This window comes from Alteromonas sp. KUL49, assembly GCF_006538345.1.
Lineage (GTDB): Bacteria > Pseudomonadota > Gammaproteobacteria > Enterobacterales > Alteromonadaceae > Alteromonas.
The window spans coordinates 1-115,343 of the sequence record NZ_BJKL01000007.1 but is presented as its reverse complement, the minus strand read 5'-3'; the positions used below and the strand labels follow the sequence as shown (position 1 = coordinate 115,343).

105 protein-coding genes, 1 tRNA gene, 1 other RNA gene and 4 pseudogenes (1 of these 111 running past the window's edge) are annotated in these 115,343 nt (G+C 44.0%); 70 read left to right on the top strand and 41 right to left on the bottom strand.

Features of this window, described 5'->3' with window-relative positions; all coding sequences use genetic code 11:
• Positions 1-546 carry the end of a lysine-sensitive aspartokinase 3 gene (lysC, locus tag EYS00_RS13495; RefSeq protein ID WP_130637468.1) on the top strand. Its footprint begins 804 nt before the window's first position, so 546 of the gene's 1,350 nt are visible here — the last part of the coding sequence; its start codon lies off the left edge, out of view; the stop codon is at positions 544-546.
• Between the two features lie 330 nt (positions 547-876).
• Positions 877-1,719, top strand: a complete 843-nt coding sequence (locus tag EYS00_RS13490) for a trypsin-like serine protease (RefSeq protein WP_130637466.1) — start codon at positions 877-879, stop codon at positions 1,717-1,719.
• 90 nt (positions 1,720-1,809) lie between these two features.
• Here the strand turns inward: EYS00_RS13490 and EYS00_RS13485 are convergent, their stop codons facing one another.
• The 7 genes from EYS00_RS13485 to lptD form a co-directional block, all read right to left on the bottom strand.
• Positions 1,810-3,834, bottom strand: a complete 2,025-nt coding sequence (locus EYS00_RS13485) for a methyl-accepting chemotaxis protein (protein WP_130637464.1) — start codon at positions 3,832-3,834, stop codon at positions 1,810-1,812.
• 259 nt (positions 3,835-4,093) lie between these two features.
• The gene (locus EYS00_RS13480; RefSeq protein WP_130637462.1) at positions 4,094-4,915 is read right to left on the bottom strand and encodes a symmetrical bis(5'-nucleosyl)-tetraphosphatase; all 822 of its coding nucleotides are present in this window, start codon (positions 4,913-4,915) and stop codon (positions 4,094-4,096) included.
• 10 nt (positions 4,916-4,925) lie between these two features.
• Positions 4,926-5,300, bottom strand: a complete 375-nt coding sequence (gene apaG, locus EYS00_RS13475) for a Co2+/Mg2+ efflux protein ApaG (protein WP_130637460.1) — start codon at positions 5,298-5,300, stop codon at positions 4,926-4,928.
• A gap of 13 nt (positions 5,301-5,313) precedes the next feature.
• A complete protein-coding gene (rsmA, locus tag EYS00_RS13470; RefSeq protein ID WP_130637458.1) occupies positions 5,314-6,141 on the bottom strand; it encodes a 16S rRNA (adenine(1518)-N(6)/adenine(1519)-N(6))-dimethyltransferase RsmA in 828 nt (275 codons plus the stop codon).
• Positions 6,134-7,123, bottom strand: a complete 990-nt coding sequence (gene pdxA, locus EYS00_RS13465) for a 4-hydroxythreonine-4-phosphate dehydrogenase PdxA (protein ID WP_130637456.1) — start codon at positions 7,121-7,123, stop codon at positions 6,134-6,136. Before pdxA ends, rsmA begins: the two co-directional genes overlap by 8 nt.
• Positions 7,124-7,136: 13 nt before the next feature.
• Positions 7,137-8,420 (bottom strand): peptidylprolyl isomerase SurA, encoded by a 1,284-nt coding sequence (gene surA, locus EYS00_RS13460; protein WP_130637454.1) that lies wholly within the window; start codon positions 8,418-8,420, stop codon positions 7,137-7,139.
• A 62-nt stretch (positions 8,421-8,482) separates the two neighbouring features.
• The gene (lptD, locus tag EYS00_RS13455) at positions 8,483-10,711 is read right to left on the bottom strand and encodes an LPS assembly protein LptD (protein ID WP_130637452.1); all 2,229 of its coding nucleotides are present in this window, start codon (positions 10,709-10,711) and stop codon (positions 8,483-8,485) included.
• Between the two features lie 304 nt (positions 10,712-11,015).
• Between lptD and djlA the strand changes: the two genes are divergently transcribed.
• The 18 genes from djlA to EYS00_RS13365 all read left to right on the top strand — a co-directional run bounded on the left by djlA (position 11,016) and on the right by EYS00_RS13365 (position 27,276).
• The gene (gene djlA, locus EYS00_RS13450) at positions 11,016-11,858 is read left to right on the top strand and encodes a co-chaperone DjlA (RefSeq protein WP_130637450.1); all 843 of its coding nucleotides are present in this window, start codon (positions 11,016-11,018) and stop codon (positions 11,856-11,858) included.
• Positions 11,855-12,772, top strand: a complete 918-nt coding sequence (gene xerD / locus EYS00_RS13445) for a site-specific tyrosine recombinase XerD (protein ID WP_130637448.1) — start codon at positions 11,855-11,857, stop codon at positions 12,770-12,772. The genes djlA and xerD overlap by 4 nt, the downstream gene beginning before the upstream one ends.
• Before the next feature lie 163 nt (positions 12,773-12,935).
• Positions 12,936-13,667: a bifunctional protein-disulfide isomerase/oxidoreductase DsbC gene (gene dsbC / locus EYS00_RS13440; RefSeq protein ID WP_130637446.1), complete on the top strand. Its 732-nt coding sequence runs from the start codon at positions 12,936-12,938 to the stop codon at positions 13,665-13,667.
• A 93-nt stretch (positions 13,668-13,760) separates the two neighbouring features.
• Positions 13,761-15,485: a single-stranded-DNA-specific exonuclease RecJ gene (recJ, locus tag EYS00_RS13435; RefSeq protein WP_130637444.1), complete on the top strand. Its 1,725-nt coding sequence runs from the start codon at positions 13,761-13,763 to the stop codon at positions 15,483-15,485.
• Positions 15,478-15,756 carry a hypothetical protein gene (locus EYS00_RS13430; RefSeq protein WP_130637442.1) on the top strand — a complete coding sequence of 93 codons (279 nt, stop codon included), beginning with the start codon at positions 15,478-15,480 and terminating at the stop codon, positions 15,754-15,756. Before recJ ends, EYS00_RS13430 begins: the two co-directional genes overlap by 8 nt.
• Positions 15,757-15,765: 9 nt before the next feature.
• Positions 15,766-16,461 (top strand): DNA repair protein RecO, encoded by a 696-nt coding sequence (gene recO / locus EYS00_RS13425; RefSeq protein ID WP_130637439.1) that lies wholly within the window; start codon positions 15,766-15,768, stop codon positions 16,459-16,461.
• Positions 16,462-16,549: 88 nt separating this feature from the next.
• Positions 16,550-17,287: a pyridoxine 5'-phosphate synthase gene (pdxJ, locus tag EYS00_RS13420; RefSeq protein ID WP_130637436.1), complete on the top strand. Its 738-nt coding sequence runs from the start codon at positions 16,550-16,552 to the stop codon at positions 17,285-17,287.
• Positions 17,288-17,302: 15 nt separating this feature from the next.
• Complete coding sequence (gene acpS / locus EYS00_RS13415) at positions 17,303-17,686, top strand: holo-ACP synthase (RefSeq protein WP_130637434.1); 384 nt, start codon at positions 17,303-17,305, stop codon at positions 17,684-17,686.
• 24 nt (positions 17,687-17,710) lie between these two features.
• Positions 17,711-19,057, top strand: a complete 1,347-nt coding sequence (rlmD, locus tag EYS00_RS13410) for a 23S rRNA (uracil(1939)-C(5))-methyltransferase RlmD (protein ID WP_130637432.1) — start codon at positions 17,711-17,713, stop codon at positions 19,055-19,057.
• 24 nt (positions 19,058-19,081) lie between these two features.
• The gene (gene relA / locus EYS00_RS13405) at positions 19,082-21,262 is read left to right on the top strand and encodes a GTP diphosphokinase (protein WP_130637430.1); all 2,181 of its coding nucleotides are present in this window, start codon (positions 19,082-19,084) and stop codon (positions 21,260-21,262) included.
• Positions 21,240-22,061, top strand: a complete 822-nt coding sequence (gene mazG, locus EYS00_RS13400) for a nucleoside triphosphate pyrophosphohydrolase (RefSeq protein WP_130637428.1) — start codon at positions 21,240-21,242, stop codon at positions 22,059-22,061. Before relA ends, mazG begins: the two co-directional genes overlap by 23 nt.
• Positions 22,062-22,261: 200 nt before the next feature.
• Positions 22,262-22,690, top strand: a complete 429-nt coding sequence (gene rplM, locus EYS00_RS13395) for a 50S ribosomal protein L13 (protein WP_130637425.1) — start codon at positions 22,262-22,264, stop codon at positions 22,688-22,690.
• 12 nt (positions 22,691-22,702) lie between these two features.
• Positions 22,703-23,095, top strand: a complete 393-nt coding sequence (gene rpsI, locus EYS00_RS13390; RefSeq protein ID WP_044056073.1) for a 30S ribosomal protein S9 — start codon at positions 22,703-22,705, stop codon at positions 23,093-23,095.
• A gap of 392 nt (positions 23,096-23,487) precedes the next feature.
• Entirely contained in the window at positions 23,488-24,120 is a 633-nt protein-coding gene (petA, locus tag EYS00_RS13385) for a ubiquinol-cytochrome c reductase iron-sulfur subunit (RefSeq protein WP_130637423.1), read from the top strand.
• 1 nt (position 24,121) lies between these two features.
• Complete coding sequence (locus EYS00_RS13380; RefSeq protein ID WP_130637421.1) at positions 24,122-25,387, top strand: cytochrome bc complex cytochrome b subunit; 1,266 nt, start codon at positions 24,122-24,124, stop codon at positions 25,385-25,387.
• A complete protein-coding gene (locus EYS00_RS13375) occupies positions 25,384-26,118 on the top strand; it encodes a cytochrome c1 (RefSeq protein ID WP_130637419.1) in 735 nt (244 codons plus the stop codon). The genes EYS00_RS13380 and EYS00_RS13375 overlap by 4 nt, the downstream gene beginning before the upstream one ends.
• Positions 26,119-26,230: 112 nt before the next feature.
• The gene (gene sspA, locus EYS00_RS13370) at positions 26,231-26,863 is read left to right on the top strand and encodes a stringent starvation protein SspA (protein ID WP_130637417.1); all 633 of its coding nucleotides are present in this window, start codon (positions 26,231-26,233) and stop codon (positions 26,861-26,863) included.
• A 5-nt stretch (positions 26,864-26,868) separates the two neighbouring features.
• On the top strand, positions 26,869-27,276 hold the full coding sequence (locus tag EYS00_RS13365) for a ClpXP protease specificity-enhancing factor (RefSeq protein ID WP_130637415.1): 408 nt from the start codon (positions 26,869-26,871) through the stop codon (positions 27,274-27,276).
• Between the two features lie 62 nt (positions 27,277-27,338).
• Here EYS00_RS13365 and mgtE read toward each other — a convergent pair whose 3' ends face one another.
• From mgtE to EYS00_RS13305, 12 genes and pseudogenes are all read right to left on the bottom strand, one after another.
• The gene (mgtE, locus tag EYS00_RS13360) at positions 27,339-28,697 is read right to left on the bottom strand and encodes a magnesium transporter (RefSeq protein WP_130637413.1); all 1,359 of its coding nucleotides are present in this window, start codon (positions 28,695-28,697) and stop codon (positions 27,339-27,341) included.
• A gap of 112 nt (positions 28,698-28,809) precedes the next feature.
• On the bottom strand, positions 28,810-29,082 hold the full coding sequence (locus EYS00_RS13355) for an HPr family phosphocarrier protein (RefSeq protein WP_130637411.1): 273 nt from the start codon (positions 29,080-29,082) through the stop codon (positions 28,810-28,812).
• Positions 29,079-29,923 (bottom strand): annotated as a pseudogene (gene rapZ, locus EYS00_RS13350) (RNase adapter RapZ). The gene EYS00_RS13355 and the pseudogene rapZ overlap by 4 nt, the downstream one beginning before the upstream one ends.
• 18 nt (positions 29,924-29,941) lie before the next feature.
• Entirely contained in the window at positions 29,942-30,388 is a 447-nt protein-coding gene (ptsN, locus tag EYS00_RS13345; RefSeq protein ID WP_130637409.1) for a PTS IIA-like nitrogen regulatory protein PtsN, read from the bottom strand.
• Positions 30,389-30,395: 7 nt separating this feature from the next.
• Complete coding sequence (gene hpf, locus EYS00_RS13340; RefSeq protein ID WP_130637407.1) at positions 30,396-30,683, bottom strand: ribosome hibernation promoting factor; 288 nt, start codon at positions 30,681-30,683, stop codon at positions 30,396-30,398.
• Between the two features lie 29 nt (positions 30,684-30,712).
• The gene (locus tag EYS00_RS13335; protein ID WP_130637405.1) at positions 30,713-32,194 is read right to left on the bottom strand and encodes an RNA polymerase factor sigma-54; all 1,482 of its coding nucleotides are present in this window, start codon (positions 32,192-32,194) and stop codon (positions 30,713-30,715) included.
• A gap of 75 nt (positions 32,195-32,269) precedes the next feature.
• Entirely contained in the window at positions 32,270-32,995 is a 726-nt protein-coding gene (gene lptB, locus EYS00_RS13330; protein ID WP_130637403.1) for an LPS export ABC transporter ATP-binding protein, read from the bottom strand.
• 2 nt (positions 32,996-32,997) lie between these two features.
• Positions 32,998-33,567, bottom strand: a complete 570-nt coding sequence (gene lptA, locus EYS00_RS13325) for a lipopolysaccharide transport periplasmic protein LptA (RefSeq protein WP_130637401.1) — start codon at positions 33,565-33,567, stop codon at positions 32,998-33,000.
• On the bottom strand, positions 33,536-34,099 hold the full coding sequence (gene lptC / locus EYS00_RS13320) for an LPS export ABC transporter periplasmic protein LptC (RefSeq protein ID WP_130637399.1): 564 nt from the start codon (positions 34,097-34,099) through the stop codon (positions 33,536-33,538). Before lptC ends, lptA begins: the two co-directional genes overlap by 32 nt.
• A complete protein-coding gene (gene kdsC / locus EYS00_RS13315; protein ID WP_130637397.1) occupies positions 34,096-34,653 on the bottom strand; it encodes a 3-deoxy-manno-octulosonate-8-phosphatase KdsC in 558 nt (185 codons plus the stop codon). The genes lptC and kdsC overlap by 4 nt, the downstream gene beginning before the upstream one ends.
• Before the next feature lie 6 nt (positions 34,654-34,659).
• On the bottom strand, positions 34,660-35,625 hold the full coding sequence (locus EYS00_RS13310; RefSeq protein ID WP_130637395.1) for a KpsF/GutQ family sugar-phosphate isomerase: 966 nt from the start codon (positions 35,623-35,625) through the stop codon (positions 34,660-34,662).
• Between the two features lie 6 nt (positions 35,626-35,631).
• The gene (locus EYS00_RS13305; protein WP_130637393.1) at positions 35,632-36,588 is read right to left on the bottom strand and encodes a calcium/sodium antiporter; all 957 of its coding nucleotides are present in this window, start codon (positions 36,586-36,588) and stop codon (positions 35,632-35,634) included.
• Positions 36,589-36,920: 332 nt separating this feature from the next.
• Here EYS00_RS13305 and EYS00_RS13300 point away from each other — a divergent pair, with 332 nt between their 5' ends.
• The 7 genes and pseudogenes from EYS00_RS13300 to murA all read left to right on the top strand — a co-directional run bounded on the left by EYS00_RS13300 (position 36,921) and on the right by murA (position 41,592).
• Positions 36,921-37,721, top strand: coding sequence for an ATP-binding cassette domain-containing protein (locus tag EYS00_RS13300; protein WP_130637391.1), 801 nt, complete (start codon positions 36,921-36,923; stop codon positions 37,719-37,721).
• A pseudogene (gene mlaE / locus EYS00_RS13295) lies at positions 37,718-38,495 on the top strand (lipid asymmetry maintenance ABC transporter permease subunit MlaE). The gene EYS00_RS13300 and the pseudogene mlaE overlap by 4 nt, the downstream one beginning before the upstream one ends.
• A gap of 9 nt (positions 38,496-38,504) precedes the next feature.
• Complete coding sequence (gene mlaD, locus EYS00_RS13290; RefSeq protein WP_130637389.1) at positions 38,505-38,978, top strand: outer membrane lipid asymmetry maintenance protein MlaD; 474 nt, start codon at positions 38,505-38,507, stop codon at positions 38,976-38,978.
• Positions 38,979-39,056: 78 nt separating this feature from the next.
• Positions 39,057-39,707: a phospholipid-binding protein MlaC gene (locus EYS00_RS13285; protein WP_130637387.1), complete on the top strand. Its 651-nt coding sequence runs from the start codon at positions 39,057-39,059 to the stop codon at positions 39,705-39,707.
• Positions 39,708-39,717: 10 nt separating this feature from the next.
• Complete coding sequence (locus EYS00_RS13280) at positions 39,718-40,026, top strand: lipid asymmetry maintenance protein MlaB (RefSeq protein ID WP_130637385.1); 309 nt, start codon at positions 39,718-39,720, stop codon at positions 40,024-40,026.
• A 30-nt stretch (positions 40,027-40,056) separates the two neighbouring features.
• Positions 40,057-40,314, top strand: coding sequence for a BolA family protein (locus EYS00_RS13275; protein WP_130637383.1), 258 nt, complete (start codon positions 40,057-40,059; stop codon positions 40,312-40,314).
• A 15-nt stretch (positions 40,315-40,329) separates the two neighbouring features.
• Entirely contained in the window at positions 40,330-41,592 is a 1,263-nt protein-coding gene (gene murA, locus EYS00_RS13270) for a UDP-N-acetylglucosamine 1-carboxyvinyltransferase (protein ID WP_130637381.1), read from the top strand.
• A 23-nt stretch (positions 41,593-41,615) separates the two neighbouring features.
• Here murA and EYS00_RS13265 read toward each other — a convergent pair whose 3' ends face one another.
• The 3 genes from EYS00_RS13265 to EYS00_RS13255 all read right to left on the bottom strand — a co-directional run bounded on the left by EYS00_RS13265 (position 41,616) and on the right by EYS00_RS13255 (position 44,738).
• Positions 41,616-42,689 carry a trypsin-like peptidase domain-containing protein gene (locus EYS00_RS13265; RefSeq protein WP_130637379.1) on the bottom strand — a complete coding sequence of 358 codons (1,074 nt, stop codon included), beginning with the start codon at positions 42,687-42,689 and terminating at the stop codon, positions 41,616-41,618.
• A gap of 129 nt (positions 42,690-42,818) precedes the next feature.
• Positions 42,819-44,183, bottom strand: a complete 1,365-nt coding sequence (locus tag EYS00_RS13260) for a DegQ family serine endoprotease (protein WP_373995573.1) — start codon at positions 44,181-44,183, stop codon at positions 42,819-42,821.
• Between the two features lie 117 nt (positions 44,184-44,300).
• The gene (locus tag EYS00_RS13255) at positions 44,301-44,738 is read right to left on the bottom strand and encodes a ZapG family protein (RefSeq protein WP_130637377.1); all 438 of its coding nucleotides are present in this window, start codon (positions 44,736-44,738) and stop codon (positions 44,301-44,303) included.
• A 242-nt stretch (positions 44,739-44,980) separates the two neighbouring features.
• Here EYS00_RS13255 and zapE point away from each other — a divergent pair, with 242 nt between their 5' ends.
• The 6 genes from zapE (at position 44,981) to EYS00_RS13225 (ending at position 51,765) form a co-directional block, all read left to right on the top strand.
• On the top strand, positions 44,981-46,078 hold the full coding sequence (gene zapE / locus EYS00_RS13250) for a cell division protein ZapE (RefSeq protein WP_130637755.1): 1,098 nt from the start codon (positions 44,981-44,983) through the stop codon (positions 46,076-46,078).
• Positions 46,079-46,186: 108 nt separating this feature from the next.
• Positions 46,187-46,909: a YebC/PmpR family DNA-binding transcriptional regulator gene (locus EYS00_RS13245; protein WP_130637375.1), complete on the top strand. Its 723-nt coding sequence runs from the start codon at positions 46,187-46,189 to the stop codon at positions 46,907-46,909.
• 295 nt (positions 46,910-47,204) lie between these two features.
• Positions 47,205-48,308: an NADH:flavin oxidoreductase gene (locus EYS00_RS13240; protein WP_130637373.1), complete on the top strand. Its 1,104-nt coding sequence runs from the start codon at positions 47,205-47,207 to the stop codon at positions 48,306-48,308.
• A gap of 50 nt (positions 48,309-48,358) precedes the next feature.
• Positions 48,359-48,709, top strand: an RNA gene (rnpB, locus tag EYS00_RS13235) — RNase P RNA component class A.
• A gap of 246 nt (positions 48,710-48,955) precedes the next feature.
• Positions 48,956-50,470 carry a tyrosine-type recombinase/integrase gene (locus EYS00_RS13230; RefSeq protein ID WP_165399383.1) on the top strand — a complete coding sequence of 505 codons (1,515 nt, stop codon included), beginning with the start codon at positions 48,956-48,958 and terminating at the stop codon, positions 50,468-50,470.
• Between the two features lie 161 nt (positions 50,471-50,631).
• Positions 50,632-51,765 (top strand): hypothetical protein, encoded by a 1,134-nt coding sequence (locus EYS00_RS13225; protein WP_130637369.1) that lies wholly within the window; start codon positions 50,632-50,634, stop codon positions 51,763-51,765.
• Positions 51,766-52,022: 257 nt separating this feature from the next.
• Here the strand turns inward: EYS00_RS13225 and EYS00_RS13220 are convergent, their stop codons facing one another.
• The gene (locus EYS00_RS13220) at positions 52,023-53,006 is read right to left on the bottom strand and encodes an AbiH family protein (RefSeq protein WP_130637367.1); all 984 of its coding nucleotides are present in this window, start codon (positions 53,004-53,006) and stop codon (positions 52,023-52,025) included.
• A 937-nt stretch (positions 53,007-53,943) separates the two neighbouring features.
• Between EYS00_RS13220 and EYS00_RS13215 the strand changes: the two genes are divergently transcribed.
• From EYS00_RS13215 to EYS00_RS13205, 3 genes are all read left to right on the top strand, one after another.
• Positions 53,944-54,555 carry a recombinase family protein gene (locus EYS00_RS13215; RefSeq protein WP_242618767.1) on the top strand — a complete coding sequence of 204 codons (612 nt, stop codon included), beginning with the start codon at positions 53,944-53,946 and terminating at the stop codon, positions 54,553-54,555.
• Between the two features lie 57 nt (positions 54,556-54,612).
• A complete protein-coding gene (locus EYS00_RS13210; protein ID WP_207301711.1) occupies positions 54,613-56,019 on the top strand; it encodes a restriction endonuclease in 1,407 nt (468 codons plus the stop codon).
• Positions 56,020-56,398: 379 nt separating this feature from the next.
• Positions 56,399-56,722 carry a helix-turn-helix domain-containing protein gene (locus EYS00_RS13205; RefSeq protein WP_130637363.1) on the top strand — a complete coding sequence of 108 codons (324 nt, stop codon included), beginning with the start codon at positions 56,399-56,401 and terminating at the stop codon, positions 56,720-56,722.
• Between the two features lie 151 nt (positions 56,723-56,873).
• Here the strand turns inward: EYS00_RS13205 and EYS00_RS13200 are convergent, their stop codons facing one another.
• Together EYS00_RS13200 and EYS00_RS13195 are read right to left on the bottom strand one after the other, a co-directional pair.
• A complete protein-coding gene (locus EYS00_RS13200; RefSeq protein WP_242618766.1) occupies positions 56,874-59,699 on the bottom strand; it encodes an ATP-binding protein in 2,826 nt (941 codons plus the stop codon).
• Positions 59,700-59,740: 41 nt separating this feature from the next.
• Positions 59,741-60,916 carry an ABC transporter substrate-binding protein gene (locus tag EYS00_RS13195; RefSeq protein WP_130637359.1) on the bottom strand — a complete coding sequence of 392 codons (1,176 nt, stop codon included), beginning with the start codon at positions 60,914-60,916 and terminating at the stop codon, positions 59,741-59,743.
• A 267-nt stretch (positions 60,917-61,183) separates the two neighbouring features.
• On the opposite strand from EYS00_RS13195, the gene EYS00_RS13190 reads away from it, so the two are divergent.
• Positions 61,184-62,332: an iron-containing alcohol dehydrogenase gene (locus EYS00_RS13190; protein ID WP_130637357.1), complete on the top strand. Its 1,149-nt coding sequence runs from the start codon at positions 61,184-61,186 to the stop codon at positions 62,330-62,332.
• 237 nt (positions 62,333-62,569) lie between these two features.
• Positions 62,570-63,103 (top strand): hypothetical protein, encoded by a 534-nt coding sequence (locus tag EYS00_RS13185; protein WP_373995572.1) that lies wholly within the window; start codon positions 62,570-62,572, stop codon positions 63,101-63,103.
• A gap of 113 nt (positions 63,104-63,216) precedes the next feature.
• Here EYS00_RS13185 and metK read toward each other — a convergent pair whose 3' ends face one another.
• Complete coding sequence (gene metK, locus EYS00_RS13180) at positions 63,217-64,362, bottom strand: methionine adenosyltransferase (protein ID WP_130637353.1); 1,146 nt, start codon at positions 64,360-64,362, stop codon at positions 63,217-63,219.
• A gap of 356 nt (positions 64,363-64,718) precedes the next feature.
• Here metK and tkt point away from each other — a divergent pair, with 356 nt between their 5' ends.
• The 4 genes from tkt to EYS00_RS13160 all read left to right on the top strand — a co-directional run bounded on the left by tkt (position 64,719) and on the right by EYS00_RS13160 (position 70,011).
• Entirely contained in the window at positions 64,719-66,710 is a 1,992-nt protein-coding gene (tkt, locus tag EYS00_RS13175; protein ID WP_130637351.1) for a transketolase, read from the top strand.
• 22 nt (positions 66,711-66,732) lie between these two features.
• Positions 66,733-67,743 carry an erythrose-4-phosphate dehydrogenase gene (gene epd / locus EYS00_RS13170; RefSeq protein WP_130637349.1) on the top strand — a complete coding sequence of 337 codons (1,011 nt, stop codon included), beginning with the start codon at positions 66,733-66,735 and terminating at the stop codon, positions 67,741-67,743.
• A 76-nt stretch (positions 67,744-67,819) separates the two neighbouring features.
• Positions 67,820-69,001, top strand: coding sequence for a phosphoglycerate kinase (locus EYS00_RS13165; protein ID WP_130637347.1), 1,182 nt, complete (start codon positions 67,820-67,822; stop codon positions 68,999-69,001).
• A gap of 110 nt (positions 69,002-69,111) precedes the next feature.
• Complete coding sequence (locus EYS00_RS13160) at positions 69,112-70,011, top strand: fructose bisphosphate aldolase (RefSeq protein WP_130637345.1); 900 nt, start codon at positions 69,112-69,114, stop codon at positions 70,009-70,011.
• Positions 70,012-70,065: 54 nt separating this feature from the next.
• Here the strand turns inward: EYS00_RS13160 and ppx are convergent, their stop codons facing one another.
• The 3 genes from ppx to EYS00_RS13145 form a co-directional block, all read right to left on the bottom strand.
• Complete coding sequence (gene ppx, locus EYS00_RS13155) at positions 70,066-71,604, bottom strand: exopolyphosphatase (RefSeq protein ID WP_130637343.1); 1,539 nt, start codon at positions 71,602-71,604, stop codon at positions 70,066-70,068.
• Positions 71,605-71,611: 7 nt separating this feature from the next.
• On the bottom strand, positions 71,612-73,693 hold the full coding sequence (gene ppk1, locus EYS00_RS13150) for a polyphosphate kinase 1 (RefSeq protein ID WP_130637341.1): 2,082 nt from the start codon (positions 73,691-73,693) through the stop codon (positions 71,612-71,614).
• Positions 73,694-73,814: 121 nt separating this feature from the next.
• The gene (locus EYS00_RS13145) at positions 73,815-74,321 is read right to left on the bottom strand and encodes a glycine cleavage system protein R (protein WP_130637338.1); all 507 of its coding nucleotides are present in this window, start codon (positions 74,319-74,321) and stop codon (positions 73,815-73,817) included.
• Positions 74,322-74,657: 336 nt separating this feature from the next.
• On the opposite strand from EYS00_RS13145, the gene EYS00_RS13140 reads away from it, so the two are divergent.
• The 9 genes and pseudogenes from EYS00_RS13140 (at position 74,658) to EYS00_RS13100 (ending at position 84,745) form a co-directional block, all read left to right on the top strand.
• Entirely contained in the window at positions 74,658-76,649 is a 1,992-nt protein-coding gene (locus tag EYS00_RS13140) for an ABC transporter permease subunit (protein WP_242618765.1), read from the top strand.
• A 4-nt stretch (positions 76,650-76,653) separates the two neighbouring features.
• The gene (pstA, locus tag EYS00_RS13135; RefSeq protein WP_130637334.1) at positions 76,654-78,216 is read left to right on the top strand and encodes a phosphate ABC transporter permease PstA; all 1,563 of its coding nucleotides are present in this window, start codon (positions 76,654-76,656) and stop codon (positions 78,214-78,216) included.
• Between the two features lie 22 nt (positions 78,217-78,238).
• A pseudogene (pstB, locus tag EYS00_RS13130) lies at positions 78,239-79,044 on the top strand (phosphate ABC transporter ATP-binding protein PstB).
• A 47-nt stretch (positions 79,045-79,091) separates the two neighbouring features.
• Positions 79,092-79,808 (top strand): phosphate signaling complex protein PhoU, encoded by a 717-nt coding sequence (phoU, locus tag EYS00_RS13125; protein WP_130637331.1) that lies wholly within the window; start codon positions 79,092-79,094, stop codon positions 79,806-79,808.
• A gap of 300 nt (positions 79,809-80,108) precedes the next feature.
• Positions 80,109-81,380, top strand: a complete 1,272-nt coding sequence (locus EYS00_RS13120; RefSeq protein WP_130637329.1) for an inorganic phosphate transporter — start codon at positions 80,109-80,111, stop codon at positions 81,378-81,380.
• 140 nt (positions 81,381-81,520) lie between these two features.
• Positions 81,521-82,429, top strand: coding sequence for a hydrogen peroxide-inducible genes activator (locus tag EYS00_RS13115; RefSeq protein ID WP_130637326.1), 909 nt, complete (start codon positions 81,521-81,523; stop codon positions 82,427-82,429).
• Positions 82,430-82,577: 148 nt separating this feature from the next.
• Positions 82,578-83,120: an RNA polymerase sigma factor gene (locus EYS00_RS13110; protein WP_130637324.1), complete on the top strand. Its 543-nt coding sequence runs from the start codon at positions 82,578-82,580 to the stop codon at positions 83,118-83,120.
• The gene (locus tag EYS00_RS13105) at positions 83,107-83,799 is read left to right on the top strand and encodes a hypothetical protein (protein ID WP_130637322.1); all 693 of its coding nucleotides are present in this window, start codon (positions 83,107-83,109) and stop codon (positions 83,797-83,799) included. Before EYS00_RS13110 ends, EYS00_RS13105 begins: the two co-directional genes overlap by 14 nt.
• Positions 83,800-83,815: 16 nt before the next feature.
• Positions 83,816-84,745 carry a hypothetical protein gene (locus EYS00_RS13100; protein ID WP_130637321.1) on the top strand — a complete coding sequence of 310 codons (930 nt, stop codon included), beginning with the start codon at positions 83,816-83,818 and terminating at the stop codon, positions 84,743-84,745.
• 4 nt (positions 84,746-84,749) lie between these two features.
• Here the strand turns inward: EYS00_RS13100 and EYS00_RS13095 are convergent, their stop codons facing one another.
• The 4 genes from EYS00_RS13095 to EYS00_RS13080 all read right to left on the bottom strand — a co-directional run bounded on the left by EYS00_RS13095 (position 84,750) and on the right by EYS00_RS13080 (position 87,077).
• Entirely contained in the window at positions 84,750-85,244 is a 495-nt protein-coding gene (locus tag EYS00_RS13095; protein WP_130637320.1) for a hypothetical protein, read from the bottom strand.
• Positions 85,241-85,876: a hemolysin III family protein gene (locus EYS00_RS13090; protein WP_130637319.1), complete on the bottom strand. Its 636-nt coding sequence runs from the start codon at positions 85,874-85,876 to the stop codon at positions 85,241-85,243. The genes EYS00_RS13095 and EYS00_RS13090 overlap by 4 nt, the downstream gene beginning before the upstream one ends.
• 68 nt (positions 85,877-85,944) lie before the next feature.
• Positions 85,945-86,391 carry a MarR family winged helix-turn-helix transcriptional regulator gene (locus tag EYS00_RS13085; RefSeq protein WP_130637318.1) on the bottom strand — a complete coding sequence of 149 codons (447 nt, stop codon included), beginning with the start codon at positions 86,389-86,391 and terminating at the stop codon, positions 85,945-85,947.
• 89 nt (positions 86,392-86,480) lie between these two features.
• Positions 86,481-87,077, bottom strand: a complete 597-nt coding sequence (locus tag EYS00_RS13080; RefSeq protein WP_130637317.1) for a YigZ family protein — start codon at positions 87,075-87,077, stop codon at positions 86,481-86,483.
• Positions 87,078-87,299: 222 nt separating this feature from the next.
• Here EYS00_RS13080 and sbcD point away from each other — a divergent pair, with 222 nt between their 5' ends.
• From sbcD to EYS00_RS13050, 6 genes are all read left to right on the top strand, one after another.
• Positions 87,300-88,436: an exonuclease subunit SbcD gene (gene sbcD / locus EYS00_RS13075; protein ID WP_373995571.1), complete on the top strand. Its 1,137-nt coding sequence runs from the start codon at positions 87,300-87,302 to the stop codon at positions 88,434-88,436.
• Positions 88,433-92,113 (top strand): SbcC/MukB-like Walker B domain-containing protein, encoded by a 3,681-nt coding sequence (locus tag EYS00_RS13070; protein WP_130637315.1) that lies wholly within the window; start codon positions 88,433-88,435, stop codon positions 92,111-92,113. The genes sbcD and EYS00_RS13070 overlap by 4 nt, the downstream gene beginning before the upstream one ends.
• 117 nt (positions 92,114-92,230) lie before the next feature.
• The gene (locus EYS00_RS13065) at positions 92,231-93,163 is read left to right on the top strand and encodes a cache domain-containing protein (RefSeq protein ID WP_130637313.1); all 933 of its coding nucleotides are present in this window, start codon (positions 92,231-92,233) and stop codon (positions 93,161-93,163) included.
• Positions 93,072-95,087 carry an EAL domain-containing protein gene (locus EYS00_RS13060; RefSeq protein WP_130637311.1) on the top strand — a complete coding sequence of 672 codons (2,016 nt, stop codon included), beginning with the start codon at positions 93,072-93,074 and terminating at the stop codon, positions 95,085-95,087. The genes EYS00_RS13065 and EYS00_RS13060 overlap by 92 nt, the downstream gene beginning before the upstream one ends.
• Positions 95,088-95,185: 98 nt before the next feature.
• Entirely contained in the window at positions 95,186-96,961 is a 1,776-nt protein-coding gene (locus tag EYS00_RS13055) for a PAS domain-containing sensor histidine kinase (protein ID WP_130637309.1), read from the top strand.
• Entirely contained in the window at positions 96,962-97,876 is a 915-nt protein-coding gene (locus tag EYS00_RS13050; RefSeq protein WP_130637307.1) for a sensor domain-containing diguanylate cyclase, read from the top strand. It abuts the gene before it with no gap.
• An 11-nt stretch (positions 97,877-97,887) separates the two neighbouring features.
• Here EYS00_RS13050 and EYS00_RS13045 read toward each other — a convergent pair whose 3' ends face one another.
• Both EYS00_RS13045 and EYS00_RS13040 read right to left on the bottom strand, forming a co-directional pair.
• On the bottom strand, positions 97,888-98,688 hold the full coding sequence (locus tag EYS00_RS13045; RefSeq protein ID WP_130637305.1) for a sterol desaturase family protein: 801 nt from the start codon (positions 98,686-98,688) through the stop codon (positions 97,888-97,890).
• A complete protein-coding gene (locus tag EYS00_RS13040; protein ID WP_130637303.1) occupies positions 98,678-99,154 on the bottom strand; it encodes an SRPBCC family protein in 477 nt (158 codons plus the stop codon). The genes EYS00_RS13045 and EYS00_RS13040 overlap by 11 nt, the downstream gene beginning before the upstream one ends.
• A gap of 121 nt (positions 99,155-99,275) precedes the next feature.
• Between EYS00_RS13040 and EYS00_RS13035 the strand changes: the two genes are divergently transcribed.
• Together EYS00_RS13035 and EYS00_RS13030 are read left to right on the top strand one after the other, a co-directional pair.
• Positions 99,276-100,271 (top strand): AraC family transcriptional regulator, encoded by a 996-nt coding sequence (locus EYS00_RS13035; RefSeq protein WP_165399382.1) that lies wholly within the window; start codon positions 99,276-99,278, stop codon positions 100,269-100,271.
• A 101-nt stretch (positions 100,272-100,372) separates the two neighbouring features.
• Complete coding sequence (locus EYS00_RS13030; protein WP_130637299.1) at positions 100,373-101,101, top strand: hypothetical protein; 729 nt, start codon at positions 100,373-100,375, stop codon at positions 101,099-101,101.
• Positions 101,102-101,120: 19 nt separating this feature from the next.
• Here the strand turns inward: EYS00_RS13030 and EYS00_RS13025 are convergent.
• Positions 101,121-101,197: transfer RNA gene (locus EYS00_RS13025), tRNA-Ile, on the bottom strand.
• A gap of 235 nt (positions 101,198-101,432) precedes the next feature.
• Here EYS00_RS13025 and EYS00_RS13020 point away from each other — a divergent pair.
• Together EYS00_RS13020 and EYS00_RS13015 are read left to right on the top strand one after the other, a co-directional pair.
• On the top strand, positions 101,433-102,239 hold the full coding sequence (locus EYS00_RS13020; RefSeq protein WP_130637297.1) for an MbnP family protein: 807 nt from the start codon (positions 101,433-101,435) through the stop codon (positions 102,237-102,239).
• Between the two features lie 162 nt (positions 102,240-102,401).
• Entirely contained in the window at positions 102,402-102,731 is a 330-nt protein-coding gene (locus tag EYS00_RS13015) for a hypothetical protein (protein ID WP_130637295.1), read from the top strand.
• 14 nt (positions 102,732-102,745) lie between these two features.
• Here EYS00_RS13015 and EYS00_RS13010 read toward each other — a convergent pair whose 3' ends face one another.
• On the bottom strand, positions 102,746-103,405 hold the full coding sequence (locus EYS00_RS13010; RefSeq protein WP_130637293.1) for a hypothetical protein: 660 nt from the start codon (positions 103,403-103,405) through the stop codon (positions 102,746-102,748).
• Between the two features lie 233 nt (positions 103,406-103,638).
• Here EYS00_RS13010 and EYS00_RS13005 point away from each other — a divergent pair, with 233 nt between their 5' ends.
• The 9 genes from EYS00_RS13005 (at position 103,639) to EYS00_RS12965 (ending at position 111,030) form a co-directional block, all read left to right on the top strand.
• Positions 103,639-103,965 carry a DUF3718 domain-containing protein gene (locus tag EYS00_RS13005; protein ID WP_130637291.1) on the top strand — a complete coding sequence of 109 codons (327 nt, stop codon included), beginning with the start codon at positions 103,639-103,641 and terminating at the stop codon, positions 103,963-103,965.
• 10 nt (positions 103,966-103,975) lie between these two features.
• Positions 103,976-104,869: a LytTR family DNA-binding domain-containing protein gene (locus tag EYS00_RS13000; RefSeq protein WP_130637289.1), complete on the top strand. Its 894-nt coding sequence runs from the start codon at positions 103,976-103,978 to the stop codon at positions 104,867-104,869.
• 109 nt (positions 104,870-104,978) lie between these two features.
• Positions 104,979-105,374 (top strand): CidA/LrgA family protein, encoded by a 396-nt coding sequence (locus tag EYS00_RS12995; RefSeq protein WP_165399381.1) that lies wholly within the window; start codon positions 104,979-104,981, stop codon positions 105,372-105,374.
• 3 nt (positions 105,375-105,377) lie between these two features.
• Positions 105,378-106,082: an LrgB family protein gene (locus tag EYS00_RS12990; RefSeq protein WP_130637285.1), complete on the top strand. Its 705-nt coding sequence runs from the start codon at positions 105,378-105,380 to the stop codon at positions 106,080-106,082.
• Positions 106,083-106,241: 159 nt separating this feature from the next.
• The gene (locus tag EYS00_RS12985; protein ID WP_130637283.1) at positions 106,242-107,240 is read left to right on the top strand and encodes a response regulator; all 999 of its coding nucleotides are present in this window, start codon (positions 106,242-106,244) and stop codon (positions 107,238-107,240) included.
• Positions 107,237-107,725 carry a PAS domain-containing protein gene (locus tag EYS00_RS12980; protein WP_130637281.1) on the top strand — a complete coding sequence of 163 codons (489 nt, stop codon included), beginning with the start codon at positions 107,237-107,239 and terminating at the stop codon, positions 107,723-107,725. Before EYS00_RS12985 ends, EYS00_RS12980 begins: the two co-directional genes overlap by 4 nt.
• A 62-nt stretch (positions 107,726-107,787) precedes the next feature.
• Positions 107,788-109,545, top strand: coding sequence for a DUF1566 domain-containing protein (locus tag EYS00_RS12975; RefSeq protein ID WP_130637279.1), 1,758 nt, complete (start codon positions 107,788-107,790; stop codon positions 109,543-109,545).
• A 2-nt stretch (positions 109,546-109,547) separates the two neighbouring features.
• Entirely contained in the window at positions 109,548-110,081 is a 534-nt protein-coding gene (locus EYS00_RS12970; protein WP_130637277.1) for a DUF1566 domain-containing protein, read from the top strand.
• A 193-nt stretch (positions 110,082-110,274) separates the two neighbouring features.
• Positions 110,275-111,030, top strand: coding sequence for a DUF2884 family protein (locus EYS00_RS12965; RefSeq protein ID WP_242618777.1), 756 nt, complete (start codon positions 110,275-110,277; stop codon positions 111,028-111,030).
• Positions 111,031-111,033: 3 nt separating this feature from the next.
• Here EYS00_RS12965 and hemW read toward each other — a convergent pair whose 3' ends face one another.
• The 4 genes and pseudogenes from hemW to EYS00_RS12945 form a co-directional block, all read right to left on the bottom strand.
• A complete protein-coding gene (gene hemW, locus EYS00_RS12960; protein ID WP_130637273.1) occupies positions 111,034-112,173 on the bottom strand; it encodes a radical SAM family heme chaperone HemW in 1,140 nt (379 codons plus the stop codon).
• Positions 112,166-112,771: an RdgB/HAM1 family non-canonical purine NTP pyrophosphatase gene (gene rdgB / locus EYS00_RS12955; protein WP_130637271.1), complete on the bottom strand. Its 606-nt coding sequence runs from the start codon at positions 112,769-112,771 to the stop codon at positions 112,166-112,168. The genes hemW and rdgB overlap by 8 nt, the downstream gene beginning before the upstream one ends.
• A 21-nt stretch (positions 112,772-112,792) precedes the next feature.
• Positions 112,793-114,012 (bottom strand): annotated as a pseudogene (srmB, locus tag EYS00_RS12950) (ATP-dependent RNA helicase SrmB).
• Positions 114,013-114,061: 49 nt separating this feature from the next.
• Positions 114,062-115,204 (bottom strand): CCA tRNA nucleotidyltransferase, encoded by a 1,143-nt coding sequence (locus EYS00_RS12945; RefSeq protein WP_130637267.1) that lies wholly within the window; start codon positions 115,202-115,204, stop codon positions 114,062-114,064.
• Positions 115,205-115,343 lie beyond the last annotated feature (139 nt).

Genomic DNA, 115,343 nt, shown 5'->3' with positions numbered 1-115,343 from the left:
GCGCTACGTAAAAATATTCGAGTATTTGTTGGTTCGAGTAAAGAGCCCGAAAAAGGCGGAACTTGGATCAAGCGAGACTGTGATGATGAACCGCCGTACCGTGCAATTACCAGACGTAAAGAACAGGTCATGGTAACGGTAAAAACACCTAAGATGATGTACGCTCAGGGGTTCCTACAACAGGTATTTGGGATTATCGCAAAACATAATTTGAGTGTAGATTTGGTCACAACCTCAGAAATTTCAGTGAGTTTTACACTTGATAACCCTGCGAATTCAGTAGCTCAGCGGCTCAACAATGAAACCATTGCTGAACTTGAGACCATTTGTGATGTTAAAGTTGAACGTGGTTATGATCTGGTGACGGTAGTTGGGAATAACATGCAGAAGGCGACTGGTGTCTCAAGTAAGATATTTGCTGCTGTTGCCGATTTTGACTTGCGTATGATTTGTTTCGGTGCAAACCCTCACAACCTCTCTTTTCTCGTTAACGAGGATGACAGTAACGGCGTGGTTAAAGACCTTCACTGCGCCTTATTTGAATAGTGTGTCGCAATCAAAGACGCCAAACGATGTTTGGTACTCTAGGTAAATAAAAAGCCCTGTGTTAACAGGGCTTTTTATTTTTAGTAGCTCCCCCATTCGTAGAGTAGGCCGCTGCGTACCTCGAATAATTGGTTACTGGCGAAATAGTGCTCTCTCGGTTTAGCTTATCTATCTAATCTATTCTCAATATCGAAAACTCTATCCCGAAAATGAAACGTATATTCAATTCAAAATGGCGCTAAAGAATGAAATGTCAATAATATCAGTGCTTTGAGGCTTGGTATCGATACTGCAGTGTGCTTCTAAATTACCAAGCAAAGGAATAACGCTATGTTTAGAAAGACACTGTTATTAAACTGCCTACTGACTATTGTGAGTTTACAAGCAAACGCAATAATCATTAGACATGACGTTGATGATCAAAAATATGTTAAAGACGAAACTGAGTTCCCTGCTATTTTCCCTATAAAAGATAATGGCAGGGAAAAGAACTGCGTAGGCACTATGATAAGTCATCAGTGGGCAATTACTGCAGCACACTGCACGATTCTTATAGAGCCCGGTTCTCCTGTAACCATTGCTGGTCACGATGCTAATGTGGCATCTATTCATGTGCATGACGGTTATGGTGTTATCAAAGCTATTAGAGATGACAATGACAATATCGTAGGGCTAGAAGAAAACCTCCAAGACCCATCACTTGATGTTGCGCTTATTGAGTTGGATAAGCCGCTAGAACAGATTAGGCCAATGAGCTTGGCGTCGTTCAACATCCAAGTTAAACAACACATTGAAGTGCTAGGGTGGGGCGACTTTGGAAACGGCATCGATGGAGTATCACGTAAAGATCGCGTCAATGACAGACAATTCAGACTTGCTCATAATCAAATTGATGCACTTGACGGAAACTACCTAGTCTTTACTTTTGACGACCCCACCACTGCGAATGCGTTACCTCTAGAGGGGATTAATGGTCCTGGAGATAGTGGTAGTCCAGCACTTGTTGAGCATCAAGGCGCTTTGTTTATTGTAGGAATAAGTTCTGCGGGAGATTACCCTCAACGTGAGTGGCACAGCCGTGAAGGTAAATATGGATGGAAAGAGTACTATGTGAATGTAGCCAGAGTACGAGGCTGGATAGATAAAGTGATAAATTCGAGCAGTGTTTTGTAGAAAGCTTTTAGCGCAAAAAAAATGCGGCTTTGGGCCGCATTTTTTAATTTATTTCTGAGGACGAGTTAATGTCGCGCTTTGTTCGTCGCCTTATACCTTAAACTTGCGAATCGACTGTTGAAGCTCATCAGCCAATCGAGCAACTTCTTGACTAGAGTCTGACGTTTGTTGTGCACCAGACGTTGTCTCTTCTGCAATGCCTACGATAGTCTCGAGCTTTTCACTGATTTCTTGAGATACGGTATTCTGTTCACGTGCAGACTGTTCTATTTGCGTACTGACATCATGAGCATTGTGTACCGCGTCAGAAATCATATCTAGCGCTTGTGTTGCCTTCTCAGTTTGAGATACACAAATAGCAGTTTGCTCTTTACCTTGATTCATTACTGATACGGCGCGCTCTGCACCGGCTTGTAACACTTCAATCATGGCGTTGATTTCTTGTGTAGACTCTTGAGTTCGGCTGGCTAGCGTTCTTACTTCGTCAGCAACTACCGCAAAGCCTCGACCTTGTTCACCTGCACGTGCCGCTTCGATAGCAGCGTTAAGAGCGAGTAGGTTAGTTTGATCTGCTACGCCACGAATAACGTCTAGAATACCGCCAATACTAGCGCTGTCTTGATGCAGCTTATTGATAACTTCTGCTGCGTCTTCAACATCGCGAGCTAGCACCTCGATAGTATTCTTGTTGTCAGTAGAAATCTTTCTTACGTTTTTCGCTTCAGCGTCGGCATGACGAATCTGACTCAGCGTGTCTTCCGCATTTTGCATAACCAATTGGGAGGTGGAATGCATTTCAGTGGTCGCTGTTGCCACTTGCGCGATCTGCGACTTCTGGTCTTGAATCGAATGTGTTGTTTCAGAAGTGACTGCTGAGGTTTCTTCTGCTGCTGCCGCAAGCTGTTCGGCACGCTCATTAATACCAGTGATAAGCGCTTTTAGGTTGCCGATGAGGGTATTACAGTTTCTCGCTAATAAACCAAATTCATCTTCTGCACTGTCATCGAGGGTACGCGTAAGGTCACCAGATGAGGCGACGTTCAATAGCTCGTTAACACGGTTAAGTGGACGGGTGATCGCTAGTACTGTGACATAACCAATACCTATCGCGATGACAATCGAAACGATAACGACCAAAATAACCACGGTATTTCCTGAAGCTACTGCAGAATTTACGCTGCTCTCGACAGTTTTTGCTTTCTGGTCGGCTAGTTTTAATAACTGTTCAAGCTCGATGATTGCTTGCGCAATGTTGCTGTCGGACGCGGTCAATGCTTGTTGTGCATCATTACGACGTTCAAGTCGATTCACATGCAGTTGAACCACACCATTGCTTGATGTAATTGCATCAAGGCCATCTGCCACTAGGTCGCTAATATCGGAAAGTGTGCCAGAGTCATCCTGTCCGTTCGCGGTGTTTAGCATATCTTGCAACAACGAATCGACTTTTGAAACCACTAAAGATACTTCATTACCAATAGTTTGAGCGCGGACGAGGGTGTCGGTATCCACATATTCGTAAGCAACGGTAAGTAAGGAAAGTAGGGCAGTTTCTAAGTCACCACCAATATCAGCGGCATCGGATAAGCTACTATTAGACTGCACTTCATCCATATCGGAGAAATCCAATAAATAAGTCGATGCGTCGTCGGCGCTGTCTTCTGCGGTCATTAACTGATCGTCGATAGCATTGCGGATATCCATGTACTGTTGGTGATTGGAGTACATGCGTTCCACATTTGCCAAATATGACTCGTAGGACGTTCGAACGCGATTGAGCGTTTGTTTAAGCTCTGGTTCGTCAGCCACCGCCTGTGCCAGTTTCTTATATTCAGCGTCGAACATATCACGACTTTGATTGAAGCTGTTGCGTTTGGTTTGGAGACCGTCGAGATCGTCTTCTATATAGGCTTCAAAGGTGAGTCTGCCCATATTGAGAAAATTGGCTTTAAGCGCATTACTACCTGCAACTGCTGGTAATGCGACATTGTTCACTTCCTCTGTCGCCGAGCCCACTGAATTCAAATTGAACAGAGACACAGCACTTATTACAACTAGCAAAAAGCAAATTGTAATGAATCCACCGATTATACGCGTTGCAACATTGATCTTCATCGGAACTCCTGGATTTGCGTATTATTCTTTTTATATAACGATACAACTGTTATTAATTCATCATCCTACCTAACTTTTAGGTAAAAATCACATTCAACCAGTTTGTAAACTTCAAAACTAGTGGGTCTGTATTGGTATCGGCTAAAGGGTAACTGTCTTAAGGTAATTATCGAAAATATAAGACTCTTTTTAAAATAGTAGCTTAGCTAAACAACTTAGTGCCAATAATTGTTAAAAATAAGTAAAAAACATTCTGGAATTAGGATGAAAAAAATACGGACGTAATTTTTTCAGAGGATAAATTGATAGCAGATAAGTTTTGTCCCCATACATATCCGGTGTCTAAACCACAAAACTGCTTTTTTCCAGTCTCGCCACGCAATGCCGCCCAATGCCCAAAAAGTATCTTTTGGTCTTTGGTAAGTTTGCTATTTTTTACGTTAAACCAGGGGGTAAAATTAGGTGGAGCGCTGTCTGGATGAGTTTTGACCTCAAAATCTAGCTGACCTTGTGGATTCAAAAATCGCATTCGTGTACAGGCGTTGATAATAAACCGTAACCTGTCTATTCCACTCAAGCTCTCATCCCATTGCGCTGGTCCGTTACCATACATTTGTTCGAGTAGCATGGGGTAGTCATCTGCTTGTAAAGCGGCACTGACTTCTTTGCTGTAGCGAAGTAGTTCAGATACCGACCAATGTGGATATAGTCCAGCGTGAACAATCGTATGATTATCAGAAATAGCTTTCGCCAGACCAAAGCTTCTCATCCAATTCACAAGCTCTGGCAAGTCACTGGCTTTTAGCAAATTGGATAAATTATCTGACTTTTTCACTTTTTTAATGTGGTGAACAACGGCTAATAGGTGTAAATCGTGGTTGCCCAACACCGTGGTAAAGCTATTGCCCAGACTTTTTAGTAAGCGAAGCGTGGCGAGAGAGTCCTCTCCTCTCGCTACTAAATCACCCACAGCCACTAACTGGTCTTTGTGAGGTTCAAACTTGATTTTGTCGAGTAAACGGCAAAGTCCGTCGTAACAGCCTTGTATATCTCCTACGACCCAGGTTTGTCCGTTAGACATGGTGCCTCAATCAATGTAAAAGGTTGGGGACGGAGAGCCTGAACACGTCAATGGGCACGCGAAAACGCTGGCCGTCTTCTCTCTCCATTTCGTAGTAACCTTGCATATTGCCCAGCGGTGTATCTATGATTGCACCGCTGGTGTAATCAAACTCCTCACCGGCCGCAAGAATAGGTTGCTTGCCTATGACACCTTCACCTTCTACTTCTGACGATTTTCCATTGGCATCAGTGATAAGCCAATACCTGCGCTTGAGCTGCACGGTTTCATTACTCGTGTTGACAATAGTAATGTGGTACGCAAAAGCGTATTGTTCACTGTCACTAGGTAGGTGATCGGGTAGGTGTCGAGTACGCACTCGAACTAAGATGTCGGGATCTTGCATGCTAATGACCTTCTTAACCTTCCTCTTGTGCTGTGTTTCTAGCAACCGCATTGGCTAGTTTGGCAAAATCTGATAGCGGTAGTACTTCGGCGCGAACACCCGGATCGATACCTAAGTCACTTATTTGCGTATCGGTAAGTAACTCTTTTAGCCCGTTACGCAATGTTTTTCTGCGCTGATTAAAGACTTTTGCACATACGCTTTCTAACAGCTCAACGGATTCAACATCAACCGGAGGCGTAGCGTGAGGAATCAGTCTAACCACAGCGGAATCAACCTTCGGGGGTGGCTTGAATGCACCCGGTGGAACTTGTAATACCGGAGTAATGGCACAATAGTACTGGGCCATTACTGATAAACGTCCATAATGCTTTGATCCAGGACCTGCCGCCAGCCTTGTCACTACTTCTTTTTGCAACATGAAGTGCATGTCAGCAATGTGCTTGGCATGGGAAAATAAATGGAACATGAGTGGCGTTGAAATGTTGTAGGGTAAGTTTCCAAACACCCTAAGTTTGCCTCGCTCCGCAGGGAGAGACTGAGCAACTTGTGAAAAGTCGAGTGTCAACGCATCTTGCTCAATAATGGATAGCTTTTGACCATGGAACGGATGATGACGCAAACGCTTAGCGAGGTCTCTATCCAGTTCCACAACAGTCAGTGCGTCCACTTCTTCACAAACTGGATCTGTTAAAGCTCCCAAACCGGGGCCGATTTCTAATAAATTTTGCCCTGGTTTTGGGGCAATGGCGGCAACAATATTGCCGATTACGTATTCATCGTGCAGGAAGTTCTGACCGAAACGCTTTCTGGCCGTGTGGCCTAAGTGTGTTTTACTCATTGTGATTGTGTGCTAGCTCAATAGCCTTTTCTAAAGCAACTTTGAAACTTCCAGCATCGGCATGTCCAGTTCCTGCCAAATCGAGCGCAGTTCCGTGGTCGACAGAAGTTCTTATAAATGGCAGCCCTAATGTAACGTTCACCGAGGCGCCGAACCCTTTATATTTTAGTACAGGTAAACCCTGATCGTGATACATTGCCAATACAACGTCGGCATTGTCCAAATATTTAGGTTGAAAGATGGTGTCAGCAGGAAGTGGGCCGGTAATTCGGATCCCTTCGTTGCGCAGCTCTTCAAGCGCAGGGCTGATCGTCGTAATTTCTTCAGTACCTATATGTCCATCTTCGCCTGCATGTGGATTGAGTCCGCAAACAAATATATGTGGGTCTTTGATACCAAATTTGAGTTTTAAGTCAGTATTTATGATGTGGATGACTTTGTGAAGGCGCTCGCGTGTAATTGCTCTGGATACATACTCTAGCGGGATATGCGTTGTTGCAAGAGCAACATTCAGCCCCTCAGTTGCGAGCAACATAACAACGTCAATCGTGTTTGATTGCAGGGCAAAGTATTCAGTGTGGCCACTAAATGAAACGCCCGCTTTGTTGATTATGCCTTTGTGAACAGGACCTGTCACCACGGCGTCAAAGTCGCCTTCCATATTAGCTTGGCAAGCCTGACGCAAGGTTTCAACAACGTACAACCCGTTCTCGCTATCAAGGGTGCCCGCAACCACATCTGTCGCTTTTTCAATATGCTGAATATACAAACTGCCCGGTTCTTGGAGGGCAGTCACGTTTGCATCATAGGGAATAAGCGTAAGCGGTAAATTGAGTTGCTTAGCTCTTTGTTCCATCAATTGCTGGTCGGCGAAAACGACCAGCTGCGCCTTCCAAGACTCTTGGGCGAGCTGGATGATAAGGTCTGGCCCAATGCCAGCCGGCTCGCCTGGAGTGATGGCTAATTTTTTGAATGTGGTCATGCAAGTGTCTTATTTAAGAGTCTAGAACTTCAATATACGCGGCATCGCGCATTTCGCGTAGCCAATTTTCAGTTTCTTCTGCAAATTTACGGTTATAAATAAGCTGATAGGCCTTATCTGCTTTGCGCTTGTCAGTCGCATCATCAACTCTGCGGTCAATAAGCTGAATAAGGTGCCAACCATGAACTGAGCGAACTGGGTCACTAAACTCACCTGGTTCAAGTTGGGCGAGCGCATCTTTAAACGCCGGAACATAGTTGTTTGGATCTGTCCAACCCAGTTCACCGCCACGTAGTGAGGAACCCGGATCTTCCGAGTGCTCCTTTGCTAGGTCGGCAAACTCTGCTTCGCCATTTTCGATTTGAACTCGGAATTCAGCGAGCATCTGCTCAGCCTTTTCTTCGCTCAATATAATCGACGGAGATACTAGAATATGACGAGAGTTTACCTCTTCAACGGTGATTCTCTCGATACCACGGGTGTCTAGAACTTTAAGAATATGGAATCCAGCGCCACTTCGAATAGGGCCGACTAATTCGTCTTTGGTTTTACTTTGAACGGCCTCTGCAAAAAGCGTGGGCATAGCATTGATGTTTCTCCAACCCATGTCACCGCCTTCTAGCGCCTCGTTACCCGACGATGATGCAATTGCAATTCGGGCAAAATCTGAACCGTTGTTGAGCAGGTCTAGGACTTTGTCAGCACGTTCTCTCGCTGCTGTAATATCTTCATCAGTGGGCGATGGTGGGAAGCCAATCAAAATGTGACCAAGGCGATACTCTGCTTGTTCTGCACCTTGTTGATCGATAAGGTCGACCAATGTACTGATTTCTTGTTCGGTAATGTAAACACGGCGACGCACATTAGCACGACGCACCTCGCCGATGATGATTTCTTCGCGTACATCTTCACGGTAATCTTCGTAAGCAATGCCTTCTAACGCGAGTTCTCGACGCATCTCGTCAATGGTGACGTTCTGACTACCGGCGATGTTGCCAATAGTTTGTTCTAACTGTGGGTCGCTGATTTGTATACCCATTTTCTCAGCCATTTGAAGCTGAAGGTTTTTAACGATCAGTCTTTCAATAGCTTGAGTTCTCAGTGCGCGGTCTGAAGGAAGCGATTGATTACTGGCCTCTGCATTTCTTTTTACATCTGCAACAAGGGCAGTGACTTCACTTTCAAGTACAACGCCTTGATCAACAATTACCGCAACGCGGTCTAACAACACTTCTTGTGCTGCAACACTCATACTGAGTATTGAACTTACCACTAAGACCTTGAATAAGAACTTCATACGTACTCTTTTTTATCTAGTTAATGTCAATGACCGTAATTGTTGTCATTGCTCACATGGCTCTAATTTAAACTATATGGCTGTCGATAGCCAAACATGCCGTCAGCTAACATGCTTCTTTGTGTACCCTGAGAGCCGATACCTTTGAAAATGAACTGCAATGAGACACCACTATCAAATTCATTAGTTGTTTGCTCTCCAGCATTATTGTATCGATTACTCAAGCTGCGCTCCGCGACGAGTCGGATTGCCCAGCAACAGGATTCATATTGCACACCAAAATACGATTCTATACTGCGCTTGCCCTCTAAATCGCGATAAGCTCGACCCACCCATTGCCAATCTTTAGCAATAGGCCAACTTGCTGACAAACCCACTTGTTCGATAGTTTCATTGGAAAGGTTACGAACATAGCGATGTGTCATTTGAATAAAACGGCTTGCATCTTCGCGATACTCAACACCAACACTACTCAAATCAACTTTGTCATTATCGGTCGATACTTGGACATCAGAATGAAGGAACCATTTTCCACCGATTCGCCAGTCCATTTCAGCAGCTAACGCCGAGCGGTCTCGATTTCGCTGTGCTGTAACGACTTTACTGTCACTGAGGTAAAATATCTGACCCAGACTGAGGGCAAATTGTTCCCGATTGTTTTCATCGATAACACGTGAGGTTAATCCAACAGTGATTTGGTCGTTGTCACTGATGCGGTCTAAGCCGGTAAACTCCTGACCACGAAACAACCCCTCAACGTCAGTAATTAATAATGTGGAATCGTATAGGCCAATGTTACTTTGATCCTCAAAAGAGGTGTACAGGTACTGTAATTTAGGTTCAAGCGTCATTCGAGACGATTGACTCAACCAAGAGCCTTCCTTTTCAAAATATAAAGCACCAAATAAACGCACCTGCCCAAGGTTCCTAGTGACATTTTCATCGAGTTCAGTACCTTCAACATTGTTTTGCTGATACAAGGTACTCATCAAAGTAGCCTCAGCAGATACTTCACCCCACGCCCTTCGTAGGGGTACTGACAGCGTTGGAGCTACATGTAGACGAGCTGCTGAAGGTAGTGTGCCCGCATTACTGTCAAAATAGGCTATTTCAGAATCAAGATCGAACTCTAACATTGAGCTTAACTGGGTTTGATAACTCAGCTTAATCTCAGGTAGCGCGCGGTATGAATCTGTGGCGTCACCTAATACTTCAAAATCCCTCACGTGCATGTTTACGGACAGTGACTCTGAGTAATAGCTCAAGCTCACCGTTTTATATAAATGTGTATCAGAGCGGTTATAAAAGTCTGACCCAAGATCGACGAGGTAGTTATCATCACTTAGTCCATTAAAGTCTACATTGAGCAACCAATTGTCCCAAATAACCCCTTGGTGCTGTAAGCGATAGAAATAACGATCCGGTGAGCTATCAATATCTTGGTCACTGGACAGGTATTCCACGTTCGCAACGCTCAAACTGTCTGTCGACATATAGCGAAACTCAGTTTTTAGCTGAATCCCTCTGAGTGTCATTAACCTCGGAGATATCGTCATGTCATAGTTTGGCGCGAGGTTCCAGTAAAACGGTTGCTCATAGTCTACGCCGGTTCTGGCTGAGCTTGAAATGTTAGGGAACAGGAAACCGGTTTGCCGTTGGTTACTGATGGGAAACGCAAAATAGGGAAGATAAAACACTGGCACATCCCCAACATAGAAACGGGTATGTTTAGCCTGTCCCCATATTGAACCGGGCTCTATACTAATTTCGCTGGCTTGAATTTTCCAATCTTCACCACCTAAGGGACAAGTGGTAAAGGAAACATCATTCAGTTGTAACCCTACATTTTGGTTGAGGATGATGTCACTCGCGTTACCTCGGCCATTAAGCCCCGCTAGTTTGTAACTAGTGTTTTCCATTGTTAATTGGGCATTGTCAGACGACACCGAAACACTATCACTTTGAACGGTCAACTGAACATCGCGATATTCTACATCACCCGACGCAGTAAGATTATCACCGTTTTCACTAACTTGTGCTTCTTGCGCGCTGATAATCGCGGTATCAGAAGTGATATTTACGTCACCAGAGAATAATGCAATGGTGTTTTCGATTATCTCTGTTCTATCGGCTTCAACTTTAACATGACCCTCTGGCATCAATTGGCTTTGATCAAATGAAACCGATTCAACAATACAAGTGTTGGCATTGTTGATGGGAGCGGCTTGCTGCGCATTCGCAATGGGTGCGAGAAGTAATGTGGAAACGATTAGTGCGCAAGACGTTTTCATGCGAAGGTGAGTGACCTGTTTAGTTCTTAACTGCTTGAATGCGTTAGCTGTGACCCCATAAACGAGGTAGAGTTCAACATTCGGTTTATTAGTATTTATACGCTTCAAGTTTGGCAAGTTAGCCGTTATCCTTGAGCATCTTACTCAACGGTAAGAGCGCAATTCTAAGCACTTATTAGGGATTTACCAACCGTTGAAGCAAAAAAATTGTCATTAGTGAGATAAAACAGTACATCTTCTGAGATGTTCGCCGAACGTTACTCATTTTTTACAGATTAAGTCACACCTTGGGAGACAACTTGTTATGGCGATATGGGGTAAAGTGCTCGGTTTTGTTTTTGGGCTTATGTTCCTAAAAATTCCTGGCGCTATTCTCGGACTCATCGTCGGTCATTTCTTCGATAAAGCTTACAGCCAGGATTTTTCTCAACTGGGCGGTTTTGGTCGCTTTTTTACCGATCAAGATGGACTTAAGCAACAGGCCGTGTTCTTTCACAGCTTATTTGCCGCCCTTGGACATTTAGCAAAGTCTGACGGCACCGTAACAACAAAAGAAATCCAAATTGCTTCTGCTTTGATGGATGATATGAATCTTTCAGGTGATGCAAAGCGGGAAGCTCAAACTGCATTTAGAGAGGGTAAAGAACGAGACTTTCCTCTAGTGGATACATTGAAAAGCTTGCATGAAGCATGTCACGGACGTCGAGATATCTTGCAGGTGTTTCTTGAGCTACTTATACAAGCGGCCTTCGCAGATGGGGAACTATCACAACCTGAGTACCTAGTACTTGAAAAAGTGGCAAAGGCCCTTGGCTTCAAACGATTGGATCTCGACAACCTTATCCGTATTTTCGAGGCCGAAGTAAGGTTTAGACAGCGGGGGCAGGGGCGCTCCCAGCGCCAATCTAATCATAAGAACTATTCTGAGCAGCAGTCACTCGCCGATGCCTATCAGATACTTGGAGTGAATGCGAGCGACAATGAAAAAGATATTAAGCGCGCCTACCGAAAACGCATGGCAGAACATCACCCTGATAAGTTAATGTCGAAAGGTTTGCCAAAGCAAGCATTGGATATTGCTAAGCAAAAAACACAAGACATCCAATCTGCCTACGAGCTAGTTAAGAAAAACAGGAAGTTTGGGTGAAGCGAGTACTAACTTATGTCCCCGCTGCCAGTCAGGCTCATATCGATCAGTTTATCGATATGTTGTGGCTTGAAAAAGGCTTGTCAGAGCATACTCAAAACAGCTATCGCACAGACCTAAAGAAGCTTGCTATTGCTTGCAATAATATGGGGATTAACGACATAGGTGTGGTAACCACCGATCATTTGCAAGATTACTTAGTTCAACGTCATCAAGAGGGATTATCTGCACGCAGCACGCACAGAGCGTTGAGTGCGTTTCGCGCGTTTTATAACTTTCTGATTGAAAAACAAATCAGAGTAGACAATCCGGTAACCTCGTTGGCCCGTCCTAAGTTGCCAAAACCACTACCTGATTCGCTGAGTGAAACCGACGTTGAGGCCTTATTAGACGCACCTAATACTGATGACCCTATCGAGTGCCGTGATAAAGCTATGTTGGAAGTACTCTATGCTACCGGTTTACGTGTATCTGAGTTGATCAGCTTATGTGTTGATCAGGTGAACATACAACAAGGTGTCGTTCGAGTTACCGGTAAAGGGAATAAAGAGCGCCTTGTACCCCTTGGAGAGGCGGCAATAGACGCGTTGCTGTATTACATCAAGTTTGGCCGACCAGAGCTGCAAAAGCAGCAAAGTGACGTGATATTTTTGAGTAAACGAGGCGCCCAAATGACCCGTCAAACCTTCTGGCATCGTATTAAGTATTACGCGGTCAAAGCTGGCATTACGCAAGAGCTTTCTCCTCACACGCTTCGCCATGCTTTTGCTACGCATTTGTTGAACCATGGCGCGGATTTACGAGTAGTGCAAATGTTGCTTGGGCATAGTGACCTGTCTACCACACAAATCTACACGCATGTGGCGAGAGAGCGCATGCAAAATTTAGTTGAACAACACCATCCTAGAGGTTAACGCCACTAGAGCTTGGTTGCTCGTATGGTACTATGGGTGAGTGTTTGATTTTTTATTTACGGTTGGCAATGGAATTTTTCTGTTGAACCAAAGGTCTTATCATTAGAATCTTTTTGCGGGCAGTTTTGCCTGCTACGAATATTTAGTTTATGGAGTTTAAGTAGTGAAATTCACCGGTTACCTTCTATTCGCCCTAGCAGTGAATATACTCGTCGGTTTTTCAGCGTCTGCTCAGGAAGATACTGAAAACGCTGATGCTGCAATCAAAATGAAACTAGAGGCGCTACTTGGTATGGAGGTGGAGTCAGTATCAAGTTCACCTATAAGTGGGCTAAGAGAAGTATTTACCTCTCGGGGCCTGTTTTACGTGAGTAATGACAGTAAGTATTTTGTGCAAGCTCGCGTCTTTAATCTTGATGAAGGGATGAGAAATGAAACTGATGCTGCTCTGGCGGGAAAACGTAAAGACGGTGTGATGGAATTTGCGCCATCTAGCATCGAATTTAAAGCGGATGATGAAAAATATGTTGTATCGGTTTATACAGACATCACTTGTGGTTATTGCAGAAAGTTTCACGACGAAATCGATGATTTAAACCATATGGGTATTACTGTGCGTTATTTGGCGTTTCCCCGCGCTGGTTTGAACTCACAAAACTATACTGACATGGTATCTGTATGGTGTGCGGAAGAACCAACCGAAGCACTTACTGATGCAAAAGCGGGTGAGAGAGTCACTGCTGCGCAATGCGAAAATCAGGTGGCAGAACACTATCGCTTTGGGCAACAGGTGGGTGTTCAAGGTACACCTTATATCATCCTCGACAACGGTACACTCATTCCTGGCTACAAGCCGGCAGCTGACTTGCTCCAAATCCTTCAAAACGCGAGCTAATCAAACAACACGGTAGTGATATCCCATCACTACCGTTTACCTCTTCTTCTCATCGCCGTATCATAGTGTCACTTACCACAAGAGTGATTGCAGATGATATTGCCTATTGTTCGCCGAGATATTGGCGAGGGGTCGCTGGGCGCTGGTTTACACCCCGTTATCGACCGTATTTACCGCGGCCGAAATATTCAACTACTTGATGAACTCGACACCGGCCTCAAGGGCTTGGCCCATTACAATGGCTTAAAAGGTATTCAAGAGGCAGCGAACATAGTTGCCGATGCAATCGAGCAAGACAAATCAGTCACTATCGTGGGCGACTTTGACGCTGATGGTGCGACTAGCACTGCCGTTTGTATGTTGGCGTTGCAACAAATGGGCGCATCGTCGGTAAATTTTCTGGTACCCAATCGATTTGATTTCGGTTACGGATTGAGTGTTCCCATTGTAGATATCGCCCATCAACAAGGCTCCCAAGTCATTATTACCGTAGACAACGGTATTGCTTGTATTGATGGCGTGGAGCACGCAAAGTCTCTTGGTATTCAAGTGGTAGTGACTGACCATCATTTACCCGGTGAAACACTTCCTAACGCAGATGCTATTGTTAACCCCAATCAACCAGGCTGCTCGTTTACGTCAAAAAATATTGCGGGTGTTGGGGTAGCTTTCTATCTCATGTTAGCAATTAAGGCAGAGCTGTCGTCTCGTGGTTGGTTTACCAACCAGCAAATCGCACCACCAAACCTCGCTGATCTACTCGATATCGTGGCGGTGGGCACTGTAGCTGACGTGGTGACCCTCGATAAAAACAATCGAATATTAGTTCACCAAGGGTTACAGAGGATTCGTTCGGGCCGCTGTCGGCCAGGTATTCAGGCTATTGTTGATGTGGCTGGTCGAGATGGCGCACATTTAACCTCCACAGATTTGGGGTTTGTTGTTGGGCCAAGATTAAATGCTGCTGGACGCTTGGATGACATGGCATTGGGCATCGCCTGTTTAATGGAAAACAATGTACTTCAAGCTCGTATGATGGCTTCAGAATTGGATTCTCTCAATCGTGAACGACGAGACATTGAAGCCGGAATGAAGGCACAGGCTGAGCAGACGCTTAAAGCCATAGAGCTGAATGAGGGCGATATTCCTAGTGCGCTAGTCGTGTATCAAGAAGATTTTCATCAAGGTGTTATTGGCATTGTTGCAGGCCGTTTAAAAGAGAAGTATTTGCGTCCTGTCATTGCCTTTGCCCATCAAGATGATGAGGTGATTAAGGGATCTGCACGCTCTATTCCTGGAGTTCATATTCGCGATGTGTTGGACGAGGTGAACACTAAATATCCAGAGATCATTGATAAGTTTGGTGGTCATGCCATGGCGGCGGGGCTGAGTATACCTGTGTCTAAACTAGACGCCTTCTCTCAAGCCTTTACTAAAGTGGCCGAGCAGCACCTTGCTAAGCTTGATGGGCAACAGGTTATATTGTCTGATGGCCCCCTGTCCCATGAAGATATTGGTTTGCCCTTCGCGCGAATACTCCGTCAATCGGGCCCTTTTGGGCAAGGATTCGACGCCCCTCTGTTTGATGGTGTGTTTTCAATAGTGCAGCAACGCATTGTGGGTGAAAAGCATCTCAAAATGGTACTGAGGGATGATAGTGGCAAGGAAGTTGATGCCATTGCATTCAATGTAGACCTGGATGTGTGGCCAAACAATCATGCAAACCAAGTTACACTGGCTTATCGTTTAGATATTAATGTTTTTCGTGGGCAAGAATCAGTGCAATTTATTGTGGAGCAAATTACCCCCAATGCCTAAAGACGAACGCAGTGTTTTACTCAATAAGCATCAACAGTTGAATCAATCGGATAATGTAAAAGTAGTATCTCACGTTCAACGGGACGAGGGAGACTGGGTTCGCCATACCTTGATGCTGGAAGATATAAACGTGCCCTTTGTTTACAAACGAAAACAAAGATATCAAAGTCTGCAGGGCGCCCGTGTTAATCTTACCTATTATCGTCACGTGGAAGACGTGGCGGGCATAGAGTTTGAGACCATGAAAGTGGTTCGAATCAAGCGAGCCTAAGAGAGTGCTATGAAGTCTGACAATAGCTACCTCGGCTACGTGCTTCACAGACGACCCTATCGCGAGACCAGTTATTTGGTCGACTTTTTTACCCTAGAGTTAGGCTGTATTCGCGCGGTGGCGCGAGGGGTAAAAAATAGCAAGTCAGATAAAAAGAGTTTACTCCAACCCTTTCAACCCTTAACCGCCAGCTTTGCTGGCAAGGGTGAACTGCAAAGTTTGAGAAAAGTTGAAAGCGCTGGCCCCACTTTGATGCTGGTGGGTAAACCCATGTTTTGCGCCATGTATTTAAATGAACTTGTTACGCGATTACTGCCCACTGGTATGGCATCAGACAGTGTTTTTCATGCGTACCAGAGTGCACTGCAATCACTGCTCACTGGTGACGATATAGAGTGGGTACTTCGACAATTTGAATTTTGTTTGTTCGACGAGCTGGGTGTATTGCCAGATTTTTCTACCGACGCACAAAGCGGTTTGCCTATCAACGAACAGTGCAATTATGTGTTGATTCCTGAATTAGGGTTTACCGAATATCATTCTGGAATGAGTAAACTGCAACCCTTTCCTGGACGTATGCTAATGGCGTTGGCGAACGGTGAAACTGACGTGCAGACCAAAAAAGTAGCAAAGGTATTAGTTAGGCTATTACTTGCGCCATTAATTGGTAACAAACCGCTCAAAAGTCGGGAGCTTTTCTCCTAGCCGTGAGTCGATAGAATTCGACCTTATCGCCCATCGAATATTATTTTTTGATACACTATCTAAATCTATTTTGTAGGATGTTTTATTTATGAGTGCAGTATTACTTGGCGTGAATATCGACCATATAGCGACATTGCGCAATGCAAGGGGAACTCACTACCCCGACCCTGTGCATGCTGCTGATATCGCCGAGCGCGCAGGTGCTGACGGCATTACCGTCCATTTACGCGAAGATCGCAGACACATTAAAGATCGCGATGTTGAGTTGCTGGCACAGACTATCAATACGCGTCTGAATTTAGAAATGGCGGTGACCGATGAAATGCTTGCCATTGCCGAAAAAATCAAACCAACATTTTGCTGTCTGGTGCCTGAAAAACGTGAAGAATTGACCACTGAAGGCGGGCTTGATGTCGCGGGTAACTTGGCGCAAATGAAGCGCGCCTGTGAACGTTTAGCCAAGAGTGATATTCAAGTGTCATTGTTTATCGATGCGGACAAGGCGCAAATCGATGCGGCTGTGGCATGTAAAGCGCCTTACATTGAAATTCACACTGGTCAATACGCCGAAGCTACAAGCGAGCATCAGGCGCTAGAAGAGCTTGAGCGCTTAAAAGCAGGTATCGAGTACGCCCACAGCTTAGGTTTGAAAGTGAATGCAGGGCATGGTTTACACTATCATAATGTGAAGCCGATAGCGGCTATTGAGCAAATCATTGAGCTTAATATTGGCCACGCGATTATTGCTCGTGCAGCTTTCGATGGATTGCACACAGCGGTAGCTGACATGCGTCGGCTAATGCTTGAAGCACGTCAGGGCATATAGTCAAAGGAGTGATACGTGGCGATAGTAGGTTTAGGGACAGATATTGTCGAGATTGCCCGCTTGAACACCAAGCCGGGCATTCAAGACAAGCTCGCTCGCCGTGTACTAACAGACACTGAGTTTGTGCGTTATCAAGCACACAATAATCCTCTGCAATTCTTGGCCAAACGCTTTGCTGCCAAAGAAGCTGCTGTAAAAGCGTTGGGAACAGGCATTGGTAATGGGGTGAGCTGGCAGCATTTTGAAGTTGTTAACGATGAAAATGGTGCACCACATTTGCAAGTGAGCGGTTTTGCAGAAACTTTGTTTGTTCAGCGAGGCATCACCTCCAGTTTTATTAGTTTGTCTGACGAGTGCCATTACGCAGTAGCTACCGTTGTGCTTGAGGCATCCAATTAACCTGTCATACCAAGGTGTGTGTAAATGGTAAGTTTTTATAAGCCTGCAAAAGGTAAGGTATCTGCGGGTAAATCTTCTAAGAGTGGCAAGGGACTCAGTGGTCAATCAGTCGTTATTGATGATTTAGATTGGCAAGGCAAAGGCGTTGTCAAAGGTAAGGCAATGTATTTTGTAGATGGTGCACTGCCCGGTGAGGCTTGTCATGTGGCCATTGATAGCAAAAAAAAGCATACCTTTATAGGACGAGCAAAAAATATAACTCAACGCTCTGAGTATCGTGTAACGCCTTTCTGTGAATACGCCAATGTGTGTGGTGGGTGCCATCTTCAGCATATTGGTGCTGATGCTGCATTAGCAATGCGAGAGCAAGCTTTAAAAACTATGCTGAGCCGGACACTCAACATTGATGAGGAGTGCTGGGAGCCTCCGTTGTCAGGAAGTCGCCCTCACTATAGAAGAAAGGCACGCCTTGCCGTAGATGCCAGAAATGCAGATAAGATCAAAATAGGATTCAGGCAACAACAGCACAGCGCTGTGGTAGATATAAATCATTGCCCGGTATTGTTACCTGAGTTGTCCGTACTAATTACACCGCTGAAAACACTCATTAATAAAAACAAACTGGCTAAGTTTATCGGTCATATAGGTCTACTGGCAGGTGAAGAGCTAGTTCAGGTATCCGTTAAGCTAACAAAAACACCGTCAAACCAACTATTTAGCTTGTTTAAAGCTTTCGCAGAAGCTAATGCGATTAACATGGTTATTGAACACAGCGATGGTACGCTCGATGACTTATATACTCACGGTCAGCTTACCGTATCCATCGCAAATGACTTAATCTTAAAACCGCAGCCAAATAGTTTTGTACAGGTAAATCCTGAGGTTAATCGGAAAATGGTAGAGCAAGCACTGGATTGGCTCGCTCCATCTGTCGATGACTACATTGCCGATTGGTTTTGCGGTCTGGGGAACTTTACTCTGCCTATCGCCTCGACAGGGGCTAGAGTTCAAGCCGTGGAGGGCGTTGCTGATATGGTCGTCCTTGGTGAGAAAAACGCACTGGAACAGGGCATCAAGAATATTGAATGGCATCATACTGACCTTGCTGATACGGATAGCGTTACACAAATGTTGCATCAAAGCTTTGACAAAGTACTGTTGGATCCCTCTCGCGAAGGCGCTTTGACCGTATGCCACGTTCTGTGTGAAGCGAAAACGCCATTAGTCGTGTATATTTCTTGCAACCCGAGTACTTTTACGCGAGACGCAAAAGTGTTGATAGACGGTGGCTACCGGGTAAAATCTATCAAGGCTGTTGAAATGTTTCCATTCACCCATCATATGGAAATGATGGCGCTGTTTACACGTTAAGAAAACAACACGAGTTGTAATAACATGGTATCGACAAGAAAAGTTCACGAGTCAGATCGCCCTTCTTTTGAGAAGTGGTTAGATAGTCTTGAACTGTCCGAAGAAACAAAAGACAAGTTGCGCAGTGTTTCAGAAATCCCAGAGAGGTTACTCATTGGGCAAGAAATGGTCGAGATTTTGTGCCAGCTCAATATGGATGACGTGACACTCCAATCCGCGCTTATTTTCCCTTATTGTGAACAGCACACCTTATCTGATGATGATATCGAAAAAGAGTTTGGTACTGAGGTTAAAGATATTGTCGTTGGTGTAAGGCGTATGGATGCCATTAAAACACTACATTCTCGTAAAATTTCCGATAGTACGTTTGGTGAAAAATCAGACGAGCAACACATAGACAGTATTCGAAGAATGTTGCTGGCAATGGTGGAAGACGTTCGTGCCGTTGTCATTAAAATGGCAGAGCGTATTTGTGCCTTGCAACAAGTCAAAAAAGCCGATGAAGAAACGCGAGTTATGGTCGCAAGAGAGTGCGCCACCATATACGCGCCGTTGGCTAATCGCTTAGGGATAGGTCAGCTAAAATGGGAACTGGAAGATCTCGCATTTCGATACTTACACCCTGATACGTACAAACAAATCGCTAAACAGCTCGACGGTAAGCGCAAGGCGCGCGCTGAGTACATCGACGCTATTGTGGGTGACTTGCAGTCGTTGTTGAACGATGAGCGAATTAAAGCAGAAGTGTACGGCCGTCCAAAACATATTTTTAGCATTTGGAAAAAGATGCAGAAAAAGCATCTTACTTTTGATCAGCTCTTTGACATTCGCGCCGTAAGAATCATTGCTGAACGGTTGCAAGACTGCTATGCAGCGCTAGGTACGGTACACGCGCATTTTCGTCATTTGCCGAGTGAGTTTGACGACTACGTCGCAACGCCCAAAGCTAATGGTTATCAGTCAATTCATACCATAATTGTCGGCCCAGAAGGCAAGCCGGTAGAAATACAAATACGTACTCAGCAGATGCACCAAGATGCAGAGTTAGGCGTTGCCGCACATTGGAAATACAAAGAGGGCTCAACAGGTAAACAGTCGGGGTATGATGAACGTATCAATTGGCTTCGCCGTATTTTGCAGTGGCAAGAGGAAGTTGCAGAGTCTGGTGACTTAGTTGAGGAACTGCGCAGCCAAGTCTTCGATGACAGAGTTTATGTATTTACACCCAATGGCGATGTTATCGATTTGCCTCAAGGCGCTACTCCACTCGACTTTGCTTATTACATTCATAGCAATGTGGGGCACCGCTGTATCGGCGCAAAGGTCAATGGGCGCATTGTACCTTTTACCTATCAACTCCAAAGCGGTGACCAAGTAGAAATTCTCACAGGAAAGGCGCTTAACCCAAGCCGAGATTGGATGCACCCAGGTCTAGGATATGTGCATTCGAACCGAGCTAGAGCCACCATTCACTCCTTCTTTAAGAAGCAAGACCGGGACAAGAACTTGGTTGCGGGTAAAGAGCTTTTAGAGAGGGAACTTCAGCGAGCGAGTTTATCTACCAAAGTACCGAAGGAGGTGTGGGAGCGTTTTAATGTTCAATCTCAAGACGATCTTTATACAGCGCTAGGTGCGGGTGATGTAAGAGTCATGCAAGTGGTGAATTTCCTGCACCATTTAATCACGCCAAAAGAAGAGCCTGAGATTAGCCCACGTGTCAGGACGCGAAAAGAAGCAGCAGGAAAAGGCAAAAAAGACGCTGTTGTAGTGCAGGGCGTTGGTCATTTAATGAGTCAATTGGCGAATTGCTGTAAACCTGTGCCTGGTGACAACATCATGGGGTATATCACCCAAGGGCGTGGAGTGAGTGTACACAAGGAAAGCTGTGATCAATTGCAACATCTCCTTGTTCAGCATCCAGAACGCCAAATCGAAGTGAATTGGTCGTCATCATTAAAAGTCGGCTTTGAAACCTCTATCGATATTTTCTGTAACGACAGAACAGGATTGCTTAGAGATATTACCACCGTACTGGCTAACGAGGGTGTGCCATTACTGAGTGTGAACAGCTTAAGTGACACTCAACGACAAACTGCACTGATAACGATTTCAATTGAAGTACAAGATTTAGAATCGGTTTCTAAGGTCATTTCCCGTTTGCGTCAATTGAAGGGAGTCACTGATGCCAAACGCAAACAGTTCTGACGATCAAATCGCCCGACTTCTCGATATTATGACAAAACTAAGACATCCCACTGAGGGATGTCCTTGGGATGTTGAGCAAACCATGGATTCTCTCGTTCGGTATACGATTGAAGAGACCTACGAAGTTGCAGATGCTATCGCGTCCAACGATATGGATGAGATAAGAGACGAGTTGGGCGACTTACTCTTTCAAGTGGTTTTTTATGCCAGAATTGCTGAGGAAACTGGTCACTTTGATTTTAATGATGTGGCAAAAGCTATCAGTGATAAGCTCGTAAGACGTCATCCCCACGTATTTTCCGCGCCTCGGTCGGGTATGGACCAAGTTCAGCTGTCTGCTCAATGGGACGCAATCAAAGCACAAGAAAAAGCGGCAAAGAAAAAAAGCGCAAACCAATCTTATTTGCTCGACAGCGTGCCATCTGGGTTACCTGCCCTGATGTATGCACAGAAACTCCAAAAAGCATGCGCGAAAGTAGGATTTGACTGGCCTGAAATCGCGCCCGTATTAGATAAAGTGAAAGAAGAGCTCGATGAGATTCAACAGGAGCTTGTACAAGAGGATATTGATCAAAGTGCGATAGAGGAAGAAATCGGAGATGCGCTGTTTGCTATGGTCAATTTAGCTCGCCATGCAAAGGTGGATGCTGATTCGGCATTGAGAAAAGCGAGTCACAAATTTGCGCTTCGTTTTAACAAGGTTGAACAACTTGCCGCCCATCAAGACCGAACCTTAGATACAATGACATTGGACGAAATGGAAGCTCTGTGGCAACAAGTCAAATCGCTCGATAAATAAATGATGGAAAACTCGTCACTTTTTCGCAATTAGGGGTTCGCATTTGAGGCAATTCCTGTATAATTCGCGGCCTGCCCAGTTACGCCCACCTTTGGGAAGGTGGAAGAATCATCCGGCTCGAAGGGGTCATAGTGTTGATTTTAAGGTGATTTCTGGTGTTCAGAAATCAGTAACGACGATATATTTTCGGGTAAATTTAAATGAAAACTTTTGTTGCTAAGCCAGAAACGGTACAACGTGACTGGTATGTGGTTGACGCCACAGACAAAACTCTAGGCCGTTTGGCTACTGAAATCGCACTACGTCTTCGTGGTAAGCATAAAGCTGAGTACACGCCTCACGTAGATACTGGTGACTACATTGTAGTTATCAATGCAGAAAAGATTACAGTAACTGGTCGTAAAGCACAGAACAAAATGTACTATGCGCACTCTGGTTACCCAGGTGGTCTAAAAGAGACAAACTTTGAAAAGCTACTTGCTCACAAGCCAGAAATGGTTCTTGAGAAAGCGGTTAAAGGTATGTTGCCAAAAGGTCCTCTAGGCCGTGCAATGTTCCGTAAAATGAAAGTTTACGCAGGTGCTGAACACAAGCACACTGCACAGCAACCACAAGTTTTGGACATCTAAGGAGCTACTAACATGGCAGATACTCAATACTACGGCACAGGCCGCCGCAAAAGTTCTACTGCTCGTGTGTTCCTACGTCCAGGCACAGGTAGCATTAAAGTAAACCAACGCGCTCTTGATGAGTACTTTGGTCGTGAAACAGAGTGCATGGTTGTTCGTCAGCCACTTGAACTTGTTGAAATGACTGAAAAGTTTGACCTATACATCACAGTTAAAGGTGGTGGTTCTAACGGTCAAGCTGGTGCAATCCGTCACGGTATTACTCGTGCTCTTATGGAGTACGACGAAGCGCTTCGCCCCGCACTACGTAAGGCTGGCTTCGTTACTCGTGATGCACGTCGCGTTGAACGTAAGAAAGTGGGTCTACACAAAGCGCGTAAGCGTCCACAATTCTCAAAGCGTTAATTTTTACGTTTTCAATTCAAAAACCCGGTTTCTACCGGGTTTTTTTATGCGTGAAACTTTTTAGATGTAGATGAGATATGTTTAATCTTCCGTAAGTTGACGAAGGTCTAATCGTCAAATTGTTGATTTATGTCTAATCTAGCGCTAATTGATTATGCTATTCAAAGATTAATTTATCGCTTAAATACCAGTAAAACCTTGTGTTTATAAGGGCTTTTCTTTTATCATTTGCGGTCGAAAATTTAGAAAACTTTCGTAGCGGCGTTTGAGAGATTTTTTAGCTCAAAAAGCGTGCATTACGACAAGCCAATATGATGCGATGAAACAGTCGCGATAAAACCAGTATAAGTCTGATTTACGCATCATAAATATCCGAACCTGGAGAAATGTGGATGAGCAATGTATCTGTAGATGCAACAGAATCTGCACACAACGAAAACCAGCCTGAAAACAACACTCGTCGTCGGTTCTTGACCGTTGCCACGTCGGTTGTTGGTGGTGTAGGTGCGGTTGGTGCGGCAGTGCCTTTTATTGCGTCCTGGAACCCAAGTGCCAAAGCGAAAGCTGCCGGTGCAGATGTTGAAGTTGACATCAGTGGGATTGAGCCCGGACAATTAATTCGTGTAATGTGGCGAAGCAAACCTGTATGGATTGTGCGTCGTACTCCTGAAATATTGGAGCAATTGGGCAACCACGAAGGCGAATTGAAAGATCCGAACTCAGAAGCAGAACAGCAGCCTGTGTTTGCTCAAAATCGTTTCCGCTCATTAAAAGAGGAATACCTCATTCTTGTAGGTATTTGTACTCACCTGGGATGCTCTCCACAGCACCTAAAAGGCGGTGCTTTCGAAGAAATCGTTGAAGGTGTACCAGATGGTTTCTTCTGTCCGTGTCACGGTTCTAAGTTCGATATGGCAGGTCGCGTATTCCAAAATGTTCCCGCGCCATTGAACCTAGTTGTTCCACCTTACCAATTCGTTGATGACGCTACCGTTATCATCGGTTCTGAAGCGGAGGCTGTGTAATATGAATGGTTTCCTAGCTTGGATTGAAGAACGTATTCCATTGATGCGCGTTGCTAATATGCACGCCATTCAATATCCAGCACCAAAGAACATGAACTTCTGGTATGTCTTTGGTTTCTTGGCCACTATCGTATTAGTTAACCAGATTGTTACTGGTATCTGGCTAACCATGAATTTCGTGCCGTCAGCAGAAGGTGCGTTTGCGTCTGTTGAATACATCATGCGTGAAATCGACTACGGTTGGATTATTCGCTACATGCACAGTACGGGCGCATCGGCGTTCTTTATTGTGGTTTACATGCATATGTTCCGCGGCATGATATACGGCTCTTACCAAAAACCTCGTGAGCTTCTGTGGGTGTTTGGTATGCTTATTTACCTTGCACTAATGGCTGAAGCCTTCATGGGATACGTGCTTCCTTGGGGACAAATGTCTTACTGGGGTGCACAGGTTATCGTATCTCTGTTTGGTGCAATTCCTGTTATTGGTCCAGACCTTGTTATTTGGATTCAAGGTGACTACGTAATCTCTGGAGCAACGCTTAACCGCTTCTTTGCACTGCATGTTATAGCACTGCCATTGGTAATCGTTATTCTTGTGTTCCTGCACATCATCGCGCTACATGAAGTTGGTTCGAATAACCCAGATGGTATTGCCATCAAACACAAAAAAGGCTCACTACCTGAGTCTGAAAAGACTAAATACGAGATTCACGAGTACTACACAAGTAAGTACGATATTGCGGATGATGTATTACCTTTCTTCCCGCACATCGTATTAAAAGACTTGGTAGCTTTCTGTATCTTCCTTGGCTTGTTTACTTACGTGCTGTTCTTTGCACCTGAAATGGGTGGTAAGTTCCTTGAACATCCAAACTTCGAGATTGCTAACCCGCTGAAAACGCCAGAGCACATCTTCCCTGTTTGGTACTTCACGCCGTTCTATGCCATTTTGAAAGCGGTACCTGACAAGTTGTTCGGTGTTCTTGCTATGTTCGGTGCCATTGCAGCCTTGTTCGCATTGCCTTGGTTAGATCGAGGTAAAGTTAAGTCATGGCGTTATCGCTGTGGTTTACACAAAGTAAACTTGATTGTTTTTGCTATCGTGTTTGTATTCTTGGGATACCTTGGTGGTACACCTCAAGAAAACTGGAAAATCATTGCGTCTCAAATTGCGACTGTGATGTACTTCGGTTTCTTCATCGCGCTATTTATTTACAGCAAAAACGAAAATACCAAGCCTGTACCAGCGAGGATCTCTAAATGAAAAAATTGATGTTTTTCTTAGCCTTCTTCGTGCCTGGCGTAGCTATGGCTGCAGGTAGCGGCTACCCCTTAGACAAAGCGCCTATTGACTTGACTGATAAAGCGTCACTTCAGCGCGGAGCGCAGTTGTTCATGAACTACTGCTTGGGTTGCCACTCAATGCAGTACCAGCGCTACCAGCGTTCTTTCCAAGACTTGGGTATTCCAGACGACATTGGTCAAGAGTATCTTCAGTTCACTGGCGAGAAAGTGTCTGACTATATTACTCGTGCGATGCCTGAAGAATCGGCTGCGACCTGGTTTGGTGCTGCTCCACCAGATTTGACCTTGGTTGCTCGTGTACGTGGCGAGGATTGGATTTATACGTATCTTCGTACCTTCTACGCTGACGATAGCCGTCCATTTGGTGTGAACAACAAAGTATTCCCTGATGTGGGTATGCCTCACGTATTGCAATCACTGCAAGGTGTTCCTCATGAAGCGTATGAAGAGGTGATGGTCGACGGTGAGATGGTTAAGCGAGGCATTGGCCTTAAAGCTGACGGCAGTGGTTCAATGAGCGAAGCTGAATACGATCAAGCTATTGCCGACATTGTGAACTTCCTTGAGTACACAGGCGAGCCTTCGAAACTTGAGTCTCACAAGATTGGTAAGTGGGTGTTAGCCTTTATCCTAGTATTGTTCGTCTTTGTTTACTTATTGAAGAAAGAATACTGGCGAGAAGTACACTAATACTTCAAGTTTTATGTATAATAGCAAAGGGGGCGTCTCGCCCCCTTTTTTGATATTTGTAAGTTGCCCATGTGATATGGGTTTTTTGTTATTTCTCGACGGAGGAAATTGAATGGCCGTAGCCGCGAATAAACGTTCTATCATGGCGTTGTTCTCTGACACAATTGATATTTATAGCCATCAGGTACGTATTGTGTTGGCAGAAAAAGGTGTAGGTGTTGAAATCAGCTACACAGATCCCAGCAACTTGCCTGAAGATCTGCTTGATTTAAACCCTTACGGTACGGTTCCTACTCTGGTCGACCGTGAATTGGTGCTTTATACCTCGCACATAATCATGGAATACCTTGATGAGCGTTTTCCTCATCCTCCTCTTATGCCTGTATACCCTGTATCTCGTGGCCAAAGCCGCTTGATGATGCACCGTATAGAGCAAGATTGGTATTCACTTGCGGCGCGTATTTTCCGTGGTGAAGGTGACGTTGAAGCCGCGCGTAATGAACTACGTGAAGCTTTGTTAGCGCTAGCTCCGGTATTCGGTGAGATGCCGTATTTCATGAGCGAAGAGTTCAGCCTAGTTGATTGCTACCTAGCTCCGCTGTTGTGGCGTCTACCTGCGTTGGGTATCGAATTGAATGGTGCCGGAAGCAAAGAGATCAATGCTTACATGAACCGCATTTTCTCTCGCGCTTCATTCAAAGCGTCTTTGACAGACCAAGAACGCGAAATCCACAATCCGTTGTAATGGGTATGACGTCAAACCAGCCCTATTTGCTGCGCGCTTTTTATGAATGGATAGTAGACAACAATCTGACGCCTTACATTGTTGTGAATGCGACTAATCCGAACGTAGATGTACCCCAAGAGTTTGTTAAGGACGGTCAAATTGTACTTAACATCTCGCCTGGTGCATGCGTTAACTTTATGCTGGATATTGAAGGGATCTCCTTTCAAGCGCGCTTTGGTGGCCAACCGAGAAGGTTGAGCATGCCGTGCGATGCTGTAATGGCTATCTATGCGCGAGAAAATGGTGCTGGAACAGTGTTCGCTACTGAAGAAGAGTTTGAGAAAACGAATCCTGAGGGTACAAAAGAGCCGGTTGAAGAAGCTCCAGTACCACCGAAACGTGGAAAACCTTCACTAAAGGTAATTAAGTAATCTCCATTATCAAGTTTTTCAAAAGCCGATAGGGAAACCCATCGGCTTTTTTAATGCTCGTCTTATACCAAGAATAGTGTCGCTGTACCTAAGAAAGCGAATATTCCCACCACATCTGTAATGGTGGTAAGAATAACGCTTCCTGCAAGCGCAGGGTCGATTTTAAGGCGTTTCATGATGATGGGTAACGTGGCGCCAGCAAGCGCTGCTGCAATAAGGTTAATCATCATTGCGAAAGCAATGATAACGCCCAGCATATAATCCTGTTTCCAGACACCGATAACAGAAGCAATGAGTACAGCCCATATTGCGCCATTTAAGAAACCGATAGCCAATTCTTTACTGATCAACCACCGAGAGTTGCTTGCGTTAACATGGCCTAGTGCCATACCACGAATAACTAACGTTAAAGTTTGGTTACCAGCAACGCCGCCCATACTTGGGACTATGGTATTGAGGATGGCCAATACCGCAAGTTGGCTCAGTGTCGCTTCGAAGAGGTCACTGACCATGGCTGCCATTAACGCTGTGACCAGATTGACTGCGAGCCATACAGAACGACGTTTAGTACTTTGCAACACGGGAGCAAAGGTATCTTCGTCATCTTCCAAACCGGCCATACTCATCATCGAGTGCTCTGCGTCTTCACGAATGATGTCAACCACATCATCAATGGTAATCCGGCCGACTAATCGATGATTCGCATCAACTACGGGGGCGGATAACCAGTTGTAACGTTCAAATAGGCTAGCAACCTCTGTGTTGTTCATGACTACAGGAATAGCTTCAGATTCCTCATCCATGATATCCGACACTGAGGATTCAGGATCTGATGTAAGGAGACGAGAGACAGGCACGATACCCACCAAATTATCGGTGCGATTTACCACATAAAAGGTGTCTGTATTTTCCGGAAGTTCGCCTTTGAGTCTGAGATACCGCAAAACAACATCAATACTGACGTCGGGACGCAAGGTAATGGTGTCGGTATTCATTATAAAGCCAGCAGTGTCTTCACCATAGGAGAGTGCTTGCTCAGCTCTGTGTCTGTCTTGTGCGTCCATCGACTCAAGAATATCTTGCAGCACCGGCTCAGGCAGACTGCTAAGAGTTTCCGCGAGGTCATCTGTGTCCATCTCTTCCAAGGCGTCGACCACCTTGGCTGGAAGCATTTTGGCAATAATACCGTTACGAACGTCGTCAGATAGCTCTTCTAATATGTCACTGTGAAAATCAGCATCGATAAGTGCCCATAAATCATCACGAGTACGGGTAGGGCTCGACTCTAGAATGTGAGCTACGTCAGATGGAGGCAATTCTAGTAGTAGCTTTCGCGCAGAGACAAATTGCCCATTGTTGAGAGCGTCGTTCAACGTATTGAGTTGTCGTTGTGCGTATTTGAAAGCGAGGGCTTCTGCCACGAGAACCTACTTACTAAAAGGAAGTTGAGAGCGGTATTAGGATAGCGTATTTACCTAGAGCCTGTCATGGCTAAAAGTATGAATAATCTCATCTAATTGGCAAGTGACGAGGTTATTCTTCTTCGTTGAATTTGCCTTCAATGAGTGCTTCTATAGCATCAATGGCTTGCTCAGCGTCGGCTCCTTCGACTTCAACGTCAACTTGTTCGCCTTGATGGCTTTCTAACATCATTAGGCCAAGTACGCTATTCGCGTTAGCTTGCTTATCACCCTTCAGCAACATGATGTTGGCATCAAATTTATTGGCCAATTGTACTAATTGCGTTGCCGCGCGAGCATGCAGACCCAATTTGTTGACGATAGTCAGGGTTCTTCTTATCTTCATTGGTTTAACTCGCGATGGCGAATTTGAACATCTGGGTGTAGTTCACCAAACGTCTTTGCGAGTGATTGAGCAATAAACACTGAACGGTGCTGTCCGCCAGTACATCCTATAGCAACAGTTACATAGCTCCTATTGTTGCGTTCTAAATGAGGAAGCCAAGTAGTGATAAGATTTTGATTTGCCAAATGTATTTAGTCACCACAGGCTGACCACCCAGAAAAACTTCACAAGGAGTATCTAAGCCCGTTAGGTGGCGTAAATCCGGTTCCCAGTGAGGGTTGGGTAGAAAACGCGCATCAAAGACATAATCGGCGTCTTTAGGAATACCGTATTTAAAACCAAATGATTCGAACACTAAAACCAAGCGAGAGCTTTTCTTACCCAAGATCCGTTCACGGATGAGCTCAGCGAGTTGATGTATAGTTAGCTTGTCTGTGTCGAGGTATAAATCACATCGCTCAACGATGGGCGCGAGTAAATCGGATTCCGCTTTAATCGCTTCCGATAAGGATTTGTTCTCACGGGCAAGAGGGTGTAAGCGACGAGTTTCGCTAAAGCGTTTTACCAATACGTCGTCACTGGCGTCAATATAGACGATGGTCATAGACCATGAAGATGGGAGATAGTCGAGTATCTCAACAAGATCCGCTGGGTCTTTGGGAAGGTTCCGTACGTCAATGCTCACCGCGACTTGATCGTATTCGTCGACTACGGTGTGTGTCAGCGTTGGTAGCAAATTGACGGGAATGTTGTCTACGCAATAATATCCTAAGTCTTCTAGCGCTCGTAGTGCTACTGACTTTCCTGAACCTGACCGACCACTGATGATAATCAGTTTCACCCGTCTTCTCCCTTGTATTTATTGATATAGCGCAGCTAAGATGTCGTCAGCGCTGGTTGCTTTTCTGATGGCTTTCACCGTATCTTTGTCATTGAGCTTGCCTGCCACTGTAGCAAGGGTTTGCAAGTGTCCTTCGGTTTGCGCTTCAGGAACGAGCAAGGCAAAAAATATATCGACTGGCTGGTCGTCAATGGCATCAAAATTAATCGCAGGGTTAGTGGTGACAATAATAGCTATCACCTGATCCAGTCCTGGTAGCCGACCGTGGGGGAGTGCGATACCGTTACCGATCCCCGTACTTCCCATGCGCTCTCTGGCGACCAAACTTTCCAACACTGCATTTTGTTCAATAGCGTCACTGTGCTTTGCTGCAATGTCGCTAATGATTTCGAGAATTCTCTTTTTGCTATTGCATTGAACCGCACAAACTGTGCGGTTCAAACTTACTATGGCTTTTATGTCCATGGTTGACTTAATGCTTTTTGAGTTTTTCCTTATGCTTGATGACTTGCCGGTCGAGTTTGTCGACCATACTGTCTATCGCAGCATACATATCAGCGTCTTGAGACGACGCGAACACTTCCGCACCACTTAAGTGTACGGTAGCTTCTGCTTTTTGATTAAGCTTTTCTACGTTCAGGATGACATGCACATTAGAAATGTGATCAAAGTGACGTTCGAGTTTGCTGAATTTTGTATCGACATAGTTACGCAAAGAGTCGGTGATTTCGACATGATGACCAGTAAGGTTTATTTGCATATTTCGTCTTCCTTATAAATTCAAGCCCGTTAGATAAGGCTCTTGCGTTGGTTCGACGGTGGAATCGACAAAGATTCCCGGTACTTTGCTATTGTTCGCCGAGCCACCTTTATACCTTGGTCGGCCAACAACTGAGCAATCTTACTATCACTTAATGGCTTGCTCGGCTTTTCTGCCGCAACAAGCTTTTTAATCAATGCACGTATCGCAGTTGAAGAACACTCACCACCAGATTCAGTGGCAACGTGACTCGAGAAAAAGTACTTCAACTCGAAAATTCCCCGAGGGGTGTGCATATATTTCTGTGTTGTTACACGAGAAATAGTGGACTCATGCATGTCAACCATTTCGGCGACATCATTAAGTACCATAGGTTTCATCATTTCCGGCCCATGCTCGAAAAAGCCCATTTGCTGCTGAACGATGCAATTTGCAACCTTCATTAGGGTGTCGTTGCGAGACTCTAAGCTCTTAATAAACCATTTTGCTTCTTGCATGTGCGAACGAATAAACTGAGAGTCACTGCTGTTGCGCGCTCCGCGGCTCATCGCTGCATACTGCTGATTAACTGACAGCTTAGGTAAGCTATCAGGGTTCAATTCTACTACCCAGCGTCCATTCTTTTTGGTCACCGAAACATCAGGTATGACGTACTCGGGTTCTTTGGTGATCAATGAACTGCCTGGGCGAGGGTTGAGGGTTTGAAGAAGACGCATGGCTTCGCGTAGTTGGTCCTCTTTTAACCTGCTCTTTCTCATAAGTGTTCGATAATCTTTACTACTTAAAAGTTCCGAATAATTTTCAAGTAGTTGTTTCGCTTCAGCGAGCCAAGGCGTGTCATCTGAGAATTGACGCAATTGAACCAAGAGACACTCTTCAGGCGAGCGAGAGCCAGACCCAATCGGGTCAAATAGTTGGATGCGTTTTAGTACACACTCTACTTCATCCATTTCTATGGGCTCTTCCATATCGTCGGAATTAACTGCCTCTAAGATATCGTCGAGTGGTACCGTGAGGTAACCTGATTCATCTATTGAATCAATGATTGCGGTGGCAATGGCTCTATCTGTGTCTGAAAACGGTGTTAAGCGCATCTGCCACAGTAGGTGGCCTTGAATATCATCGGTAGTTTCACCTTGAAACACTTGATCGTCTTCACTGTTTGAAGGGCCTGGTGCAGGTGCTGAAGATGCTGAGTAATATTCGTCCCAGGTGCTATCGATGGGTAGTTCATCAGGTAAATCGTTCTTTTCGAGCGCATCACCTGCTTCAATACTATCGCTAGCAGTAGCTGACGGAGTTTCTTCTGATTCTTGACGTTCCAGATTTGATTTCTCAGGCGCGTCTATATCTAGTCCTTCTTCTACTTCCAACAGTGGGTTGGAGTCCAAGGCTTCTTGAATTTCTTGTTGCAGATCGAGCGTAGACAACTGGAGAAGCTTGATAGCTTGCTGCAGCTGCGGCGTCATAGTGAGTTGCTGACTGAACTTTAGTTGTAAAGATGGTTTCATCTACGTCTTATTACTGTGTTCTGTGGTAAATACGCCAAACGCGATAATGCTTAAATGACAATTCAGTTACACTAACTATAGCCTGAATTGCTCCCCTAGGTATACATCTCTGACTTTTTGATTACTTAAAACTTCTTCAGCCGTTCCTTGGGCAATAAGTTCACCGCGACTCACAATATAGGCTTTTTCACATACATCGAGGGTTTCTCTGACATTGTGGTCTGTGATGAGGATTCCTATTCCTCTGTCACGAAGATGTTGAATGATCTTCTTTATATCATTTACCGAAATTGGGTCAACACCAGCAAAGGGCTCATCAAGCAAAATAAACTGCGGGTCGGCGGCTAGTGCCCTAGCAATCTCTACTCGACGACGTTCGCCACCAGATAAGCTCATCCCAGTACTGTTACGTATATGGTTGATATTAAATTCATCAAGCAACGCATCAGCTTCTTGCTCTCTTTCCTCGCTGGTAAGACCATTACGTGTTTGTAATATCGCCATGATATTGTCGTACACCGTTAGCTTTCGGAAGATTGACGCTTCTTGGGGCAGATAACCAATGCCACGTCTAGCTCTTTCGTGCATGGGTTGATGAGTGAGCTCTTGGTCGTCGATATGAATTTTTCCTTTGTCTAAAGGAACTAACCCGACAATCATGTAAAAGGTCGTCGTTTTACCCGCACCATTTGGACCCAGTAATCCCACAATTTGACCTGTAGAAACAGAAAGACTTACGTCAAGTACCACTTGTCGAGATTTGTAGGACTTTGCTAAGTGCTGCGCGCTAAGAGTTGCCATGATTAGTTATTGTCCTCTGACTCATTGTCAGATTTATCTTGCTCGGTGTCTTGAGTAATATCTCTAATCGCTTGTGGTGTAAATACTGTAGTAACGCGACCGCTGCTTTCTTCACCATTCTCGTTACTGGTGGCCAATAATTGTTCTGTTGTCATATCGTAGGTGATTACATCACCTTTCACCATGCTGGTGTCTTGCTGCAATTCTGCATTACCTGAAAGGGATATAGTGCGCGCTGATACTTCGTAACGGATTTCATTTGCTCTAGCGAAAACAGGATTCCCATCTTCGAGTGTTTGTGAGTAACTTGCTGGAGTACCGCGAGCGACAAAGATTTCTCTACCTTCTCCTTCCGAAGCAATAACTTCAACTTCGTCAGCTGTGATTTTTAGAGAGCCCTGTATGATCAGTACATCGTCACGAAATAAAGAAATTTTGTTTTTACCGTCGACAAATTGGGTTTTTGCATCAACTTTAATAGGAAGGGCAAAGTCGTCGTCAGCGCCTTGCACCGTTAGGCTTGTTAACCCCAAAAGCAAACTAGTTGCTAGGGGAATAAATCGTTTGTACATGGTCAAGTAACTCATATTTTTGAGTATGTAAATTAGCGTTAAATCCATTGCTGTTAATGACAAACTGTTCACCTAAAATCTGCACAGGCTGATCTGATGTCATTTCTTTGCTGGTTAAGTTTATTTCTAAAAACGCAGTAGTAATGGTTTGGACAAAGTCGTCGCTCGTTTGGTTCGCAATAATGACATTATTTTCTAATTGAATCAGCTCATTATTGTATACAGTACCCTCTGACGCAGAGACGTGCCATGGTGTTAGAGACTCTTGTGAGTACAGCGTATAGTTAGGTTCCTGAAACAACACAAAACCCAGTTGATCATAACGTTCCATTTCTTTGGCAAATACGACGTGATTGACCTGCCCATCTTGGTCAAAAAGAGTGGTAGTAATATTTTTTGCTCGATAACTCGGACTCAGTGCGTCTGGATCTTGAGGCGGAACAACAATTTTTTCTTCCTCCATCAAGGTGGGGAGATACATCAATAGCGCTAAACTGAAAAGCGCAGAAATACTGACTCCCAAGCGGTTCATACACTTGCTCCATGGATGCCGTGGAGTTTGTCATGTACCTGTAAAAACGTATCTGAAATTTCCCGGACCGCACCAAATCCTCCGGGAATTGTGGTGATCCAATTCGCTTGTTGAGTTACTTGAGGGTGAGCATCTTTGACCGCAATCTTTATCGCTACTTTCTGGAACATACCAGTATCAGGTATATCATCACCTACGGCAGCGACTTGTGACGCAGTAAGACCGAGTGTACTCATTAATGTCTCCAAGGCAGCAGATTTGTTCTCTTCTCCTTGGATAATGTGGGCAACGTTCAACGCTTTCATTCGGTTTTCGACAATTTTAGACCGTCTACCAGTGATCACTGCCACTGAGATTCCAGCATTGACTAGTGCTTTTACACCGTAACCGTCTCGCGTGTGAAAGGCTTTTAACTCTTCGCCATCATTGCCAAGATAGATGCGACCGTCTGAGAATACACCATCAACATCACACACTAACAACCTGACTTGTCTGAGTTTTTCTACAAACTCAGCGGAAAAATCTGTATAGAGGGTAGATACAAACACTGTCATAGCGATTTATAAAACTCCTGCTTTGAGCAACATGTGCATATTAAATGCGCCTATGGGGTGTCTTTGATCATTAACCACCATGAGTGCTGTTATTTTATTAGCTTCCATAATATTGAGCGCTTCGACAGCAAGTTCTTTCTTAGTGGTTGTTTTGCCACCTTTGGTCATTACTGACGACACGTTAGCACTGTGCAAGTCAACTCTCGCGTCTAGAATCCTTCGTAAATCACCATCAGTAAATACACCTATCAATTTACCCGATTTATCGATGATTCCTGTCATGCCAAGACCTTTCTTCGATATCTCGAGTAGTGCATCGGCGATGGTAGCGTCTGAGTTAACAATGGGAAGTGCATCTCCACTTAACATTATATCTTCGACACTCAAAAGGAGCTTTCTCCCAAGACTACCTCCAGGATGAGACAGCGCGAAATCGTTTGAAGTGAACCCTTTTTTGTCGAGCAAGGCAATGGCTAAAGCGTCGCCCATTACTAACGTGGCAGTAGTGCTTGATGTTGGCGCAAGGCCGAGCGAGCACGCTTCCTCCGCTACACTAATGTCTATAACTATATCAGCATACTGACCCAGGCTACTAGCGCTGCTATTTGTCATTGCAATGACTGGTACATTCAATCGCTTAACAACTGGCAATAAATTTAATAACTCTCCGGTCTCACCAGAGTTTGAAATGGCGAGTAGTACATCGCCTTTACTCAGCATGCCCAAATCGCCATGATTGGCCTCTCCGGGGTGCATGAAGAACGACGGAGTACCAGTACTAGCAAGAGTGGCCGCAATCTTATTGCCTATATGACCCGATTTACCCATACCACTGACGACGACTTTGCCTTCACAATGAAAGAGTAGGTCACATGCGCTGGTGAATCGATCGTCTAGGCGTTCAAGTAGGGCAGTAATAGCACCAACTTCAATGTTGATGACCCGTTTGGCGGACTGAATGTAATCGTTCATACCTATTTATCCAAATAGCAAGAATTGGTAGGCGATAAAGCTTAATAGTAGTAAGCCCCCTTCAAAACGAGAAATTCGTCGTTTTCCTTTCATGGTAAAACTGAAAAAGAACAGGGCAACCGTAAGCGCTAGCATTACCCAGATATCCCGTCCACTAGCGTCAGCATCAAGTAATCCGGGAGCTATTAATCCTGGCATGCCTAGCACTGCGAGAAGATTGAAAATATTTGACCCTATAATGTTGCCGAGAACTAAGTCGTCTTCACCCTTACGAATGCCGGCAATACATGCGGCAAGCTCTGGTAAGCTTGTACCTAGAGCAATAATCGTTAGGCCAATAATCAAGTCTGATACACCGAAGTAGCGAGCCATAAATACCGCTGAATCAACAAGAAAGTGTGCACTAAGGGGGAGTAGAACAAGACCAACACCAATCCAAAGTAGCGCCATATGATTAGGGACATCTGCAGGAATTTCTTCTTCAGTTTCAGCCAATAGTGGGTCATTTTTTTCGGCTTGAAGTGACAGGTACCCCATCATGGCAAGAACAAAAATGAACAAAACAATAAGAATTAGGCCTTCGTAACTTGCCAGTTCTCCGTCGAACAAAAATGCCACCGCTATAAGTGTGATAACAAGAAGTGCAGGGAGTTCTCTGCGCAGTGTCGAGGAGGCCACTGTGAGAGGCTTCAGCAATGCTGTAATACCTAACACGAGGGCTATATTAGTAATATTAGAGCCTAATGCATTACCGACAGCGGTATTCATATTGCCATTCACTGACGCCATCGCTGACACAACAATTTCAGGTGCGGAAGAACCCATTGCAACAATGGTGAGGCCAATCATCATAGGAGATATTCCTATGTTTTTAGCAAGTGCAGATGCACCATAAACAAAACGATCTGCACTCCAGCTCAGAACACCCAAGCCGACGAGAAAAATGACAATCTGTGAAAACACGACAACCTAACTACCTTTCTTTTTTTTAGATTGTCGCAAAATCCATGCAATATTCCTATGCTTGTGCGCGTAAATTTATTCTGAGTGTGATCTGTTCATCCACCATTCATCTACTATTTTCTACCATTCGTACTACTCAAACATAAGATGTAACGTTTTGCTTTTGGCTGGGCCTTTAAAAACGCGTACAATGCCCATAATTACACTGATCAGTACACTTTTGCTTTACTTAGCGTAGAAAAGGCGTTCAAGAAGTGTAAAAAGCCAATAATTATGAAGCTTGCACGCTCATCATCGTTTTTAAATTTAGTCATGAGTCGACCTATTAAACTATGGACAATTTAGTCGAAATCGACAATTTAACTTTCAGTCGCGCGGAGCGAGTAATCTACGACGGAATTTCATTGAAAATTCCAAAGGGTAAAATTACCGCTGTCATGGGGCCGAGTGGTATCGGAAAAACTACGTTACTCAAACTTATCGGCGCTCAGTTATTACCTGATAGCGGAGACGTGAAATTTGATGGAACGTCTCTTGTTGGCATGGGAAGAAGCGAGCTATACAAAACTCGTCGAAGAATGAGCATGTTGTTTCAAAGTGGCGCACTTTTTACCGAAATGAGCGTATTCGACAATGTGGCGTTCCCACTTCGCGAGCATACTCGCTTATCTGAAGACGTTATCGCAACTATTGTAGCGTTAAAATTGCAGGCTGTTGGCTTGCGAGGCGCGGCATCATTGATGCCTAACGAATTATCCGGCGGTATGGCAAGGCGAGCCGCATTGGCTAGAGCCATTGCATTGGACCCTGATCTTATTATGTTCGATGAGCCATTTGCTGGACAGGATCCCATATCTATGGGTGTACTCGTAAAGCTCATTCGCGCTTTGAACGACGCATTAGGACTCACGAGTGTAGTAGTTACCCACGATGTTACCGAGGTACTTACCATTGCGGATTACATCTATATCCTTGCTGATAAACGCATCATTGGCGAAGGTACAGCCGAGCAAATAAAACACAGCGATTCGCCGCTTGTTCAACAATTTTTGCAAGGAAACGCTGACGGCCCGGTACCGTTTCACTTTCCGGCGACAAGTTTGGAGTCATCATTGTTTGGAGATAGCCAATGAATTTCTTCCAATCAATAGGTGCTAGAACCCTAGATAAATTGTCTGCAGTAGGTCGAGCCACATTAATGCTTGTTGGTGCAATCGTAGCGCTTCCCCGCATAAAAAACCATTCCACTGATTATAAAACAGATCCATGTGGTCGGTGTTCAATCACTACTGATTATCATGGTTTCAGGTCTCTTCATTGGTATGGTCATGGCATTGCAGGGTTACACTATACTGGTGGATTATGGTGCGGAAGGCAGTTTGGGGCCAATGGTTGCTTTGTCTTTGCTCAGAGAACTCGGTCCGGTGGTTACTGCATTGCTCTTCGCCGGACGAGCAGGCTCAGCACTGACAGCCGAAATAGGCTTAATGAAAGCAACTGAGCAACTGAGTAGTTTAGAAATGATGGCTGTTGATCCGCTGCGCAGAATTATTGCCCCGCGTTTTTGGGCAGGAATTATAGCCATGCCTATGCTAGCGGTGATTTTTAGCGCCATTGGTATTTTAGGTGGGCACTTGGTCGGTGTGGACTGGCTTGGTGTCGACGCAGGTAGTTATTGGTCAATTATGCAGTCTACCGTTGAGTGGAACCAAGATGTGGTGAACGGGATCATTAAAAGCCTCGTGTTTGCCCTAGTTGTCACTTGGATTGCCATATTTAAAGGTTACGATTCCATACCTACATCAGAGGGAATCAGCAAAGCAACCACAGAAACAGTGGTATTTTCATCATTAGCAGTACTTGGGCTGGATTTTGTGCTTACCGCCCTGATGTTTGGAATTGAGTAGAGGATTAGTATGAACAAATACAAAACGGAAGTGTTAGTGGGTGTTTTTGTAGCACTAACCATAGGCGCACTATTGTTGCTTGCTTTAAAAGTAGCCAACCAAACAGTAGCCAGCAACGGTGCAACGTATACGCTCTACGCAAAATTCGACAACATCGGTGGACTGAAGCCCCGCTCGGCAGTGAAAGTCGGCGGTGTGACGATTGGTCGAGTGGACTCTATTACACTTGATTCAAGTGATTTCACCCCAATTGTCCAGCTAAGCATCATGCAGGAGTACAGCGGTTTCCCGGAAACGAGTTCCGTTTCTATCTTAACCTCTGGCTTGCTGGGTGAGCAGTATGTAGGTTTTCAACCTGGTTTCTCTTTTGACGGTGTTGCAGACCTTCAAGACGGTGACTATTTACAAGACACTAAATCAGCACTGGTATTGGAAGACCTTATTGGACAGTTTTTGTTTAACCGCGGTAGCGAAGACGACTAAGTTATAGCTAAATGATTGCAACGATTATCATATTCTTGCGGTCTATTGTATTGAAAGTAATTTGTTAGGAGAAAGACTTTGAAAAACTGGATGGTGGTATTTGGGCTTGTGTTTACTTTGTTGTCAGGAGTAGCTCACGCGCAAGAGATTAATGACCAAAATCCTTATCTACTGGTTCAGGGGGTTGCAATGAAAACCTTCGACCGAATTAAGGCGAATCAAACAGCTATAGATGAAGACCCAGAAATGCTTCGCCTCATCATGGAAGAAGAATTGGTGCCACACATCGACTATAAATTTGCCGCTTATATGGTACTTGGCAAGCATTTCAAATCGGTGCCTCAAGAAAAAAGAGGCGAGTATTTGAGTGTATTTCGCCAGTATTTGATTACCACCTACGCAGTAGCCATGGGTTACTACGATAATCAGACAGTGGTTTTTCAACCGGAGCGTGACTTTGAGGGTGAAAAATCTGTGACCGTTCGCGCTGTGATTCAAGATCCTGTACGTCCAGAGATTAAGATAGCATTTAAGGTGAGAAAAGATGCACGCACCAATGCGTGGAAGGCTTACGATATGGTTGCTGAGGGTATCAGTATGCTTAACAGCAAGCGCAGTGAGTTCGAGTCTATTCTCCGAACCGATGGTATTGATGCTGTTATTGCTCTGATGAGAGAAAAGATTGGTCAGCCGGTTGAACTTAATCGTTCATCACAGACGAGCTCTTAAGGTAGATAACGTGCGAACTTTTACCATAGAAAATAACGGTGATATCGTCATTACTGGGCATTTAGATAGAGACAACCTAACCAAAAATTGGTGGGAGTGTTTAACTAATACCGAGCAACGCACGTTGATAGAACAAAAAAACGGTTGCTTTGATTTGGCCAATGCTCAACGAGTGGATAGCGCTGGTTTAGCGTGGTTAATCAATGCGATAAGAGATGGAAAGCGCCAAGGTATATCGGTTACTTTGGCCAACCTACCAGAAAAACTCCTTCAACTTGCGAAAATTAGCGACGTCGACGGTTTTTTATCGGTAGAATAAGCCTATTACAGTAAGCGAAAGAAGTAAGTTATGGAATTGTCAGAGATTGAAACCCTCTTAAAAGAAGCGCTAAACCTTGACGAAGTCTACGTTCGAGGTGAAGGCTCACACTATAATATTATTGCTGTTAGCGATGCATTCAACGAGATGAGTCGAGTTAAGCGTCAGCAGGCGGTATATGCACCACTGGCAGACAAAATTGCTGACGGTACGATGCACGCCGTAAATATTAAAACCTTCTCTGTTGCTGATTGGGCTCGCGAGCGCCAATTTAATATTCCTCAGTAATCCGGACCGTTATTCGTGGATAAACTCATAATTAAAAAAAGCCCACCGTTAAAGGGCAGCGTAACTATATCCGGCGCTAAGAACGCAGCACTACCTTTACTGATGACCCCCCTGTTGAGTGACGAGCCATGTCGCTTCACCAATGTACCTAGGCTTCGTGATATCAATACGACCTTGTCTCTTTTGAAAGAACTGGGTTGTGAAATAGCACAGCCAGCAGCTAATGATGTTCTTATAGACGCCAGTACACTTCAGAGCGTTACTGCGTCTTATGAACTTGTTCGTACCATGCGGGCTTCAATTTTAGTGCTTGGCCCGTTGCTAGCGAAACAGGGAAAAGCAAATGTATCTCTGCCTGGCGGATGTGCTATCGGCGCTAGGCCAGTTAACCTGCACCTATCAGGTTTGGAAAAGATGGGCGCTGAGATTGAAGTTGATGAGGGATACATCCGAGCTACTGTTGATGGTAGATTGAAAGGTGCTCGCATCTTTATGGATATGGTAAGCGTTGGTGCAACTGAGAATTTAATGATGGCTGCTGCACTTGCTGACGGTACCACCATTCTCGAGAACGCAGCTCGAGAGCCTGAAATTGTTGATTTGGCCAATTGTCTGATTCAAATGGGAGCGAAAATCACTGGAGCGGGTTCTGATAAAATAACGATTGAAGGTGTAGAAACCTTACGTGGTTGTGATTATCGTGTGCTTCCTGATCGCATTGAAACTGGGACTTTTCTTGTTGCTGCGGCAGTATCTGGCGGTCATATTCGTTGTGAAAACGCAGCACCTGATACGTTGGACGCAGTATTGGATAAACTTCAACAAGCCGGTGCAGAGATTACCACTGGCGAAGATTGGATTGAGCTAGACATGAAAGCTCATCCGCCAAAAGCCGTGACGTTGAAAACAGCACCTCATCCAGCATTCCCAACGGATATGCAAGCACAGTTTGTTACGCTTAACTGCGTTGCAGAGGGGACTGGTGTAGTAACGGAGACCATTTTTGAGAACCGTTTTATGCACGTACCTGAATTGCAACGCATGGGAGCGCAAATCTCTCTGGAAGCAAATTCAGCGGTATCCAAAGGTCAGTCTGCATTGAGAGGTGCGCCTGTAATGGCTACTGATTTGCGAGCTTCTGCGAGTTTAGTGATTGCTGGGTTAATTGCGGAAGGTGAAACTCACGTTAATCGCATCTATCATTTAGACCGTGGTTACGAAGCAATAGAAGAAAAACTTCGTGGTCTGGGCGCTAACATAGAGCGTGTCAAAGAATAGCTTTTGGATGGCTTTCGGGGGCCTTAGTCGGCCCCTAACTCAGCGACTGTCGCTTTAAGTGCAAGTAAATTCCCACCTCGACTCACCTCAATCTCGAGCTCAGTGCCAGGTTTAGTTTCAGCTATCATGTTGAGCGTTTCAGCCGCACTCTCAATAACAATGCCATCAATGGCTAGAATAATGTCTTGTGGTTGAATACCTGCTATATCTGCAGGACTTCCGATAGCGACCGCGGTAACAAATATTCCCGGACGATTTTGAAGTTGCTCCCCGCTGATACCTAATTGGCCGCGAATAACTTTACCATTGGCGATAATGTCATTCATCACGCGTTTGGCAATTGAATACGGCACAGCGAAGTTTATACCGTCTACATTTCGAGGGCGGTTTCTGTTGTCTCTGACCTGAAAGTTGGCATTGGCTATACCCATCAAAATACCGTTGCTATCGACCAAGGCCCCACCTGAATTGCCCTGATTGAGAACCGCATCAGTTTGGATGTAATCTACATAGTTAGACAACCCCGCATTGCGACCAGCACGACTTACTATACCATGGGTAATAGTAAGGCCCAGATCATACGGATTACCAATAGCCATAACGACGTCGCCAACGTGTATATCTGGATCATTCACCTGTGGGATGCTGTGCAGTTGATTGTCCGCTTTGACTTTCAAAACCGCTAAGTCGGTAATCGTATCACTCCCGACCGTTTGCGCTTCAAGCACCGTACCGTCTTGTACTCTAACAAAAATACTGTCTGCGCCATCAACCACGTGCTTACAAGTGAGGATATACCCATTACTTGTCATTATTACACCTGAACCTAAGTTAGCGCGTTCACGAGACTGGTTTCTGAATAAACCTGTGTCAGTTTCGATACTCAAACTGTATATATTGACAACGGCAGGCGCTGAACGGCTTATTGCACTGAAATAGCTTTCCCGCTCGGCACTGGGGGACTTTGTCGAGAAAAAGCGCTGTGTAAACTGACTGCCTTGGCGTAATTCGGGAATGAAAAGAAGGAGTAGTATGCCTACTAGAACGCCTAATAGCACAGATTTTAAAATAAACCGAAGGATAGATTTGCTCGTCACAGCACACACTTACTAATTATTGTACAACACGGGTGTATTGTAATGTTGTGTAAAATCATAACATTGAACCCGTTATAAAACAAAAAAGCAGCACTCAAGAGTGCTGCTTTTTGCGTGCTTTAAACGAATTTATCGAATGACTAAGAAGACGCTGCTTCCACCTCGTCTCACATTAAGAGCGATAACGCCTTTGGCATTGTCGAGGGCATCTCTAAATTCTGGTACTGTGTTAGTACGAACGCGATTTACGCCCACAATGACGTCGTCATTTTGTAATCCGACTCGTGCAGCTGGAGAACCTGCTTCAACTTCAGAAACAACAACACCATTGTTTCCGCCCGCGTCGGTACCATTGGCAAGTGTTGCACCTTCAAGAGCAGGATGAATACGCTCTGCTGTAACCGTAGTCTGTGTTGCGTCGCCAAGAGTAACATCTAACGCGATTTCTTCGCCTTTGCGTACTACGGTAAGCTCTACCTCTGCACCCGCACCCATACTAGCGATTTTGGCACGAAGTTCTTGGAATCCATTAAGGCGTCTTCCGTTCACCGCGATAATAATATCACCAGCTAAAATTCCCGCTTCATCCGCTGCTGACTCCGGTGTTACTTCGCTGACAAACGCGCCCATATTGACTTCGGCGTTAAGCGCTTCAGCGAGCCCTGCATCAACGTCACTGCCAAGAATACCAAGCAGACCACGCCTTACTTCGCCAAATTCAGCGATTTGGTCGGTAAGGTTTTTCATCATGTTTGCGGGAATAGCAAAGCCAATACCTACGTTTCCGCCATTAGGGCCGAAGATCGCAGTATTTATACCAATCAGTTCACCGTGAAGATTCACCAGTGCTCCGCCCGAGTTACCGCGGTTAATGGCTGCATCAGTTTGGATGAAGTCCTCATAACCACCAATATTTAAGCCCGAGCGACCTAATGCACTTACAATACCCGAGGTCACAGTTTGTGAAAGTCCAAAAGGATTGCCGATAGCAACAACAAAGTCGCCTACGCGAAGCTCGTCTGAGTCTGCTAGTGGTAGTGCAACGATATCTTCTGCTTCAATCTTCAAGAGTGCAATGTCGCTTTGTTCGTCTGCACCCAATTTTTTAGCGATGAACTCTCTACCGTCAGTTAGCTGAACGGTAATTTCATCGGCGTTTGCCACAACGTGATTGTTAGTGACTACATAACCTTTTTCTGCATCAATAATGACACCTGAACCCAAACCTCGGAACGGACGCTCTTGGACTTGTTCTTGTGGTGCACCAAAAAAGTACTTAAACATTTCTGGTACACGTTGACGAGATGTCTGCGTGCCTTCTACAGCTATGCTAACAACCGCAGGGGTAGCTTCTTCCAACATGGGGGCTAGAGAAGGGACTTCTTGTTTGTCATTCCCGAAGAACGGCAATGCTGCAAGGCTTGTCGCGCTAAAAGAAACTGAGCTTGCGATTACCGCAGAGGCTAATAAGCACTGGCGAAAAGACATTTTCATAAATGCTTCTACTCCTTCATGTGATGCAATATATGACTAAAATAAACAAAGGCCTTTTAGGTTTTGGCCTTATTCTATTGAAGTTTAAGAGCATGCCATGCGAGGAAAGTTCCTTTACTAAGACTTTTCCTCGGTAGACTGCTCAGATCCACCGACGAATAACCCAGAGCTGCTGTTAGCAAAGTCTTTTGGCTGTGCTTCAGACACCTGTTTGGGCTTTGACTTTTCACCGCTGGAAATATTGTTGCGAAGATAAGTGGTGGTTTGCTCTCCAAAATAGGGGATCGCCGTTGACTCATCGTCTGGTGATTTAGAGAGTAACCCTTCGTAATCTTCAATTTGCTGACGTAATGCTGAACACTGACTTTCAATACTATTCAACGCTTGACGAGATTGATGGATATGATGCTGAGCTTGTTGAGATAGGATCTCTTTCACTTGTTTCTCAGTGGATACCGCAGTGCTCTCTCCTTGTTTACTTTGGAAAAAGCGACCTACAAAAAAGCCAATAATTAAACCTACAATCAGTAAAGCAAGCGGTACTAACACTTCCATTTTTTTCTCCGAATCATGTTACAACAGGGCGCATTTGTTTTTAGGTATAAAGCGGCCCTCACCCTTGACTATAGCAAGGTAGCTCTTAAATCTCGCCTATGCATAACAATTATTTTGGTTATGCAAATTTCAACGTGCGATTCTACCGTGATTTCCAGTAAAATTAAGGTCATAATTGGATTTTTCAAGCAGGTCGGTTGAGCGGCGGCGCTATTGACATTTACGCAGGAGTGGTATGGGCGATGACGCCATGGGAAAAATATCAGAACGATCTAGAGCAGCCTGATTTTCATTACGATGCTGCGCAAGAAAATGCGGTAAGAGAGCTGCAACGCCTATTTGACGAACTCACCGTTAAGCCTAAAAAGACCAAATGGCGCGTCAAAATTAAATCGGCTTTCGGCCGTGGCCAGAAGAAACCAGGCATTCAAGGTATCTACTTTTACGGTGGAGTAGGTCGTGGAAAAACCTATCTTGTCGATACGTTTTACGATTGTTTGCCTTTTGACAAAAAAATGCGTGTGCACTTCCACCGATTCATGTATCGCATTCACGATGAACTCAAGCTGTTAGAAAATGAATCTGACCCACTGAAAATAGTGGCAGCAAAGCTTGCCAAAGAAACGCGAGTTATCTGCTTTGATGAGTTCTTTGTGTCTGATATTACCGACGCCATGATATTGGGTACGTTAATGGAGGAGTTATTCGGGCACGGCATCGTATTAGTGGCGACGTCTAACATTGTGCCAGATGATTTGTACCGCAACGGGCTTCAACGGGCTCGCTTCTTACCTGCTATTGACCTCATTAATCAAAATACCCGCGTAGTCAACGTTGATAGTGGTATCGATTATCGTTTGCGAACGCTCGAACAAGCAGAAATCTTTCATCATCCCCTCGATAAAGCAGCCACAGAGAATTTACACAGCTATTTTGGCCAGCTTGCGCCTGAAGTGGGTACAAAAGGTGAGAAAATCATTGTTAATCATCGGGAAATTACCACGCTACGGGATGCTGATGGCGTACTTATGATTGATTTTAGTGAGCTGTGCGAAGGTCCTCGTAGTCAAAGCGATTATATAGAGTTTAGCCGTCTGTATCACTCAGTGCTATTAGCAAATGTCAAACAGATGGGACAGAACAACGATGATGTTGCTCGTCGATTTATCGCCATGGTAGACGAATTTTACGAGCGGAACGTTAAGCTCATTATGTCTGCAGAAGTTGCCCTTGAAAGTCTGTATACGGAAGGTTTACTGAACTTTGAATTCAGACGTTGTTTAAGTCGGTTAAAAGAAATGCAATCTCATGACTACCTTGCGTCTGAGCATTTACCCTAACTAGTACTGTAAGTTTCCAGTCAAAGTCGGTAGAATTTGGCCAATTTTTTTGCCCTTAGGGTGTAAGACAGAATTCGCGAGCCTCGCGACGACAAAGAGAAGATTAAGATGGGAAGAGCATTTGAAGTAAGAAAAGCGTCGATGATGAAAACGGCAGGCGCTAAAACCAAAGTTTATTCTAAATACGGTAAAGAGATTTACGTATGTGCAAAAAACGGTGGTGCAGACCCAGACACTAACCTTTCTTTACGCCGTTTGATGGAAAAAGCGAAAAAAGACCAAGTACCTAGCCATGTTATCGAAAAAGCAATAGACAAAGCAGCAGGTGGCGCAGGCGAAGATTTTCAACCTATGCGCTATGAGGGCTTTGGTCCAGGCAACTGTATGGTGATTGTGGATTGCTTATCAGATAACGCGAATCGTACGATTACGGAAGTAAGAAATTGCTTCACCAAAACGGGGGCTAAATTGGGTGCACAGGGGGCAGTGTCACATATGTTTGCTCATCAAGGTGTGTTTCAGTTTGACGGCGACGACGAAGATGCTGTTCTTGAAGTCTTAATGGAAGCGGACGTTGACGTGACTGACGTGGAAGTTGAAGACGGAAAAGTCACCGTTTTTGCGCCTCATACTGAGTTCTTCCAAGTGAAGACTGCACTAACCGATGCCTACCCAGACATTAAATTTTCTGCAGAGGAAATCAGCTGGATCCCTCAAACTGAGACGGATATCAGTGAAGATGACATGCCAATGTTCGACAAGTTCATGGACATGTTGAATGACTGTGATGACGTTCAACACGTTTACCACAACGCGGTAACGCCAGCATAAATTGCAATAACCTCTGAGCGGGAATGTATAAGCCACGCTTCAAAGAGGTTATTTACTTCTCTAAAGAGAGGACAACGAATTTTTTACTGCACGCCGTAAACACATTCTTGTGGGCTCGGCGTTTGCACTCCCTCTTCTGGACAGGCGAACGCATTGTGCTGTTTTGCCTATTTCCAAACGAAGACTTTTTTCGGTGTTATAAAAGACTATCACTCATTGAAAATTGACACGTTGGGTGAGTGAATTACTATTTTTCCACTAGAAAGCGCTCACGTGACAGGATTAAGGTAATTCAATGACGACCCAAACCCCCAATTTATTTTCTCCGTTTTTAGCCGGTGGATTGCAGCTCGAAAACCGTATCGTAATGGCACCGATGACACGCCAATTTTCACCTAATGGCGTACCTACTCAAGATGTTGCCGGGTACTACAAGCGCCGAGCTCAAGGTGGCACAGGGTTGATTATCACTGAGGGAACAACGGTCAATGATGAAGTGGCGACCATGGATGCTAACATCCCCCAGTTTCACGGGGATGCAGCGTTAGCTGGCTGGAAACATGTGGTTGAAGAAGTGCATAGTGTTGGTGGAAAGATCATGCCTCAATTATGGCATGTAGGCATGGCAAGAGTTGCTGAAAAAGCGCCGTTCCCTGAGTTGGCCAGTGCTGGACCGTCAGGGTTGTTTAAGCCAGGTAAGCAAGGGGCGGAGCCAATGACACAAGCGCATATCGAAAAGGTAATCGGTGCGTTTGCTCAAGCAGCGGCTGATGCTCAAGCGATTGGTTTTGACGGCATAGAAATTCATGGTGCTCATGGATACTTAATCGACCAATTTTTCTGGGAAGGCACGAACCAGCGAACCGATAGCTGGGGTGGGAGTATGGATAATCGTGGTCGCTTTGCGGTAGAAATTATTAAAGCGATACGCGGGGCAACCTCACCTGATTTCCCCATTGTGCTACGTTACTCTCAGTGGAAACAACAAGACTACAGTGCTCGTTTGGCACATACACCACAAGAACTGGAGGCGTTTTTACTTCCTCTTAGTGAGGCTGGCGTTGATATATTTCACTGTTCACAACGTCGCTATTGGGAAAGTGAATTTGAGGGAAGCGAATTGAACCTGGCGGGATGGACAAAGCAGATCACTGGAAAGCCCACTATTACAGTAGGTTCTGTAGGGCTAAGTGATGATTTCTTTGGTGCATTCAAAGGACAAGGGTCTGAAACTCGTGCGGTAGATGATTTGTTGGAGCGGCTGAATAAACAAGAATTTGACTTAGTGGCTGTGGGCCGAGCCTTGCTACAAGATCCGAATTGGGCAAATAAGATCCGCGACAATAAAACAGAAGAGCTAAAACAGTACTCAGCATCGGCGCTGGCGAGTTTGTCATAAAATGCTTTAGTCAGTCGCTATGGGCTGCACTTTGATGTAGAATGCTCCGCGGAGTTGGCCAGGCAATCGCCGCTTTCTTATGAAAGGGGAGGAAAGTCCGGGCTCCAAAGGGCAGGGTGCCAGATAACGTCTGGGCGGCGTGAGCCGACGACAAGTGCAGCAGAGAGTAGACCGCCTATGTTAGCTCGCTAACAGGTAAGGGTGAAAGGGTGCGGTAAGAGCGCACCGCGTGCCTGGCAACAGGTTACGGCGAGGTAAACTCCACCCGGAGCAAGACCAAATAGGATCCCTTAACGTGTGGCCCGCATGGGGATCGGGTAGGTTGCTTGAGCTAGTGAGTGATTGCTAGCCTAGAGGAATGATTGTCCACGACAGAACCCGGCTTATGGCCAACTCCGCTCTTTTTATGAAAATTCGAGTTATCAGTCACTTACTAGTAGCTCGAAGCTTTCATATCAGCCGAGTGTCACCTATTGGCACACACAATGGCACAAACTAAAATTCCTTTCACTCTCATACGTAAGAACGTTTACTACTTCAATAGAAGGTTAAATCAAGGTAATCTTAGAATTTCTTTGGGTACTACTAATCGTCTCACAGCGTTAAGGCTTGTCACTCAAATAACGTCTAGAAAAGGTTTCGACACAATGGACAAGGAAAGGTTAGAAGCAGTTGTTAGAGACGTAAAAACTACCTATCTCAGAAAGTTGAAAATGTTGCTTGAAATTGACGACGAAGAGAATAGTCATATTTTCAAGCGTTATCAGTATGCCTTTCTCCATAGCATGTTCAATGATGACTTTCAAAGTGAGAGTGATGACATTAGCTCTCAAAGTTACTTTGAGTACAAGTTGTCTACACTTCTCCCAGATGAGTCTCCCTCATCCGTTGCGCACAAAAAGCTTAGTGAACTTCACTTTACGGACATAGTCGATATTGATACCTACCAAATTGTAGACACAATAATAGATAAATATCCTAGTGATTTTAACTTCGACTACTTTAAGCACCAAGAAGAAATAGAGCGCTTTCTTAGGCGAATTTACTACATAAAGCGTTTGATATCGTCGGGCAACATGGAAACAGCGAAAGTTCGTTGTGGCGAAATTGAAACAGAATTCGAGAAAGAGCTTACTTTTTCTGCGGCCTATGAGAAATATATAGAAGCCGGAATCGAAGGGGATTTGCCTAAACCAAGAGTAGGCGTAGCGAAGCCATGGGAAGAAAAAGTTCTAACTGATCACCGTAAAGCAAAAGAAATTTTCTGTCATTTCCTTGGTGATAGAGTGATGACAGAAATTACTTGGAAAGACTTAGATAACCTTTTCACACAGGTTGTATCATGTCTCCCGAAGCTTAATAAGAAACCTTATAACAGAGGGAGAAACCCTGCGGATATCACGCTCGCTTTAAAGCATTTAGATGCAGGTCTTATCGAGTCCGATAACTTAATAACAAACGTTGGGGCTTACAAAGAGAAATTGAGTTCTTTCTACCGTTATTATGCTGAGCGATTGGGAGGTTCAGCAAGAGCCGTTCGTGATATGAAGCATGAGATTCCACCGTCTAATACTAGAGGAGCGTTTTCTGATGAACAATTTAGACGAATTATATCATTTGCCTCTACATTGAACCCATATCAGAAGTGGGCAGTCTGGATCATGGCGCTTACTGGTATGAGAAATGGTGAAGTTCAACAGTTAAGGCAACAAGACTTAGCCGTTAACTCTAAAGGAATATATTTTCTTAAAGTAAGAGATGAGGCTGGCTCTGTAAAGACTTTAAACGGTATAAGAAACGTCCCAGTTCATCAGTATTTATTAGACAAAGGGATTGTAGATTTCTTTGAAAACTCAAAAACTAAAGAAATGTTTCTTTGCTATTCCACGAACGAGAAGTTTCTCACTAATATTTACACAAATATCATTAAGCCGAAGCTTGATCTACCTAATCAGACACCTGAAGACTACATTCTTAGTCTCTACTCTGTCAGACACTATGTATTCAATGTTCTCGAAAGAGAAAAAGTTCCAGATAAGGATATCGAGGTCATGTTAGGACATGCAACAAAAGTTTCACAGAAAACTCGTGGTAAATACTATCTGCATCCTCACGTTTTAGAGGTACAAAAAAAATACATTGACTTGATTCAAGCTGATTAACGTGGCTAGTGAGTTTCAAAAATTAATAAGTCGCGATAAATTTAAAATAAAAATTGGCTCTATGAAAGTCTTGATTTCCTTAGCCTCACGCTTTTTTTATTCCTTAAATACTTTGTTGATTGAGTTTATTTAAATATCTTAGTACTAATAGAAAGGTCTTTATGAAGAAGTTCTCTAAAGTTGGTAAGTCTCAAAAACAGACTAAGGCAGAATTAGACTTTCAACGCTATATGGAAGACAAGACTAAGACCACATCTAATGCTTTTCATGTTAACGGCTGGTGGAGAGGCTTCATAGTCCAAAAAGCCCAAGATACCCTCAGCAATAAGAAAAGGGGGGATCATCATGTTCGTTGTCTAAATAAGTTAATAGACGCCACCAAGTGGATATGCTCACGTCACAGCAAGTCTTTAGTTATCCGTTACAGTCTTTACCCATCCTTCAACTTCTATGATATCGACGTATCTAAATTTCATAAAGACTTAGTTGAGAGGCTCTACAAGGTAACGATTGACAACTTCGCGGATATGGCATCATTTTTCACTGATAAAGAAACACTAAGCTTTATCAAAAAATTCACTAATAACTCTGAAAACGACAAAGTTTCTAGAACTAGAAAAATTTTCACTACTGCTGAATATATTTGGGTAAGAGAGTTAGGTCACTCAGGATACAATGACGGTGAACATTTTCACGGAGTCTTTTTTTGTAACAAGCTTCAGGGCAGATCATCAAATCAATTACATAAGGTTTTCAGAATAATCGCATTCGATTGCATCAGAATTCAGTTGAAATCAAATCTCAAGAAATGTAGGAAGGGAAAATTGCGACATAGAGCAAATACAAGTGCTCTTGAAGATCTTACGCCTTTTAAGTTAGTTGATGAATACCCTGAAACACCTTACGTCGATGTTGAAGGATACTTTGAGCTTCATAGAAATGGACTAAGCCTGACTAAGGCAAAGGAACAAAAAGCTCTAATTGAAAATAAAGTCTTCACAGAGGGGCAATATCCAAGGTTGAGAGTAGATAAAATAATTAATAGAAAGCATTACAAGCGAGAAGTGATAGGCGGTGATTTAGAAGAATGCATCTACGCTTTATCGTATTTAAGCAAGGTCGCATCTAAGACTCTTGACGACTTTCCAGCAGGTACAAGGCGGTTTAACTCATCAAAATTTACTAAGCTAAATGAGGGAGACACCGATTATGAAAGAATATTCAAAGGTACAGAAAAAGTAGACCAAATCTTCGAGGTCTATAGTAATAGGGAAGATCCTCATGAGAGCCACTGAGAGTGTCTCAGAGGCGAGTTTTCAGAATTTAAATAGAACTGCAAGTGTAGAGGATTTGTTTTCTTAAAATAGCTTACAGCAGTCATACTGATATTCCTAATCATGTTTAACAAACCAAAGTTCCCTTTTTAATCTTTCTTGGGTATTAAAAATACTACATTAACTTATTTAAACTAATTTAATATCAATCTGTTACACCAAAAAATGCTAGTGGTTTCATAGAGTTCTTGACGGTATTTAGATAGATAAAATCGTAGTTAAGTGGCTGTTAACTTAAACATGTTACTGTTGAAAGAGATATAGACATACTCCTCTATTTTATCTATTTCTTCTGGTTCAAAAAACTTCTTCAATATATCGGTTCGAAGTCTATCTTGAAGATGAGACCTTCTTAGGTTGAAGTTTGTGTTCCTTTCAAAAATTATTAATCTAGATTTTCCTTCTCTAAGCTTGTCTGCAACTAATTTCCACCATTTCTTATCAGTCTCACCGACAGACGATCCAAATATACAAATCAAATGACTCGATTTAAGTGCTCTCTCACAATCCAAGGCTATTCCATGCCTCATTACCTGATTGCATCGGGGCTTTATAAGTTGATTGGCTTGGTCGATATCATTAACAAAAGAAGAGTTTGCCAGTTGCTCGATATTGTCGACACCAAATACCATATGTCGTTCAATCGTTCCGTGAACATGAAGGAGATTAGTCAATGAATGAACGGTATTACCGTAAGACTTTTTTATGTTTAAGTTGCTATTCGCATTTTTGATTTGCTCTAAACCCAAAATTTTTTCAATAGTTTGAGTATAGTTAAAGCTGACTATTGTATAGTTTCTATGAGCATTGCCGCATTCAGTATAAAACCGTTTTAGATTTGATGAATCAACGGCACTTAGTTGACTCTCTGGTTGAAAAAGGTGGTCAATGAATTCTTCGAGACTAGATTCTACGGGGGCGAAATTTTTTTCAACGTCACCGAGGTAGTCGGCTAGTGAATCTACAATGTCTCCGTGGATTTCATCAGCTTCTTCCGTAGATTTTATTCTTGATGTGTACTGTCCAAATTCGGACTCAAGGTCAGACCATTTAGTTAAGTTACTCGATATATTCTTTTTGAATTGAGTGATTGATGGCTTTGTACTTTCTAACTTTAAATAGTGCTGATAAAAATCCTTATAGCTCGTTTTTAACCGCAGATTCAGGTCAAATCCATTGCCAATGAGATAGCAAATATTCACGTAATATCCTAATGTCTAGATATAAAAATTTGAAGATGACAGTATTTGAAAATACTAAACTATCTAGCCTTATGTAGTCACACTGTCATTGAAAAAGAGGGGATAATCGCCCCCTCTTCATGGTTTACTAAATTTAGACCTACAAGGTAGGCATTGATCGCCAATGCGTACAAACATCTTCCCATTTTCCATAACGGTAACGGGAGTAGCCTGTAACGTGAACACTTTTATTCTTAATCATTTCATATACCTATAAAAATGTACTAGGCCGAATTTGTAAACGCAAATTTCAACTGCTAATATCTCAATCCCCATCGAGATTAGAGCTAATTTGCGGAACTGGGGGGAAAGCCTCGGTAACCTCAATTCTAGTCTTACTCAAAGCCGCCTTGTTGCGGCTTTGTTATCTCTTCTTACCTCTTGGTTTTATTGTCTCTACGATAGCTGTTGCTTTTCTTCTTTCCGCTACTTTTACAGGAATGAATTGACCTGTTTTCGCGTCACGTCCGATTTTCATGTTAATACCTCATAAGATTGGTTTGTCTGGTTACAAAACTGAGTACTGTATGAGTTACCAGTGTTTCATACAGCAATCACAAGATAGTGAGGTTTGGAGTTAAATGCAACCCAATATATTGGGTGTTTTCGGTTTTCTCTTGGTGTTGTTGAATACCGTTAGTGTTGACTCACGTATCAGTATTCAAGATACCTGAAATGCTTAGATTGCAAGCACTTGTTGTGAAAACTTATAAATTGAAAATAAATTTTATAGTAAGCGCTAACGTTCACTCATTCCGCCAATAACTATCATTTACGTATAGCTTTACGATAATGAATAGCCTACTAATAAACCGCAAATCAATTCTATCATAACCTTTACTTTTTAACCTAAATGATCAATTATCACTTAGGGTTTGGTTGGTAATGGTAAATGATAATGAAAGCAAGAGTATATCTGAGAGCGTCAACGAAAAAGCAAGATAGTAAGAGGGCAGAGTCAGCTCTTCTTGAATTTGCTAGGAATAAGAGTTTAAAAGTCTTAGAAACCTACTGCGAGAACTACAGTGGTACGAAGCTGGAAAGACCTGAGCTAAATCGATTATTACAGGATTCACAACAAGGTGAAATACTGTTAGTTGAGTCAGTAGATAGATTATCTAGATTGAGTCAAGAAGACTTCGATACGCTAAAGCTAAGGCTCTCTGAGAAGAAATTGAAGTTGGTGGTTATGGATTTGCCAACTACTTACGAACACTTCTCTGAGGGGGTTACAGGTAGCATTATGGGCGTTATAAACAATATGCTCATTGACCTTATGGCAACTATGGCTAGATTAGACCAAGAGAAGCGTGTAGAGAGAATTAGACAAGGAATGGAAAAAGCGAGAGCACAAGGTAAACGTGTAGGTGGTCGCGCTAAGAATCAAGAACTGCGGAACAATATTAAAAAGTACTCTGATAGAGGTATGACAGCCGAAGAAGTGTCTAAGCTAGTAGACTGTGGAATCGCAACCGTATATCGTGTGAGACGTGAGTTAAACACTAAATAAGAGCCATGGATAAAGAGCTAAAGATATTTAAGGCATAACAAAGTTCAGGGAGTGAATATGAAAGGTTTCTTTTCAAAGTTAACGGAAAGCTTATCCAATGTTGCAGACAAATCAGGAGATAAACTCAAATTATTTAAGGAAAAAGTAGAGGGGTTTGATAGTAACCCACAGTATCGAGATTTCAAAAATAGTATAGCGAATCCTAACTTTAGTGGAATCAAAACTGATCTCGAAAATGTTATGTCCTCTGAGTTAGCGTTAAATGGTAAAAACCCATATTTAAACGATTTAAGCGATTGCTTACACGAAGTTAATAGTCTTCTCAATGGTGAGAGTAATATAGATAAGAAAGGTCTTGCAAGCAGAGTTTTTATGGCGCTACGAGACTTTTTTCTTTATAGCTACCTCTCCGAAAACGCCTACCTAAAGCCACTTTCTCTCAAACGCTCACAGTTAATGCATAAAGACGATTATGGTGATGTAAAAATTGAACCATGGTTCGATGAGGTAGAGCGTTTTGCACAAGACCATTCTTTTGATGTGAACTACTATATTAAGGCTAACACTACGTCTGAATTAAGAAATCGCTATGTGGTGTATGGAGCACACTTGAACTTCCACTATGAAAATGACAAGTTCAGTACATTATACTCTGATATTGACAGCGTACTTGACGCATTCATTGAAGACGAAAATTCAACAACAACGGACGACCTATCATTAATTACTGACCCGTACGAGTATGAGAGGGCTATTGCAGAGGTGATAAGTAATTTAGGTGCAGAGGCTCGTGCTACACAAGGTAGTGGTGATCAAGGAGCTGATGTTATAGCCACCTACGCAGACGTAAATTATATTATTCAATGCAAACTCTATTCTAAGCCTGTCGGAAATAAAGCTGTTCAAGAAGTTGCAGCCGCTAAGCAGTTCTATGAAGGTGACTATGCAATGGTAGTTACTAATAGCTCCTTCACCAAATCGGCAAGAATGCTTGCTGAAAAGTTAGATGTATTATTACTGCATCATTCACAAATCGAACAGATCTTTGGTGAGGGAAGTACCGATTCTGTAACTGTCAATTCTAATGAGAGTTGCTCTTATGAGGCTGTGATGGGTGCTCTAAGCTCTCCTGAGACCGAACGACTTAAAAAGCATACTAGCGAGTTCTTGAGCATTTTTGAGCCTACTGTCAGTGAGAATATGTTTGTTTTTGATGTAGGTGATTGCAGCTCTTTTGTTGCATGCTTTGCTAGTCATGACGATGATGTGTTTCGGACGTACATTGATTACCTCTTCAAGCTAACTGACGGACTTTCTTACGATGAAAAAATCTTGTTCACTCTCAACGATGTGGAGTCGGACACATCAAGATATGCAGAACATCTAGGTATCAGACTATTCACTGATGAAAAAATCTTAGATTATTTGCATGAGTTAATAGCTATCCACGTAAACGAAGAATAAGTATTTTTGCTTAAATTTTTATATATTTCTCTGACAGTTCTTAAGCTCTGTTGCGATCCAATTTCAATAGAGCTTAATATTTTGATATTTTGAGGCTTTTTTGCTTATATTTTGTACTCTTGCTTAACAAGCTCGCCCTCTCTTAATAAAAATTCTCAATTATATCAATATGATTTTCTTTTTGGCATAAATTATGCTTGATTTTTTCGGTTTCCTCATGTTATAATATAAGAGTAAGTGGCAGTTCTTGTCACATTTCAGAGCACCCCTCCCGCTCAAATATTTAATTCAACAAACAAATCAAAACTAATCAATAAACAAAATCTGACGCAATTAATCCTTTGTGGGATTCACCGTGTCTAATACAAAAGGAATACAAATGAAAAATGAACATCAAAAAAACTCACTTGAATCTACCTATGTAGATTTAATCAATAGTAAACAACTTTCTCAGAGTGAGCTTAGGCTTTATATAATTATATATTCCAGTAGTCAGGAAGCCTTTGCAAATGGCCAACTGTATAGCCCATCTCAGGAAGCTCTCGGGCACATTCTCGGGTGTAGCCAACCCCAAATTAGTAGAGGGTTGAAAAAACTAAGCGAATTAGGATTGATAGATTATAAAGACTATAGACATAACGGTGCAAAACTCTGTATCCCAGTTAAACCAGAGTCAGCTGCTAAAATTCTATCTCTTCATTAAATTAACGCAGTCATAAAGGAGTCTGGGAGGGCTCTCTTGATAAGTTTCACACAAGATGTCACACGTTCCAGTATAGACAAGAGGTAAGAATTTGATATTCTTTGATTCGAACTTTAACTTACTCGGCTTATGGCCAACTCCGCCCTTCTTTTTAAGAAGCGTGGTCCGCCGGGACTTTTTTCACAGAAGCCCAGTACTCTATCTTATCCAGTAAGTCATCGACATCAAAAGGTTTACTCAGGTAGTCGTTCATTCCCGCGGCAAAACACGCTTCTCTATCACCCTTCATAGCATTTGCTGTTAACGCAATAATAGGAACGTTTTCATATCGAGCTCCCGCTTCGCCATTTCGTATGCGGCGAGTGGCTTCGAAGCCATCCATTTCAGGCATAAGACAGTCCATTAATATAACGTCAAACGTTGGCTTGAACTTGTTGAGTGCTTCAAGTGCTTCTACCCCAGACATCGCGCTGATGGCTTTATGTGTAGTGAGGTGCTCTTTAACAATGGTTTGGTTTATTTCATTGTCTTCGACTACCAGTATTTTGAGCTTGCCTGTTTTTATACTGCTTACTTGATCTGTATTTTGTTGCCCATTGCTTTGTTCTTCAGGCGCTCTTTCTAATTGGATGTAAAATGAGAACGTACTTCCAATGCCTTTTTGACTTTCTAGGGAAATGTCTCCTCCCATGAGTGAGCAAAGCTGCTTACAGATAGACAGCCCCAAACCTGTGCCACCAAACTTACGGGTTGTTGATAGATCTTCTTGTGTGAATACTGCAAAAATACCTGGCTGCTTTTCTCTGGCAATACCAATACCGGTATCCTTCACATCACACCGAAGCAGCAGTTGGTCATTCGCACTTTCAACGATGTTAGTGGTAACACTAATAGTACCGGTTTCGGTGAATTTCACCGCGTTTCCGAGTAAGTTCGTTAAGATCTGACGGTACCTCACCGCATCTCCCAATACTCTTAATCCCGTTGGAAATTGGTTGTTGAATAATAGGCTCAGCCCTTTTTGCTCGCACAATAAACGATACTGATTTTCGAGTTGGTTAATTTCTTCAATCAGTGAGAAGGGGTGCGCTTCAACTTGCATTTGCCCAGCTTCTATTTTAGAGAAATCAAGAATGTCATTGACGATATGGGAGAGACTTTCTACGCTGTAATTAGCCAAGGAAACATAGTGTTGCTGGTCATTGTTTAATGGAGTTTTCTCTAAAAGTTGAAGAATTCCTGAAATACCGTGTATTGGGGTGCGAATTTCATGGCTCATACTGGCTAAAAAGCCCGACTTCATTCTTGCCGATTCTTCGGCTTTTATTTTGGCTTCTTGCAAGTACCTTTCTGCTTGAAGCTTTTTAGTCACATCTTGTTGAATGCCGATGTAGTGAGTGACTTCACCATCAATCTGTATTGGGGTCAGTATAAGGTTGTTAAAAAATGACGTACCATCTTTTCGGTAGTTCAGTAGTGTGGTTTCAACAGGAATACGGTTTCGAATAGCCGTTTTAAGTCCAAAAACACTGGATGATTCTGTTTCCTTTCCCTGCAGCATCGCACAGTTTCCACCCAAGATCTCTTCTCTTGAATATCCGGTTAAATCAGCAAATGCGCCGTTTGCGTATATAACAGGTTGACCTTCACTCTTGATGTCTGAGATGACAATGGAGACGGTTGCTTCATCGATTGCACTTGTAAGAATTTTAATACGACTTTCGAGGGCCTTTTGTTCGGTAACGTCAGCACCAACGTAAATTTTCCCCTTTTCAACGTTGTTTTCGTCTAATAAGGGTTGTACACGCCATAAGATCCTCGATGCTTCGCCTTTGCTATCGGTGTACTTGAGTTCGCCTTTGGACTTGCCATGTAGCTTAGTAATCAAGCGCGCAATGGTTGCGTCATGACCTTCACCATAGGTGTCGCAAAGTGCATCAAATTGGCGGTTGCACAATAGAACAGTCTGGCTGTTGTCTACCACTAATAGCATGTCACCCATAGAATCAATGACATTGGAAAACTGCTCGTTCGACAGTGACATCTCGGTTAAATTTGTGAGCAGCTCATCAAAAGAGGTACGAATTTTACTTAACTCTAAAACTTCCAGGGGAACACTATCAGAAACTGGCTTTTCTTCATTTCGTACCCGTCTAATAATGTCGTCATACAAACCTGTCAAAGTATCTTGTGCTTGCTTAGCCGTGATAGAAATAATGTGCAGGTTAATAAGTAAGGTACCTACGATCATGGCCAAAATAACTAAGGCTAACCATCGAATACTAGAAAATGCGGAGGTAAAAGAGCTGATGCTATAGAGCTTCAAGTCACCAAAGCTATCTGAGCCCACTAGAAATTGGGTGGTATGTTGAGTAAACCTGAGTTTCCCCTGTTCAACAAAACTTAAATCACTACTAAACAACACGGTATTATTGCCATCAGTGACGACTTGTTCTGTCAGTCTAGGGTAGGGACGCAGCAATGGCTGAAGGCTAGCCACATACATGACCAATGCCCCTTCTGCCATCTCGTTTAATAGTACGGGCACAGAAAAAAGCACGCCATATTCGGTAATAGAATAATAAGACTCGGATTCAACCAGCGTAATAGGACGCCATGCTTGCTCTAATGTGCTGGGTAATTGCTCTGGCCAGTTTTTCTGTATCACCAGCGCACCGGAAAAATCATACAAGGCAAAGCTTACGTCCCTTGCCTGGGTTAAATTGAGCGAGCGAAAGAACATGGGGAGATAGTTATCTCGCTGTTCCACGTCGACTAAGGCATTGATGATAATATCATTAGCCGCCAAATCAGCGAGTTGTCGCGTTGTGTCCTGAGTGAGATAGGAAAGATCTCTTTTTAATCCGTCGAGAGACGCTTGTTGGTCATCACTGATTTCCTCACTCGCAAAATAAAACGTAATGGTGAACAGCATAATTGCGACAACAATGATTAACCCAGTCAAGGTGGGTAGCATTCGCCTTACTAAAAGTTGTCGCAAAGAGAGCTTTGGAGCCATTAATTGGGTTCCGTTACAATGATGTTTCCTGATGCATCAAAGGATGCCATAAAGTAATCGTGAGACAATAAAGCATCTCGCTGAGACGCTGAAAACGGTTGTTCATAGTGCTTTACAACACCGTGATATGACGCGATATTTTCCAGTGCAGTTCTTACGTTATTTGTGTCAAATGAGTTCGCCGATTTTACTGCGATGGCGAGCATTTGTACCAGATCGTACGCATGTGCCACTCCTACTGCAGCTGGCACACTATTAATGTCGGTTGCACCGTATTTTGCTTTGTATGCTTCGAAAAGCATTTTGGCTTGGGACGTATCATTGTGTTCAAAATGAAAAGTTTGCAGCACAGCAATATCAAGGTTGTCAGGTTTTACGGCAATGCGTTCGATAAAATTTCCTGATGCGATACCCCAATGTGAAATGATAGGGACTGACAACATATCCAAAGTCACCATGCCATTAACGACGACTGCACCTTCGGGGGCATTGGCTACCAAGATAATACCATCGGTATCGGAAGCTTGAATTATCTTGAGCGTATCTTCAAAAGATTTCTGTTGCCAGTTGATCCAATGAATAGCGTCAATGAATAACCCTGCATCTCTTGCTGCTTGAGTTAATGATGCTTCATTTGAGCGTCCCCAACCAGTGCGTTCCAATACTAAAGTGACTCGTTTTAATCCTCGCTTTTTTGCATGGTCAATAAGCACCTTCCCTGCCTCTGCATCGCGTAACGATACTCTAAAAACATTATTTGGGGAGAAGCCATTATCAACAAGTGGAGTACCCGCTGCCCATGGACCAAGATACAAAAGGTTGTTTTCATGAATTGTATCCAATTCAGCAAGTGCAACCGGAGTGTGCACACCACCGAGAACGGCGACTAAATTGTCTATTGTCGCGAAGGTATTTATATTGTGGATACCTCTTGCTGGATTTCCTCTGTGGTCCTTCGCAATAATGACCAGTGGGTGACCAAGCAAACCTCCCGATTGATTAATCATTTCTACCGCAAGTTCGGTGCCGCGGCGGATAGCTATCCCACCGTCAATGGCAACGGCTGAAAAGTCGGCGTCTATGCCGATGATAACGGGCTCCTTTGAGAGTTCATCGGCATATGTGACATTAGGGAAAAGTCCTAAAGAGATTGATATTAAAAAAACTAATCGCATAAAGGCCGACAATTTAACAAAAAGGCGGACAGTGTATCTTATTGTTACCACAACGAACTTATCCTTTCGTATAACTCAAATCGACCGATCCTTTTGGTTAAAAGCAAGAAAGCAGAATGCGAGAAACCATATTACTTATTAGATTATTTGCATTTAAGCGTAGCAGTCATTTGTACAATTTGGTGATCTTTTTGGGCTAAGACTCTTAAAAAAGTCGATTTCGTCACCATATTTAATCACCCGAACAATAAACTGAAGAGACAGAACATGAAATTTTCATTCTACAATCCGACAACCATTCAATTTGGACAGGGGCAGATTGCTTCAATTTCTACTTTGATCGAAAAAGACAAAAAAGTTCTGGTGCTCTACGGTGGCGGTTCGATCAAAAAGAATGGCGTTTATGACCAAGTTGAACAGGCACTCGACGGTTACACTTGGGAAACCTTTGGTGGCGTTGAGCCTAACCCAACTCGTGAAACCCTTGATAAAGCCGTTGAGCAAATGCGTACATCTGGGTTGGATTTTATTTTAGCTGTGGGCGGGGGAAGTGTGATTGACGGCGCGAAGTATGTTGCTGCCGCCGCATGCTACGACGGTGATGGCTGGGATATTCTCATCGGCAAACACACAGTAACAAAAGCGCTTCCTATTGGCGCAGTGCTTACCCTGCCAGCTACGGGGTCAGAATCAAACTGTGCGTCGGTTGTTAGTAACAAAGCCACATTGCAAAAGCTCCCATTTATGGCACCTTCCGTTTTTCCTAAGTTTGCAGTACTCGACCCCGATGTAGTGAAGAGTTTGCCAGAAAAGCAGGTAGTTAATGGCGTAGTGGATGCTTTTGTTCATGTATGTGAACAGTATTTGACGTTCCCGCAAAACGCACCGGTACAAGACGGTTATGCCGAAACTTTACTGCGAACCTTGGTTGACCTTGGCAATACTATTGAGCAAAAGGACGATGTATGGCGTGCTAATTTGATGTGGACGGCCAATCAAGCATTGAACGGACTTATCGGTTCTGGTGTGGCTCAAGACTGGGCGACTCATATGATAGGTCATGAACTGACCGCTTTGTACGGCGTTGACCACGCTCGATCACTCGCTATTGTGCAACCAGCCTTACTCAAAGTTCAGTTAGATGCTAAAAAGGCCAAGTTGGAACAAATGGGCCAAAAGGTATTTGGTCTAGCACCTTCAGAAACGTTAGCCCTCGACACGATAGATGCTATTGCTGCTTTCTATAATGGTTTGAACGTATCAACCTCGCTTACTGAGCATAACGAGTCAAAGGAAGAAGCAATAGAAGCTGTGATAAGTCAGCTTGAGAAAAACAAAATGGTAGCACTGGGAGAGTCACAAGCGATTACGCCTGAAGTCAGCCGCTCGATTTTGGATTTAGCAGTAGCTGGGTAATGTCTATTCCTGAATGGTATATTAATAATTTGTTTTAATCTTGTTAAAATAAGTTGGCACGATATTATCATATTATCAACGAGCGTGTTTTGAAGCCTTGATCAGTTTGACTTTCTTATTGTCATAATAATTAAGCCAAAGCGCGCTACATTGGGGATTAGAGTGATCAACCCCGTATTTTTTGTTGTATATGAGTGGTAACGCCATGGATCTGGTGTAATACCCGAAGGAATGACATTGTTTAAACAATATCCCCCATCCATAATTGATGTAGAAGCCAGTGGATTTGGCGCAAAAAGTTTCCCTATAGAGGTGGGGGTTGTGCGCTATGATGGTGCAAAAATCTGTCGTTTGATCCGTCCGCTCGACGAGTGGGCACATTGGGACGAGTCTGCAGAGGCATTGCATGGTATTTCCCGTTCAAATCTTTTATCTCACGGGAATAATCCAGTTCAGGTGTGCCGAGAACTCAATGAGTTCCTAGGAAACACGGTTGTGTATAGTGATGGATGGGTTGTTGATCACCCCTGGTTGATTAAGTTGTTTGCTGCGGCGTCGATGGATATGACGTTTAGTTGCAGAGCGTTGGATTATTTGCTGAGTGAAGACCAAATGGCGCTATGGCATGATGTCAAAGATGATATTGTCGACTCGTTGAACGTAAGACGTCACCGCGCCAGTAGCGATGCTATGGTTATTCAACAAACCTTTATTGAAACCAAGCGTTTATCTACCTTACCTAAGTCTGATTTTGCTGCGGTTGCAAAATAGCGGTTGTGTTTAACATACCGTACTACCGCTTCTTACCAATCACAAAATAAAAAAAGGCCGTCTTAGAAATTTTTAAGACAGCCTTTAGGGTGCATTTCGCGCAACTACTTCACTTATAGTGACGCTTTTAATGCCTCTGCTTTGTTCGTTGCTTCCCAAGGGAATTCTTCACGACCAAAGTGACCGTAAGCCGCCGTTGGACGATAAATAGGGCGCTCTAGGTCAAGCATTTGAATAAGGCCGTAAGGACGAAGATCAAAATGCTCTCGCACAAGAGCCACAAGTGTCTGCTCATCCACTTTACTCGTGCCAAAGGTTTCGATACTAATCGAGGTTGGCTCTGCCACACCAATGGCGTACGACACTTGAATTTCACAACGTTTAGCTAAGCCTGCTGCTACGATATTTTTGGCAACGTATCGTCCAGCATAGGCTGCACTGCGATCAACTTTTGACGGATCTTTTCCTGAGAAAGCACCACCACCGTGTCGTGCCATACCACCGTAGGTGTCAACAATAATCTTGCGTCCAGTCAGCCCACAGTCGCCCATTGGGCCACCGATAACAAAACGACCCGTTGGGTTGATGTGGAAAGCTGTATTAGCATCGATCCACTGCGTTGGGATAACTGGCTTGATGATTTCCTCCATGACCGCCTCGCGCACTGTCTCGGTAGTTACCGAATCACAGTGTTGGGTCGAAAGTACTATCGCATCAATACCTACAGGAACATTGTTCTCGTATTTGAAGGTGATCTGGCTTTTCGCATCAGGGCGCAACCAATCTAGCTTGCCTGATTTGCGAACTTCCGCTTGCTTTTGTACCAGGCGATGAGAGTAGGTAATGGGAGCTGGCATTAACACGTCAGTTTCGTCGCTAGCGTAACCAAACATTAGGCCTTGGTCACCAGCACCTTGTTCTTCTAGGCTCTCGCGATCAACACCTTGATTGATATCAGGTGATTGTTTACCAATGGCGTTGAGTACAGCACATGAGTCTGCATCGAAGCCCATATCTGAATGGGTATAACCAATATCTTTAACCGTTTGACGAGTCAGCTCTTCAATATCTACCCATGCAGACGTTGTAACTTCACCACCGACAAGCACCATGCCTGTTTTTACATAGGTTTCGCACGCCACTCGCGCTCGTGGATCCTGCGCTAATATAGCATCTAGTACAGCGTCAGAAATCTGATCGGCAATTTTATCAGGGTGTCCTTCAGACACAGATTCTGAAGTGAATAAATGCGAGGCCATAATTGCTCCAAAGGGTTGTTCGTCAAAATATAATCGACATTTTACAACAAAAAGTGCTAAATACCAGTCTTTACATCTGGACGTCTAAAAGTCTATTCGTTACGATTTGTTGACACAGATGGATCACTCACTCATTTTTTGAGAACGAGCGACAGGTTATTTTTACGATATTTAGTATTGCCGTCACTAATAGTGATTATTTGTACCAACTTTCGTGAATGGCATTGAAAAGCCATTGAACTGAAAAAGTGCATGGGTAAGAATAACCGCCAATTTATATGCACTATTGAGCGCGGAGCTATTGTAATAGCGCAACTATTCCACGCTACTTAGTTAGGAAACAATCAGGAGACAACATGCCCACTCGTCGTGAACTCGCAAATGCAATTCGTGCATTAAGTATGGACGCTGTTCAACAAGCTAAATCTGGCCACCCAGGCGCTCCCATGGGAATGGCAGACATTGCACAGGTATTGTGGTGTGATTTTCTTTCTCATAACCCAGCGAATCCAAACTGGGCTAACCGCGACCGCTTTGTATTGTCAAACGGCCACGGGTCAATGTTGTTGTACTCATTGTTGCACCTTGCTGGCTATGAGTTACCGATAGAAGAGCTCAAACAGTTCCGTCAACTTCACTCAAAAACACCAGGTCACCCAGAATATGGTTATGCACCTGGTGTAGAAACTACCACAGGCCCACTAGGTCAAGGCATCAGTAATGCTGTAGGTATGGCGCTTGCTGAGAAAATTATGGCGGCGCAATTTAACCGTGAAGGTCATGACATTGTCGACCACTACACTTATGCGTTCATGGGTGATGGTTGTTTGATGGAAGGTATCTCTCACGAGACCTGTTCACTTGCCGGTACATTAGGTTTGGGCAAGTTAATCGCGTTTTGGGATGACAACGGTATTTCTATCGATGGTGAAGTTGAAGGTTGGTTTACCGACGACACTCCCGCTCGTTTTAAAAGCTACGGATGGGAAGTGATCGATGGTGTTGACGGCCATGACGCCGAGCAAGTAAAAGCGGCTATTGAAAAGGCACAAGCCAACACAACTCAACCTACGCTTATTTGTTGTAAAACAGTGATTGGTTTTGGTTCACCGAACAAGGAAGGTACTGAGTCTTGTCACGGCGCTCCTTTAGGCGACGACGAAATAGCCGCTACCCGTGAAAAGCTCGGTTGGTCGCATGCACCATTCCATGTACCAGAAGACATTTATGCCCAGTGGGATGCAAATACAGTAGGCGGTGAAAAAGAAGCCGCTTGGAATGCAGCATTTGAAGCCTATTCTGAGGCATACCCAGAACTAGCCGCCGAATTTTCTCGTCGTGTTAATGGTGAATTACCGAGTGACTTCAGTGAAAAAGCAGATGCAATTATCGCTGAACTGCAAGCTAATCCTCAAAACATTGCGTCACGCAAAGCGTCTCAAAACGCCCTTAATGCGTTTGGTCCCCTGTTACCAGAGCTATTGGGTGGCTCTGCTGACTTAGCTGGTTCGAACCTTACTATCTGGTCTGGCAGTAAAGGCGTTGAAGCCAACGACGCTTCTGGTAACTACATTTACTACGGTGTACGTGAGTTTGGTATGTCGGCAATGATGAACGGTATTACCTTACATGGAGGCTTTAAAGCTTATGGCGCTACCTTTTTGATGTTTATGGAATACGCTCGCAATGCTGTTCGTATGGCGGCGTTGATGAAGCAGCCGGCTATTTTTGTATACACTCACGATTCCATTGGTCTAGGTGAAGATGGCCCGACTCACCAACCGGTAGAGCAAGTTGTTGCACTACGCTCAACACCTAACCTTGACAACTGGCGTCCTTGTGACCAAGTCGAGTCAGCAGTTGCTTGGAAATCTGCTATTGAACGAAATGACGGTCCAACAACGCTAATTTTCACTCGTCAGGGTTTACCTCAGCAAAACCGCGATGCACAGCAGCTTGCCAATGTAGCAAAAGGTGGTTATATCTTGGTCGATTGCGACGGTACGCCAGAGTATATTTTGATCGCAACCGGATCAGAGGTACAATTGGCAGTAGAAGCAGCACAACAGCTTTCAGAGCAGGGTAAAGCGGTAAGAGTGGTATCTATGCCGTCTACCGATGTGTTTGATAAGCAATCTGCGGAATATCGTGAAAGTGTACTACCAAGCACTGTTGTCAAGCGCGTTGCAGTAGAAGCACTATCTAAAGACAGCTGGTACAAGTACGTAGGTTTCAACGGTGCAATTATCGGCATGGAAACCTTTGGTGAATCTGCTCCAGCAGGTGAACTGTACAAGCACTTCAATATCACGACTGACGCTGTTGTAGAGGCTGCATTAGCACTCTAAGCAATCAGGACAAACACAGTCTATGGTAAAAATTGCCATAAATGGGTTTGGCCGCATCGGACGCAACGTGTTGCGCGCACTGTATGAAAGTGGGCGCAACGGTGACTTCACCGTCGTTGCAATAAATGATGTCGCTAAACCTGAAGGCATTGCCCACCTATTAAAGTATGACACCGCCCACGGGCGGTTTGCTTTTGATGTATCCCTCGAAGAAAACATCCTCAACGTAGCGGGTGACGACATTCGCTTGTTGGCGCAACCCGACATCGATCTCCTTCCTTGGCGAGAGCTGGCAGTTGATATCGTGCTTGAATGCACGGGTGTGTTTGATGACAGGCAATCAGGTCAGGCTCATCTGGATGCTGGGGCGGGGAAAGTGCTGTTTTCATCACCCGGCTCATCGGACTTGGATAACACGATTATTTTCGGTACTAATGAAGAAACATTAAAGCCAGAACATAGGCTGGTTTCCAACGGGTCGTGCACGACGAATTGTATTGTTCCCGTGATTCAAGCCCTAGATACAGCGTTTGATGTGGAAAGTGGGACTATCACCACAATCCATGCTTCCATGCATGATCAGCAAGTCATCGATGCTTATCATGAGGATTTACGCCGAACAAGAGCTGCAAGTCAGTCTATCATTCCTGTCAATACCAAGCTCGATAGAGGTATAGAGCGAATTTTGCCAAAATTTGCCGGAAAATTTGAAGCAATTGCGGTTCGCGTGCCGACGATTAATGTAACTGCAATGGACTTGAGTGTAACATTGAAAGCATCGGTCACCATTGCGCAAGTTAATGACGCCCTTCGCCAAGCGAAACAGGGGCGATTGAACGGTATATTAGACTATACCGAGGAACCATTGGTATCAGTGGATTTTAACCACGATCCACATTCGTGCATCGTAGATGGTACCCAAACAAGAGTGAGCCACGGTCAATTGGTTAAGACGCTAGTATGGTGTGACAACGAGTGGGGTTTTGCCAATCGGATGTTAGATACGGCGTTGGCAATGTACCGCGCTACATAAAATATTTTGGCTGCCAGGGTTGGTAGCGCCAGCCCTGACAGCTTTCAACAGTTATCATTTTAACAAGGGAAAGAACATGGCTATTCCAAGTATGAACGACATTGCCTTAGCTGGGCAGCGTGTTTTAATTCGTCAAGACTTAAACGTACCCGTTAAAGATGGCAAGGTGACCTCTGACGCGCGTATTAAGGCGTCAATTCCAACCATAAAAGCCGCACTCGAAGCTGGTGCTGCGGTCATGGTAATGTCCCACCTTGGTCGCCCAACTGAAGGTGAGCCTGAAGCGGTATTTTCATTACAACCTGTTGTAGATTACTTGAACGATGCACTCGATGTTCCGGTAAAACTCGTTGCTGATTACCTCGATGGCGTAGAAATCAATCCAGGTGAGTTGGTTATTCTTGAAAATGTTCGCTTTAACAAAGGCGAGAAAAAAGATGACGAAACCTTATCTAAGCAATATGCCGCATTGTGTGATGTATTTGTGATGGACGCCTTTGGTACGGCTCACCGCGCACAAGCGTCTACACACGGTGTCGCCAAATTTGCCCCCAAAGCGGTTGCAGGCCCACTATTGGCTGCTGAACTAGATGCCCTAGGTAAAGCTTTGGATAATCCAAAACGTCCTATGGTAGCCATTGTTGGTGGCTCGAAAGTATCGACTAAACTTACTGTACTCAAATCCCTTGCAGAAAAAGTCGACCAACTTATTGTTGGTGGTGGCATCGCAAACACCTTTGTTGCAGCGCAAGGACATAACGTGGGTAAATCCTTGGTTGAGATGGACCTTGTTGACGAAGCTAAACGTCTTATGCAAGAAGCAAAAGACAATGGTGGTAATATTCCGGTGCCTACAGATGTCGTTGTAGGAGAAGCCTTTGACGAAAATACACCCGCTACCCTTAAGCCAGTTGCTGAGGTAGCCGATGGTGATATGATTTTTGACATTGGCCCAGATTCATCCGCCGAACTAGCATCAATCCTCGCAAACGCGGGCACCATTGTATGGAATGGCCCTGTGGGTGTATTTGAGTTTGAACAATTTAGTGCGGGAACAAAAGCGTTATCTGAAGCAATAGCAAACAGTGACGCGTTCTCAATTGCAGGTGGTGGTGATACACTGGCTGCAGTAGACAAATATGAGATTGCCGACAAGGTATCATATATTTCTACGGGGGGCGGTGCCTTTTTAGAGTTCTTGGAAGGCAAGACGCTACCTGCTGTTGCAGTATTAGAAGCAAAAAACAATAACAACTAATACGCATAAAAACAGTGTTAACTTAGCCAGCGATACAGTGACGTACGCTGGCCTTTAAATTATAAACCCTACTCCTGCTCGTAAGAGCAGATTTAAAAAGGAGTGTTGCAATGGCATCACAAGCACAGCTGTCTATGTTAGACAAACTGAAATCTCAAACTGGCTTTATCGCTGCACTGGATCAAAGTGGCGGAAGTACACCCAAAGCACTGCGTCTTTACGGCATTGAAGAGTCTGAATACAGCTCAGACGAAGAAATGTTCAACATGGTGCACCAAATGCGTACTCGTATAATTACTAGTGAGCCTTTTACTGGTGAGCGTGTTCTGGGCGCAATCTTATTCGAAAATACTTTAGATCGCGAGATTGAAGGTAAGTCTACTGCTCACTATTTGTGGGAAGAAAAGAATGTTATTCCTTTCTTGAAGGTGGACAAGGGCTTGGCTGACGAAGTTGATGGTACTCAGGTAATGAAACCTATGCCTGGTCTAGCAGAACTTTTGGAAAAAGCGGTAGCCCAAGACGTGTTTGGTACCAAAATGCGCTCAGTGGTTAAACTGGCTAATCAAGCGGGTATTGACGCTGTTGTTGCGCAACAGTTTGAAGTGGGTAAGCAAATCTTAGCCGCTGGCCTTGTACCTATTATTGAGCCAGAAGTTGATATTCACAGCCCGGAAAAAGCAGAAGCCGAAGCTTTGCTTAAAGCGTCAATCTTAACTCAGTTAGATGCCCTTGATGAAACTCAAGACGTGATGCTTAAACTTACTCTGCCTACTGAAGCGAATTTCTATGCTGAGCTAATTGCACACCCTCGTGTACTAAAAGTCGTCGCACTGTCTGGTGGCTATTCACGCGACGATGCCAATGAAAAGCTAACGGCAAATGAAGGTATGATTGCAAGCTTCTCTCGCGCACTGACTGAAGGCGTATCAGCGCAACAAACTGATGCTGAATTCGCTGCAACCTTAGATACGGCGATTGAAGGTATCTATCAGGCGTCTAAATCTTAATTGAAAGATGTTGTTTCTTAAAAAAAGGAGAGCAGTTGGCTCTCCTTTTTTGATCTATTGGCTGCTTTCAACTTCTAATGCTAACTCTATTGCGTTCCAATAGACGCTTTCTCGCTCTAAATCAGCAGAAATTATTGGTTTAGTATCAAGCCAACCTTCGGGGAAGGTGAGTACTAAACTGTTTTTAGTTGCTTCCACTTTTATTTTGGGCACAAAGCCGGCTTGACGCTTAATATTGAGCAGAACGCCAATGCGCAGCAGTGCAATAAGCTTCATAACTGCATGACTGTCGTATTGATTAAAGCTTGGTAGCTCGTTCACTCGAATTTTCTTGCGGTGAAATCGCACCAGTGTAGCGAGTAAATCTTGCTGCTCTTGGGTAAAGCCAGGCATGTCCACACTGCCTAAAATATAACTGCTGTGTCGCTGAACCCCGCGAGAATTAATTTGTAAGCCCACTTCGTGCAGCAGTGCTGCCCAGCCAAGCATACTCTGAAAATCGCGATGCTTGAGCTTCCAGGTTTTTGCAACAGTATTGAAAAGCTCAAGAACAGTGCCATGCACTAATGAGGCTTGTTCCGTATCTACGTCGTAGCGGGTAGCCAGACTACTTGCAGTGCGGCCTCTGATATCCGTGTTATGAAGCTCATCCTCCATCTGATATAACACGCCCTCTCGCAGTGCTGCAGGAGAATACACTAATGTCTCTATTTCCAAGGCTTCAAACACACCAATGAGAATGGCAAGTCCACCGGCTATGACGACGCGTCTGTCTTCACTCAACTCTTCAATAGACAAATTGTCTATGTGTTTTGCCTCAATCAACTGTTGTTTGAGTGCATTGAGTTTCTCAAGCGTTACGGGGAGGTGATGGTCTGTATCGTTCTCGTTCTGACACATAGTGAACAATGAACGTATTGTCCCTGAGGTACCAATACATTGAACCCATCCAAGCTTTTTGTACTTATCTTCAATAAATTCTAGCTCTTGCTCCGCTGCTGTGATCGCGCGAGAAAAGGCTTTCCCACTGAGTACGCCATTGGGGAAATAGCGTTTAGTGTAACTTACGCAACCCATGGTTAAACTTCGACATAATAGCGGATTAAAGCCTTCGCCAATGACAAATTCCGTGGAACCTCCACCAATATCAACTACGAGCTGTTGGCCATCGGCATGATTGGTGTGTGCCACACCTGAGTAGATTAAACGCGCTTCTTCCACCCCTGAGATAACTTCTACAGGGTAGGGAAGGATATCTTTGGCGAGTTTTATAAATCGTTTTGCATTGGTTGCTTTGCGCAGAGTGTGGGTGGCAACAATGCGCACTGAATCTGGTTCAAACCCTTTGAGGCTTTCAGCAATGACCTCGAGCATTTTCAGTCCACGATCCATGGCTTCGTCTGAAAGCAAGTTCTCGTCGTTTAGCCCTTCGGCTAGCCGGACTTTCTGTTTTACCCTGTGAAGAATCTGTACCGATCCCGCTACTATGCGTGCCACCACTAGGTGAAAGCTATTCGAGCCTATGTCTAATGCGGCGACTTTACTCGCCTCTCGAGTTTCTACACTTTCGAATACAGATTCTTGTTGGGTCATTAACGCGCTAACTACCTTTGTGTTCTTGCTCTTTCTTCAACAAATAGTCGTAAACTTCTATTTGAGAGCGCAATTTCTTGCGGTTACCTCGACGAACGTACTTGTTGGTCTGGTCCTTGTCAATGACTCTGGCTTTCAGAGTATCTCTAAATTGTAGCTCCATTATGTCAACAACGGTTTGCTGAAGGTTTCTATCATAGATGGGGCAGCCCACTTCAATACGGTTGTCCATATTGCGGGTCATCCAGTCTGCGGACGAAATAAATACTTTTCTGTCGCCGCCACCCTCAAATACCATTACTCGGGGATGCTCAAGGAATCTGTCGACGATAGAAATAATTTCAATATTGTCACTAATGCCTTTCACGCCCGGGTTTAAGGAGCACATGCCGCGTACTATACCGCGAATCTTAACGCCGGCTTGGCTGGCACGGTACAAATCGTCAATCAGTTCTTTGTCTACCAAGTTGTTAATTTTGAAGGTTATCTGGGCATTGTGTCCCTCTTTCAAAAACTGAATTTCTTGACGAATTAGCGACTGAATCTTAGTTCGCGCGTTAAGAGGTGAAATTTGTAAATGCTGAAACTTGTGTCGACGATAAGGGTATTGAATCAAGTCAAAAACGCCCACAGCCTCAGCACCCAATTCTGCATTGCGTGTAAATAAGCTGTAGTCGGTATAGATTTTCGCGGTTTTTTCGTTGAAGTTTCCGGTCCCAAAGTGTGAATAGTTCACTAAGGTTCCGCGCTCTTCTCGGGTAACAATGCAAAGCTTTGAGTGAATTTTGAGCGTAGGTACACCCAATACCACGCGAATACCTGCTTCGGTCATTCGCTTCGACCATTCGATGTTGGCCTCTTCATCAAAGCGAGCGCGAAGTTCGACAACAACGGTGACCTTTTTACCGTTGTCCACGGCGTCGATCAGTGAGTTGATGATCCTTGAGTTACTTGCCACACGGTAAATGTTCAATCTAATAGATTTTACATTGGGGTCGAATGCCGCTTGTCTTACAAATTCAGTGAAGTGCAAGAAACGATGGTACGGATAATACAATAAGATATCGTGAGCGGTAATAGCGTCAAACACTGTGTCGTAATTTGAAAAGGCATTGCTATCTATCGCGGGCAGTGGCGTATGCTCTAGGTAATCACGGCCTACATTGGGGAAACCAATAAAGTCTCTGAAATTACGGTAGTGCCCGGCGGTATGCATGGTATCAAGCTTGGTAATTTTGAGACGCTTTCTCAAGTCATTGACCATGTCCTCTGGCATACCGCTGTCGTGAATAACACGCACAGGCTCCGCAATGAGGCGTTGCTTCATACTTTCAGACATTTTTTCAACATAGCTCTCATCAATTTCATCATTGATGGAGTACTCAGCGTCACGGGTCATTTTGAAAGCGAATGATTCAATCTCATCAAATTTTACAAACCCCCTAAAAATATCTTCAATGCAAAGTTTGATCATGTCATCGAGCAATATGATGTGTTTTTTCTTGCGACTTTTTTCCGGTGGAATCACCATGAACCGAGACATTTCATCGGTGGGGATTTGTATTACCGCGTACTTGGTATTTTTCTCTTTTCTTTTGAGCGCAACATACAGATACACCGAATTACCATTGAGTCGGCTAAGTAAGTCAGTTTTTTTATCAATAAGGATCGGTGTGATGTGGCGAAGAATTTTATTGACGAAGGTGCCTCGAACCCAATTTAGTTGGTAAGGAGTGACGTCTTCTTTCGTCAAAATATGAATGTTATAACGCGCCAGTGCTTTCACTACGTTTTTGTGAATGCTGTCAAACTTATTCGACAGTTGTACAACTTTTTGCTGTATCTGCTTCATTAACGCAGATTGGCGCTCGGCCTCTTCTTCGTTACCGTCGTTCTGCGCAATAGTGATTTGACGTTTTACATCTGCCGCTCGTACACGGAAAAATTCGTCTAAGTTATTCGAGTAAATTCCGAGGAAACGGATACGTTCAACCACAGGCGTATTTTCATCCGCGGCTTCTTGAAGTACCCGTTCATTAAACGCTAACCAGCTTAGTTCTTTGGGATAATATAACTCTGCGTTATCCATAATTGTCGCTATTTCACTTATAAAAAATGGTCAAAGACTGCCATGTGTCAGTGACATTACTGTGACAGGCCCGCTTAGTGTACCTGCAGTACTTCCGTTACCGTTGGACAATAAAGGGGTATTACTCGGAAGCGTGTATATCTACTACGAGGTCGTTGGCCAGGTCTTCCATGGCTTCTTTCAACGCATCCTCGTCAAAGTCTTCAGGTACGGCGATAACCGCGGTTGCTTTAAACATCAAATTGCCCCAGTTAGGCGCACTTTCACAATGAGAACTAAATGTCATGATATTGAGATTGAATTGATGCAGTACCGAGGTTAGCTCTTGTACTATACCCGGCTTGTCATTACCCATCACTTCCACTGAGAGCTCTGTGGAAACTTGTGTGCTTGGTGAAGTGACAGCAACAGATTGAACGGTTAAATCGCTGATAGCGTCTAAAGCTTTGACGAGAGCGTCTTGTTTATCACTGGGAACATGAACCTCAACAAATCCAGTAAACAGACCGGCCATGTGTGCAAAACTCGAGCCTTGCCAGTTGCCATCGTACTGATAAACGCATTTTGCTAGCGTATCAACCAGACCTGGTTTGTCTTTGCCCATAATGCTAATAATGATGGGTTGCATGAAGTACTCCTACGCATATTTGTGATAAAGGCGTTTGCCTGTGACGCTTCAGGGTAATAGTATAGATTTTGCCTATGATGTTGCAGCGTAATCTGAAACTTTCACTTGCTATTAGCATAACAAAACTTACACTGCTCACCAGTGCAATTTATGCCTGATTATCTTTTTAAAATTATAATGACTTCCGATAACGATAACAGACAAGTTCAACGTCAGCGCAAGGATAAATGGGCAGGTTACATAGTGACTGCCTTCGGAGGCCTAGTTCTTCTGACACTTGTTTTGTTGATCACGCATCTTTTGAGTCAGGCCATTCCTCTTACGTTCGTACCCTCCATGAAGAAACAATATGAGATTACGCTGCCTGAGGATGCTAGGTTGTTGTCGGTGGGAGACCTTAGCGGGGGACAACCTGTTGTAATACAAACGACGCCATGTCGTTTGGGGCTATATGCGGTGGAGCAATCTCACAGTCTTGTGCTGCAGCACGATTATATTCAGCCTTGCGACCATGCGTTTGCCACAGTAAGCCTAATGGGTGAGAGCTACATTGTTGATATTTCTCAAAGTGGTCTGGTCAGAATAACATCGGTACGTGACCTTGCATTTACCTCTTCATCTAACCAGATGGTATCCGCAGCGGGTTTGTCTCCGATGTTTAACGAGGGAATGAGTTTTTCACTTCCCACTGACGTTTGGGAATCAAAAACTTCGTGGTCATTTGACCTGTCGAAACAGTGGGCAGTAGCCACAATTAACACGCCTTACAAGAGATTTGTTCGTTGGGTAAATCGAGCAAATCCAACCCAGTTTATCGACCAAGAGTTTGAATTATCCTCCAACGTTAGAGTGTTGGCTGGCGCAAACGTCATGTTGGTGGAAAGCGAACAAGAACACTATATTGTCGATTTGCAAGGGCGCGAAGTTGAACTGACTGATTTAGGTGATGTGATAAGCATTGATAAACTGGAGAAAAATCGCACTTTCTTTGCGTATGACAGTGATGGCAAAGTAACTCGATGGGTACTGGTCAACGATAGGGGAACGTTAACTTTTCGTTCTACATACTCATTTCAACTCCCGAGTTCCTCGAGGGTAATTGCTCTTCGTGAGCATGGTAGTGCAAATGCGGTATTTATACTCACTGATGACAATCGATTGAGTATCATTAATCGCATTACTGGTGAGCAAGTATCCGAGACACAAGTGCCTCAAGATTTACTTGATATAAGAGTATTTGGTAACAGACTCTATGGTGTAAGTGGGCATTCACTTTCAGTATGGGGGATAGAAAATATCAGTGGTGTCACAACATGGGCATCCTTGTTTGAGCCGCAGTTTTACGAAGGGTATGGCAGTACTGAATTTGTATGGCAAACCACAAGCGCTTCCGACTTCCAAGAGGCTAAATTTAGCTTAACGCCGCTGTTAATTGGTAGTATCAAGGCATCTTTGCTCGCATTGATAATTGCTATCCCCATGGCGGTTGGCGCAGCCATTTATACCGCCTTTTTTGCAAAGAGTCGGCTAAGACATGTGATAAAGCCAGCGATTGAGATGCTGGAAGCCGTACCCAGTGTCTTGATTGGGTTTATCGCTGCAATATGGCTTTCGCCAAAAGCTGACCAGTTTCTATTTTCTTTTGCGTTTTTCTTGGTTACCGTTCCCTTTATCCTTATTGTTGTTGCTATATTCCAACGACGTGTGGCTGCTTATCTACCGAGTAAAATTCGTCATGGGGCTGAATTAGGCTTCGCCATTGGCGGTATTTTTGTTGTGACATACATCAGCATTCAATGGGCGCCGGCGCTGTTGTTCGACGTAATTGGTTTCGATGGTTTTGCAGCGCTCGCAGAGCAATCAGAAACAGCCGTAGGTAAGACAACTATAGTGGTTGCAATTGCGCTTGGTATAGCCATTTCACCAAGTATTTACTCTTTGGCAGAAGACGCTATCAATGGCGTACCCGAAGAGTTGAAACACGCCTCTTTTGCGTTAGGTGCAACACGATTACAAACTTTGATGCATGTCGTACTACGAGTAGCAATGCCTGGTATTTTGGCCGCCATTATGCTTGGCTTCGGTCGTGCATTTGGAGAAACCATGATAGTACTCATGGTGACAGGAAATACACCCATTGCTAGCTGGGGGCTCATTGAGGGCTTACGTGCACTCACGGCAAATTTAGCCATTGAATTGCCGGAGGCTGATGTGGGCGCAGCCCATTATCAAATCTTGTTCTTTACCGCATGTATATTGTTTTCGTTCACCTTTGTAGTTAATACATTTGCTGAATTGTTACGCCAACGAATAAAGGTTCGAGGGTAGCAATGTGAACAATACACTTCGCGAGTTGTTAAATCCGGTTCAGCGCCAATCACTTGTTATAAGCCTAACGGCGTTTTTGACGAGTCTGTTGCTCATTGTACTGCTGAGCTTGCTCACATTAATTACAGTTCGTGGTGGTGCTTACTTTTGGCCAACACCCATCTACAAAGTCTCCTATATTGATAACCAAGCTAATGATCATATGGTATTAGCCCAGGTCACTCTTGTTGACGAGGAAAGTGCTACGACTCAGTTAAAAGTTGCCACACTTGAGACACCCTATGGCAGTGAGTTGGTTGTCGAAGATACTAAGATAAAACGTATGGAGCTGTCTTTGGACAGCGCCGCTATTAGTCTCATAGATGGACGAATGATACTCGCGCGGCCTCTATATTTGTCCTCGTCGGATAAAGATATCTTACCGTTTTATTCCTTTGAAGCGATGCTGGCAGAGGTAGAGTTAATCAATGATGAAATCGAAAGTATTCGATCAAATCAACTCGCATCAATTCATGAGCAGCTAGCTGTTTTTGATATTAAAGGTGTTGAGGCCGATGCTCCAGCTCGAGAAAAACTTATCTCTGCGTTTACACATGCCCAACAAGAAGTCGAGCGATTAGAGTCGCAGCGACAGGCGTATCAACTGAGAGTTGGTTTTGCTGATGGGCGTGCTTTATCTGTCAATTTGTCGAGCGTAGATAACCTTTACTTTGTTAGTGATTTATCATTTATTGAGACTTGGGGCGTAGTATTAAGTCGTGTGCGTACTTTCCTCACAGAATCTCCTAAACAAGCAAATACGGCAGGTGGTGTTTTCCCCGCGCTTTTCGGTACCATTTTGATGGTATTTATGATGACGATTATAGTGACACCTTTCGGTGTTCTCGCTGCAATTTATCTCAGTGAGTACGCACCCGATAATTTGTTTACTTCTATTATTCGTATCAGTGTCAGTAATATGGCCGGCGTCCCTTCTATTGTGTATGGCGTGTTTGGTTTGGGCTTTTTTGTTTACACCGTAGGCGGTAACATCGACGCCTTGTTTTTCAGCGATACACTTCCTGCTCCCACCATGGGAGCTCCAGGGGTATTCTGGGCGGCGCTCACTATGGCTATATTGACGTTGCCTGTGGTTATAGTTGCCACTGAAGAGGGGTTACGTCGAGTGCCTGAAGGGTTAAAACAAGGCAGTTACGCGCTGGGTGCTACTAAGTTAGAAACAATTATGAAAACCATCTTGCCTATAGCATCACCCGGGATTATGACGGGCGTCATATTGGCCATTGCACGGGCAGCTGGAGAGGTGGCGCCATTGATGTTAGTAGGGGCGGTAAAGTTTGCGCCTAATTTGCCCATAGATAGTGAATTTCCGTTCCTTCACTTAGATAGGCAGTTTATGCATCTGGGCGTGTTGATATACGATGGTGCCTTCCATAGCCAAACCAATATTAAAAGTGCTTCTATGATGTTCGCATCATGCTTATTGTTGCTAGGCGTTGTGTTTGTGCTTAATTTGCTAGCCGTGTGGTTGAGAACGCGACTGCGCAAGCGCTACTTACAGTATTAGTGTGTGGTTACAGGGATAATCGATGTTAAAGCTTTTTGAACACAATACATTACATGTAAATTCCATCGATGAAGCCAACACGGCAATTGATGTGCAGGGCCTGAATTTGTGGTTCGGAAACAAACATGTATTGAATGATATTTCATTGAAAATAGCGAAAAATCAGATCACTGCACTGATTGGTCAAAGTGGCTGTGGTAAGTCTACGCTCATTAATAGCTTCAATAGGCTCAACGATTTACACAATAGCTGTAAATACACGGGCAAAGTCGTGATTAATGGAAAAGATATTAATCACAAGAAAGTCAATGTGTCTCGACTTCGTTCAAAAGTGGGTATGGTATTTCAACGGCCAAACCCTTTTCCTATGAGTATTTATGATAATGTTTGTTACGGCTTACGTCTGCAAGGTGTTAAAGCTCGGCGTCAGTTAGATGATGCTGTGGAAAGCGCCTTGAAAGAGGCGGCACTTTGGGATGAAGTTAAAGACCGATTATTCGAATCAGCCGGAATACTATCTGGCGGACAGCAACAGAGATTGGTTATTGCCCGCGCTTTGGCGTTAAAGCCCGAGATTTTGCTATTAGATGAGCCCACCTCGGCGCTTGACCCTTTAACAACCTTGTTTATCGAAGAACTCATGGGTGAGCTTAAAAAGCGCTGTACCATAGTTATCGTAACGCACAACATGCAACAGGCGGCTAGGGTTTCTGATTTTACAGCCTTTTTTCATCAAGGTAGCCTTATAGAATACGCCGATAGTGATACCTTGTTTACCATGCCTGAGAAAAACAAACCGAAGATTACATTACCGGTCGTTATGGTTAATTAGGGCAATACGCTCTAGAAATCGACGGCAAGTTAAGGAGTAGCAAATGCGACAAGTTGCATTAAATAATCACATCTCTGGTACGTTTAATATTGAGTTAGAGAATTTGCGTAACTCGGTACTTACTATGGGCGGCGAGGTGGAACAGCAGCTGGTAAATACCCTAAAAGCGGTGAAGCTCAATCATGCAGGTTTAGCCGAAAAAGTCGTATTAAATGATCTAAAAATCAATTCAATGGAAGTACAGATTGATGAGGAATGCTTACGTATTATTGCTAAGCGACACCCTACGGCAAGTGACCTAAGATTGATACTTACTATCACCAAAGCAGTGACTGATATAGAGCGTATGGGTGATGAAATAGAGCGTATTGCTAAGCTTGTCACCAGAAATAAACTGCCGGCCTCAAATACTATTCGCACCAGTATGTTACTCATCGGCGAAAGGGTGGCTGCTATGATGCGAGGCACTTTTGACGCGTTCGCGAGACAGGACGAAGAAGCTGCGCTAAAAGTGTACGATCAAGACAATCGCATAGACAGTGAATATAAACGCCTACTAACCTACACCACTTCAGAAATGCAAAAATCTACCGACGATATGCAAGACTGGTTAGATGTCCTTTGGGCACTCAGATCATTAGAGCGGATAGGTGATCGTTGCAAAAATGTATGCGAATATGTGATTTATTTAACAAGAGGCAAAGACGTTCGTCACAAGTCGTTAGAAAGTATTCAGCAAAAGATTGAAGATCTCACCTGACAAGGAATGATCTCCATCCTATCATTGTCACAAAACTGAAATATTTGCTGTTTTTCTCGACGCTTCTTAGGAATAAATGTTGGATTTGGCACTTTTCGTAGATTTTCTCTATGGCTCTGCAAACGATTACGTTATTATGCGCCGCAGCCAGAAACGGACCGTGCAAAAAGTGAGCTACGTTTAATTGCAAATTGTGGTTAAACAGTAAAGCCTCAGTTTATTTTATTCGTGTTAAGTATTTATGTACTTAGCCTTGTTGTGCCCAAAATTTAATCGCGTATATGTCAGGAGCGATTCTCTGTGGAATTTTTTGAAAGTTATGGCCTAATCCTGATTGTTCTTGCCGCCGCCGTAGGATTTGTTATGGCGTGGGGTATCGGAGCAAATGATGTTGCTAACGCTATGGGAACATCAGTTGGATCAAAAGCCTTAACCATTAAACAAGCAATTCTAATTGCAATGATTTTCGAGTTTGCGGGAGCTTACCTCGCTGGTGGAGAAGTTACCTCCACAATCCGCAAAGGTATTATCGATGCCGATTACTTTGCCGCGGTACCCGAGTACCTTGTATTGGGGATGATTGCATCCTTACTCGCTGCAGGCATTTGGTTGGCTGTAGCCTCATGGCTCGGTTGGCCTGTATCTACTACGCATTCTATTATTGGCGCGATCATTGGCTTTACAGCGACTGGCGTAAGTATGGACGCTGTAGAATGGGGTAAAGTCGGTGGCATTGTTGGCAGTTGGATAGTTACGCCAGCTATCTCTGGTATCATCGCGTACCTAATTTTTATGAGTGCTCAGCGACTCATCTTTCATACAGAAACACCGTTTAACAACGCGAAGCGATACGTCCCTGTTTATATGGCCCTTGCTGGTTTTGTTATGTCATTGGTAACCATCAAGAAAGGGCTAAAGCACGTAGGTTTAGAACTCGATACACTAACTGGTTACGCGCTAGCGATTGCTATTGCGATTGGTCTGGCAATCATCGGCAAATGGCTTATTGGTAAGATGAAGTTTAGCGAAGACCATTCTACCGAAGTACAAACTGCCAATATTGAGAAAGTGTTTGCACTGCTTATGGTTGTTACCGCATGTTGTATGGCTTTTGCCCACGGTTCAAACGACGTGGCGAATGCCATTGGTCCTTTGGCCGCTGTTGTAAGTGTGGTTTCAAGTGGTGGCGAAATTACCACGAGTTCAACGTTAGCGCCTTGGATTCTGCCACTAGGTGGATTGGGTATCGTTGCTGGATTGGCCCTGTTTGGTCATCGAGTGATCAAAACCATTGGCCAAGGTATTACTCATTTAACACCGAGCCGAGGCTTTGCAGCAGAATTAGCCGCAGCCTGTACGGTAGTGATTGCGTCAGGTACTGGTTTGCCTATTTCAACCACACAAACTCTCGTTGGTGCCGTTTTGGGTGTTGGCTTGGCGCGAGGTGTATCAGCACTTAATCTTGGTATTGTGCGCAATATTGTAGTGTCTTGGATTGTAACGCTGCCCGCGGGCGCGATACTATCGATTATTTTCTTTTACGTACTCAAGGCGGCATTTGGCGTAGCCTAACGTTATCCTAATTTTGAAAAAAGAGAGGGCTTCCTCTCTTTTTTTATGCCCATTATTTAGGTTCTTCCCATATCTAAGTAGGCGCTTTTTAATCTTTATGTTAGATTAAAACTGACAGTTTTAATTACTTAAGGACTACAATGAAGTGGCCTAACCTAAAACACCTGCACTATTTAGTAACTCTGCACCAAGAACAGCATTTTCATCGAGCCGCACAGCGATGTAATGTGAGCCAATCGACCCTCAGTACGGCCATTCAGAATCTTGAAGATCATTTTGGTAGCCAACTACTTGAACGTGAACACAAAACTTTTGTATTTACGTCGCTAGGGCTAGATATTGTTGAGCGCAGTAAAGCTTTGTTACAAGACGCTGGCGAACTAGTTGAGTATGCACAGAATGCTGGCAATTGGCAGCGTGGTTCGCTTAAATTTGGTGTTATTCCTACCATCGCCCCTTTTATGTTTGAGGGTATGATTGGTGCGTTTTCAACATTTCTTCCTGACATCAATGTAGAGATGCAAGAGGACACTACCGAAAAGCTTCTTCAACAGCTCATCGATGGTCAATTGGATTTGTTACTGTTAGCGCTTCCTATGGAAACGCCCGGTTGTAAGCAGATGGTGTTGGGTCATGATCCGTTTCACTTAGTGGCTCATGAGGATATGGCACAAACGCTACCTGATCCGATGGACGTGTCCACATTACCTAAGAAAAGTATTTTTTTGTTGCAGCAAGAACACTGTATGACGGGACATGCCGTAAGTGCCTGTAATCTTCAGCACAGTGACCAAATTAGCAGTGTGGCTGCAAGTAGCTTGTACACTTTAGTGCAGCTCGCTAATAGCAAAATGGGTTATACCTTCATGCCAGAATTGGCACTGAACCAATCTATCCTAACTAATACGCATCTCAAATCTTTCCCTGCTGAAGCCCAAGCATTTAGAGAGATTGGTTTGGTCTGGCGCTCAGGCACTACCAGAATGCAGTTGTTCCGTCGTGTGGGCGAAATTATTGCGCCTTTGTTACCTATACCTACATTAAAGTAAACGGCATCGATGACTCTCCACGGATGGAGTAGCTATTGTCGAATATCTTTCTTCGAAATTCTTTTCAGTTTTTTTCAAACTATTTCTCTACGTCCGTCGACTTTATCACTACAACAACAAATTAATAATCAACATTATGGGAATTGCCGTGTTTACCAAACGCGATGAAACATTGGTAAAACAAGCAGTGAAAGGAAGTGACAAAGCGTGGCACTTACTACTGACGCGCTATGAAAAGCCGATTTTTAATTATGCCTTGCGAATGACAGGTAATGCTGATGATGGTGCGGACTTGATGCAAGATATTTTTATCTCTGTGTATCGCAGTTTAACTCAGTACAAAGGTGATGGTGCCTTTAAAAGCTGGTTGTTCCGTATCGCTCACTTTCGGTGCGTGGAGTACTACCGACGAAAACGACATTGGGTCGACGTAGATAGTGTTCCTGAAATGGAAAGTGAAGCGAGCTGTCATGATGTGGCGTTGCACAGCAGTCGACAATCTAGGGCACTTATCGAAGCAATGCAGGGGCTACCGTTAAATCAGAAAGCCGTCATTGAACTTAAGTTTTTCGGTCATTTCACATTTGAAGATATCGCTAATCAATTGGACGTTTCAGTGAATACTGTGAAATCTCGACTCTATAGTGGCCTGAGCAAATTAAAGTTGGAGCTAGACAATGAACTCTCCTAATAAATCTTCTAAACACCTTCAAGACAGTATTTTTTCAGCATGGTTGGAAGGAAGTCTGAACGATGAAGAACAACGACATTTTGATCATTTTTACGGGACTGATAAGGCGTTTGCCAGTGTAGTGAACAATGCAAGGCAGGTTCAAGATATTGCACAAGATTTTGATAGTGTACCGCTTCCGCACTGGGATAAAGGCAGGCAATTCGCTTCATCTCCCTACCAGACGAGGCGCTCTGCGCCATGGTTTTCATTCGCAGCAATGGCAATGTCAGTGGGAGCTATGTTTTTAGTACTCAGCGGAACTCAGCTTCGCATTGATGAGCATGGTGTGACTTTCTCAGTGGCAAGCTCTCAAGCATCACTCAATGCCATGGTTGACAACAAATTGACTCAGTTTCACAGCGACAATCAAAAGCTACTGCAAAACTACGCAGATGCCATGCGAGATCAGCAAGAGCAAAGTGCGGCTGCGCTAACCCACTATTTACTCACGTCGAGTAGGCAAGAACGTCAGGCCGATTTTGCAGAACTAGTGGCGTTTATTAACGATCAACGCCAGGACGACCAGCGATTTATGACGCGTCAGTTGAGTTCGCTACAGCGTGAAATTGATTCCATTGGGCAGGGCTATTCATCAACCATGCCTGCAAACTATTTAATGTCTGAAGAAGACGAGTAAACATCAGGAAAGTATCATGAAAACAGTAAGAACAATCGTGGGGCTATGTCTTTTCTCCAGTGTGGCGGTTATTGCCGCTACCGATTCCACGGCGGAGCGTTACAGCGATCTATCAAATGAGTTGGAGGTATTGTCTAACGTGGTAAAAACCACCTTTCGACAAAATCAAACCGAGAGAGGTTGGAGTATTGGCCAGCTACAAAGCAGTTATCTTGCTGGGCAAGGAGCCGTTATGAATGTCTCTGTAGGCGGACATTCTAGAGTGTGGATTGAAGATATTGAAAACATTGTAACGTCTATGACCTTACCTCCGAAAGCGCCCAAGGCTCCCATTGTTATTGACGGTGATAGCTTTGAGTTTTCTATAGATAGCGACTGGGAAGCGGCAGCCGTTGATGCGAGTCGGAGAATTGTTGAAGTCTTTTCCAGTACCACCGATCAGCTAAGAGAGCTTCGCTCAGAGCAGCGTGAACTCAGTTGGCAAAAGCGAGAGCTTGAACGAGAGATCCGCAATATGGAGTTTGCCACACGTCAAGCGAGCGAAGATGAACAAGAAACGCTTAGAGTTGAAGTTGAGCGGTTACGAGAAGCTGTGCAGGCGTTGACTGAGCAAGAGGGTGAATTAGGTGAGCAACTCGAAACGATGGCGCAAGAGCAACAAGCTCGGGTTGAGCAACAAGCCTCTTTACACCAAGAGGCATACGAGAGCTTTCTTGCCACGTTTGAGTCGAGTTTAGGGGATGCCTTATGTCGCTTTGGTGCCGGTTTACGCGCCTTGCCCAATGATGAGCATGTTAATGTCGTGCTCAAGGGCGTCGAGAAAGGCACAGATGGTAGAGAAAAAGACAGGATCTACGTATTCTCAAAAATGGACATTAAAGCGTGTGTCCAAGAGTCTATTGACGAATCTGGATTATTGACTCAAGCACAAGTCTACGTCTTTTAATACGCTATTTTCTGCCGATTGCCGCAGCCCACTCCAATGCACTACGAGGGAGTTGGTTAGCGGCATTTTTGCCAAAGCTGTGCAGTACTGCGTAAGCGCTAGATGTAGACATCCCCTTATTGACGCAAAGTGCAAATAACAGCAGACTACAGCGCTGTTGTGTGCCATCGCAGTGCAAATAAACACTTGCACCATCAGCTAGCAGTGCTTTTAGTTCGGTTAGGTACTGTTGGATATAGGCTTCTTCATTTTGCGTAGCTGCTTTTTGACGGTCGAAAGGTAACCATACCCAAGTGAGCCCAGCTTCAAGTGCTTTGGATTCGTAGCTACGACCTTCCTCCTCTCCTGTTTGCACAGTGGCAAGGTGAGAAACCCCTGATTGCTTCAATTTTACTAAGTAGTCATTATCGGGTTTTTTGCCGAGACAAATACGCCCTGAGCCTAGTGTGAACCAAGCAATGTTCAATAGCGTTGTCGAATTAGCGGTTGATGATGTCATACAACAAAATAATAAATCGAAAAATAATGGCAGCTACAGCCGCCTAGCACAAAAAGATGCCAAACAGCATGGGTGTATTTTACCTTTTTCGCTACGTAAAAACAGACCCCTACAGAAAAGCATAGCCCACCAGCGACTAGAAGCCACAATCCAGTGCCCGGTAACGCTATGTACAAAGGATAAATTAAACCAATGGCAATCCAGCCCATCAGTAGATAGGTTGTAACTGAAAGCTTGGGGAACCTGTGTTGTGCAATGAGTTTAAAACTCACTCCCACAAGCGCAAGGATCCATATGACTGCAGTCATAGTGATACCTAAAACCCCGCCGATAGACACCAGTAGTATAGGGGTATAAGTACCGGCAATTAAAAGGTAAATTGCACTGTGATCGCATAGCTTTAGCCATGACTTGAGCTTGGTATCTGTGATGCTGTGATATAAGGTTGAGCTCAAAAACATGATAATCAATGAAGCGCTATAAATCGCAGCAACAGTGATACTAAGTTTGTCATCTGCACGGTACAGCATGAATATCAAGCCAACGATTGAAGCGATAAAGCCAATACCATGGCTTGTTGCATTTAACCACTCTTCTGCAACGGAGTATGCTTTAGCAGGAAAACTCGACATGCTACTTCTCTTTTTTTGACCTATCTAACAGCTAAGGTTAACAAAGCCGAGATGGCAAGTGTATGAAACTAAGATGAAGGTTCATCGTCGTCAAAACTTCGATACAACTTATCGAGAAGTTGTCTCAGTTCACGCCCTTCTTCTAACGTCATATCATTGAATTTACATAGCATTTGCTTAGGCACATTCTCGGCTTCACTTTTCAGTGCTTTGCCCGATGTGGTCAATACGATGTATTTTACACGTTTGTCTTTGGTGTCTTTTTTGACGCTCAAATAGCCTTTATCTTCGAGCTTTTTGAGCATGAGGCTCATCGCGCCGCCATCAATCCCCGTTTTACTTACCAGCGCGTTAATAGTGATATTGTCGGATTCCCACAGTGCCATCATGGCAATATATTGTGGGTATGTGATATCCAGCATATTAAGAAGTGGACGATACGCGCGGCTAAAGGCATTCGATATTAAGTAAAATCGATGGCAAAGTTGATTTTCGAGTTTTAATGCGTCTGACACGGAGTATTACCTCAACATGTGATGAGAGGCTATTTTGCATGCAAAGTTAATGGTAGGCAAGGGCATAACTACTTTAAAAACTATTGTGCTTAGTCTGCCAGTATCGATATTGGAAGACCTGCAATGGATTCAGATAGTTTGGAGAGATTATCTTGTGGTACTGTTACTTTCATCGCAACGTCAAGTGCGTAGTCACAACTATCTACGCTTCCCTCACACTCACTGACAAGGTGTCGCAAGAATTGCTCATGTTTGAAGTCAGCTCTTAAAAGAGCACTACACTGAGGTGCTTGCTGTTTAACTTCTAACTTTGTCATGACTTGTTGCGCTGCGCCTGAATAGGCGCGGACAAGGCCACCAGCGCCTAGTTTAATGCCACCGAAATAGCGCACCACGACAATCATGATGTTACCTACGCCTTTGTGTTGAAGCACGTTTAAAATGGGTTTGCCAGCGGTACCCGACGGCTCGCCATCGTCTCCCATAGCGGCACTGTCAGGCATGTCTGGATTACCTAGTTGATAAGCCCAACAATGATGCCTTGCATCTGGGTATTTTCCTCGTAATTCGGCTAAAAAACTCATTGCCATAGAACGGCTGTCGGCAAAGGCAGCATACGCGATAAACTTACTTTTTTTCACTTCAAGTAAGCTTCGAGCTTGAGAGGCGGGAACGGGATAGTGCATCGACGCATAATAACGCAGATGTGTGTCGGGTAAAATGGAAAATGAGGTACACTAATCGTCGATAATTCCCCGCAAACTGAAAACACCCATAAAAATGAAGATATTGCATACATCTGATTGGCATCTTGGTCAGAGCTTTTTTACTAAAACCCGTGCAGACGAGCATCAGCAGTTTTTACTTGGTTACTCCGACTAGTAGCGCAGGAACATATTGATGCTATTGTGGTAGCTGGCGATATCTTTGATACGGGAACACCGCCGAGTTATGCACGTACTCTATATCATCAATTTGTGTGTGAGCTTCAATCTTATCAATGCAGTTTAGTGGTACTAGGAGGGAATCACGACGCCGTTTCTGTACTTAATGAAAGTCGCGACTTACTCAAGTTTCTGCACTGCCACGTTGTGGCAAGTACCGCTGTAAACCAACAAGAACAAGTATTTGTTCTTAATGATAAAACAGGCAATCCAGGCGCCATTCTCTGTGCTATTCCATTCATTCGCCCAAGGGATGTGTTAAAGAGTCAGGCCGGTGAAGGGGGCACGGATAAACGTGTAGCGTTGGGAGACGCCATAAAACAGCATTACGCTACATTGTATTCAGAAGCGAAAGCGCTACAAAGTACCATGAACAATCCCGTACCCATCATTGCTACAGGGCACCTTACTGCCCTGGGAGTAAAAACCTCTGACAGTGTCCGTGATATTTATATAGGTAATTTAGAAGGTTTTGCTGCGGATGGGTTTCCTCCCGCGGACTATATTGCGTTGGGCCATATTCATCGCCCTCAAGTTGTCGCTAAACAACCCCATATCCGTTACTCCGGGTCTCCTATTCCGTTGAGTTTTGACGAACTCAAAAGTCAAAAGCAAGTGGTAGTAGTTGCCCTAAACAAAGATGATGTAACCAGTATTTTGCCAGTCAATGTGCCCTTATTTCAACCCATGGCAGTCGTACGCGGAAACATGGATTCACTGAGTAAAGAGATAGATCTGGCGTTAGCTAAACACTCCTCTGTTATCGACAGTCTTGAAAAGTCACTTTGGCTTTGCGTTGAGATTGATACGCAAGACTATCTAAGTGATTTACAACAGAGGGTATTGGCAATCACAGAGGGGAAACCTGTAGAGATTTTACAGTTGCGTAGAGTAAGAAATAAAACACTTAGTGGGCTATCACAACAACACAAGGAGACGTTGGCAGAGCTTTCCGTTACTGATGTGTTTAATGAACGACTGGATAAAGAGGCCTTTGATACTGAGCCTGAACAAGCGCGTAAAACTCGAATAAAAACACTTTTTCAAACTTTGGTCAGTGAGGTTGAACTTGCTCAAGTAGACAACGGTGAGAGCGAATGAAAATTCTTACGTTGCGATTTAAAAACCTCAATGCCTTAAAAGGTGAGTGGAAGATTAACTTCAATGACTCTCCCTTTATCGACAGCGGACTTTTTGCGATTACAGGGCCCACGGGCGCAGGAAAAACGACGTTATTGGACGGGATCTGTCTCGCGCTTTATCACCAAACCCCCCGTCTTGGCCCAATAACTACCAGCGACAACGACATTATGACGCGAGGTTGCGCTGAGTGCCTCGCAGAAGTGGAGTTCGAAATAAAGGGTAAAGCATATCGGGCATTTTGGAGTATGCGCAGGGCAAGAGGGCAGGTAGATGGGCGTTTACAAAATGCCGATGTTGAGCTTGCTGAAGTGGAGAGTGGCAATGTATTGGCTACACAAGTTCGTCAGAAAAGTGAGTTAATTGAGAGTCTCACCGGTCTCAATTTCGGACGCTTTACGAAGTCTATGATGTTATCGCAAGGTGACTTTGCCGCATTTCTCAATGCCAATGAGAACGAGCGAGCAGAATTACTTGAAGAGCTAACGGGTACAGAAATTTACGGCAATATCTCCAGAGCAATACATCAACGTTTTACCGATGCAAAGCAACAGCGAGCACAATTTGATATTCGATTGGAAGCTATTGATTTGTTGGATGAAGAGACACTCTCTGCATTACAACAAGCAAGTACTTCATTGCACATTGAAGTCAGCAACCAGAAACAAGAGTTAACGTCTCTGAGAGAGCAGCAGCATTGGCGAATGCAGTTTGACCAATGTGAAAAGCGACAGGCGCAGCTCACCAATGAAAAAGCTGAGTTTGAACACTCGAAAAACCTTGCTAAATCCCAATTGGATAAACTCGCCTTGGGAGAGCCTGCTCAGCAGTTACGTCCACAATATGATGAAATTAAGCGCAAGGTCTCTGACAGCGAAGCTTTATTTAAACATATTCAAGAGGTTACCTCAGTACAGTCTAATAGCGAAAATCAGTTGGAAACTTCCAAAGTACGGCTATTAGATGCTGAGACAAAGTACAATAAGGTTGTCGCTGAGCAAGAACAGCTAAACACACTGATCGGTGACGTTGTTATTCCATTGGACAATCGATTACGCGAACTTGCTCGTGATAAATCCCGGTTAGTTAGTCAAAAAGTACTCAATCAACAACAGCTAGAACAAACAATCGAAGAATTATCGTCGAAACAACAAGTACTTGAAGATAAAAAAATAAAGCTAACCGAAGCACAAACTTACTTATTAGCCAATAAAGGTGATGAGACCGTTCTGGAGAGCTTGAGTGGTTGGCGAGCGCTCGCTCAACAGGGAATTTCACTCGGCGACCAGATAGCAGACTTGACGGCAAAACAGGATATTGGTGTTTGTGAAGTGTCGAATAAAAAAGTAGAGGTTATCGAGCTTGAAAAGCAACTTATTCAAATAAGCCGGGAGTTGGACGTCAACCAGCGAGACTCTGCGAGTAAATATGACGAGTGGCAGAGACTATTGGAGCGAGGATCTCCAGAGGTACTCGAGGCGAAAATCTCTGAGGCTAATCAGCGCTGGAAACTCGGGCTCAACGGTGAACAATGGCAAAAGCGCCACGGAGAGTTGATTGATAAAGTTGAATCGCTCTCGAGTGAGAGTGCAAAGGTACAAAAAGAAGTGGTGCATTTTTCTCAGTTGCAGGCGCAGCTCAGAGAACGCTATAAGTCTACAAAACAACAACTGCAAGATGTTGCTGCGTTAATTGCTCAAGAAGAGGAGCTAGCGCAATTTCGCCATCAGTTAATTCCACAACAGCCTTGTCCGCTTTGTGGATCGACTGACCATCCTTTGGCGTCTATGCACATTGATTTGCCTGATACAGTAAAGCGTCGAGAAGCTCTGCAAATCGAATTAAGGGACATTGAGGAAAACGGTCAAGAAGCAAAGCTTCAACGAGAAGGGGGCGAAAGAAGGCAGGAGCAGATACAAAGTGAACTTAGTCAAATAAATAGTGAAATCAATCAATTAGGTGCCCAGTGGTCTTCTGTTCTGGCCGAGATGGGCGAGAATATCGATATTGAGGACCGTCAAAGCTTAGTCAGTTATATTGGCAAGCAAAATGCGTTGTTAGAAAAAACACAAGCATTATTAAAAGCCCAGTCTCAAAGACAACAAGACTACCTGAAAGCCTCGGAATTATTCACTGCCGCACAAAAACATCACGGTCAGTTACAAAACCAAGTGGCACTAGCTCAGCAGACACTAGCTCAATTAACAGAGACTCAGCGCAAAGGTAAAGAGAATCTAGAGAACTTGAAGGCTCAAGTTGAAGCTTTACAAAGTACGCTAGAACAGCAAATCTCTCAACACGGCGCTGGTCTGCTGACCTTCGATGAGATCTTGTTATGGTTAGATGAAAAACAGGCTTCAGCGAAGGCTTTTAAATCGACATCTGAACAGGTTCATACATTAAGTTTAGATATCGCGCCGTTAAAAACAGATATCGACAACCTTGCGCAGCGACTCATCGATTATCAAGCGCAGCAAAAAAGATTTGATGGTGATATTGATGCTCTGGCGAGTGAGATACAAACACTAGAAAGAGAACGCACGTCTGTGTTTCCGCAGGGAGACATAGTTCAATCTAAGCAAACTATGCACGCTCAATCAAACGATGCGCTGAATGATCTCAAACTCAATCAAAGGCAAGTGTCGGAGCGAACCACAGAGCATGCTGCGTTGACATCAAAGGCCAATACACTAAATCAACAGCTAATAGACATGAAAGGTCATATTGCAGAGCTATCAATTAAATGGACCAGTACCATTGAAAATAGTGTGTTCAAGAGCGAAGAAGATTTTCTATCTGCGCTGCTCAGTGATCATGAGCAAGAACAACTCCAGAAACTCGATGAAGAACTAAAACGCAAAGCTCACTACTTAAGCACGATTACACAGCAGCTACTAACACAAGCCAATGAGCTTAATGATCATCAACATTCTGCCCTCTGGAAACGTGAACCTCTGGCTTCTGTTGAGCATAAGGTCGATGTGTTAGTGGAGCAGCATGAATCTAGCCTGGCGCAATTAGGAAAGGTGACACAGCAATTAGAGGCTGACGAAACGACAAGAAAAAATCAACAGACATTACTCGAACAGAAAGCGCAATTTGAACAAGAATATGACGATATTGCTTACCTTCACTCACTGATTGGGTCGGCAAATGGTGACAAATTCAGAAAGTTTGCCCAAGGGCTAACCCTAGATAATTTGGTCTATCTGGCAAACGGCAGATTGGACAAGCTTCACGGTCGATATCAATTGAAAAGGCAGTCGGGTGAAGGTCTGAGTTTGAGTGTGCTTGATACATGGCAAGGTGACGTAGAGCGAGATACAAAAACTTTATCCGGTGGTGAAAGTTTTCTCGTGAGTTTAGCTTTGGCGCTGGCGTTATCTGACCTAGTGAGTCATAAAACCAGTATAGATTCACTTTTTCTTGATGAGGGGTTCGGTACGCTTGATGCCGAAACCCTTGATGTTGCATTAGACGCATTAGATAACCTAAATGCATCTGGAAAAATGATAGGTGTAATCAGTCATATTGACGCCATGAAAGAGCGTATTCCCACCCAACTAAAAGTCACCAAAAGAAATGGTGTAGGCAGTAGTGTTTTGGACAGACGCTATGCACTAAACGTCGAAAATTGAATATCTTTCATTTAACTTCTGAGTAATCGTCTATAGTAAGAATATCGCAGTATTCTTTTTGATAGTTGGCCTTATCGCAATCTTTTCAATGGCTAACCTATTTCATCTCGGACGGCAATGAAGCTAAAAGAGCGGCTTTTATTTTCTTACCTTTGTGTTGCACTGCTTCCGCTACTTATATGCGGAAGCGTGCTTTATTTCATTGAAAGACTGCACATAGAACGTCAGGTTATCGATCATCTGCAATCTGTTGCGTCTATTCAATTTAATCGAATTCGAGCTGCTCAGCAAAAAGAGTTCGACATGTTTCGCACGGTTGCCTCTCGAACCCGGCTTCGTCAACTCATTAGCGAATACAATCTCGCACCACAGGCTTTTGATAAAATTCAGAGTATCAATAAGATCCTTAAAGATGCCAAAGAGGGGATTCTTCACTTCAGAGCCATAAGTTTGTACGACGTAGACGGCGTACTAATTTGCGCTAGCAATGAAGACAGGTTCCCCTATATTGACCGCTCAGTTTATACTTCTACCAGCGACTACGTCATTGACGTCTCGTATTCAGAGACCGGACAGTTGGTGATGAACGTTTATGGTCCAGTGTTACTCGAAGGTGAAGCCATTGCCTTCATGGTAATAGAGATTCTACCAGACAGCATGTTGTCTCTGGTGCAGGACTATACCGGCTTGGGAAAAACCGGAGAGACAGTCGTTGCATCTCGTAATAAAGACGGTGACGCCGTTTTTCTTACTCCGACTCGACATAACAGCAATTCTGCGCTGAACATTGTTATACCTAAAGACAACCTTAACATCCCTATCATTCATGCACTTAACAAATCGACCAGTACGTTTACCGATTTTCCTGACTATAGGAATGAACCGGTAATTGCCGTTTCCCGATATATCGAAGAAGTTGATTGGGGGATCATTGTTAAGATAGATAAGCAAGAAGCCTATGACCACATCAATCGCGCGTTTTTTAAACATCATCTTTTTTGTCGTATTGGTTGTGTTGATTGTACTTGGATTGTCCATTTACTTTGCTAAACGTATCGCATCTCCTATCACCGTGCTTAATCAGGCAGTGAATAAGATTATCCAATTTCAACAGCGAGAAGCGGTTGTTATTAAAGGCAATGATGAGGTGGCTGAACTCGCATTAAATTTTAACGTGATGACATCCACCCTATTCAACATTAAAGACGACCTCGAACTTACGTTAAAACAAATTGGCGAAAAAAACGCTCAGATATTGAAGGATGCCGTCAGATTTAAACGTTGGGAGTCTTCTAGCTTCATCGGGATTATTCGTGGAGACACCACAGGGAAGATCGTGGATGTGAATGATACTTTTTTATCTATGCTCGGATATTCTCGAGAGGACTTTGAACTGGGCGCTGTCAGTTGGATGAAAGTGTCAGACTACCAATACGAGCAAAGTGATGAAATGGCATTTGAAACCCTGGCCGAGAGCGGTGAAATTCCTGCCTATGAAAAAGTGTTTGTCGGTAAGCATGGCGACCAAATGACGGCACTTATCGGTGGAGCAACGTTTGACGATGACAGGGATGAGTTTATCGCGTTTATTGTTGATATTACGAGCCAAAAACAGGCCGAAGAACGAATCAATAAACTCGCGTTTTACGATGATTTAACGGGTGCCATGAATCGATACTCTTTTGAAAACGATATTAAAGACTGTATGGAGCGTATTGAGGGAAGGTCGATAGACGACCACATACGCAAGCGTCACCAATTTGCTTTGCTATTGATAAACCTTGATAAGTTTTCCCAGTTTAATCTTATCTATAATGAAGAGATGGCTGATGAGCTGTTGCGTGCTGTTGTCGATAAAATCAAAGTGGTATTGCCTTCTGGCTGTGAGATATATCGATATTCGGGGGATAGCTTTTTTATTATCGTTCAAGACTGCCTGCGCAATGTAGACGGTGATCAACTGTATGAAAACAAACCGTCGTTTTCCTACAATTTGGCAGACAAACTTGTAGATATTATTGCAGCCCCTGTGGTTATTGACGGTGAAATGGTCAGTATTACCGCTTCTATTGGTTTATTAGAAAATTATGTTCCTTCGATAAATCACAAGGATCTCAAACCTCTTTTGGAACTGACAATGAAGGGGGCGAAGGCTGACGGTGGCAATCGTTTTGCCGTCGCAACGGTAAGAGAAATCGCTTTTTTACGGCGTCAATTCGACCTTATTTACGCCATGCAAAATCACAGTTTTTTGGACGAACTCTATTTAGTCTTACAGCCTCAATTCGATACCGCGAAGAATATTGTTGGTACAGAAGCACTGGTTCGCTGGAACTCTCCTGAGCTGGGCAATATAAGGCCAGACGAGTTCATCGCACTTGCAGAGCAAAATGGAAAGATTGTTGAGATTGACACCTGGGTCATTGAACAGGTGTGTGAACTGTTAGCTGTGTATAACTCAAACAAGTCTTATGCTGGCTCAATTTCTATTAATATAAGCGCCAAACATATTGCGCAACCCAGCTTTCTCAAGCGATTTACCAGTACTATTGAAGATTACGGCGTGAGTTTTGAGCAGATTACACTGGAGTTGACCGAGAGTGTTCTAGTGGCTGATTTTCAGTTGATTAGCGAGAAAATGCAGACACTGCGTGAAAAAGGCGTTCGGTTTTCGATAGATGACTTTGGTACAGGATACTCAAGTCTCAGCTACATTAAGAACCTTCCGGTAACTGAATTAAAGATAGATAAAACATTTATTGATTCTATTGTTTCAAGTGACAGCTATGTACCCATCGTAAATCTGATAATTCAAATGGCTAATGCGCTGAACTTGAAAATTGTTGCAGAGGGCGTTGAAAACCAAATTCAACTGGATTACCTAGAAGCGCAGCGCGGAAACGTTGCTATTCAAGGGTATTATTTTTCTAAACCGCTGCCTGTAGAAGAATGGGTATCTCGTTTTATTAACTGATGTTTTCGCGTTTGGCGCAAAACTCAACTAATTTACTATGGTAAGGAAGCGACCGTTAGGTCATGTTTAAATGAACGGCTCCACATTGAGGTTACTGAATGTCAGCGCAGAGTGAATTGCAACTGAACATCATCCGTGGTTTGTTGGACACAAAAGTCACTGATGAAACTCAAGGAAATTTGTTTACTGAAACGCTAGGCGCCTTGTCTGAATTGCTCTCCACTAGACTCATTATATTTAGCGAAGTCTATAAAGACAGTCAGAACAATCGCTATAAGTTCTCTCATCATTTAGTGGCGAGTAATTCTCATGGAAAAAACGCTGGTAAGTTCGAGTTTGAGCTTGCTGAGAACGAGCGCCCCACTTTGTTTCAAGCTTTGTATGAAAAAAGAAGTGAACTCCTAGTTACAGGTGAATCACTCCGTGACAATCTTCTTAGTGTTGAGTCCTGGGTATCTAAATTTAACTTCAGTGACCAGCATTTCTCGGTAGTTCCTTTTTTTAATAAAAACGATTTGTGTGGGCTCGTAATATGCAAGGTCAAGGAAGCCACAGCAATGGACACTATGTTCCCAGCAGTACATCAGTGTTTATCGTCGCACTTTGTGAATCGAAGTGTGTATTTAAAGCAAAAACTCGATATCAATACTTACCAAACCGTATTAGACCTTATGCCACAGCGGGTGTTTTGGAAGAATCGTCAGTCAGTTTATGTCGGTTGTAATAAGGCGTTCTCAGATGACGCTTCAAAAAACTGTCCTGCGGACCTCGTTGGTTTGACCGATTTTGATGTCTTCCCAGAGCAAGCTGAGCTGTATCGTGGCGATGACGCAAATACGATGTCTACGAGAGAACACATGATTTGTTCAGAAGAACCGCAGACACATCAGAATGGAAATACTATTTGGTTGAGAACGTCCAAACGTCCCATCATTGATGACAACGATGATGTAGTAGGGGTGGTAGGAACCTACGACGATATCACGCTACTCAAAGATGTCCAAAGTCAACTACAAGCACTTAACGAGTCGTTGGAATCCTTGGTGGAAGAACGCACCGAAGCGCTGACTCAATCTAATTGCAAATTAGAAGAGACGCTTAGCGCCCTAAAATCAACGCAAGAGCAACTCATTGAAAGCGAAAAAATGGCTGCACTAGGTAATCTTGTTGCAGGAGTAGCTCACGAAATTAACACGCCACTGGGTGTAGCATTAACCTGTGCTAGCCATTTAGAACACATCTCTGGCTCGCTGCAATCCAGTGCTAAAACGGGCTCACTGAGTAAGAGTAAATTTGACGAGTATTGTCACGACATCACCAACGGTTGTGATTTGCTTCTGACAAATCTACACAGAGCCGCAGAGCTTGTTGAAAACTTTAAACAAATAGCGGTAGATCAAACTCATAATGAGCAACGTTCGATAAACGTGAAGTCATACCTAAAAGAGATCCTCAGTGCGATGTCACCCAAGGTAGAGAAGAAAAACATAAGAATGTTCGTGAGTGGAAAAGACAACGTCGTTGTTAAAACGCTTCCAGGTGCAGTTTCTCAAATAGTCACCAATTTAATCGATAACGCATTTACCCATGGGTTTAGAGAGGTGTTTAATGGTGAGATTCGCATTCACTTTAAGCAGGTTGAAGCAAGGTTGCTCATTACATTTCAAGACAATGGCTGCGGTATAGACAGTAACGCATTAAAGCGCATATTTGAGCCCTTTTATACCACTAGCCGGGAGCATGGTGGCACAGGGCTGGGGCTGAGTGTGGTTTACAACCTAGTGACTCAGTCATTAAAAGGAGAGATAACGGCAACGAGTAGACTGGACGAATGGACAAAGTTTGAACTCAGTTTTCCGATAGGAACAGAGTAAATGGATATGTCTGATCATTTACTGTCTCAAGCCTTTCAGGCCTTTACTCATCCTATTGCTATTATGGATAGCCAGTTCACCATTGTTTACGTGAATCAAGCGTGGAGCTCATTTTCGAACCAATATAGCCCTCCATCGAATGTTGAATGGATTGGGTATAACTATTATCAGCCAGAATCTACATTGGACTATGACAGTGGAGAGTTCAAAACCCTTGTTATTCAAGGCTTAACAAAACTGAGAAACGGCACTTTGTCCAACTTTACCATGGAGTACCCAAGCCATAATGACGGTAATGCTTGGTACGAAATGAAAATAGACAGATTTCAATATAACGACAGTACCTACTTTATTATTTCTCATCAGGATATCTCACAGCGAAAAAGTTTAGAGCGTGAGAATCAGCGACTGACTCGCACAGACCCATTGACTAAAATTGCTAACCGCCGCAGATTCGATGAGTTTCTTGACTACGAGTGGCATCATTGTCGCAGAAATCAGCATCCTATCTCCCTCGCAATTGTCGATATTGATGGCCTCAAAGCGATCAATGATAGCTTTGGTCACGAGATTGGCGATAACTGCTTAAGAGAAGTTGCGCAAAAAATGAAGCAGTATACGGGGAGAGCATCAGATATGTGCGCTCGTTTGGGCAGTGATGAATTTGTCGCATTATGGGGAAATACGTCTAGAGGCCAATCCTTAAAGCTGGCGCACAACCTATTAAACGAGATTAACACTGTTCCTATAAGTGCACTCGACGGCCAAGATGCAGGGCACCTAGGAGTAAGCATCGGGTTGTGTTCAATCGTGCCTACAGACAATGACTTTAAGGCTTTCGTTACTATGTCTGATAGCTTGATGTACGAGGCCAAACAATCTGGGAAAAATCGTATCAATGTTAGGTCGCGTTAGAACGATTCAAATTAAGGGTAACCAAACAGTGCCTTTAGCTTACTTGTAAAACCCCTCGCTTTCCCACACTTTGCGATCATATACCCCCATTGCCACCATGTGGCTTTTATTGGGTTCAATTGGTAGGGGTGACCAACAGCACCATATTTACAGGGAATGAGCTCGGACTCTGCCTCGAATGTTCCAAATAGTTTATCCCAGATAATCAATACGCCCGCGAAGTTTTTATCAATATGCTGGTCTGCGACCGAATGGTGAACTCGGTGATGGGAGGGTGTGTTGAATAGGTACTCAACCCATCCTAGGTTTTTGATCACTTGAGTATGCACAAAAAACTGAAAAGCAAGATTAAGTGCGACCACCAAAAAAGTAAGTTCTATTGGAAAGCCAATGAATATTAATGGCATCCAGAACACCCACATTCCAGCAAGTGGATACATAAAGCTCTGTCGAAATGCTGTCGTTAAGTTCATCTTAGGTGAACTGTGGTGCACAACGTGTGCCGCCCACATCCAATGAATGTTGTGGCTAGCCCTGTGGAACCAATAGTAAAGAAAGTCCTGCAGAACAAATGCGAGGAACACAGTAATGAATGTTAACTCGATGTCGAAGAGACGCCACTGGTAGAGATACAAGAATAGTGGGCTTAGCAAGGTGAACGCGAGAAGATCAGAGCCTTGATGTAATAGCGCAAGCAATGTGCTGCTAACACTGTCCTTGATTGAATAATTTTCCCTATGGGATCTATATTCCCAAGCGATACATATGAGAAAAATAGGGCTCAATAGCAATAGAATGATTTCAACTTTCATGGCGCTCTCTTACCTCTGAAGAAGGTTGATGATGAGAGTCAAAGTATGTTGCTAACTTGAACAGTGCTGACGTAACGTCACGTTTGATAAACCAGCTGAGGATGAACCCGGGTAGTAGCGTGTTTGACTGGCATGTAATGGTGTAGTCAACCTCACAGTAAGAGCCGCTGTTGTAGAGTTTTATCGTTCCTAAGTGATTTTTTACTGGGGCATCACCTACCACCGCATAGCAAATCGTATCGTCGTTGACGACAGTAATAACCTCATCAAAACTGATTGGTCCGATTTTTACCGTGCGCTTTGTACCTTCGCCGCCCACTACTTCAGATTGGTTGGTGGTTGATTTTACTTGAAAACGTGCATTGAAAAACCGCTCTAGCCCTTCGTGATTAAGCAGCTCGTCTCTCACCTGAAGAGTTGTCGCTTTCATTGCCTGTTTAACGTGAATGTACAATTTCACACTCATTTTTCAGTTCACTTATTTAACAGTTTAAGCATTATTAGGTTTACAAGCTTGCTAAAAGACGACAATAATTTGTCCTCAGGCGTCAAAGTGGTTAGAGTAATTCTGCTGAGTAATGTGTCTAGTGCTTACAACATCTAAAGCGTATTTTTCGAGTGTGCTTCAATATCTAGAGCAGCATGGCGTGAGCCCTGAAGACGCTTTATGTATGCTCAAGGAAGATTTTTCTGATCTGAATAATGCTGATGTTCGGGTTTCACTAGAAAGCTACGAAAAGCTCCTTTGTCTGGGGGAGTCCTTGCTGTCAGACCGTCTTTTCGGGTTTCATTTGGGGCAAGATATTCGCACCGCAGATTTTGGTGTACTTGGTTATCTAGTGGAGTCTTGTTCAACCCTAGAGGCAGCACTGAAGGTCTTACTCCGATTTGATAGTTTAGTTGCGGATATTGCTGTGGCTAGCGTGCTTCACAACGAACACTATGTTGAAATTAGATGGACACCAAAAACACAGACAAATAAACACGTGATTCTGCGGAACATGACCGCATGGGTAGCGATAACAAGAAAGATTGTTCGTAGCGACATTGCCCCAAGTAAGATGAATTTGACGGTTGCGTTGTCTGGTCATGAACGGTCGCTACTTGAGCAGTGGTTTGGTTGTGAAGTGTGTACCAAGCAGCAGTACAATGCACTTATTTTTCCTACAGCGTTTTTGTATTTAAGCTTTGATTCTAAAAATCCAGATTTATATTCGACACTGACTAATCTTTCAGAGTCGCAACTGACTGCCTTAGCATCATCACACCCTTATCAAGATAAGCTAAGCCACTTACTCGAACAAACACCGAATTTAGGGGAAGTATCGCTAGATACATATGCAATTGCTTTTACTTTATCGCCAAGAACACTGCAACGACGTCTGCAAGCTGAGGGGACAACTTTCGTCCGCATGTTAGATAAAGAAAGAAAAAAGAGGGCGCAACGACTCATTGTGAATACAAGTTTATCTGAACTATCCAATTTACTTGGATTCAACGATCAAAGTGCGTTTAACAAGGCATTTAGGCGATGGTTTGATCAAACACCCTCAACATTTAAAAAGAGTATGGATAGGTGCTAAAAGCAATGCATAAAAACTAGATATTAAGACGTAGTTGTTTTCTTAAAAAATGGGATTACAATTGTAATCTTAATATTTATCAAATGAGAGAAATTCGCTTAATGAAATGTTTGTATCAATTATTTAGTTGCCTATTTTTACTGTTGCTATTGAGTGCTTGTGCAAATCAACCCACGATTTACGTATATGCTAAGTACTTAGATGACGAGCAACGAAATGAGTTGACCGAACAACTGGAAAAAGAAGATTTGCAGGTCAAACTCAATGAGTTCGATTTCCCTACAACTATATCGACCAATACATTACTGTACTCGTTATTGCTTCAAGATGAACAGACCATCGACACAACAAGTGAAGTGACAAAACGTCTAGGTTTTCCGATTAATTCCACAGCGTCAATTACCCAAGGCAATCATTGGTATACGAAAAATTCACTCGCTATTTTTTTGTTTCCCGATGGACAAAGGCCCGCTGATTCGCTTTTGCCACAGGACCTAGTGCATGTTTATGTGGGAGAAGGGTGTGGTGATGGCAAACGGCTTACCCTACATAAAAACGGTACTTATACGCTTGAGCTAAATCGAGAAGACGAAAATACTGGGGATAGTGTTACTGCTACTGGTAACGGGCAGTGGAAGTTCCGTCAATTTCCTTACCTAGAGCTGCAAGAGGTGGGCGCTCACTATGCCAACTACTACTTTGAGATTTCACAAAACCATACTGCCGATAAAGTGAGTGATCTTGTACTCACATCATTAACGCTTATTAATGATAATAGCGCTAATCCACTGGCTGAAACTTGTGTGTTTGAGTTTGGAGAAAGAATCTAGTGCTACACGTTTGAGGAAATGGTGGCCCCACCCTGACTTGAACAGGGGACCTACCGATTATGAGTCGGGTGCTCTAACCAACTGAGCTATAGGGCCATTTCTTGATGAAGTCTGTTAATAGCCACCTTGGCTAGAAACGAGCGCAGTATAAGCAGTTTTACCAATCATGTCACGTGTGGAAATGTTTTTGATAGATAGTTTGCTTGATTTTTGTTCATTGTCTTCTTTATTGGCCCATTTATGTGTAACTTAAGCCTATTAATTGGTTATTTTTTGCGGTAGTTGTCAGTCCATGAATGTCTGTTTTTCTCGCGTTGTTAAGTCGTTTTGTATGCGCGCACTTTTCTTGATAGTTATTGTGGCCGGGTTATCTGGTTGTGATGACTGGTTTGCTCCTTCTCGACAGCCGGGAGAAATACCTTTTGTGCTTACCGGGTTATCAAACGATGCTTGCCCACTAGAAGTCACCGTTGAAGGTCAACCATGGACAGTCGATCATTTCGCGTTTTACCTAAGTAATCCTGAGATTAGAATCGACGGACGCTGGCATGCTATTGCGTTTCATCCCAGTGAGTGGCAAACAAAGAATATTGCCTTATTGTCTTTTCACAATGCCTGTGGCGAGACGCCATCAGGAAATCAAAGTATTGTTTTAAATGCGTCAGAAAAACTAATGAAATTAGCCACCAATCTGCGCTTTACCTTGGCAGTACCGTTTGAAAACAATCATGCACTAGATACACCACCTACAGCACCTTTGGGCGCCCCAAACATGTTTTTGAATGCTCAAAATGGTCACTATTATTTGCGCTTAGATATGCATAAAACAAGTACTCCAACGGAAACATTTGCCTATCACCTGGGCAGTGCAGAGTGTGAATCAGTGTCGCCAAACCATGCTCCCAACAGGGCATGCGGATTTACGAATCGAATTGAATTTATATTACCTATGTTGCAGTTTGATACGGAACTCACGTTGGAACTGTCGGTATCGAATATCGTTTCTCAGGTGAACTTCAGTCAATATGAAGCTGGATGCGTTTTTACTTCGCCAGAACAAGCGCCATGTGATCAATTGTTGAGAAATTTACTCCAGCGCCCCTGGATACAGTGGGATGACAATGTGTACAAAATTTAACAACCTTTAAGGTGATTGCTAGCAAGGTCATTATTTTTGATTATACTTAAGTAGAAAATATCTGGGTATTTTTGTTTATTCGTGCATGATTAAACAATTTTTGATATGTTTTTGTTCTATATGTTAAGTAATATTTAAGAAGTAGCTGTCGCGGAGACGATAATGACAGAAAAGCCGTATTTGGTAAGTGGTCGTAATACCCTTATCCACAAAATTCGAAAGCTCGACCTTTTGGTAGTTAATGGCGATGATACGCCGCCGATCCTCGTCACTTATAAAGGTATTAAGCGCTACGAAGGAAAAATCCCAGAGAATAAGCGCGAAGCCAAAATGATGGATATGGAATTGGTCGATGTAACTACCGGTGAAATTTTTGGTGACGAAAAAACACTGATATTTATTCAAACTCTCAACGGAAAAGAGTACAAAATCGATTACAGTAAGCCCGACACCAGTATGTTTATCAAAATCCACCAAGACAGTATTTTTTGATGCTGTATCCGGGGTCAGTCTAGCTGACCCCAATTGTCCGCTTCAAAAGAATTAAATCCCATTATCTTTCGCTTATCGCCTTTTAGCTGAACGTAGCGGTTCTCGAATATTGCAAATCGGCATATGTCTACGGGGGTGACTTCAGAGGCATTAACGTTGTTTACTATCCCTGCTTTTTCGAGGCCTTCTGCAACTAACTCTGAACAAAACCAGCTACTGAAATCCTCTTGATTATGGCTTATCTTACCCAGTAGCGGGTGATCGTCTATGGCGTCTACTGCAGAGCCAAACAACTGCAAAATATCATAGCCTTTACCATCTTGTTCGAACATAAAATTGAAAAATTCAGTGCGGTTTTGTTCGAATTTTTCACGTGCTTGTTCTCCCAAAGGAAGCCACCAAATATCGCCGTCATAATCCCGTAGGCGGTCGCTCAGACGATTAGTCATCACACCTCGCTTTCCTTGATAGGCCGTCGCTTCCATGACTTGGTTGAAATACCGCCCACCTTCTTCGTCCCTCATTTTTGTCTGCATAACAATGGCAATATGAGTGACTGACGAGCGTGTGGTTAATTTGGTCCATCGAGAGAACAAGCTATTTCCTCCGAACGCGATAACATCTCCCGGTCTCATTTGTGCTCGAATCGATGGATAAGGATGTGATTGGTGCATTTCTTTCCCTTCCTTGTGAATAAAAATGGAGGTTGTTTCAAAGTATGTGCGCTTTTCGACCAAATGCACAGTAGAAAGACGATTTATCTGCACATTTTGGGCGTTTATCGCAACATCTCAGATAACCGCAGTTTAACGATTTAATAACGTATCGCCTCAAAAAATTCACTAGGTTAAATGGGCGGCGGCAAGAACACGGCCTCCGCGTTGCCTAACACATTGAGGATATGATTATGAACTTGCCACGCCGTATTACCTTTACACTTGCCGCTACTTGTCTTGGCCTTTCAGTTGCTAGCACTGCCTCTGCTGAATCTTACCCGGCTCATATTGAAGATGACCTTATTAAGATTTGCGAAGCTATTCAAAATGACGACCGCCTTGATCTTCGTCTTGCGGTCAAAAAGAGTGGGATAAGCTACCGTGCTCTGGCTAATGGTTTAGTGTGCAATGGTGATGACATGATGACCTTTGCTATGAAAAACAACGCTAAAGACACACACGAGTACCTTGCTCGCTACTTTGAAGACAATAATGGAGCACTAACGGCTAAGCGTTAGGCCCACGGTTATGATACACCTTTTCTCATCCCTGGAGTTGGGGCTGTCGCAATCTCGGGCGGCCCTTTTTTCTTCACCACCTGCAGATTCCACTATGTTGCTATCACCCGAACCCGATGCAATGGTTGCGGTGGTATTTTTGTACTGTCAAGCACAAACCCACGCGTTATGTCAGCAACTCATTGCAACCGACAAGTTTGACCGTGTTTATGACGTGTCAGATGAAGATCATTATTTCAGCTTGCTGGACGTTATGCCCACAGCTGTTAGCTTTCTACCAGCGAGATCGAGAATATTGTCTAATAGTCACAACGATTGGATTGCTGTTGGCGACAATAACACCGATGCTTTGATTGCGTTTTCGAGCAGAGCATGGGGGTTTGTCTCTCATGATGCGGATACTGATGAGATTACTACTGCATTGAAAAGAGTTGAGCAGCGACATATGTGTCGACAGCGCAACGCAAAACACAACAGTCTGACCCGTGGGTTGTCCAAGCAACTCGGTGTAAGCGAAGCTGCTTTACTCGCTAGTTTGAAAAGGCAGTATGCCGACAGAAGTAAGCCGCATTCAATCGGTTTGAAGACAGAGCATGGTTGGCGGTCGATAGAGCTTGAATCCTTGATTTGGGTTGAAGCTGCTGGAGACTATATGTGCATTCGTCTGGGGGCTGAAAACGTGGTGGTTCGCATCACACTGACTGACCTTATTGATAAGCTTAACGATAGTCGATTTGTAAAGGCGAGTCGTTCCGTACTAGTAAACACTGACTTTGTGTCAAGCCTCGAACAGACTCATACAGGTATTAACTTTATTATATTGAGTGATGGTAATCGCCTCAAAATTAGCCGACGGTATTTTGCTGAGTATTGGCGGCATTGGCAAAAGCCGACTAGGCCTTAAACAAATGAAGAGGACGAACAACCTATTCAGACCAACGTATTATTAGCTCGGAGCTTATTCTAGCGGTACACTGCTACGGGTCATTAATTGTTTGAGATACGGTGTGTTATTGAAAAAGTTAATAACTGGGCTAGTTGGAGCTTCGGTTATATTAGCGTGTTATTGGTTGGGTCTCTTTATCTCCGACATCTTTCATCTAGCAGTACCCGGCGCTGTTTGTGGACTCATGATGTTGCTCATTCTGCTGTTTGTTTTGCCATCCATTAAAGACTCAGTGGCATTCGCTGCTCAGCCATTGCTCTCTCATATGTCTTTGCTCTTTATTCCTGTTGTGATGGGAGTCGGCGTCTATTGGACAAATATCACCGATAACATCACGAGTTTAGCTATTGCTGTTGTAGTGACAACTTGTCTGGTTTTAGGCATACAAGCAAAGCTTACCGTATGGCTTATGGCCGATGACGAGTCTGAAACCCCATCGAACATAGACGAGAAGTGTCAGTAATCTATGGATCTTCAAACGTTCACTAACATGATTGTGTGGCTCGTTGTTACCGTATGTTGCTATGGAATTGCGCTGGCCTGTGCAAAAAAATTGCGGCTTAACCCACTTTGTCACCCCATAGTAGTTACTGTAGCGCTAGTGAGCTTATTACTGGTAGTTTCTGATACGCAAGTGACACAGTTTCAATCATACACCTATCTTTTACACTGGCTATTGGGGCCTGCGACCGTTGCGTTGGCAGTCCCAATTCACAACCAGTGGGATCGTGTTAAAAAGCTTGGTGTGAACGGGTGGATCAGCATCGCATTCGGCGGCGTTTTTGCGCCTGTTTTGGCTTGCTTCACACTGTATATCTTTGATGCTCCCATGACTCTACAACTTACGATGATGTTAAAGTCAGTGTCTACACCTTTTGCGATGAGTACTGCTGACGCTATCGGTGGTGTGGGAGAGTTGGCAGCGGTGTTTGTAATAGTAACAGGTATTGTAGGTGCCATCATGTCAGATAGTCTCTTTCGCCTACTAAAAATTTCGAATGCAAATGCTCAAGGGTTGGCGTTAGGCACCGTTGCACATGCAATTGGCACGGCAAAAGCCATTCAAAAGGGAGAGCAAGTTGCTGCTATGGCAGTACTTGCAATGTGTATCACTGGTATTGTCACCGTATTGATACTGCCACCTTTGTTTTCCTTGTTCATAGCGGTTTAAACAACTACTCGCCTAATTTTAATGGCAAAATTCGCCAAAAGTGCTATTTCTATTAGTGTTATTTCCCGTCAATATAGACGGGTGTGATTTTAAGTACTACAGTAAAATTCAGCGTTGTAGTTTTAGCAAGTCCAAGTAAATGGGTGGTCCAACGTCTCCATGTATTCTGTTCTCGTCTGTGATGATTCTCTAGTTGCTCGTAAGCAGGTGGCTAAATGCCTTCCCCAAGATTGGGAGGTGTCCGTTCACTTTGCCAAAAATGGTGAAGAGGCCATGGGGTTGCTTAACCAAGGCAAGGGTGACTTATTGCTTCTCGATCTCAACATGCCAATCATGGATGGGTATCAAACTCTTGAAGCGATAAAGCAGGCTAACCTATCTACTAAGACGGTAGTTATTTCTGGTGATATTCAACCAGAGGCACATCAAAGGGTTACCTCGCTCGGTGCAATAGACTTCATTAGAAAACCGGTAGACCCACAGACGTTGCACAGTGTATTAACTAAGCACAACGTATTAGCTAGCGAAAAAGAAGAAGAGGTAGAAGAAGCTTCGTTACACCCAGACGTTCGCGATTGCTATCAAGAAATTACCAATATTGCTATGGGGCAGGCTGGCGATCACCTTGCTCGCATAATGAATGTTTTTGTACGTTTACCCATTCCTAACGTCAACCTTATCGAAGTATCCGAATTACATATGATGCTCTCTGATATTGAGAGTCACGAGCAAGTTTCAGCGGTGTGTCAGGGGTTTATCGGGCCGGGGATAAGCGGTGAAGCACTCTGTATTCTGAGCGATTCGAGCTTTGACGATGTGGCGAAAATACTCGATGTCAAAGGCGCAGTAGATGACCAACTCCAATTAGAGTTGTTAATGGATGCAGCTAGCATCTTGATCGGTACCTGCTTGACTGGGCTAGCCAACCAAATGGACGTTAATTTTAGTCAGGGCCATCCTATTGTTTTGGGGCAACATCGAGCAATTACTGAAATTATTTCCATGAACAAAATTAAGTGGAAGCGTACTTTGGCCATTGAGCTAAGTTACGGTTTAGAAGGTTACAATGTGCAATGCGACTTGATTCTATTGTTCACTGAAGACTCTATGGAAATGATGAATAAGAAGTTGTCTCATTTGTTGGAGGATTTTGAATGAGCCAGTCCTTGGAAGAATTGCAAGAGTTTCATTGGATGATGGACATGCTCCAGTCGGTAGACGTGGGTATAGTCGTGCTAGATCGCAATTGTAATATCCAAATTTGGAATGGTTTTATGGAAAGCCACAGTGGCTTGCTTCCTAGTGATGTTAGAGACAAATCCTTATTTGAGTTGTTTCCGCACATTGACCAAAACTGGTTCAAGCAGAAAACTAAACCTGTTTTTGAATTGAAATCTCGCGCCTTTCTGACGTGGGAGCAACGCCCTTATTTATTTAAGTTTGCAAACTATCGGCCGATTACAGGTAGTGAATCGTTCATGTATCAGAATATCACTTTATCCCCATTAGTATCAGCTACGGGGAAAGTGGATTTCATTAGCATGATGATTTATGACATGACAGATGTTGCGGTGGGTAAGAAGCAGCTTGAATCACTTCAAGTACTGATGAGCGAAGCTCAGGAACGTTCTCAGCGAAGTTAGCCATACAGCTCTCGCATCGATTTGTAAGTTTGTTTTCTCATGTAATCGGAGACTCGCTTCCTATGGGTTCTTTCCTTTTTAGAGGTATCAAAGAATCGTTGAATGGCTTTTTCAGGCTGTTCTTTTTGTTAATTATAACGGTTGCGATAACAGCCTGCGGCGGTGGTTCGGACGATGACACTAGCTCTGGGACAGTTAATTTGTTTGCCAACGCCGGCGCTGACATCAGTGTGACCGAAGGTGGTGAGGTAGTGCTTTCCGCAACCGCTCAAGGCGGTACTCAGCCATACACTTTCTCTTGGTCCTCGTCACCTTCTCTCGATATTACTCAAGAAGACAACACCACTGGTTCTGCAACGTTCACCGCCCCTGCAGTAACAGAATCTACACTTTATACCCTCACCTTACTGGTGAATGACACCGCTGGTGCTAGTGTGAGTGATACCCTAGTTGTAACGGTTGAGCCAACAAATATTTCACCAGTGGCTTTGATCACGGTGCCACAGTGGGATGGGTTAGCGACTAACACAATGCCTGCAGGGGTGTCAGTCACACTCGATGGCAGTAATAGTACAGATCAAGATGCATCAGACTCTTCGTCACCTATCGCTAGTTATGCTTGGTCTCAAACCAGTGGTACCAATGTGATAACCGGCGTTGATGCCGACGAAGCAACACTCACCTTTGTCACGCCTATTTCAAGTACCCAAGAGACATTAGTGTTTCAACTCACGGTCACAGATGAAGAAGGAGCGACTGGGGCATCTTCGGTGAGCTTGTTGATTCAGACTGATACAGATACCTTGCCTGTTGTTAGTGCAGGATATAGTCAGGGTATATTCAGTGGCGAAACAATTTTACTGGCTGGAACCGCAAGTACCAGTGTACCGAGTGCTTTACCATTAACCTATCTTTGGACCACCGATGCGCCATTATCTGTATCTGAGGACAATATGGTCGGAGCATTGACTATTGATGAAAGTACTGAGTTATCTACCTATGCGGTAGCGCCATTAGTAGAGAGCTACACACTAGTGACTTATACGCTCTCAGTGACGGATGCCTTTGGAAATACTGTTGATGACAGTATAAGTGTGGCAATAAGGCCACTTCCCACACAGTTGATAAATGATACAGGTGTACTTCAGCAAGCTACAGATACAGCTATTACTACGGTTCAACAGAACGATTGGCCAGGTCAAGATGCACAGCGAGGGGCCGATGTAGTAGCGCAGAACGGATTCATTGAAAAAGCAGGCAGAGGCGCGCAAGGATTCGATTTTACAAGACTGAACACGAACGGCGATGAGCAAGACGATAGTGCAACCACCTGGTCATGTGTGCGTGACAATGTCACCGGGTTAGTTTGGGAAGTGAAAACTGATGATGGCGGTCTGCATGATGGCGACAATACCTATTCATGGTATCAAGATGAAGTCAGCGGTGGTTTTACGGGAGACATTAACGGAACCGGAGCTACCTGTACTCTGACTAACTGCAACACCCAAGCCTATGTGACTGAGGTCAACGCTCAAGGATTATGTGGCTTTTATGATTGGCGAATGCCCACCCACAATGAGCTTTTCTCGCTTATGCATTTTGGGGTTCCAACACAAGCCGCTATTGATACTGATTACTTCCCAAACACTGGCGATCTTGCTACGACACCACTCTGGTATTGGACGTCGGTACCCAGCGCCGATGGTGTGAGTAATGATGCAGCGCAAAATGCTTGGGCACTTGATTTCGATTCAGGGGTAGATAACTTCCTGAATAAATCGACACCCGCTTATGTACGATTAGTTAGAGCAGGGAGATAACTATGAAAACCACGTTAACGACACTGTCTACGCTGGCGCTATTGGCTGCATCGGTTGTTCTGCCCTCTGGCGTTTATGCACAAACCTGTTTAGCTGATGGCTTGGAAACTACGCCTAGCGCAAATTTCTCTGAACTTACCTCGGGGAATGTGTGGCACCAAACCACCGACTTGGTTTGGCAACGTTGTGCACTAGGTCAAACGTGGACGGGAACCACTTGCTCTGGTAACGCAATTCAATATACATGGCAAGAGGCACTAGCGTTAGCCCAACAAGCCAGTGACACGGATCTATTAGGGTGGCGATTGCCTAATGTTAAGGAATTGGCAACCCTCACCGAACGCGATTGTGTACGACCAGCCATTAATACCACCTTGTTCCCAGAAACTCCGCCAGATGATTTTTGGACATCTACACCCTCCACATCCGACCCCGACAGAGCGTGGGTAGTGGCATTTTTTAACGCGAGTCATTCGGTAAAAGAAAAGGATAGATTCATTTATGTGCGACTGGTGAGAAACTACGTGGACGAATAGCGTCGATGAATAACATAGAGGTGAGTTAAGTAGAACCTAACTCATCTTTAACCTGATTTTTCGTTATTTAGACTCAAGTAGACTTTATTAATCCGCGCAAGCTAGCCACAATATTGCTATGAAATTTAGCAAAGCTCCTTTCAAGCACCTATGTGCTTACATTGTAACCACACTTGCACTTATTGTTAGCGCAATGCCTGCCCACGCAGATTTTACTTGTGATATCGATTTTGCATACGGCATTGCGGTGAATAATTCTCAGGTACGCGTGATGGAAAAAACACGCACTGTCATTCAGATTAATGAACAACACCAGCTATTTATTGGCGGCACGCTCCAGACCTTGTCGGAAGACGAGCAGCGCTTACTCAAAGAGTACTCAAGAGGGTTGCATTACGTTGTTCCTAAAATGATTGTGCTGGCAACTGAAGGTGTTGATCTTGCGGTAGACACAATTGAACGCGTATATCTTGGGCTAGTAGGACGAGATCATGAGAGCTTCGAGCGTTTGAACAGTGCGATGAAGCGGGTTCGCTGGAAGGTTAAAGACAAATTCCGCCATGCGTCAAATCACTATTATATTGGCCCAGGTACCCTTGAGAGTGTTGATGAGTTTGTTGATACTGAGATTGAAGCCCAATTGGAAGAGGCCATATCAACCTCAATCGGCGGCATTCTTTCGGCCATTGGCGGTATCAACACAGAAGAAGGCGAAGTGAGTGAAGCTAGGGTGGAAGAGATTGCCCGTCAGTTAGAAATGATGGGTGAACAACTTGAACTAGAAGTTGGTCCAAAAGCGGACACTCTGAGAAACAAAGCGCAATGGTTTTGCAATAAGCTCAAGCGACTCGATCGCATCGAGGAAAAGTTAAGAGCGTCGGTAACTGCGTTGCAGCCCTATGACATTATTACCTCGCAGCCGCAACACAACACTCAGTCTGGTGATTAACCATCATACAAAGCAAGACAGCAATGAATTTAGGTATCGGCGTCCTTTGGCGGTTACCTTCCATTGATGCTTGTCGGTATCTAACAAACCTTGAGTTGAGGCGTTTTCAAGCGCCTGCAACACCTCATTGGACAAGTCCATTCCCGTTAGTGCTTCATAATCTTCAATAGGGCAAGGCTCTACCAACCTAAATCGATTCATAAAAAACTCAAAGGGTAAGTCGTCTCTTGCCACCTCAACACTGGTATCGAGGTACGGACGGTCAAGTGTCATATATCCTCTCGGGTGTTTCACTTTAACCGTTCGAGTTATTGTTCCTGCGTCGCTGTCAGTGATTTTTCCATGAGCGCCGCAACCAATACCAAGATAGTCTCCAAATCGCCAGTAATTGAGATTGTGTGCACACTGATGGCCTTCTTTAGCGTAAGCGGATATCTCGTACTGGGTATACCCAGCTTGCTGAAGCCTTGCATGACCTTGCTGTTGAATATCCCACAGGATATCGTCGTCAGGAAGCTCTGGTGGTTTTGAGTAAAAGGGGGTGTTGGGCTCAATAGTAAGTTGATACCAAGATAGGTGATATGGATTGAGGTCAATCGCCGTGTTTAAATCATTTAGCGCGTTATCAAGAGACTGTTCTGGTAATCCATGCATCAAATCTAGGTTGAATGTAGGTACACCTGCATCATGAGCTTGCTTTATCCCATCAATAGCTTGCGTAGCATCATGAATTCGACCTAGCGCTTTTAAGTGCGTCGTTTGGAAACTCTGCACGCCCACCGATAAGCGGTTAATACCGGCTTGCTTAAATGCCGCAAATCGCCCTGATTCGAGCGTACCAGGATTGGCTTCCATGGTAATTTCAGCGTCTTTTGCTAAATTTATGCGGCGCTTCATGCCTTCTATAATCTGTGCGATCCCATCGGGCGAAAATAAACTGGGTGTACCTCCACCTATGAAGACTGTCTCGACTTCACGTTGTCCAATTCGTTTCGCATCCTGTGCTAAGTCATCCAATAAATGTGCGACATAAGCGCTTTCAGGAATGCTCGACTTTACGCCGTGTGAATTAAAATCGCAGTAGGGGCATTTCTGTACACACCAGGGGATGTGTACATACAAGCTAAGTGGTGGATTACGCAAAGGTTTGTCTCATTGAATCCAGTAATGTGACAAGCGCTTTACCACGATGGCTTACCTTATTTTTTTCGGCCTTAGCCATTTCAGCAGCAGTGCACTCATGTGTTGGTACGTAAAATACCGGATCGTAGCCAAACCCGTCACTGCCCTGACGCTCAGTTTGAATATTACCCTTCCACTTTCCTTGGCTAATTAACGGCACTGGGTCGTCAGAGTGCTGCATAAACACCAAGGTGCAAAAGAAATGAGCTGCGCGATTGCTCACACCTTCCATTTCACTGAGCAGCTTGGTGATGTTTCCTTCACTATCGCCATGTTCACCAGCATACCTTGCTGAATAAATACCTGGCGCGCCGCCAAGGGCATCAACCACTAATCCAGAGTCGTCTGCAATAGCAGGTAAGCCTGTGACTTTAGCTGCATGCCGAGCTTTTATGATAGCGTTTTCGACAAAGGTAGTGCCTGTCTCGGGAACGTCTTCTACGCCCAGTGTTTTCTGAGCTACCATTTCCACGCCGAACTGCTCGAACAGACTGGTAAACTCGTTCAATTTGCCTTGGTTACCTGAGGCTAAAACGATTTTCTTAGGAAAAGTTGTCATTGGCTTTTTCTTACTTGCTCGCTATTTTTTCTTGGCTTTTTTCGCTTTAGCCGTTTTTGTTTTGGCTTTTACTTTTTCTTTTTCGCGGTGGATTTTGGCGCTTTGTTTTTAGGGCGAAGTTCAGCAATTACTCGAGACTTTAATGGTTCACCCATATATCGCGCTGCTTTGCCAATCATTTCAAAGTCGTGGGCTTCTACTAATGATATAGCGGTGCCCTTTGCGCCAGCTCGGCCGGTTCGCCCAATACGATGAACGTAAATGTCGGCTTTGCGTGGCATATCAAAGTTTATAACATGACTTACGTTGGGCACATCAATACCGCGAGCAGCAACATCGGTGGCCAAAAGAATAGGTACTTCGCCACTCTTGAATCGCGCCAGCGCCGCATTGCGTTTGTCTTGTGGCATTTCCCCTTGCAACCAGCATACGGGAATGTCTTTCGACGCCAAAAAGTCTTTTAGCATCTGTAGTCTATCGCGGGTTTTTACAAATACCACGGCTGAACTGGTTTGTGTGGTAAGTATGTGAACCAACAGCGCTTGTTTGTGCGCCATGTCATCTGCGAGATGGTACCACTGATGAATCTTGTTCTTTTCTTTGCGCGAAGGGTTCGCCTCAATAACTTCTGGGTTATTTAGAATGTCACGGGCAAACTGATTCACACCACCACCTTCCAGTGTGGCAGAGAACAACATATTTTGTTTTCTCCAGCGTGCCTCAGCAGCAATTTGATTCACAATAGTAGAGAATCCCATGTCTAACATGCGGTCTGCTTCATCGAGAATTAAACATTCGATGTCACGGCAATCCGCCGTTTCTTTTTCAATATGTTCGAATAGTCGACCCGGTGTTGCCACTAAAATATCTAGGTTTTGGCTTAAGGTTTCTTTGTCGGTACCGTAATTAATACCACCAGTAATTACACCACACACAAGGTTGGTGTGTTGGGTGATTGCTTTGGCTTGTTCATAAACTTGTAACGCCAGCTCTCGGGTAGGCGTAAGTATGAGCACCCGAGTCGCACCAGGCTGTTGACGTGGGAAGTCGAGCAAAAACTGACAGGCCGGCAGTAAAAACGCGGCGGTTTTTCCTGTGCCTGTGGGAGCCGAGGCTAAAATATCTCGCCCATCCATCGCATGTGGGATAACTAAAGATTGTATGCTTGTAGGGCTTTCAAAACCCATATCTGTCGTCGCCTGAATAAGGGCGTCGTCTAATTCGAGATCTTCGAAATTCATTATTACTTCATTTTCGCTAGGTATTGCCTGCTATTGTAGCACTCCTGTGCTAAACATCAGAGTGTAATGCAAGAGTAATTGCCGCTACACGGCTTTTGTTAAGTTGCTCCTTTATTTGAGCACCTTTAAAACCCTGCTGAATAATGGCTTGAACATTAACCTGAGAGGACGCTTCAGCCCCTTTTATTAAGGCGTGCCGGTATTGCTCCCATCCATCAAGGCGTTTTGTTTGCGCGATGATATCGCAGCATTTGAGTAGTGCATCGAATCTCTCTTTTCTGCGCCATAAATCAGCTTTATTGAATACGGCGAGGATATCTATGGCGCTTGAACGCGGATCGATGAGGGTGGCTAAGTGCTCCGTTACTAATACGAGCAAATCTGAAACACTATTTGGGCATTTGAGTTGCGCTGTCATCGTTTTTGCCGCTTCTGTAGTGAGACTATGGCAAAGTAGGCTAAATTTGATGGCGACCTCAATGTCCTTTTCTTCACTAAAGTGGTTTTTGCAAGCATAGGCCAATGCGGCTATGCCCAATTGATAACCCACACTCTCTTCCTCTAGACCGCTAAACCAAGAATTCAGGCTATGGGTGATTTGCAAAGTATTAAAATAGACTTCGGGGTTTTGTTCTAACAGGCTGCGTTTAGTTTCTTGCCAAACGCGCTCTGCACTGAGATGCATTAGCTCACCCGACTGGGCCATGTTAGCCATTAATGAGAGGGTCTCAGCGGCGATTGAAAACCCTAGATAATGATAGCGTGCCGCGAAACGCGCAACGCGAAATACTCTCAGCGGATCTTCACTGAACGCATTGGAAACATGGCGTAGAGACCGGTTGTTGAGGTCTGCTTCACCGCCGTAAGGGTCAATGAGTGTACCGTCAGTGTCAAAGGCCATGGCGTTAACAGTCAAATCTCTACGAAGAAGATCTTCTTCCAGAGTCACTTCTTTTGAAGCATCGCATTCAAAACCAAGATAACCTTTCCCAGATTTACGTTCGGTGCGGGCTAGCGCGTATTCTTCTCCGGTTTTAGGATGTAAGAATACTGGAAAGTCACTACCTACCTGCTGATAACCCAACGCGAGCATCTCTTTATCAGTGGCACCAACGACAACGTAGTCTCGTTCGGTGACTTCTCGTCCGAGTAATGTGTCGCGAACTGCACCGCCGACTAGATAAATTTGCATGTATTGCCTTTTGTTTGAGGTTGTCGTTGATTTACCGCCGCCATTTTATGGCGGAACGAGTTGGCTCACAATACGAGTCAACAAATAAACGCCACCGTTGGTTTTGACTTCTGGTCTAGCTCTGGTAGTTTAATCTCGG

Coding starts and splice junctions, on each gene's coding strand:
- EYS00_RS13490 (WP_130637466.1), top strand. CDS start 877: ATGTTTAGAAAGACACTGTTATTAAACTGCCTACTGACTATTGTGAGT.
- EYS00_RS13485 (WP_130637464.1), bottom strand. CDS start 3,834: ATGAAGATCAATGTTGCAACGCGTATAATCGGTGGATTCATTACAATT.
- EYS00_RS13480 (WP_130637462.1), bottom strand. CDS start 4,915: ATGTCTAACGGACAAACCTGGGTCGTAGGAGATATACAAGGCTGTTAC.
- apaG (WP_130637460.1), bottom strand. CDS start 5,300: ATGCAAGATCCCGACATCTTAGTTCGAGTGCGTACTCGACACCTACCC.
- rsmA (WP_130637458.1), bottom strand. CDS start 6,141: ATGAGTAAAACACACTTAGGCCACACGGCCAGAAAGCGTTTCGGTCAG.
- pdxA (WP_130637456.1), bottom strand. CDS start 7,123: ATGACCACATTCAAAAAATTAGCCATCACTCCAGGCGAGCCGGCTGGC.
- surA (WP_130637454.1), bottom strand. CDS start 8,420: ATGAAGTTCTTATTCAAGGTCTTAGTGGTAAGTTCAATACTCAGTATG.
- lptD (WP_130637452.1), bottom strand. CDS start 10,711: ATGAAAACGTCTTGCGCACTAATCGTTTCCACATTACTTCTCGCACCC.
- djlA (WP_130637450.1), top strand. CDS start 11,016: ATGGCGATATGGGGTAAAGTGCTCGGTTTTGTTTTTGGGCTTATGTTC.
- recJ (WP_130637444.1), top strand. CDS start 13,761: ATGATATTGCCTATTGTTCGCCGAGATATTGGCGAGGGGTCGCTGGGC.
- EYS00_RS13430 (WP_130637442.1), top strand. CDS start 15,478: ATGCCTAAAGACGAACGCAGTGTTTTACTCAATAAGCATCAACAGTTG.
- recO (WP_130637439.1), top strand. CDS start 15,766: ATGAAGTCTGACAATAGCTACCTCGGCTACGTGCTTCACAGACGACCC.
- pdxJ (WP_130637436.1), top strand. CDS start 16,550: ATGAGTGCAGTATTACTTGGCGTGAATATCGACCATATAGCGACATTG.
- rlmD (WP_130637432.1), top strand. CDS start 17,711: ATGGTAAGTTTTTATAAGCCTGCAAAAGGTAAGGTATCTGCGGGTAAA.
- relA (WP_130637430.1), top strand. CDS start 19,082: ATGGTATCGACAAGAAAAGTTCACGAGTCAGATCGCCCTTCTTTTGAG.
- mazG (WP_130637428.1), top strand. CDS start 21,240: ATGCCAAACGCAAACAGTTCTGACGATCAAATCGCCCGACTTCTCGAT.
- rplM (WP_130637425.1), top strand. CDS start 22,262: ATGAAAACTTTTGTTGCTAAGCCAGAAACGGTACAACGTGACTGGTAT.
- rpsI (WP_044056073.1), top strand. CDS start 22,703: ATGGCAGATACTCAATACTACGGCACAGGCCGCCGCAAAAGTTCTACT.
- petA (WP_130637423.1), top strand. CDS start 23,488: ATGAGCAATGTATCTGTAGATGCAACAGAATCTGCACACAACGAAAAC.
- EYS00_RS13380 (WP_130637421.1), top strand. CDS start 24,122: ATGAATGGTTTCCTAGCTTGGATTGAAGAACGTATTCCATTGATGCGC.
- EYS00_RS13375 (WP_130637419.1), top strand. CDS start 25,384: ATGAAAAAATTGATGTTTTTCTTAGCCTTCTTCGTGCCTGGCGTAGCT.
- sspA (WP_130637417.1), top strand. CDS start 26,231: ATGGCCGTAGCCGCGAATAAACGTTCTATCATGGCGTTGTTCTCTGAC.
- EYS00_RS13365 (WP_130637415.1), top strand. CDS start 26,869: ATGACGTCAAACCAGCCCTATTTGCTGCGCGCTTTTTATGAATGGATA.
- EYS00_RS13355 (WP_130637411.1), bottom strand. CDS start 29,082: ATGAAGATAAGAAGAACCCTGACTATCGTCAACAAATTGGGTCTGCAT.
- ptsN (WP_130637409.1), bottom strand. CDS start 30,388: ATGGACATAAAAGCCATAGTAAGTTTGAACCGCACAGTTTGTGCGGTT.
- hpf (WP_130637407.1), bottom strand. CDS start 30,683: ATGCAAATAAACCTTACTGGTCATCATGTCGAAATCACCGACTCTTTG.
- EYS00_RS13335 (WP_130637405.1), bottom strand. CDS start 32,194: ATGAAACCATCTTTACAACTAAAGTTCAGTCAGCAACTCACTATGACG.
- lptB (WP_130637403.1), bottom strand. CDS start 32,995: ATGGCAACTCTTAGCGCGCAGCACTTAGCAAAGTCCTACAAATCTCGA.
- lptA (WP_130637401.1), bottom strand. CDS start 33,567: ATGTACAAACGATTTATTCCCCTAGCAACTAGTTTGCTTTTGGGGTTA.
- lptC (WP_130637399.1), bottom strand. CDS start 34,099: ATGAACCGCTTGGGAGTCAGTATTTCTGCGCTTTTCAGTTTAGCGCTA.
- kdsC (WP_130637397.1), bottom strand. CDS start 34,653: ATGACAGTGTTTGTATCTACCCTCTATACAGATTTTTCCGCTGAGTTT.
- EYS00_RS13310 (WP_130637395.1), bottom strand. CDS start 35,625: ATGAACGATTACATTCAGTCCGCCAAACGGGTCATCAACATTGAAGTT.
- EYS00_RS13300 (WP_130637391.1), top strand. CDS start 36,921: ATGGACAATTTAGTCGAAATCGACAATTTAACTTTCAGTCGCGCGGAG.
- mlaD (WP_130637389.1), top strand. CDS start 38,505: ATGAACAAATACAAAACGGAAGTGTTAGTGGGTGTTTTTGTAGCACTA.
- EYS00_RS13275 (WP_130637383.1), top strand. CDS start 40,057: ATGGAATTGTCAGAGATTGAAACCCTCTTAAAAGAAGCGCTAAACCTT.
- EYS00_RS13260 (WP_373995573.1), bottom strand. CDS start 44,183: ATGAAAATGTCTTTTCGCCAGTGCTTATTAGCCTCTGCGGTAATCGCA.
- EYS00_RS13255 (WP_130637377.1), bottom strand. CDS start 44,738: ATGGAAGTGTTAGTACCGCTTGCTTTACTGATTGTAGGTTTAATTATT.
- zapE (WP_130637755.1), top strand. CDS start 44,981: ATGACGCCATGGGAAAAATATCAGAACGATCTAGAGCAGCCTGATTTT.
- EYS00_RS13245 (WP_130637375.1), top strand. CDS start 46,187: ATGGGAAGAGCATTTGAAGTAAGAAAAGCGTCGATGATGAAAACGGCA.
- EYS00_RS13240 (WP_130637373.1), top strand. CDS start 47,205: ATGACGACCCAAACCCCCAATTTATTTTCTCCGTTTTTAGCCGGTGGA.
- EYS00_RS13230 (WP_165399383.1), top strand. CDS start 48,956: ATGGACAAGGAAAGGTTAGAAGCAGTTGTTAGAGACGTAAAAACTACC.
- EYS00_RS13225 (WP_130637369.1), top strand. CDS start 50,632: ATGAAGAAGTTCTCTAAAGTTGGTAAGTCTCAAAAACAGACTAAGGCA.
- EYS00_RS13215 (WP_242618767.1), top strand. CDS start 53,944: ATGAAAGCAAGAGTATATCTGAGAGCGTCAACGAAAAAGCAAGATAGT.
- EYS00_RS13210 (WP_207301711.1), top strand. CDS start 54,613: ATGAAAGGTTTCTTTTCAAAGTTAACGGAAAGCTTATCCAATGTTGCA.
- EYS00_RS13205 (WP_130637363.1), top strand. CDS start 56,399: ATGAAAAATGAACATCAAAAAAACTCACTTGAATCTACCTATGTAGAT.
- EYS00_RS13200 (WP_242618766.1), bottom strand. CDS start 59,699: ATGCTACCCACCTTGACTGGGTTAATCATTGTTGTCGCAATTATGCTG.
- EYS00_RS13195 (WP_130637359.1), bottom strand. CDS start 60,916: ATGCGATTAGTTTTTTTAATATCAATCTCTTTAGGACTTTTCCCTAAT.
- EYS00_RS13190 (WP_130637357.1), top strand. CDS start 61,184: ATGAAATTTTCATTCTACAATCCGACAACCATTCAATTTGGACAGGGG.
- metK (WP_130637353.1), bottom strand. CDS start 64,362: ATGGCCTCGCATTTATTCACTTCAGAATCTGTGTCTGAAGGACACCCT.
- tkt (WP_130637351.1), top strand. CDS start 64,719: ATGCCCACTCGTCGTGAACTCGCAAATGCAATTCGTGCATTAAGTATG.
- epd (WP_130637349.1), top strand. CDS start 66,733: ATGGTAAAAATTGCCATAAATGGGTTTGGCCGCATCGGACGCAACGTG.
- EYS00_RS13165 (WP_130637347.1), top strand. CDS start 67,820: ATGGCTATTCCAAGTATGAACGACATTGCCTTAGCTGGGCAGCGTGTT.
- EYS00_RS13160 (WP_130637345.1), top strand. CDS start 69,112: ATGGCATCACAAGCACAGCTGTCTATGTTAGACAAACTGAAATCTCAA.
- ppx (WP_130637343.1), bottom strand. CDS start 71,604: ATGACCCAACAAGAATCTGTATTCGAAAGTGTAGAAACTCGAGAGGCG.
- ppk1 (WP_130637341.1), bottom strand. CDS start 73,693: ATGGATAACGCAGAGTTATATTATCCCAAAGAACTAAGCTGGTTAGCG.
- EYS00_RS13145 (WP_130637338.1), bottom strand. CDS start 74,321: ATGCAACCCATCATTATTAGCATTATGGGCAAAGACAAACCAGGTCTG.
- EYS00_RS13140 (WP_242618765.1), top strand. CDS start 74,658: ATGAAGAAACAATATGAGATTACGCTGCCTGAGGATGCTAGGTTGTTG.
- phoU (WP_130637331.1), top strand. CDS start 79,092: ATGCGACAAGTTGCATTAAATAATCACATCTCTGGTACGTTTAATATT.
- EYS00_RS13115 (WP_130637326.1), top strand. CDS start 81,521: ATGAAGTGGCCTAACCTAAAACACCTGCACTATTTAGTAACTCTGCAC.
- EYS00_RS13105 (WP_130637322.1), top strand. CDS start 83,107: ATGAACTCTCCTAATAAATCTTCTAAACACCTTCAAGACAGTATTTTT.
- EYS00_RS13100 (WP_130637321.1), top strand. CDS start 83,816: ATGAAAACAGTAAGAACAATCGTGGGGCTATGTCTTTTCTCCAGTGTG.
- EYS00_RS13095 (WP_130637320.1), bottom strand. CDS start 85,244: ATGACATCATCAACCGCTAATTCGACAACGCTATTGAACATTGCTTGG.
- EYS00_RS13090 (WP_130637319.1), bottom strand. CDS start 85,876: ATGTCGAGTTTTCCTGCTAAAGCATACTCCGTTGCAGAAGAGTGGTTA.
- EYS00_RS13080 (WP_130637317.1), bottom strand. CDS start 87,077: ATGCACTATCCCGTTCCCGCCTCTCAAGCTCGAAGCTTACTTGAAGTG.
- EYS00_RS13070 (WP_130637315.1), top strand. CDS start 88,433: ATGAAAATTCTTACGTTGCGATTTAAAAACCTCAATGCCTTAAAAGGT.
- EYS00_RS13065 (WP_130637313.1), top strand. CDS start 92,231: ATGAAGCTAAAAGAGCGGCTTTTATTTTCTTACCTTTGTGTTGCACTG.
- EYS00_RS13060 (WP_130637311.1), top strand. CDS start 93,072: ATGACCACATCAATCGCGCGTTTTTTAAACATCATCTTTTTTGTCGTA.
- EYS00_RS13055 (WP_130637309.1), top strand. CDS start 95,186: ATGTCAGCGCAGAGTGAATTGCAACTGAACATCATCCGTGGTTTGTTG.
- EYS00_RS13050 (WP_130637307.1), top strand. CDS start 96,962: ATGGATATGTCTGATCATTTACTGTCTCAAGCCTTTCAGGCCTTTACT.
- EYS00_RS13045 (WP_130637305.1), bottom strand. CDS start 98,688: ATGAAAGTTGAAATCATTCTATTGCTATTGAGCCCTATTTTTCTCATA.
- EYS00_RS13040 (WP_130637303.1), bottom strand. CDS start 99,154: ATGAGTGTGAAATTGTACATTCACGTTAAACAGGCAATGAAAGCGACA.
- EYS00_RS13030 (WP_130637299.1), top strand. CDS start 100,373: ATGAAATGTTTGTATCAATTATTTAGTTGCCTATTTTTACTGTTGCTA.
- EYS00_RS13020 (WP_130637297.1), top strand. CDS start 101,433: ATGCGCGCACTTTTCTTGATAGTTATTGTGGCCGGGTTATCTGGTTGT.
- EYS00_RS13015 (WP_130637295.1), top strand. CDS start 102,402: ATGACAGAAAAGCCGTATTTGGTAAGTGGTCGTAATACCCTTATCCAC.
- EYS00_RS13010 (WP_130637293.1), bottom strand. CDS start 103,405: ATGCACCAATCACATCCTTATCCATCGATTCGAGCACAAATGAGACCG.
- EYS00_RS13005 (WP_130637291.1), top strand. CDS start 103,639: ATGAACTTGCCACGCCGTATTACCTTTACACTTGCCGCTACTTGTCTT.
- EYS00_RS13000 (WP_130637289.1), top strand. CDS start 103,976: ATGATACACCTTTTCTCATCCCTGGAGTTGGGGCTGTCGCAATCTCGG.
- EYS00_RS12990 (WP_130637285.1), top strand. CDS start 105,378: ATGGATCTTCAAACGTTCACTAACATGATTGTGTGGCTCGTTGTTACC.
- EYS00_RS12985 (WP_130637283.1), top strand. CDS start 106,242: ATGTATTCTGTTCTCGTCTGTGATGATTCTCTAGTTGCTCGTAAGCAG.
- EYS00_RS12980 (WP_130637281.1), top strand. CDS start 107,237: ATGAGCCAGTCCTTGGAAGAATTGCAAGAGTTTCATTGGATGATGGAC.
- EYS00_RS12975 (WP_130637279.1), top strand. CDS start 107,788: ATGGGTTCTTTCCTTTTTAGAGGTATCAAAGAATCGTTGAATGGCTTT.
- EYS00_RS12970 (WP_130637277.1), top strand. CDS start 109,548: ATGAAAACCACGTTAACGACACTGTCTACGCTGGCGCTATTGGCTGCA.
- EYS00_RS12965 (WP_242618777.1), top strand. CDS start 110,275: ATGCCTGCCCACGCAGATTTTACTTGTGATATCGATTTTGCATACGGC.
- rdgB (WP_130637271.1), bottom strand. CDS start 112,771: ATGACAACTTTTCCTAAGAAAATCGTTTTAGCCTCAGGTAACCAAGGC.
- EYS00_RS12945 (WP_130637267.1), bottom strand. CDS start 115,204: ATGCAAATTTATCTAGTCGGCGGTGCAGTTCGCGACACATTACTCGGA.